The sequence below is a fragment of the Nocardia sp. FBN12 genome (assembly GCF_054031145.1).
Genome location: NZ_CM132926.1, coordinates 2,850,548 through 2,963,956 on the forward strand (window position 1 = coordinate 2,850,548; position 113,409 = coordinate 2,963,956).

General features: G+C 68.2%; 108 protein-coding genes and 1 pseudogene (1 of these 109 running past the window's edge). 59 read left to right on the plus strand and 50 right to left on the minus strand.

All coding sequences use genetic code 11. The features are described 5' to 3' along the window. Positions 1-198 precede the first annotated feature (198 nt). The 7 genes from ACWZHB_RS13835 to ACWZHB_RS13865 are packed head-to-tail and all read left to right on the plus strand — an operon-like array spanning position 199 to position 9,950. Positions 199-1,794: an SMP-30/gluconolactonase/LRE family protein gene (locus tag ACWZHB_RS13835; protein ID WP_427908343.1), complete on the plus strand. Its 1,596-nt coding sequence runs from the start codon at positions 199-201 to the stop codon at positions 1,792-1,794. Between the two features lie 8 nt (positions 1,795-1,802). Continuing rightward, on the plus strand, positions 1,803-2,648 hold the full coding sequence (locus ACWZHB_RS13840) for an SDR family NAD(P)-dependent oxidoreductase (RefSeq protein ID WP_427909159.1): 846 nt from the start codon (positions 1,803-1,805) through the stop codon (positions 2,646-2,648). Between the two features lie 30 nt (positions 2,649-2,678). Then, positions 2,679-4,052 carry an aromatic ring-hydroxylating oxygenase subunit alpha gene (locus tag ACWZHB_RS13845; protein ID WP_427908344.1) on the plus strand — a complete coding sequence of 458 codons (1,374 nt, stop codon included), beginning with the start codon at positions 2,679-2,681 and terminating at the stop codon, positions 4,050-4,052. A 27-nt stretch (positions 4,053-4,079) separates the two neighbouring features. After that, entirely contained in the window at positions 4,080-5,903 is a 1,824-nt protein-coding gene (locus ACWZHB_RS13850) for a flavin-containing monooxygenase (protein WP_427908345.1), read from the plus strand. Beyond that, on the plus strand, positions 5,900-6,808 hold the full coding sequence (locus ACWZHB_RS13855; RefSeq protein WP_427908346.1) for an SDR family NAD(P)-dependent oxidoreductase: 909 nt from the start codon (positions 5,900-5,902) through the stop codon (positions 6,806-6,808). Before ACWZHB_RS13850 ends, ACWZHB_RS13855 begins: the two co-directional genes overlap by 4 nt. 5 nt (positions 6,809-6,813) lie before the next feature. Further along, complete coding sequence (locus tag ACWZHB_RS13860) at positions 6,814-8,520, plus strand: thiamine pyrophosphate-binding protein (RefSeq protein ID WP_427908347.1); 1,707 nt, start codon at positions 6,814-6,816, stop codon at positions 8,518-8,520. 2 nt (positions 8,521-8,522) lie between these two features. Beyond that, positions 8,523-9,950: an aldehyde dehydrogenase family protein gene (locus tag ACWZHB_RS13865; protein ID WP_427908348.1), complete on the plus strand. Its 1,428-nt coding sequence runs from the start codon at positions 8,523-8,525 to the stop codon at positions 9,948-9,950. A 52-nt stretch (positions 9,951-10,002) separates the two neighbouring features. On the opposite strand, the gene ACWZHB_RS13870 is transcribed toward ACWZHB_RS13865, so the two are convergent. The 11 genes from ACWZHB_RS13870 to ACWZHB_RS13920 form a co-directional block, all read right to left on the minus strand. After that, complete coding sequence (locus ACWZHB_RS13870; protein ID WP_427908349.1) at positions 10,003-11,154, minus strand: acyl-CoA dehydrogenase family protein; 1,152 nt, start codon at positions 11,152-11,154, stop codon at positions 10,003-10,005. Between the two features lie 9 nt (positions 11,155-11,163). Beyond that, positions 11,164-12,306 carry a thiolase family protein gene (locus tag ACWZHB_RS13875; protein WP_427908350.1) on the minus strand — a complete coding sequence of 381 codons (1,143 nt, stop codon included), beginning with the start codon at positions 12,304-12,306 and terminating at the stop codon, positions 11,164-11,166. Between the two features lie 2 nt (positions 12,307-12,308). Then, positions 12,309-13,145 carry an enoyl-CoA hydratase/isomerase family protein gene (locus ACWZHB_RS13880; protein WP_427908351.1) on the minus strand — a complete coding sequence of 279 codons (837 nt, stop codon included), beginning with the start codon at positions 13,143-13,145 and terminating at the stop codon, positions 12,309-12,311. A 292-nt stretch (positions 13,146-13,437) separates the two neighbouring features. Then, the gene (locus tag ACWZHB_RS13885; RefSeq protein ID WP_427908352.1) at positions 13,438-14,706 is read right to left on the minus strand and encodes a CaiB/BaiF CoA transferase family protein; all 1,269 of its coding nucleotides are present in this window, start codon (positions 14,704-14,706) and stop codon (positions 13,438-13,440) included. Further along, positions 14,706-15,470, minus strand: a complete 765-nt coding sequence (locus tag ACWZHB_RS13890; protein ID WP_427908353.1) for an SDR family NAD(P)-dependent oxidoreductase — start codon at positions 15,468-15,470, stop codon at positions 14,706-14,708. Before ACWZHB_RS13890 ends, ACWZHB_RS13885 begins: the two co-directional genes overlap by 1 nt. Further along, positions 15,470-16,636: an acyl-CoA dehydrogenase family protein gene (locus tag ACWZHB_RS13895; protein WP_427909160.1), complete on the minus strand. Its 1,167-nt coding sequence runs from the start codon at positions 16,634-16,636 to the stop codon at positions 15,470-15,472. The genes ACWZHB_RS13890 and ACWZHB_RS13895 overlap by 1 nt, the downstream gene beginning before the upstream one ends. A 25-nt stretch (positions 16,637-16,661) precedes the next feature. Further along, a complete protein-coding gene (locus tag ACWZHB_RS13900) occupies positions 16,662-17,021 on the minus strand; it encodes a hypothetical protein (RefSeq protein WP_427908354.1) in 360 nt (119 codons plus the stop codon). Further along, positions 17,018-17,758: an ABC transporter ATP-binding protein gene (locus ACWZHB_RS13905; RefSeq protein ID WP_427909161.1), complete on the minus strand. Its 741-nt coding sequence runs from the start codon at positions 17,756-17,758 to the stop codon at positions 17,018-17,020. Before ACWZHB_RS13905 ends, ACWZHB_RS13900 begins: the two co-directional genes overlap by 4 nt. Before the next feature lie 5 nt (positions 17,759-17,763). Further along, positions 17,764-18,477: an ABC transporter ATP-binding protein gene (locus tag ACWZHB_RS13910; protein ID WP_427908355.1), complete on the minus strand. Its 714-nt coding sequence runs from the start codon at positions 18,475-18,477 to the stop codon at positions 17,764-17,766. Further along, a complete protein-coding gene (locus ACWZHB_RS13915; protein ID WP_427908356.1) occupies positions 18,455-20,578 on the minus strand; it encodes a branched-chain amino acid ABC transporter permease in 2,124 nt (707 codons plus the stop codon). The genes ACWZHB_RS13910 and ACWZHB_RS13915 overlap by 23 nt, the downstream gene beginning before the upstream one ends. A 16-nt stretch (positions 20,579-20,594) precedes the next feature. Next, entirely contained in the window at positions 20,595-21,974 is a 1,380-nt protein-coding gene (locus ACWZHB_RS13920) for an ABC transporter substrate-binding protein (RefSeq protein ID WP_427908357.1), read from the minus strand. A gap of 265 nt (positions 21,975-22,239) precedes the next feature. On the opposite strand from ACWZHB_RS13920, the gene ACWZHB_RS13925 reads away from it, so the two are divergent. The 6 genes from ACWZHB_RS13925 to ACWZHB_RS13950 are packed head-to-tail and all read left to right on the plus strand — an operon-like array spanning position 22,240 to position 27,559. Then, a complete protein-coding gene (locus tag ACWZHB_RS13925) occupies positions 22,240-23,508 on the plus strand; it encodes an aromatic ring-hydroxylating oxygenase subunit alpha (protein WP_427908358.1) in 1,269 nt (422 codons plus the stop codon). Beyond that, positions 23,492-23,836 carry a hypothetical protein gene (locus ACWZHB_RS13930; RefSeq protein ID WP_427908359.1) on the plus strand — a complete coding sequence of 115 codons (345 nt, stop codon included), beginning with the start codon at positions 23,492-23,494 and terminating at the stop codon, positions 23,834-23,836. Before ACWZHB_RS13925 ends, ACWZHB_RS13930 begins: the two co-directional genes overlap by 17 nt. A 4-nt stretch (positions 23,837-23,840) precedes the next feature. Next, positions 23,841-25,058, plus strand: a complete 1,218-nt coding sequence (locus ACWZHB_RS13935) for a metal-dependent hydrolase family protein (protein ID WP_427908360.1) — start codon at positions 23,841-23,843, stop codon at positions 25,056-25,058. Further along, positions 25,045-25,461 carry a nuclear transport factor 2 family protein gene (locus ACWZHB_RS13940; RefSeq protein WP_427908361.1) on the plus strand — a complete coding sequence of 139 codons (417 nt, stop codon included), beginning with the start codon at positions 25,045-25,047 and terminating at the stop codon, positions 25,459-25,461. Before ACWZHB_RS13935 ends, ACWZHB_RS13940 begins: the two co-directional genes overlap by 14 nt. Beyond that, entirely contained in the window at positions 25,458-26,588 is a 1,131-nt protein-coding gene (locus ACWZHB_RS13945; protein ID WP_427908362.1) for an acyl-CoA dehydrogenase family protein, read from the plus strand. Before ACWZHB_RS13940 ends, ACWZHB_RS13945 begins: the two co-directional genes overlap by 4 nt. 2 nt (positions 26,589-26,590) lie before the next feature. Then, positions 26,591-27,559, plus strand: coding sequence for an acyl-CoA dehydrogenase family protein (locus ACWZHB_RS13950; RefSeq protein ID WP_427908363.1), 969 nt, complete (start codon positions 26,591-26,593; stop codon positions 27,557-27,559). Positions 27,560-27,662: 103 nt separating this feature from the next. On the opposite strand, the gene ACWZHB_RS13955 is transcribed toward ACWZHB_RS13950, so the two are convergent. Beyond that, positions 27,663-28,157, minus strand: coding sequence for a hypothetical protein (locus tag ACWZHB_RS13955; protein WP_427908364.1), 495 nt, complete (start codon positions 28,155-28,157; stop codon positions 27,663-27,665). Between the two features lie 14 nt (positions 28,158-28,171). Beyond that, positions 28,172-28,957 carry an enoyl-CoA hydratase gene (locus ACWZHB_RS13960; protein WP_427908365.1) on the minus strand — a complete coding sequence of 262 codons (786 nt, stop codon included), beginning with the start codon at positions 28,955-28,957 and terminating at the stop codon, positions 28,172-28,174. A gap of 173 nt (positions 28,958-29,130) precedes the next feature. Here ACWZHB_RS13960 and ACWZHB_RS13965 point away from each other — a divergent pair, with 173 nt between their 5' ends. Further along, positions 29,131-29,784, plus strand: a complete 654-nt coding sequence (locus tag ACWZHB_RS13965; RefSeq protein ID WP_427908366.1) for a TetR/AcrR family transcriptional regulator — start codon at positions 29,131-29,133, stop codon at positions 29,782-29,784. A 70-nt stretch (positions 29,785-29,854) separates the two neighbouring features. Here the strand turns inward: ACWZHB_RS13965 and ACWZHB_RS13970 are convergent, their stop codons facing one another. Beyond that, positions 29,855-31,000, minus strand: a complete 1,146-nt coding sequence (locus ACWZHB_RS13970; protein WP_427908367.1) for a thiolase family protein — start codon at positions 30,998-31,000, stop codon at positions 29,855-29,857. 99 nt (positions 31,001-31,099) lie between these two features. Between ACWZHB_RS13970 and ACWZHB_RS13975 the strand changes: the two genes are divergently transcribed. Beyond that, a complete protein-coding gene (locus ACWZHB_RS13975; protein WP_427908368.1) occupies positions 31,100-31,864 on the plus strand; it encodes an SDR family NAD(P)-dependent oxidoreductase in 765 nt (254 codons plus the stop codon). A gap of 75 nt (positions 31,865-31,939) precedes the next feature. Here the strand turns inward: ACWZHB_RS13975 and ACWZHB_RS13980 are convergent, their stop codons facing one another. Genes ACWZHB_RS13980 through ACWZHB_RS13995 form a run of 4 tightly spaced genes read right to left on the minus strand, consistent with a single transcriptional unit; the run spans position 31,940 to position 36,085 of the window. Continuing rightward, positions 31,940-32,704 carry an enoyl-CoA hydratase/isomerase family protein gene (locus tag ACWZHB_RS13980; protein WP_427908369.1) on the minus strand — a complete coding sequence of 255 codons (765 nt, stop codon included), beginning with the start codon at positions 32,702-32,704 and terminating at the stop codon, positions 31,940-31,942. Position 32,705: 1 nt separating this feature from the next. Then, the gene (locus ACWZHB_RS13985) at positions 32,706-33,794 is read right to left on the minus strand and encodes an acyl-CoA dehydrogenase family protein (RefSeq protein WP_427908370.1); all 1,089 of its coding nucleotides are present in this window, start codon (positions 33,792-33,794) and stop codon (positions 32,706-32,708) included. Then, the gene (locus tag ACWZHB_RS13990; RefSeq protein ID WP_427908371.1) at positions 33,781-34,677 is read right to left on the minus strand and encodes an acyl-CoA dehydrogenase family protein; all 897 of its coding nucleotides are present in this window, start codon (positions 34,675-34,677) and stop codon (positions 33,781-33,783) included. The genes ACWZHB_RS13985 and ACWZHB_RS13990 overlap by 14 nt, the downstream gene beginning before the upstream one ends. Further along, positions 34,655-36,085 carry a class I adenylate-forming enzyme family protein gene (locus ACWZHB_RS13995; RefSeq protein ID WP_427908372.1) on the minus strand — a complete coding sequence of 477 codons (1,431 nt, stop codon included), beginning with the start codon at positions 36,083-36,085 and terminating at the stop codon, positions 34,655-34,657. The genes ACWZHB_RS13990 and ACWZHB_RS13995 overlap by 23 nt, the downstream gene beginning before the upstream one ends. Before the next feature lie 56 nt (positions 36,086-36,141). On the opposite strand from ACWZHB_RS13995, the gene ACWZHB_RS14000 reads away from it, so the two are divergent. Beyond that, positions 36,142-37,158 carry a 2Fe-2S iron-sulfur cluster-binding protein gene (locus ACWZHB_RS14000; RefSeq protein ID WP_427908373.1) on the plus strand — a complete coding sequence of 339 codons (1,017 nt, stop codon included), beginning with the start codon at positions 36,142-36,144 and terminating at the stop codon, positions 37,156-37,158. 33 nt (positions 37,159-37,191) lie between these two features. Here the strand turns inward: ACWZHB_RS14000 and ACWZHB_RS14005 are convergent, their stop codons facing one another. Continuing rightward, entirely contained in the window at positions 37,192-38,148 is a 957-nt protein-coding gene (locus tag ACWZHB_RS14005; RefSeq protein WP_427908374.1) for a TIGR03564 family F420-dependent LLM class oxidoreductase, read from the minus strand. 115 nt (positions 38,149-38,263) lie between these two features. Here ACWZHB_RS14005 and ACWZHB_RS14010 point away from each other — a divergent pair, with 115 nt between their 5' ends. Both ACWZHB_RS14010 and ACWZHB_RS14015 read left to right on the plus strand, forming a co-directional pair. Further along, entirely contained in the window at positions 38,264-39,097 is an 834-nt protein-coding gene (locus ACWZHB_RS14010; protein ID WP_427908375.1) for an SDR family oxidoreductase, read from the plus strand. 45 nt (positions 39,098-39,142) lie between these two features. Then, complete coding sequence (locus ACWZHB_RS14015) at positions 39,143-40,831, plus strand: FAD-dependent oxidoreductase (RefSeq protein WP_427908376.1); 1,689 nt, start codon at positions 39,143-39,145, stop codon at positions 40,829-40,831. A 91-nt stretch (positions 40,832-40,922) separates the two neighbouring features. Here ACWZHB_RS14015 and ACWZHB_RS14020 read toward each other — a convergent pair whose 3' ends face one another. After that, on the minus strand, positions 40,923-42,380 hold the full coding sequence (locus tag ACWZHB_RS14020) for an aldehyde dehydrogenase family protein (protein WP_427908377.1): 1,458 nt from the start codon (positions 42,378-42,380) through the stop codon (positions 40,923-40,925). A 259-nt stretch (positions 42,381-42,639) separates the two neighbouring features. On the opposite strand from ACWZHB_RS14020, the gene ACWZHB_RS14025 reads away from it, so the two are divergent. Further along, positions 42,640-43,215 (plus strand): hypothetical protein, encoded by a 576-nt coding sequence (locus tag ACWZHB_RS14025; RefSeq protein ID WP_427908378.1) that lies wholly within the window; start codon positions 42,640-42,642, stop codon positions 43,213-43,215. Here the strand turns inward: ACWZHB_RS14025 and ACWZHB_RS14030 are convergent. After that, positions 43,201-43,872, minus strand: coding sequence for a GntR family transcriptional regulator (locus tag ACWZHB_RS14030; RefSeq protein ID WP_427908379.1), 672 nt, complete (start codon positions 43,870-43,872; stop codon positions 43,201-43,203). The genes ACWZHB_RS14025 and ACWZHB_RS14030 overlap by 15 nt on opposite strands. A gap of 73 nt (positions 43,873-43,945) precedes the next feature. On the opposite strand from ACWZHB_RS14030, the gene ACWZHB_RS14035 reads away from it, so the two are divergent. The 5 genes from ACWZHB_RS14035 (at position 43,946) to ACWZHB_RS14055 (ending at position 48,794) form a co-directional block, all read left to right on the plus strand. After that, positions 43,946-45,316 (plus strand): LLM class flavin-dependent oxidoreductase, encoded by a 1,371-nt coding sequence (locus ACWZHB_RS14035; protein WP_427908380.1) that lies wholly within the window; start codon positions 43,946-43,948, stop codon positions 45,314-45,316. Positions 45,317-45,329: 13 nt separating this feature from the next. Next, positions 45,330-46,514 (plus strand): CaiB/BaiF CoA transferase family protein, encoded by a 1,185-nt coding sequence (locus ACWZHB_RS14040; RefSeq protein ID WP_427909162.1) that lies wholly within the window; start codon positions 45,330-45,332, stop codon positions 46,512-46,514. A 25-nt stretch (positions 46,515-46,539) separates the two neighbouring features. Continuing rightward, entirely contained in the window at positions 46,540-47,472 is a 933-nt protein-coding gene (locus ACWZHB_RS14045; RefSeq protein WP_427908381.1) for an HpcH/HpaI aldolase/citrate lyase family protein, read from the plus strand. A 6-nt stretch (positions 47,473-47,478) separates the two neighbouring features. Continuing rightward, positions 47,479-47,997 (plus strand): flavin reductase family protein, encoded by a 519-nt coding sequence (locus ACWZHB_RS14050; protein WP_427908382.1) that lies wholly within the window; start codon positions 47,479-47,481, stop codon positions 47,995-47,997. Between the two features lie 92 nt (positions 47,998-48,089). Continuing rightward, positions 48,090-48,794, plus strand: coding sequence for a cutinase family protein (locus ACWZHB_RS14055; protein WP_427908383.1), 705 nt, complete (start codon positions 48,090-48,092; stop codon positions 48,792-48,794). A 64-nt stretch (positions 48,795-48,858) separates the two neighbouring features. Here ACWZHB_RS14055 and ACWZHB_RS14060 read toward each other — a convergent pair whose 3' ends face one another. Further along, a complete protein-coding gene (locus ACWZHB_RS14060) occupies positions 48,859-49,419 on the minus strand; it encodes a DUF2637 domain-containing protein (protein WP_427908384.1) in 561 nt (186 codons plus the stop codon). Positions 49,420-49,527: 108 nt separating this feature from the next. Then, positions 49,528-51,225 carry an alpha/beta hydrolase gene (locus ACWZHB_RS14065; RefSeq protein ID WP_427908385.1) on the minus strand — a complete coding sequence of 566 codons (1,698 nt, stop codon included), beginning with the start codon at positions 51,223-51,225 and terminating at the stop codon, positions 49,528-49,530. Between the two features lie 457 nt (positions 51,226-51,682). On the opposite strand from ACWZHB_RS14065, the gene ACWZHB_RS14070 reads away from it, so the two are divergent. The 4 genes and pseudogenes from ACWZHB_RS14070 (at position 51,683) to ACWZHB_RS14085 (ending at position 54,339) form a co-directional block, all read left to right on the plus strand. After that, positions 51,683-52,912 (plus strand): acyl-CoA dehydrogenase family protein, encoded by a 1,230-nt coding sequence (locus ACWZHB_RS14070; RefSeq protein ID WP_427908386.1) that lies wholly within the window; start codon positions 51,683-51,685, stop codon positions 52,910-52,912. Next, positions 52,912-54,060 (plus strand): acyl-CoA dehydrogenase family protein, encoded by a 1,149-nt coding sequence (locus ACWZHB_RS14075; protein ID WP_427908387.1) that lies wholly within the window; start codon positions 52,912-52,914, stop codon positions 54,058-54,060. Before ACWZHB_RS14070 ends, ACWZHB_RS14075 begins: the two co-directional genes overlap by 1 nt. A gap of 62 nt (positions 54,061-54,122) precedes the next feature. Continuing rightward, a pseudogene (locus ACWZHB_RS14080) lies at positions 54,123-54,212 on the plus strand (FAD-dependent oxidoreductase); the annotation flags it as partial. A gap of 4 nt (positions 54,213-54,216) precedes the next feature. Beyond that, positions 54,217-54,339, plus strand: coding sequence for a hypothetical protein (locus tag ACWZHB_RS14085; RefSeq protein WP_427909401.1), 123 nt, complete (start codon positions 54,217-54,219; stop codon positions 54,337-54,339). 10 nt (positions 54,340-54,349) lie between these two features. On the opposite strand, the gene ACWZHB_RS14090 is transcribed toward ACWZHB_RS14085, so the two are convergent. Next, positions 54,350-54,883, minus strand: a complete 534-nt coding sequence (locus ACWZHB_RS14090) for a hypothetical protein (protein WP_427908388.1) — start codon at positions 54,881-54,883, stop codon at positions 54,350-54,352. Positions 54,884-55,059: 176 nt separating this feature from the next. After that, positions 55,060-56,505, minus strand: a complete 1,446-nt coding sequence (locus tag ACWZHB_RS14095; protein ID WP_427908389.1) for a helix-turn-helix domain-containing protein — start codon at positions 56,503-56,505, stop codon at positions 55,060-55,062. A 157-nt stretch (positions 56,506-56,662) separates the two neighbouring features. Between ACWZHB_RS14095 and ACWZHB_RS14100 the strand changes: the two genes are divergently transcribed. The 6 genes from ACWZHB_RS14100 (at position 56,663) to ACWZHB_RS14125 (ending at position 62,642) form a co-directional block, all read left to right on the plus strand. After that, positions 56,663-57,556 (plus strand): helix-turn-helix domain-containing protein, encoded by an 894-nt coding sequence (locus tag ACWZHB_RS14100; RefSeq protein ID WP_427908390.1) that lies wholly within the window; start codon positions 56,663-56,665, stop codon positions 57,554-57,556. Between the two features lie 29 nt (positions 57,557-57,585). Beyond that, positions 57,586-58,398 (plus strand): SAM-dependent methyltransferase, encoded by an 813-nt coding sequence (locus tag ACWZHB_RS14105; protein ID WP_427908391.1) that lies wholly within the window; start codon positions 57,586-57,588, stop codon positions 58,396-58,398. Positions 58,399-58,451: 53 nt separating this feature from the next. Further along, positions 58,452-58,865, plus strand: coding sequence for a hypothetical protein (locus tag ACWZHB_RS14110; RefSeq protein WP_427908392.1), 414 nt, complete (start codon positions 58,452-58,454; stop codon positions 58,863-58,865). 165 nt (positions 58,866-59,030) lie between these two features. Next, positions 59,031-60,740 (plus strand): FAD-dependent monooxygenase, encoded by a 1,710-nt coding sequence (locus ACWZHB_RS14115; RefSeq protein ID WP_427908393.1) that lies wholly within the window; start codon positions 59,031-59,033, stop codon positions 60,738-60,740. A gap of 241 nt (positions 60,741-60,981) precedes the next feature. Continuing rightward, the gene (locus ACWZHB_RS14120; protein ID WP_427909163.1) at positions 60,982-61,899 is read left to right on the plus strand and encodes an LLM class F420-dependent oxidoreductase; all 918 of its coding nucleotides are present in this window, start codon (positions 60,982-60,984) and stop codon (positions 61,897-61,899) included. A 317-nt stretch (positions 61,900-62,216) separates the two neighbouring features. Then, positions 62,217-62,642, plus strand: coding sequence for a cupin domain-containing protein (locus tag ACWZHB_RS14125; RefSeq protein ID WP_427909164.1), 426 nt, complete (start codon positions 62,217-62,219; stop codon positions 62,640-62,642). Between the two features lie 60 nt (positions 62,643-62,702). Here the strand turns inward: ACWZHB_RS14125 and ACWZHB_RS14130 are convergent, their stop codons facing one another. The 4 genes from ACWZHB_RS14130 to ACWZHB_RS14145 form a co-directional block, all read right to left on the minus strand. Then, on the minus strand, positions 62,703-64,508 hold the full coding sequence (locus ACWZHB_RS14130; RefSeq protein WP_427908394.1) for an AMP-dependent synthetase/ligase: 1,806 nt from the start codon (positions 64,506-64,508) through the stop codon (positions 62,703-62,705). Continuing rightward, the gene (locus ACWZHB_RS14135) at positions 64,501-64,956 is read right to left on the minus strand and encodes a MarR family winged helix-turn-helix transcriptional regulator (protein ID WP_427908395.1); all 456 of its coding nucleotides are present in this window, start codon (positions 64,954-64,956) and stop codon (positions 64,501-64,503) included. Before ACWZHB_RS14135 ends, ACWZHB_RS14130 begins: the two co-directional genes overlap by 8 nt. Before the next feature lie 49 nt (positions 64,957-65,005). After that, on the minus strand, positions 65,006-66,844 hold the full coding sequence (locus ACWZHB_RS14140) for a glycoside hydrolase family 15 protein (protein ID WP_427908396.1): 1,839 nt from the start codon (positions 66,842-66,844) through the stop codon (positions 65,006-65,008). A 104-nt stretch (positions 66,845-66,948) separates the two neighbouring features. Continuing rightward, entirely contained in the window at positions 66,949-67,953 is a 1,005-nt protein-coding gene (locus ACWZHB_RS14145) for an oxygenase MpaB family protein (RefSeq protein WP_427908397.1), read from the minus strand. 141 nt (positions 67,954-68,094) lie between these two features. On the opposite strand from ACWZHB_RS14145, the gene ACWZHB_RS14150 reads away from it, so the two are divergent. Continuing rightward, positions 68,095-68,760, plus strand: a complete 666-nt coding sequence (locus ACWZHB_RS14150) for a TetR/AcrR family transcriptional regulator (protein ID WP_427908398.1) — start codon at positions 68,095-68,097, stop codon at positions 68,758-68,760. 11 nt (positions 68,761-68,771) lie between these two features. Here the strand turns inward: ACWZHB_RS14150 and ACWZHB_RS14155 are convergent, their stop codons facing one another. Together ACWZHB_RS14155 and ACWZHB_RS14160 are read right to left on the minus strand one after the other, a co-directional pair. Further along, the gene (locus ACWZHB_RS14155) at positions 68,772-69,302 is read right to left on the minus strand and encodes a VOC family protein (protein ID WP_427908399.1); all 531 of its coding nucleotides are present in this window, start codon (positions 69,300-69,302) and stop codon (positions 68,772-68,774) included. A gap of 19 nt (positions 69,303-69,321) precedes the next feature. Continuing rightward, positions 69,322-69,909 (minus strand): hotdog family protein, encoded by a 588-nt coding sequence (locus tag ACWZHB_RS14160; RefSeq protein WP_427908400.1) that lies wholly within the window; start codon positions 69,907-69,909, stop codon positions 69,322-69,324. A 204-nt stretch (positions 69,910-70,113) separates the two neighbouring features. Between ACWZHB_RS14160 and ACWZHB_RS14165 the strand changes: the two genes are divergently transcribed. The 4 genes from ACWZHB_RS14165 (at position 70,114) to ACWZHB_RS14180 (ending at position 74,464) form a co-directional block, all read left to right on the plus strand. Beyond that, a complete protein-coding gene (locus tag ACWZHB_RS14165; protein ID WP_427908401.1) occupies positions 70,114-71,289 on the plus strand; it encodes a Rieske 2Fe-2S domain-containing protein in 1,176 nt (391 codons plus the stop codon). 35 nt (positions 71,290-71,324) lie between these two features. Beyond that, entirely contained in the window at positions 71,325-72,503 is a 1,179-nt protein-coding gene (locus ACWZHB_RS14170; RefSeq protein WP_427908402.1) for an acyl-CoA dehydrogenase family protein, read from the plus strand. 26 nt (positions 72,504-72,529) lie between these two features. Continuing rightward, positions 72,530-73,435 (plus strand): biphenyl-2,3-diol 1,2-dioxygenase, encoded by a 906-nt coding sequence (gene bphC, locus ACWZHB_RS14175; protein WP_266289632.1) that lies wholly within the window; start codon positions 72,530-72,532, stop codon positions 73,433-73,435. A gap of 180 nt (positions 73,436-73,615) precedes the next feature. After that, positions 73,616-74,464 (plus strand): IclR family transcriptional regulator, encoded by an 849-nt coding sequence (locus ACWZHB_RS14180; protein ID WP_427908403.1) that lies wholly within the window; start codon positions 73,616-73,618, stop codon positions 74,462-74,464. Positions 74,465-74,557: 93 nt separating this feature from the next. Here ACWZHB_RS14180 and ACWZHB_RS14185 read toward each other — a convergent pair whose 3' ends face one another. Then, positions 74,558-75,190 (minus strand): Dabb family protein, encoded by a 633-nt coding sequence (locus ACWZHB_RS14185; protein WP_427908404.1) that lies wholly within the window; start codon positions 75,188-75,190, stop codon positions 74,558-74,560. After that, complete coding sequence (locus ACWZHB_RS14190) at positions 75,183-75,530, minus strand: hypothetical protein (RefSeq protein WP_427908405.1); 348 nt, start codon at positions 75,528-75,530, stop codon at positions 75,183-75,185. The genes ACWZHB_RS14185 and ACWZHB_RS14190 overlap by 8 nt, the downstream gene beginning before the upstream one ends. A 191-nt stretch (positions 75,531-75,721) precedes the next feature. On the opposite strand from ACWZHB_RS14190, the gene ACWZHB_RS14195 reads away from it, so the two are divergent. The 3 genes from ACWZHB_RS14195 (at position 75,722) to ACWZHB_RS14205 (ending at position 79,288) form a co-directional block, all read left to right on the plus strand. Further along, entirely contained in the window at positions 75,722-76,315 is a 594-nt protein-coding gene (locus tag ACWZHB_RS14195; protein ID WP_427908406.1) for a TetR/AcrR family transcriptional regulator, read from the plus strand. Between the two features lie 45 nt (positions 76,316-76,360). Further along, complete coding sequence (gene kstD / locus ACWZHB_RS14200) at positions 76,361-78,079, plus strand: 3-oxosteroid 1-dehydrogenase (RefSeq protein ID WP_427908407.1); 1,719 nt, start codon at positions 76,361-76,363, stop codon at positions 78,077-78,079. 246 nt (positions 78,080-78,325) lie between these two features. Continuing rightward, on the plus strand, positions 78,326-79,288 hold the full coding sequence (locus tag ACWZHB_RS14205; RefSeq protein ID WP_427908408.1) for an alpha/beta hydrolase: 963 nt from the start codon (positions 78,326-78,328) through the stop codon (positions 79,286-79,288). A gap of 103 nt (positions 79,289-79,391) precedes the next feature. Here the strand turns inward: ACWZHB_RS14205 and ACWZHB_RS14210 are convergent, their stop codons facing one another. Then, positions 79,392-80,039, minus strand: coding sequence for a class I SAM-dependent methyltransferase (locus ACWZHB_RS14210; RefSeq protein ID WP_427908409.1), 648 nt, complete (start codon positions 80,037-80,039; stop codon positions 79,392-79,394). A 38-nt stretch (positions 80,040-80,077) separates the two neighbouring features. Here ACWZHB_RS14210 and ACWZHB_RS14215 point away from each other — a divergent pair, with 38 nt between their 5' ends. Continuing rightward, complete coding sequence (locus ACWZHB_RS14215) at positions 80,078-80,524, plus strand: MerR family transcriptional regulator (protein WP_427908410.1); 447 nt, start codon at positions 80,078-80,080, stop codon at positions 80,522-80,524. Here the strand turns inward: ACWZHB_RS14215 and ACWZHB_RS14220 are convergent. Continuing rightward, positions 80,521-81,207, minus strand: coding sequence for a PadR family transcriptional regulator (locus ACWZHB_RS14220; protein WP_427908411.1), 687 nt, complete (start codon positions 81,205-81,207; stop codon positions 80,521-80,523). The genes ACWZHB_RS14215 and ACWZHB_RS14220 overlap by 4 nt on opposite strands. 129 nt (positions 81,208-81,336) lie before the next feature. On the opposite strand from ACWZHB_RS14220, the gene ACWZHB_RS14225 reads away from it, so the two are divergent. Next, positions 81,337-81,843, plus strand: a complete 507-nt coding sequence (locus ACWZHB_RS14225) for a flavin reductase family protein (RefSeq protein WP_427908412.1) — start codon at positions 81,337-81,339, stop codon at positions 81,841-81,843. A 46-nt stretch (positions 81,844-81,889) separates the two neighbouring features. Here the strand turns inward: ACWZHB_RS14225 and ACWZHB_RS14230 are convergent, their stop codons facing one another. Beyond that, the gene (locus ACWZHB_RS14230) at positions 81,890-83,521 is read right to left on the minus strand and encodes a flavin-containing monooxygenase (RefSeq protein WP_427908413.1); all 1,632 of its coding nucleotides are present in this window, start codon (positions 83,519-83,521) and stop codon (positions 81,890-81,892) included. Positions 83,522-83,707: 186 nt separating this feature from the next. Between ACWZHB_RS14230 and ACWZHB_RS14235 the strand changes: the two genes are divergently transcribed. From ACWZHB_RS14235 to ACWZHB_RS14260, 6 genes are all read left to right on the plus strand, one after another. Continuing rightward, complete coding sequence (locus ACWZHB_RS14235) at positions 83,708-85,243, plus strand: FAD-binding protein (RefSeq protein WP_427908414.1); 1,536 nt, start codon at positions 83,708-83,710, stop codon at positions 85,241-85,243. Between the two features lie 104 nt (positions 85,244-85,347). After that, on the plus strand, positions 85,348-85,719 hold the full coding sequence (locus ACWZHB_RS14240; RefSeq protein ID WP_427908415.1) for a nuclear transport factor 2 family protein: 372 nt from the start codon (positions 85,348-85,350) through the stop codon (positions 85,717-85,719). Between the two features lie 11 nt (positions 85,720-85,730). Continuing rightward, positions 85,731-87,392: an FAD-dependent oxidoreductase gene (locus tag ACWZHB_RS14245; RefSeq protein ID WP_427908416.1), complete on the plus strand. Its 1,662-nt coding sequence runs from the start codon at positions 85,731-85,733 to the stop codon at positions 87,390-87,392. Between the two features lie 5 nt (positions 87,393-87,397). Continuing rightward, positions 87,398-87,655: a hypothetical protein gene (locus tag ACWZHB_RS14250; RefSeq protein ID WP_427908417.1), complete on the plus strand. Its 258-nt coding sequence runs from the start codon at positions 87,398-87,400 to the stop codon at positions 87,653-87,655. Between the two features lie 23 nt (positions 87,656-87,678). Next, on the plus strand, positions 87,679-88,470 hold the full coding sequence (locus ACWZHB_RS14255; protein ID WP_427908418.1) for an SDR family NAD(P)-dependent oxidoreductase: 792 nt from the start codon (positions 87,679-87,681) through the stop codon (positions 88,468-88,470). After that, positions 88,467-89,336, plus strand: coding sequence for an alpha/beta fold hydrolase (locus ACWZHB_RS14260; protein WP_427908419.1), 870 nt, complete (start codon positions 88,467-88,469; stop codon positions 89,334-89,336). The genes ACWZHB_RS14255 and ACWZHB_RS14260 overlap by 4 nt, the downstream gene beginning before the upstream one ends. A 57-nt stretch (positions 89,337-89,393) precedes the next feature. Here ACWZHB_RS14260 and ACWZHB_RS14265 read toward each other — a convergent pair whose 3' ends face one another. Both ACWZHB_RS14265 and ACWZHB_RS14270 read right to left on the minus strand, forming a co-directional pair. Next, on the minus strand, positions 89,394-90,221 hold the full coding sequence (locus ACWZHB_RS14265) for a mycofactocin-coupled SDR family oxidoreductase (RefSeq protein ID WP_427908420.1): 828 nt from the start codon (positions 90,219-90,221) through the stop codon (positions 89,394-89,396). A gap of 1 nt (position 90,222) precedes the next feature. Continuing rightward, a complete protein-coding gene (locus tag ACWZHB_RS14270; protein ID WP_427908421.1) occupies positions 90,223-91,020 on the minus strand; it encodes a mycofactocin-coupled SDR family oxidoreductase in 798 nt (265 codons plus the stop codon). A 163-nt stretch (positions 91,021-91,183) separates the two neighbouring features. Between ACWZHB_RS14270 and ACWZHB_RS14275 the strand changes: the two genes are divergently transcribed. The 5 genes from ACWZHB_RS14275 to dmpG all read left to right on the plus strand — a co-directional run bounded on the left by ACWZHB_RS14275 (position 91,184) and on the right by dmpG (position 96,617). Then, the gene (locus ACWZHB_RS14275) at positions 91,184-92,239 is read left to right on the plus strand and encodes a 2Fe-2S iron-sulfur cluster-binding protein (protein ID WP_427908422.1); all 1,056 of its coding nucleotides are present in this window, start codon (positions 91,184-91,186) and stop codon (positions 92,237-92,239) included. A gap of 14 nt (positions 92,240-92,253) precedes the next feature. Continuing rightward, on the plus strand, positions 92,254-93,654 hold the full coding sequence (locus ACWZHB_RS14280; protein WP_427908423.1) for an MDR family MFS transporter: 1,401 nt from the start codon (positions 92,254-92,256) through the stop codon (positions 93,652-93,654). A 97-nt stretch (positions 93,655-93,751) separates the two neighbouring features. After that, positions 93,752-94,537 carry a 2-keto-4-pentenoate hydratase gene (locus tag ACWZHB_RS14285; RefSeq protein ID WP_427908424.1) on the plus strand — a complete coding sequence of 262 codons (786 nt, stop codon included), beginning with the start codon at positions 93,752-93,754 and terminating at the stop codon, positions 94,535-94,537. A gap of 50 nt (positions 94,538-94,587) precedes the next feature. After that, positions 94,588-95,496 (plus strand): acetaldehyde dehydrogenase (acetylating), encoded by a 909-nt coding sequence (locus ACWZHB_RS14290; protein ID WP_427908425.1) that lies wholly within the window; start codon positions 94,588-94,590, stop codon positions 95,494-95,496. A gap of 86 nt (positions 95,497-95,582) precedes the next feature. Continuing rightward, positions 95,583-96,617: a 4-hydroxy-2-oxovalerate aldolase gene (dmpG, locus tag ACWZHB_RS14295; protein WP_427908426.1), complete on the plus strand. Its 1,035-nt coding sequence runs from the start codon at positions 95,583-95,585 to the stop codon at positions 96,615-96,617. Between the two features lie 58 nt (positions 96,618-96,675). On the opposite strand, the gene ACWZHB_RS14300 is transcribed toward dmpG, so the two are convergent. After that, positions 96,676-97,947: a glycosyltransferase 87 family protein gene (locus ACWZHB_RS14300; RefSeq protein WP_427908427.1), complete on the minus strand. Its 1,272-nt coding sequence runs from the start codon at positions 97,945-97,947 to the stop codon at positions 96,676-96,678. 86 nt (positions 97,948-98,033) lie between these two features. Beyond that, on the minus strand, positions 98,034-98,465 hold the full coding sequence (locus tag ACWZHB_RS14305) for a MarR family winged helix-turn-helix transcriptional regulator (RefSeq protein ID WP_427908428.1): 432 nt from the start codon (positions 98,463-98,465) through the stop codon (positions 98,034-98,036). Between the two features lie 58 nt (positions 98,466-98,523). Here ACWZHB_RS14305 and ACWZHB_RS14310 point away from each other — a divergent pair, with 58 nt between their 5' ends. Then, positions 98,524-99,543 carry an ABC-2 transporter permease gene (locus ACWZHB_RS14310; protein WP_427908429.1) on the plus strand — a complete coding sequence of 340 codons (1,020 nt, stop codon included), beginning with the start codon at positions 98,524-98,526 and terminating at the stop codon, positions 99,541-99,543. Positions 99,544-99,778: 235 nt separating this feature from the next. Next, positions 99,779-100,639 carry an SEL1-like repeat protein gene (locus ACWZHB_RS14315; protein ID WP_427908430.1) on the plus strand — a complete coding sequence of 287 codons (861 nt, stop codon included), beginning with the start codon at positions 99,779-99,781 and terminating at the stop codon, positions 100,637-100,639. On the opposite strand, the gene thpD is transcribed toward ACWZHB_RS14315, so the two are convergent. The 5 genes from thpD to ACWZHB_RS14340 form a co-directional block, all read right to left on the minus strand. After that, on the minus strand, positions 100,636-101,562 hold the full coding sequence (thpD, locus tag ACWZHB_RS14320) for an ectoine hydroxylase (protein ID WP_427908431.1): 927 nt from the start codon (positions 101,560-101,562) through the stop codon (positions 100,636-100,638). The two genes, ACWZHB_RS14315 and thpD, sit on opposite strands and share 4 nt — an antisense overlap. Then, a complete protein-coding gene (locus tag ACWZHB_RS14325; protein WP_427908432.1) occupies positions 101,546-101,950 on the minus strand; it encodes an ectoine synthase in 405 nt (134 codons plus the stop codon). Before ACWZHB_RS14325 ends, thpD begins: the two co-directional genes overlap by 17 nt. Continuing rightward, complete coding sequence (gene ectB / locus ACWZHB_RS14330; RefSeq protein WP_427909165.1) at positions 101,947-103,215, minus strand: diaminobutyrate--2-oxoglutarate transaminase; 1,269 nt, start codon at positions 103,213-103,215, stop codon at positions 101,947-101,949. The genes ACWZHB_RS14325 and ectB overlap by 4 nt, the downstream gene beginning before the upstream one ends. After that, positions 103,215-103,763 carry a diaminobutyrate acetyltransferase gene (ectA, locus tag ACWZHB_RS14335; protein WP_427908433.1) on the minus strand — a complete coding sequence of 183 codons (549 nt, stop codon included), beginning with the start codon at positions 103,761-103,763 and terminating at the stop codon, positions 103,215-103,217. The genes ectB and ectA overlap by 1 nt, the downstream gene beginning before the upstream one ends. 71 nt (positions 103,764-103,834) lie before the next feature. Next, positions 103,835-104,545, minus strand: coding sequence for a response regulator transcription factor (locus ACWZHB_RS14340; RefSeq protein WP_427908434.1), 711 nt, complete (start codon positions 104,543-104,545; stop codon positions 103,835-103,837). 203 nt (positions 104,546-104,748) lie between these two features. On the opposite strand from ACWZHB_RS14340, the gene ACWZHB_RS14345 reads away from it, so the two are divergent. After that, on the plus strand, positions 104,749-105,693 hold the full coding sequence (locus ACWZHB_RS14345) for a threonine/serine dehydratase (protein WP_427908435.1): 945 nt from the start codon (positions 104,749-104,751) through the stop codon (positions 105,691-105,693). Between the two features lie 124 nt (positions 105,694-105,817). On the opposite strand, the gene ACWZHB_RS14350 is transcribed toward ACWZHB_RS14345, so the two are convergent. The 3 genes from ACWZHB_RS14350 to ACWZHB_RS14360 form a co-directional block, all read right to left on the minus strand. Then, complete coding sequence (locus ACWZHB_RS14350) at positions 105,818-108,397, minus strand: helix-turn-helix transcriptional regulator (RefSeq protein WP_427908436.1); 2,580 nt, start codon at positions 108,395-108,397, stop codon at positions 105,818-105,820. 74 nt (positions 108,398-108,471) lie between these two features. Next, positions 108,472-109,590: a catalase family protein gene (locus tag ACWZHB_RS14355; protein WP_427908437.1), complete on the minus strand. Its 1,119-nt coding sequence runs from the start codon at positions 109,588-109,590 to the stop codon at positions 108,472-108,474. Next, positions 109,587-111,416 (minus strand): peroxidase family protein, encoded by a 1,830-nt coding sequence (locus ACWZHB_RS14360; protein WP_427908438.1) that lies wholly within the window; start codon positions 111,414-111,416, stop codon positions 109,587-109,589. Before ACWZHB_RS14360 ends, ACWZHB_RS14355 begins: the two co-directional genes overlap by 4 nt. A 237-nt stretch (positions 111,417-111,653) precedes the next feature. Between ACWZHB_RS14360 and ACWZHB_RS14365 the strand changes: the two genes are divergently transcribed. Next, complete coding sequence (locus ACWZHB_RS14365; protein WP_427908439.1) at positions 111,654-112,394, plus strand: hypothetical protein; 741 nt, start codon at positions 111,654-111,656, stop codon at positions 112,392-112,394. A 197-nt stretch (positions 112,395-112,591) separates the two neighbouring features. Here ACWZHB_RS14365 and ACWZHB_RS14370 read toward each other — a convergent pair whose 3' ends face one another. Together ACWZHB_RS14370 and ACWZHB_RS14375 are read right to left on the minus strand one after the other, a co-directional pair. Further along, on the minus strand, positions 112,592-112,972 hold the full coding sequence (locus ACWZHB_RS14370) for a hypothetical protein (protein ID WP_427908440.1): 381 nt from the start codon (positions 112,970-112,972) through the stop codon (positions 112,592-112,594). 116 nt (positions 112,973-113,088) lie between these two features. Beyond that, positions 113,089-113,409: the 3' portion of a trypsin-like peptidase domain-containing protein gene (locus tag ACWZHB_RS14375; RefSeq protein ID WP_427908441.1), read on the minus strand. 1,794 nt of this gene lie beyond the right edge of the window; only the last 321 of its 2,115 coding nucleotides appear in the window; its start codon lies off the right edge, out of view — the gene reads right to left on this strand; its stop codon occupies positions 113,089-113,091.

Here is a 113,409-nt window from a genome sequence, read left to right on the forward strand (position 1 = left end):
TGTTCTTGTGAATATGGGGCCGCATGTCGGCGTCGGTCCAGGTCAGCGCGCCCCAGCGCGCAACCCACCGGGGTCATCTCAGCACATATCCTCCTGAGCAGCGCATTCGGGACTGAAATCCGATATTGCAATCCTTATGAGGATTGCCGTACTGTGGCCCGCAACACATCTGATCCGACCGTATGGGAGGGCCCCGTAGTGACCCGAGGGGCGCGCTACAGCAGCGATACACCGTTCACCGTCGCCGAAGGCTGGCGCGTGCAACGACTCACACCGCCGAGCCGGCTCTTCGGCGCCAACGGCCTGCGCACCGGCGCCGACGACCGCATCTATGTGGCGCAGGTGGCGGGCAGCCAGATCAGCGCGCTCGACGTCGACAGCGGCAGGCTCGAGACCATCAGTGCCAAGGGTGGTGACATCGTCGCCCCCGACGATCTCGTCTTCGACACCGACGGCAATCTCATCGCCACCGAGTACATGGACGCCCGCGTCAGCGTGCGGCACCCCGACGGCACCACCCGGGTCCTGCGCGACGACCTGCCCGGGGCCAACGGCATCACCTTCCACGCGGGCCGGCTGTTCGTCAACGAGTGCCGGATCGGCGGGCGGCTCATGGAACTACCGCTCGACGGCAGTGCGCCGCGCGTACTGGTCGACAACCTCCCGATGCCCAACGCGATGGAATTCGGCCCCGACGGACTCCTCTACTACCCCGTCATGGGCACCAACGACATCTGGCGCGTCGACCCGAACGGTGGCGAGCCCGAACGTGTCGCCGGCGACCTCGGCGTCCCCGACTCGGTCAAGTTCGACGCCGCGGGCTTCCTCGTGTCCACCCAGGTGGGCACCGGCGAGGTGCTCCGCATCGATCCACGCACCGGCGACCGGCAGGTACTGGCGAATCTCGCTCCCGGACTGGACAATTGCACGTTCGTGGGGAATCGGCTGTTCGTGTCGAGCTTCACCGGTGCGATCACCGAGATCCTCGGCGACGGCGCGACGGCACCGATCCTGGCGGGCGGGCTGATGTGGCCGCTCGATCTCACCTTCGGTCACGACGGCAACCTCTACGTCGCCGACGGCACGTACTTCTATGTCCTGCGCGCAGGCGAGCTCGAACCGGTCGCCTCGCTGTTCAGTGTGAACACGCCCGGGTACGTGCGCGGTGCCACCTCGGTCGGCCCCGGCGAGTTCCTCGTCTCGACGTCGTCGGGCGAGATCGCCTACTACCGGCTGGGTCCCGAGCCGAGCACCGAGATCGTGGCGCAGGGCTACGACCAGCTCTACGGCATCGCCGCCACCGCCGATCACGTCATCGTCGTCGCCGAGTTCGGCGCGGGCCGGGTGATGTCGTTGCACGGCGGCCGGGCCGAGGCCATCGCGACCGGGCTCGCGGGCCCACTGGGCGTGGCGTTCGGGCCGGACGAATCCGTCCTGGTCTCCGAATCCGGTGCGGGACGCGTCGTTTCGATCAAGGACGGCAACGTCGACATCGTGGTCGACGACCTGGATACACCGCACGGCATCTTGGTCCGTGGCACGCAACTGTTCGTCGTCGACGTCGGTCTGAAGGCCGTCATCGTTGTCGACTTGGAGACCAAAGCGCGCCGGACGCTCGCCGCGGGGCTGCCGGTCGGCGTGCCCGACGGGGTGGTCGCCAAGCCGCTGCTCGGCACCCCGCCGTTCTCCGGCCCGATGGGCCCCTTCGCGGGCATCACCGCGAGCCCGGACGGCACCCTCTACCTCTCCGCCGACGCCGAGGGCAGCATCCTCACCTTGAATCAGGAAGCGTGACAACGGATATGGCCTACGACGGTCTGGGACTCGACGGGCGCATCGTCATCGTGTCCGGTGCGGGTGGCGGCGGCATCGGTACCGCCGTCACCGCGATGGTGGCCCGCGCGGGCGCGACCGTCATCGCGGTGAGCAGGTCGACCGAGAACCTGGATACCCACATCGCGCCCCTCGTCGCCGAGGGGCTCCCGGTGATCCCGGTCGCCGCCGACGCGGGCACCGACGAAGGAATCGCGACCGTGCTCGACCGGGTCGCCGCGGTTCCCGGCACTCTGCACGGGCTCGTGAACGTGGCCGGTGGCGCGGATCCGTCGCAATGGATGCCCGCCGTCCGGATCACCCGATCCGACTGGCACGACCTGTTCGCGCGCAACCTCGACACGATGTTCTTCATGAGCCAGGCGGTCGCCCGGGAGTTGCGCGCGCGCGATCTGCCCGGTTCCATCGTCTCGATCTCCTCGATCAGTGGCATGAATACCGCACCGTTCCACCTCGCCTACGGCACCGCCAAGGCCGCACTGGTCGCCGCGACCAGGACGCTCGCGGTGGAACTCGCGCAGGACGGAATCCGGGTCAACGCGGTGGCGCCCGGCGTCACCGAGACACCGGCCTCCCGTGCCTACGTCGGCGAGGACCCCGATCGCGATCGCCGGGCCATCACGATGGGCAGGCGCGGGCAGCCCCACGAGCAGGCGGGCCCGATCCTGTTCCTGCTCTCCGACCTTTCCACCTACATCACCGGCCAGACGCTGCTCGTGGACGGCGGCCTGAACCTGCGCTGGACCCATCTCGGCGGTGACCACACCTCGCTGTTCCTCGAGAACGAGGACTTCCGCGCCGCCATCACCCGCTGACGAACCCACGGTTTCCTCCAGGAGGATGTCATGACCGAAACCGCCGAGACCACCGGCGATCCCGCCGCGGATCCGCTGTCGACCCCGATGACGATCGGCGTCGAGGCCTACATTTCCCCGGAGTACGCCAAGGCCGAGGGCGACCTCCTCTGGGCCAGGGTGTGGCAGCAGGTCTGCCGGGTGGAGGAGATCGCACGGGTCGGCGACTACCTGACCTACGAGATCGCCGCCGACTCGATCATCGTGGTCCGCACCGCACCCGACACCCTGCGCGCCTATCACAATGTGTGCGCGCACCGGGGTCGCCGCCTGGTGGACACTCCCCCTGGCGCGCACGACGGACGCGGGCAGACCCGCCAGTTCACCTGCAGCTTCCACGGCTGGCGCTACGACCTCGACGGCCGCAACACCTTCGTCGCCGAACGCGACGACTGGACGTGCGGTCTCACCGAGCGCAACGACGGACTCGCCAAGGTACAGATCGACACCTGGGGCGGCTGGGTCTGGATCAATATGGACCCCGAATGCGAGCCGCTGCGCGACTATCTCGAGCCCGCCGCGGGCCTGCTCGAACATTTCGAGCTGGAGAAGATGCGCTACCGGTGGCGCAAATGGCTGACCTTCGACTGCAATTGGAAGGTCGCCTTCGAGGCGTTCATGGAGACCTACCACGTCCCCTACACCCACCCGGAGTTCTCGAATTTCGGCTCGTTCCTCGGCTGGGCCCGCGCGCAGGGCAAGCACAGCAACATCGGCTACGACGCGCCGAAGGGCATGGAGGAGAACCAGGCCAAGCTGCGGGTGGGCGGCGGTGCCGACGCACGGGTCTCCACCGCCCAGTTGCAGAATTTCACCTGGGAGAACGCCAATACCAACACCACGCGCACGCTGGTGGACGTGGCCAACCGGCTCGTCGACGAGCTGCCCGAGGGCACCCCGTCCGACCAGGTGCTGCGCTACTGGCTCGAAACGGCCAGGGCGCAGGACCAGGCGCGCGGCGTCGACTGGCCCAAGGTCGAGCCCGACGTCGTCGCCAAGAGCGGCACCGCCTGGCAGATCTTCCCGAACTTCCAGATCGGGCACGCGGTCAACAACATGCTCTGCTACCGGTTCCGCCCCTACGGCACCGATCCGGACAAGTGCATTTTCGAGGCCGCCGTCTTCGAGCTGTTCCCGGAAGGGCAAGAGCCGCAGACCGAATGGGAGTACACCCCGGTCGGTGACCCCGGGTGGCGCACCGTGCTGCCGCAGGACTTCGACAATATGGCCGCCGTCCAGCAGGGCATGAAATCGCGGGGCTTCTCCGGCCCGAAACCCAACCCCTATCGCGAGCGCAGCGTGGTGAACCTGCACCACAACCTCGCGCGGTACATGGACACCGGCGCGCCTCGTGATCTCACCTGAATCATCCATCCCAGCAAGGAAATCCGCATGAGCGACTGCGCACCCACGCAGACCCCCGACGTCGATGTCGAGGCACTCCGGGCCCGCTATCTCACCGAACGCGACAAGCGCGTGCGGACCGAGGGCCAGGACCAGTACCTGGTGACCGATGACGAATTCACCGAATTCTACGAGGGTGACCCGTATACGGCGGTGGTGCCGCGAGAACCCATCACCGCCGAGATCGGCATCGCGATCCTCGGCGGCGGCTGGGCGGGCCTGCTCGCCGCCGCCCGGCTCACTGAGGCCGGGGTCACCGACTTCCGGATCATCGAGCTAGCAGGCGATTTCGGTGGCGCGTGGTACTGGAACCGGTACCCCGGCATCCAGTGCGACACCGACAGCTACGCCTACCTGCCGCTGCTCGAGGAAACCGGCTACATGCCGACCGAGAAGTACGCGCGCGGTGACGAGTGTTTCGAACACGCGCAGCGCATCGGCAAGCACTACAACCTCTACGAGCGGTCGATCTTCAGCACGCTGGTGAAGTCGCTGCGCTGGGACGATGAGCTCGACCGCTGGCAGATCGGCACCAACCGTGGCGACGACCTGCGTGCCCGCTTCGTGATCATGGCGCAGGGCCCGTTCAACAAGCCCAAAATGCCGGGTATCCCCGGGATCTCGGAGTTCACCGGTCACACCTTCCACAGCGCGCGCTGGGATTACGAGTACACCGGCGGCACGATGCAGGGCGGGCTGACCAAGCTGGCGGGCAAGAAGGTCGCGGTGATCGGCACCGGCGCCAGCGGCATCCAGATCGTGCCGCACCTGGCCGAGACCGCCGAGCACCTCTACGTCTTCCAGCGCACGCCTTCCTATGTCTACGAGCGCGGTGACGTGCCGACCGATCCGGAATGGGCCGCCTCAGTGCAGCCGGGCTGGACCCGCGAGCGCAAACGCAACTTCCATACCGCCGCGTTCGAGGCATTCACGCCCGGCCAGGCCGATCTGATCTGCGACGGCTGGACCGAGGTCAGCCGCAACCTCGAGGCGCACCTGAGCGCCACCGGCGGCTGGGCGTCGCTCACGCCGGAGAAGTTCATGGAGTTGCGCGAGATCGAGGACTACAAGGCGATGGAGCGCGTGCGTGCGCGTGTCGACGAGATCGTCACCGATCCGGCCACCGCGGCCGCGCTCAAGCCGTACTACCGATTCCTGTGCAAGCGGCCGTGTTTCAACGACCAGTACCTGCCCACCTTCAACCGCCCCAACGTGACCCTGGTCGACGTCGCGAAGACCAAAGGCGTGGAACGCATCACGGCCACCGGGATCGTCGCCGACGGCGTCGAGCACGAGGTCGACTGCATCATCTTCGCCAGTGGCTTCGAGATCACCACCGATCTGGACCGCCGCTTCGGCATCGCGCCGTTCGCCGGCCGCGACGGCCTCTCGCTCTACGAGCACTGGGGTGAGGGCTACCGAACCCTGCACGGCCTCACCACCCCTGGCTTCCCGAATCTGTTCTTCACCGGGTTCCTCCAGGGCGGGGTCACCGCCAGCACCACCGACATGTTCGACCAGCAGGCCGAGCACATCGCCTACATCCTGAAACAGGCCGTCGACACCGACGCCACCACGGTCGAGCCGACGGTCGAGGCCACGCGAGACTGGGTGCGCACGGTCCGCGAAACCGCCGTCGACAACAGCACTTTCCAGCGCGAGTGCACACCCGGCTACTACAACAACGAGGGCGAGCAGCAGATCCGCTCGCACCTCGGCGAACCGTACTGGCCCGGCTTCTACGCCTTCGGTGACCTCTTGCGAGCCTGGCGCGACGGCGGCGATCTGCCGGGTCTGGAGCTGAGCAGATGAGCTTGCGCTTCGACGGTCGCGTCGCGGTGATCACCGGCGCGGGGCGCGGTCTCGGCCGCGCCTACGCGCTGCTGCTGGCCGCGCGGGGTGCCAAGGTGGTGGTCAACGATCTGGGCAGCAGCGTGCGCGGCGACACCGTCGAGGGCGATCCCGCCGCCGAGGTGGTGGCCGAGATCCGGGCGGTGGGCGGCGAAGCCGTCGCGTGCGGCGAATCGGTCGCCACGCCCGAAGGCGGACAGGCGATCGTCGACGTCGCGCTGACGAACTTCGGGCGCCTCGACATCCTCGTGCACAACGCGGGCAATGTCCGCTACGGCTCCCTGCGCGAGCTGAGCTACGACGATTTCGAATCGGTACTCGACGTGCACCTGCGCGGAGCCTTTCACGTGGTGCGCCCGGCGTTTCCGGTCATGGCCGACGCCGGGTACGGCCGCGTCGTCCTCACGTCCTCGATCGGCGGCCTCTACGGCAACAAGGGCGTCGCCAATTACGCGGTGGCCAAGGCGGGCATGATCGGGCTGTCCAATGTCGTCGCGCTCGAGGGCGCGGAATCGGGCATCACGAGCAACGTCATCGTGCCCGCCGCGGTGACCCGGCTGGCGGACGGTCTCGACACCTCCGCCTATCCGCCGATGGGACCCGACCTCACCGCCCCGGCGGTCGGCTGGCTCGCCCACGAATCCTGTTCGATCACCGGCGAGATGCTGGTGGCCGTCGCGGGGCGGGTTGGCCGGGCCTATATCGCCGAAACCCCGGGGGTCCATCAGCCCTCGTGGACGATCGAGCAGGTCGGCGAGCAGATCGACGCGATCCGTGACACCGCGAATTCGTGGATCCTGCCGCCGGTTCCGGCCGGTCACACAGAACACCTCAGGAAGAGTTTCGCGCTAGTCACGAAAGGCTAACCGGCATGTCGGTCAAGGTCTACGAACGAATCCTTCAGCTGTTCGAAGCCGAAGGCATCAACACGATTTTCGGTATCCCCGATCCGAACTTCGTGCACATGTTCCATCTCGCGGAGGAACGCGGCTGGAACGTCATCGCACCCCACCACGAGGAGTCGGCCGGTTTCATGGCCGAGGCGGTCTCCCGGATGACCGGCACGGCCGCGGTCTGCATCGGCACGCTCGGGCCCGGCGTCGCCAATCTCGCCGGCGCGATGATGTGCGCGATGGTGGAGCATTCGCCGGTGATCTTCCTCGGCGGTCAGCGCGCCAGGATCACCGAGCAGCGGGTCCGCCGAGGCCGGATCCAATTCGTCAAACAGGCCGCGCTGTTCGAGAACTCGGTGAAGTACAGCGCGAGTATCGAATACGCCGATCAGACCGACGAGATCATCCGCGAGGGCCTGCGCAAGGCGCTCAGCGGAACCCCCGGCCCCGTCTATATCGAATACCCCTCACACGTCATCCAGGAAGAGCTCGATGTGCCCGCGCCGCTGCCACCGGCGAGCTATCGCCTGGTGGGCCAGACCGCGGGCGCGGACAAGGTCGCCGAGGCGGTCGAGCTGTTGCGTGCGGCGAAGCAGCCGATCCTGCTGGTCGGGCACGGCGTGCACACCTCGCGCGCCGGGGCGGCGGTGCGGGAACTGGCCGAGCTGCTTGCGGTTCCGGTGATCCAGACCTCCGGCGGTACCTCCTACATCAAGGGCCTCGAGGACCGCACCTTCCCGTACGGCTTCTCACCGGCGGCGGTCGAGGCCGTGGTGGGGTCGGATCTGTGCCTGGCGATCGGCACCGAGCTGGGTGAACCCGTGCACTACGGGCGCGGACGGCACTGGGTCGCGGGCGAGGCCGACCGGAAATGGATTCTGATCGAACAGGATCCGGCCGCGATCGGAGTCAACCGGCCGATCGACGTGCCGCTGGTCGGCGACCTGCGCGCGATCGTGCCGCAACTGGTGGCGGCGCTGCGCGACACCCCTCGCACGGCCACCCCGGAACTGGCGGGCTGGATCGAGCAGGACGCCGCGCGACTGGCCGAACTCGCCGAGACCGCACCGTCCGGGCGCACGCCGGTGCATCCGGCGCGGCTGATCGTGGAGGCCACCAAGGCTTTTCCCGCCGACGGCATCATGGTGCGCGACGGCGGCGCCACCACGATCTTCGGCTGGACCTACTCCCAGGCCAAGCCGCACGACGTGATCTGGAACCAGAACTTCGGCCACCTCGGCACCGGTCTGCCCTACGCGGTCGGCGCCTCGGTGGCCGAGGGCCGCAACCGCCCGGTGATGCTGATCTCCGGCGACTCCTCGTTCCAGTTCCAGATCGCCGAGCTGGAAACCGCTGTGCGACTGAATCTTCCGCTGGTCTCGGTAGTGGCCGTCGACTACGCGTGGGGGCTCGAGGTCGGCGTCTACAAACGCACCTTCGGGCAGGGGTCGCTCGAGACCGGGGTGCACTGGAGCACCGAGACCCGGCTCGACAAGGTCGCGGAGGGCTTCGGCTGTTACGGCGAATACGTCGACCGTGAAGAGGACATCGCACCGGCGATCAAGCGGGCCTACGCCAGCGGCAAGCCGGGTGTGATCCACGTAGCGGTCGACCCGAAGGCGAACTCCGAGGAGATGCCCTCCTACGACGAGTTCCGCACCTGGTACGCGGAAGGAACCCAATAATCATGCCTGCCATCTCCACGTTCTATATCGGCGGCAAGTGGATAGAGCCCGCCGGCACCACGACTTTCGACGTTGTCGACCCGGCTACCGAGGAGGTCTACGGCACCGTCGCGGCGGGGACCGTGGCCGATGTCGACCGGGCGGTGGCCGCCGCGCGTGGCGCGTTCGCGAGCTGGTCGCGGAGTTCGGTCAGCGAACGCCTCGAGCTGCTGGCCGCGATCGGTGTCGAGTTCGAGCGCCGCCGCGGCGACATCGCGGCGGCGCTGACCGCCGAGATGGGTGCCCCGGCGGCACTGGCCAACGGGTTCCAGCTGAATCTGGTTGCCGGACATCTCGATACGGCGATCGAGGTGTTGCGCGACTACGCGTTCACCGAGCAGCGCGGGGCTACGCTGATCGCCCGCGAGCCGATCGGCGTCGCGGGGCTGATCACCCCGTGGAACTGGCCGCTGAGCCTGATCGCGGTGAAGGTGTTCCCCGCGTTGGCCGCCGGGTGCACCGTCGTGCTCAAACCGTCGGAGCAGTCGCCGTTCAGCGCGCAGATCTTCGCCGAGGTGCTCGACGTCGCCGGGGTGCCCGCCGGCGTGTTCAACCTGATCCACGGCGACGGCCCCGGCGTGGGCGCTCCCCTGGCCGCACACCCGGACGTCGATGTCATCTCGTTCACCGGGTCTACCCGCGCCGGGATCGAGGTAGCTCGCAATGCCGCACCCAGCGTCAAACGGGTCACCCAGGAACTCGGCGGCAAGAGCCCCAATATCGTGCTCGACGACGCGCAGTTCGCGGCGAACGTCGCGGCGGGCATCGGCCCGCTGATGATGAACTCCGGCCAGACCTGTAGCGCGCTGACCCGGATGCTCGTGCCACGCGCCCGCATGGACGAGGCGATCGCGGCGGCGAAATCGGCCGCCGAGCAGCTCACCGTCGGCGATCCCAATACCGAGGTCACGCTCGGCCCGGTGGTGTCGAAGGCGCAGTTCGAGAAGGTGCAGGGTCTCATCCAGCGTGGCATCGACGAGGGGGCGACCCTGGTGGTGGGTGGCACCGGCCGCCCGGACGGTCTGGCGAAGGGCTTCTACGTCAAGCCGACCGTGTTCGCGAATGTCACCAACGACATGACGATCGCGCGCGAGGAGATCTTCGGCCCCGTGTTGACGATCCTGGCCTACGACAGCGTCGATCACGCGGTGGAGATCGCCAACGACACCGAGTACGGGCTGGCGGGCAATGTCGCGGGCGCCGACCTCGACCAGGCACGGGCGGTGGCACATCGCATCCGGGCCGGGTATGTCTCGATCAACGACGGGTTCGACTTCCACAGTCCGTTCGGCGGTTTCCGCAAGAGCGGCAACGGCCGCGAGTGGGGAGCGTTCGGTTTCGACGACTACCTCGAGATCAAGGGCATCCTCGGGTACGCGCCCGCGGAGTGAGCGAACGCGAAAAGCGCCGGAATCGTTGAGATCCGGCGCTTTTCGCGTGCTGTCAGGACAGGCCGAGGTCCCTGGCGACGATCATCTTCATCACCTCGCTGGTCCCGGCGTAGATCCGGGCCACCCGCGCATCGGTGAAGAGCCGGGCGATCGGGTATTCCATCATGTAGCCGTAGCCGCCGAACAGTTGCAGGCAGCGGTCGACGGTGCGGGCCTGCACCTCGGTGCAGAACAGTTTCACCCGGGCGGCATCGGCGCCGGAGAGCACGCCGTCCAGCAGATCCGCGACGGCCCGGTCGATCATCGTCTGCGCGGCCTCGACTTCGGTGGACAGCGCCGCCAGCTCGAACTTGGTGTTCTGGAACGAGGCCACCGGTGTACCGAAAGCCTTACGCTCCCTGGTGTATTCGACGGTGGCGGCGATCGCCGCGCGGGCCTGGGCCACCGAGCCGACTGCGACGGTGAGCCGCTCCTGCGGCAGGTTGTGCCCGAGATAGCCGAACGCCGCGCCCTCCTCGCCCAGCCTGTTCGCCACCGGCACCCGAACGTCGGTGAACGACAGCTCCATCGTGTCCTGCACCTTGCAGCCCATCTTCTCCAGCTCCCGGCCACGTTCGAAGCCGGGCATCCCGTCTTCGACGACCAGCAATGTGAGGCCGGCCCTGCGGTTCTCCGGGTCGGTTGCCGTGCGGGCCACGACGATCACCAGATCGGCGAGCAGGCCACCGGTGATGAAGGTCTTCGCGCCGTTGAGGATGTAATGGTCGCCGTCGCGCACGGCACTGGTGCGCATTCCGGCCAGGTCGGAGCCGGTGCCCGGCTCGGTCATGGCCACGGCGGTGAGCAGCGACCCGGCCGCCAGACCAGCGAACCAGCGCTCGCGTTGCGCGGCATCGGCGTACTCGAGGAAATACGGCAGGATGACGTCGAGCTGGGTGCGGACCGTGCCCATCGTCACCAGGGCGCGGGCGGCCTCCTCCTGCAGGACCACGTTGTAACGGTAGTCGCGCAGGCCCGCGCCGCCGAATTCCTCGGGCAGCGCGATGCCGAGCAGCCCGAGTTCGCCCATCTCGGTGAAGATCTCGCGCGGCATCCGGCCCGCGCGTTCCCAGTCCGCGTAGTTCGGGGCGATGCGTTTCTCGACGAAACCTCGGACCAGTTCGCGAAAGGCCTCGTGATCGGGGGTGAACAGTTCCCGGCGCATGTGATCCCCTCAGACCAGCTCGACGATGGTGGCGTTGGCGGTGCCGCCGCCCTCGCACATGGTTTGCAGGCCGTAGCGAATCCCGTTGTCGCGCATGTGATGCAGCATGCGGGTGAGCAGGACCGCGCCCGAACCGCCCAGCGGATGCCCGAGCGCGATCGCCCCGCCCAGCGGGTTGAGCCGGGCCGGGTCGGCACCGGTCTCGGCCAGCCAGGCCAGCGGCACCGGCGCGAAGGCCTCGTTCACCTCGTACACCCCGATCTCCGGCAGGGTGAGCCCGGCTTTGCGCAACACCTTCTCGGTGGCCGGGATCGGGCCGGTCAGCATGAGGACCGGGTCCGATCCGGCGACCGCCCCGGCGCGGTAGCGCGCCAGCGGGGTCAGACCGAGTTCACGAGCCTTGTCCGTGGTGGTGAGCAGGAGCGCGGCGGCGCCGTCGGAGATCTGGGAGGAGTTGCCCGCGTGGATGACGCCGTCGTCGCGGAAGGCGGGCTTCAGCTTCGCCAGCTTTTCCGTACTGCTCCCCCGCCGAACACCCTCGTCGGTGTCGACGACACCGTCGGCGGTGGTCACCGGCACGATCTGCGCGGTGAACGCGCCCGCGTCCTGCGCGGCGGCGGCCAGCTCGTGCGAGCGCACGGCGAATTCGTCCAGTCGGGTCCGGTCCAGGCTCCACTTGCCGGCGATGAGTTCGGCCGAGAGTCCCTGGTTGAAGGAGAAACCGTCGTAGCGGGCCAGCGCGCGCGGACCATAGGGTGCGCCACCGGCTTTGGCCGCGCCGAGCGGCACCCGGCTCATCACTTCGACTCCGCCCGCGACCATGACGTCGGCCATTCCCGACAACACGGCCTGGGCGGCGAAGTCGACGGCCTGCTGGCTGGAACCGCAGGCGCGGTTCACGGTCGTGCCCGGCACGCTCTCCGGCCAGCCCGCGGCCAGCACCGCGTACCGGCCGATATTGCTCGACTGGTCGCCCACCTGGGACACGCAGCCCCACACCACATCGTCGACGACGACCGGGTCTATGCCGGTGCGCTCGGCCAGGGCGGACAGGACCAGCGCGGACAGGTCCGCCGGGTGAACACCGGCCAGACCGCCGTTGCGTTTGCCGACCGCGGTTCGGACCGCGGCGGCGATGACTACCTCGGGCATGGCTATCTCCCGTTCTCGGAACTCGTGGGACGGATCGGTGGACGATGCACCGTCCACCGCCCGGTGAACTGTGGCGCGCGCCGTTCGGCGAACGCGGCGAACGCTTCCGGCGCGTCGGCGGTGGCGAAGTTCAGCCCTTGCGCGCGGGCCTCGGCGGCGAGGGCCTGGCGCAAGGTGGAGTCGGCGCCCTCGTGCAGCAGCGCCTTGGTCTGCGCCAGCGCCACCGGTGGGCCCGCGGCCAGCCGGGCGGCGAGCTCGCCGGTGAACGCGTCGATCTCGTCGGCGGAGCGCACCCAGGTGACCAGACCCAGCTCGTGCGCTTCGGCGGCGGCGATCGTCTCGGCGAGCAGGGTCAGCCGTTTGGCCTGCTGAAGACCGACGAGCCGGGGCAGCAGCCAGGACCCGCCCAGATCGAGCGTGAGGCCCCTGGCCGTGAACACCTGCGCGAAGGTCGATTCCGGGGTCGCGACCACCAGATCGCACCCCAGCGCCAGATTCCACCCCGCCCCGATCGCGGGCCCGGCCACCTTGGCAACCGTCGGCAGTGGCAGCTCGTGCAGCAGCGTCGCCACCTCGCTGAGCGGGCGCATGCGATAGATCGGGTGCGCGTTGTCGGGCACCGAGATATCGGCCCCGGAACAGAACGCGCTGCCCGCTCCGGTGAGCACCAGTGCGCGTACGCTGCGATCGGTCGCGACCACTCGCAGCGCATCGGCCAGGGCTGCGAAGAGTTCCGCGTCGATGGCATTGCGCCGATGCGGACGATTCAGGGTCAGTGTGCGCACACCGTCGCGGTCGGCGACCAGCAGCACCTGGTCCGCGACGTCGTCACCGATCATGACCCGGCTCCTACCGCGGGGCAGCGGTCACCTGACAGTTCGGTCGCGATGCGTGTAATGGCGTAGCGGTAGCCGGAATCGGTTGCGGGAGAAGTGGGATCGGGCATGGGCTGCGGTCGGGGCCGCCCAACGCGCGCGGCACGGCCAGTCCCGGCGAGCTGCCGTCCACACAGGTGGCACCGATCGTGGCTGAGCGGACGAGTGCGGCGTGGACCAACCCGGCGGCGGCACGGACCGGCGGACTGTGCGACCCATCGCGCGATGGTTGTCGCGGAGGTGACTCCGGCGCCGGTCATGTTCCGACCTCGGTGCGGACCTGCTCGCCGATCACAGCGGTTGCCCGTAACCGCTCTATTTCCGTTGCGGTGCAGCCTATTTCACTGAGGAGTCGGTCGGTATCGGCGCCCAGGTCGGGTACCGGTCCCATCGGTGGCGCATAGCCGGTGACCACTGCGGGCGGGAGGAGTGACGGGATGGGGCCGGCGGGGGTGTCGATGTCGCGCCAGCGGCCTCGCTGCTCGAGCTGCGGGTGGGCCAGAACCTCGCTGGGCCGGTTGTAGCGAGCGTTGCCGATGCCGGCGCTGTCGGCGATCTGCTGGATCTCCACCAGCTCGTGGCCCGCGCACCATGCGGTGATCGCCGCGTCGAGTTCGGCGCGGTGGGCGGTGCGGCCGGAGTTGGTGCGAAACCTCGTGTCGGCGGCGAGATCAGGGCGTTGCAGGACGGTCGTGGCCAGGCGTTGCCATTCGCGGTCGTTGGTGGTGCCGAGCACGACGGTGTGGCCGTCGGCGGTCGGGTAGGCGCCGTAGGGGGCGACCGCGGGTGAGCTCATGCCGAGCGGTATCTGGTCCACCCCGGCGTGGCGGGCGTAGGTGAGGTGGTAGCCCATCATCTCGGCCATGGTGTCGAACAGGCTGATAGCCATGTCCGCGCCGTTCCGTGCCTCCGCGTTGCGTGGGCGCGGGTCCGCTGACGCACCGGCGTCACGGCGGTACAGACCCATCGTGATCGCGAGCGCGGCGTAGAGCCCCGTGGTCACATCCGCCACCGGCGGACCGGGTTTCGCCGGTTGCCCGGCAGTGCCTGTCACCGCACAGACTCCGGCTTCGGCCTGGACGAGGAGGTCGTAGGCACGTTTGTGCGACAGGGGCCCGTCCCGACCGAAGCCGTCGATCTCCATCGCGACGAGCGAGGGGTAGCGCTCGGCCAGCGCCGCCGGGGACAAGCCGAGGCGGGCGGTGGCTCCGGGGGCGAGATTGCTCACCAGCACATCGGCCCGGCTCAGCAATCGGTGCAGGATATCCAGTCCGGCAGTGGTTTTCAGATCGAGGGCGATCGATTCCTTACCTCGGTTCACCCAGACGAAGTGGGCGGCCTGCCCGAGCACCACATCGTCGTAGTGCCGGGCGAAATCGCCGCCCGCCGGGTGCTCGACCTTGATCACCCGCGCACCGAAATCGGCCAGCACGCGTGTGCACATCGGTGCCGAGACCGCCTGCTCCAGCGCGATCACGGTGATCCCGGCCAGCGGCGCGGCCGCGGGTGGGTCGAGGGGTGCCATCAGATCACCGTGCCGCCGTCCACCGGCAGCACCTGCCCGGTGATGAAGGACGCGGCATCGGAGGCCAGGAAGACGAACGCGCCCGCCACCTCGTCGGGTTCAGCCCAGCGGCGCAACAGGATTCGGTCCAGCATCTGCGGTGCGAACCGCTCGTCGGTGCGGATGGCCTCGGTCATCGTAGTGGCGGCCAGTGGGGCCACCGCGTTCACCAGGATCTGCTTGCGCGCCAGTTCCTTCGCCATCGACTTGGTGATGCCGATGACCGCCGCCTTGGCTGCCGAGTAGTTCACCTGGCCGAGTGTCCCGACGATGCCCGCGGCCGAGGTGACGTTGATGATTCGGCCGGTACCGTCGGTGGGCAGGTACGTCAGCGCTGCCTGGACGCACTGGATGGCCCCGAGCGCGTGGATGTCGAACAGCGAACGCACCGACTCCGCGGTGGTCTTGTTCAGCATCGCCGGTGCGGTCACCCCGGCGTTGTTGACCAGGATGTGCAGCGCCCCGCCGGCGAGCGCGGCCGCTCGCTCGGCGGCCTGGCCCGCCGCGTCGGGATCGGTCACATCGAAGGCGAAACTGGCTGCGGTGCCGCCGTTTCCGGTGATCTTCTCCGTGACAGCGCCCGCCGCCACACCGTCCAGGTCGGTCACCAGCACCGCGGCACCGGCCATGGCGAGCGCCTGGGCGACAGCGGCGCCGATGCCGCCCGCCGCCCCGGTCACCAGCGCGGAACGCCCGGTGAGGTCGAACATCGTCTGCGACACCATCAGTAGCTCCTCGGTAGGCCAAGGGCGTGGGTGCCCAGAAAGCTCAAGATCATTTCCTGACTGACGGGCGCGATCCGCATCACCCGCGACTCCCGGAAGTACCGGGCGACGTGGTACTCCTCCGCGTACCCCATCCCACCGTGGGTCTGCAGGGCACGGTCAGCCGCGGTGAAGCCTGCGTCGGCGCACAGATACTTGGCTGTATTCGCCTCGCGCCCACAGGATTTGCCGTTGTCGTAGCGCCAGGTGGCCTTACGCAACACCAATTCCGCCGCGTCGAGCCGGGCGAGCGAGTCCGCCAGCGGGAACTGGACGCCCTGGTTGCTGCCGATCGGCCGGTCGAAGACGACCCGTTCCTTGGCGTAGCGCACCGCCCGATCCAGCGCGACTCGGCCCAGGCCCAGCGCTTCGGCCGCGATCAGCATGCGCTCGGGGTTGAGGCCGTCCAGCAGATAGCGGAAACCCTGCCCTTCCTCGCCGACCCGGTCCTCGACCGGCACCCGCAGATCGTCGATGAACAGCTCGTTCGAACTCACCGCGTTGCGGCCCATCTTCGCGATCGGGCGGATGTCGACGTGGTCGCGATCGAGGTCGGTCAGGAACAGGGTCATCCCGTCGGTCTTCTTCTCGACCTCGTCGTAGGGCGTGGTCCGGGTCAGCAGCAGGATCTTCTCCGACTCGAGCGCCTTCGAGATCCAGACCTTGCGTCCGTTCACCACATAGTGGTCACCGTCGCGGCGGGCCGAGGTGGTGATACGCGAAGTATCCAGTCCCGCACCGGGTTCGGTGACGCCGAAGCACACATGCAGGTCCCCGGCGGCTACCCGTGGCAGGGTGCGCCGCTTGAGGTCGTCGGAGCCGTGCACCACCACCGGCTGCATCCCGAAGATGGACATGTGGATCGAGCTCGCGGCGTTCATCCCGCCGCCGGAGCGCGACACCTCCTCGGCCAGCAGGGTGGCCTCGGTGATGCCGAGGCCGTGCCCGCCGTATTCGGTGGGAATGGTGATGCCGAGCCAGCCGCCGCTCGCGATCGCCCGGTAGAACTCGGTGGGGAATTCGTGGTCGCGGTCGTGCTCCAGCCAATACTGGTCGTCGAACTTGCGGCACAGCTGCGCGACGGTGGAGCGGATGAGCTCCTGATCCTCGGACAGGTCGAAGTGCATGCCTTCGGGCATTGTCTCGGTCCCCTCAGTCGGCTGATCCGGACGGGACCGGTTCCCGCACTGCCCGTTCGGCGAAACCGTCCAGCTCGTAGGACTGCCGGGCCAGCCAGAACCGCAGGAAGTTGGTCAGTGAAAAGCGCAGGAACACCGCGGAACCGGTGACCGCGGCGGCCACGCCGCCCAACGCAAGGACGATGGCGTCGCGCTGCGCCAGCGGATCGGTGCTGCCGTGCGACATCAGGTAGGCCAGTGCGGCCAGCACCGGCCCGGCCACCATGAGCACGACACCGGTGCGCAGCCACAGCCCGGAGCGGCCGGCCGAAGGGTCGGGGATCTTCAGTTCTCGCAGGTCGCGGGCGAAACGGTCCGCACGGGATTCGGTCATGATGGGTCACTTCCTAGATAGAGGGCAGCCAATTCGTCGCGGAGTTCGCTGTCGGGTGGGCCTTGCCGCATCACCCGTCCGCGCACCAGCACGGCGGCGTGATCGGCGATGTCGAGCACGGCCGCGGCGAATTGCTCGACGACCAGCACCGCGACACCCTGGCGGGCGATCTCGGCGACCTGCGCGTAGAGCCGCTCGACCACGAGCGGGGCCAGCCCCATGGACAGTTCGTCGAGCAGCAGCACCGCCGGGTCGGTGGCCAGTCCCCTGGCCAGCGCGAGCATCTGCTGCTCGCCGCCGGACATGGTGCCCGCGACCTGGCCCGCGCGGGTGTGCAGGATCGGGAACCGGTCGAAGGCGAGCTCTTCGATCTCGGCGCGGGTTCGGCCGGTGCAGGTCATCATCCAGAGGTTCTCGCGCACGGTGAGATTCGGGAACACACCGCGGCCTTCCGGAATCAGGCAGACGCCGGCAGCCGCCAGATCGCGGGCCGCGGCCCCGGTGACATCGCGCCCGGCCAGCTCCAGCGCGCCCGCCGTCGGCGGATGGGTGCCGGCCACCACGTTCAGTGCCGTGGTCTTGCCCGCGCCGTTCGGCCCGAGCAGCGCGACCACCTGACCCGCCGGGACCGCGAGGTCGACGCCGTGCAACACGGTGATGGCGCCATAGGCGGCCCGGACGCCGCGCAGCGCCAACAGCGCTGCCGCACTGGATGTTTCGGTCGACGCCGGGTGCAACGTGGTCACAGGTCCCCCAGATAGGCAGCGAGGACAGCCTCGTCCGAGCGGATGGCAGCGGGCGGGCCGGACGCGATCACCCGGCCCAGGTCGAGCACATAGACCTCGTCACAGACGTTCATCACCAGACCCATGTCGTGTTCCACCAGCAGCACCGCGGTGCCCTCCTCGGCGAGCGCGCGCAGCAGTGCCCCGAAGCGCTCGGTTTCGGTGTGATCCTGCCCCGCCGCGGGTTCGTCGAGCAGAATCACACTCGGGCGGGCCGCGATCGCCCGGCCGACCTCCACCAGACGTCCGGTGCCGGTGGGCAATTCGTCGGCGCAGGCATCGGCCACCGACGCGAGGCCGAACCGGTCGATGATGTCGTCGACGATCCGACCGGCCTTGCGGCGGTCCGGGCCGAGTTCGGCGGCGACGAGCAGATTGTCGCGCACGCTGAGCCGACCGAACAGTTCGAGCCGCTGGAACGTGCGCGCCAGCCCGTGCCTGGCCCGGCGGGCGGGCCCGAGCCGGGTGACATCGCGACCGCCCAGCGCCACTCGCCCGTGCACCGGCGTGCGCAGGCCGCAGATCACGTCGAACAGCGTGCTCTTCCCCGCGCCGTTGGGCCCGATCAAGCCGGTGATCGTCCCGGCCTCGGCGCGCAGGGTGGCCGCGTCCAGTGCGCGGTTTCCGCCGAATACGACGGTCACCTCGTCAACTTGCAGTAGTGACGGCACGGTCGAGCACCTCCTCGTCGTCGGCGGTCCATGGCCGCCGGATGCCCCACCACTCGACCGGCACCACCGACGGATCGGCGGCGGGCCGGTGGCGGGCCGAACTCCAGATCCGCGCCGCCACGGTCGCGACGACGACACCGGCGGTGAAGCCCCAGCCGTCGATCGCCTCGAGCAGCCGCAATCCCCACAGCGCGAGGACGGCGGCCACCAGCAGCGGCGCGACCACCCGGTCGCGCAGCATGGGCAGCCACTCCCGGCGCATCGGGGCGATCGCGCCGTCCTTCAGTACGCCACCGCCGAACAGGATGCCGCCCAACGAGGGCAGCACCTGCGACAGGTTCAGCAGGCCTGGCCACAGCACCGGGATCACGTTCAGCGGTCCGGCGAACACCAGGCCGGTGAACATGCCGGCCCCGATCGCGCCGAGCCCGGCGATCGTGACGATCAGGAAGATCGGCAGCCCCGCCACCAGGTTGAACTGGTCCGGCGCCACGGCCTGCACCTGCATGCCGTAGAGCGCGCCGCCGAGGCCGGCGATGGCCGCAGACAGCGCGAACACCGTCACCCGCGCCAGCAGCAGGCTGCCGCCGAGGGTGGCGTAGGCGGCCTCACTGTCGCGCAGCGCGATCAGTCGCCTGCCGAATCGGCTGCGCCGCAACAGCGCGACACCGATGCCCGCCACCGCAAGGCACATCGCGGCGAACACGGTGATCCCGGCGGTGGTCTCCACCTTCAGCCCGAACAGGTCCGGTCCGACGATCGACACCGAGCCCTGATCGAACAGCGCGATCCGCACACCGAGGATCTCGAAGGCGGGCAGCGTGAAGATCCAGCGGTCGAGGACGACCGCGAACGCCGCGGTGGCCAGCGCCATGTAGACACCCGACAAGCGCAGTGCCGGAATCGCGATCACCGCACCGACGAGCCCGGCGATCCCCATGGCGGCGAACAACGCCCACCACTGCCCGTCCGGTCCCAGATGCCCGTAGGCCACCGCGCCGATGCCGGCCAACCCGAGCTGGCACAGGGAGATCTGCCCCGCGAACCCGAGTAGCGGCACATACGACAGCGCGATGACACCCCAGGCGAACATGGCGCCGTAGGTGATCAGATCCGGCTCGCTCAGCATCGTGGCCAACATCAATCCCAGCGTCACGATCACCGCCGCGAAGGCCGCCGAGCCGCCGAGGGTGGGCAACGGCACCGCGCCCACCTTTCGATCGCGCCCACGCAAGCGGCCGTGCGGGAACAACAGCAGCGCGACGAACAGCAGCAGCGCGGGCGCCGCGAGCCGCAACCCCGGCAGGTACTCGTTCTGCGGCAGATATCCGGTCAGGTAACTCTCCAGCAGACCGACCACCACCGCACCGACGAACACCATCGGCAGATTGCGCAACCTGCCGAAAATGGCCGCGGTGTAGGCACTCACGATCAGCAGCGACAGTTGCGCCGCGTCGAGGGTGACCATCGGCGCGATCAGGATGCCGCCGATCGCGGCCAGTTCGATGCCGAGAATCCAGGCGATCCGGTTGGCCCGCTGCGGGTCCGCACCGGTCAGCCCGACCAGGGCACGGTCATCGACAGTGGCCCGCATTTCGACACCGGTTCTGGTGCGGTACAACAGGATTCGCAGGGCGATCGCCACCGCTATCGCGACCGCGATGGTGAGCGCCTGATGCCAGGTCAGCGTCACCACGCCCAGGTCGATCGAGGGCTGCTCCGGGAAGAACCGCGGCAGGGACCGCGATTCGTTCGGATTCCAGACCCAGCGGGCCAGCACGATCAGCCCGCTGAGCAACGCGATGGTCATGACGAGTTTCTCGGCGTCACCCAAACCCTGTGTCGGGGCGAGGGTTCGGCCGAAGAACAGCCCGAAGGCCGGGGCGAAGACCAGCAGCACCGCCGCCAGCGCGAGCGGTACCGGCCAGCCCCAGCCCACCGACAGCTGCCAGTAGACGAAGGCCGAGACCATGCCCGCCGCCCCGTGGGCGAAGTTGAACACACCTGTCGTGGTGTAGGTGAGCACCAGACCGCTGCCGATCACGGCATAGATCGCGGCGGTGCTCAGGCCGACGATTCCGAAAGCGAGGAATTGCTCCATCAGTGGGCGTACTCCGTCACTTCAGATCGTTGATGCTCTTGCCGACATCGGCCAGAGTCATCGGCGCACCGAAGTCACCGCGATAGGAGTACGGGGTGAAGCCACACCGGAACAGCCCTCCCGTGTTCGGGGCGAACTGCGCGGACTCCCAGCCGCCGGGCCTGGCCTGCTGGACGTTGAAGCAGCGTGGCTGTTCGGCCATCGACTTGGACAGATCCACCGGCGCTTGCAGCCCTCCCGCGGTCCACGAGGTCTCCTTGCTCGCGGCCTGGTAGACACAGGCCCGGGTCAGCTCGTCACCGCAGCCGGTGGCGGCCTTCGCGAACAACAGCCAGGACTGGAACGCCCGCAACACCTGGAACGTGATGCCGCTGCCGGGTGAGTACTGCTCGAAGAGGTCCTTCACCTTCTTCACGGCGGGAACCTGATCGGCCGCGGCCAGCGGTGCGGTGCCGCTCATGTCGAGCACGTTGTTCTGGAAACCCAACGAGCCCTTGGCCGCGTCGAGGAAGACCTGGTTGTAGGCGTTGGAATTGGCGTCGATCCAGTCCAGCTTGTAGTTCATGCTGGTGAGCACGTCCTGCAGCTTCGCCAGGTAGCGGAAGTCACCGTAGAAGATGAGGCCCTTCACTCCGGCCGCCTTGACGGCCTGGGCGTAGGGAGTCCAGTCCGCTACCCCCGAGATCGGGTACAGGTCGTTGTAGGCGATCCTCGCCCCGGCGGCGGTGAGCGATTCGGTGAGCTTCTCCCCCATCACCTTGGTGATCGGCGAATCCCCGTTGATCATGCCGATCGCGCTCTTGGAGTCCGGATAGGCCTCGTTGATGAGCCAATCCTGGAATCCGGTGTAGGGATTGACGTTCTCCGACATCGCCGAGCCCGATCCCCGTTGCAGATCCGAACCGGTGTTGGCGGTTTGCGAGACCTGCGCGGGGAACTCGGGCAACAGGCACTGCAGCCGGTCCTTGACCCCGAGACCGTCGAGTGCGGCGCTGCCGCCGACCAGGACGAAGTCCTCACGACAGGCCTCCAGCATGCGCTGGCGGACCTCCATCAGTTTGGTATCACGCAGGTTGGTGACGATCTTGCGGCCGTTGATGCCGCCTGCCGCGTTGCACCAGGACGTGAAAACCTTGGCGGCGTCGACGAAGTCGGGATTCTTCGTGAAACCGATATCGGAGAAGACGCCGACCTCGATCTCGGTCGCCGTGACGCCCTGCGACGGGGCGCCCCCGGGTGTGCCCGGCTTGCAGACATCGGTCAATGTCCCGAAGTCGCCGGCGACGACCGCCGTGGTGCCGCCGGATCCGTCCTCGCGTGCCCCGCTGTCTCTGCCACAGCCCGCCACCAGAAGCGCGAGGGCCATCAGAGCGACAACTGTTCGCTGTGGTTTCACGGTTTTTCCTCCTCTATGAGCGGCGGCACGCCGATCGACTCCTGCCGCCCACCCGATGCAACGGAAACTATCTTCTCAGCAACGGATAATCAATATGCAGTTTTGAGAGAACATGGATCTAACGAGACGGTGGCCATCCGCGCCGACCGCCGCGGCGACCAGCGATCGACCCCCGCGTTGACAGCACGTCAACGGCATGGAAATGTGGTAGTCAGTTTTTGAGAATGCTATTCTCTCAACCATCGGACCGAGCAAAGGGAATCCCTTGGCACACTTCACGAAACCAGCGGCAGGGAGCTGGACGCAGAACTATCCCGAGCTGGGCACCGCCCCGGTGGACTACACGGACTCGATCGACCCCGCCTTCTACGAGGACGAGCGCCAGGCGATCTTCCGCAAGAGCTGGCTCAATGTCGGCCGGGTGAACCGCTTGCCCAAGGTGGGCAACTACTTCACCAAGGAACTCGCCTGCGTCGGTACCTCGCTGATCATCGTGCGCGGCGCCGATCAGACGATCCGGGCGTTCCACAACATCTGCCGTCATCGCGGCAACAAGCTGGTCTGGGACGACTTCCCCAACGAGGAGACCTCGGGCACCTGCAGGCAGTTCACCTGCAAGTACCACGCGTGGCGCTACGGCCTCGACGGCGAACTGACCTTCGTGCAGCAGGAAGGTGAGTTCTTCGACCTGGACAAGCAGAAGTTCGGCCTCAAGAACGTGCGCTGCGAGGTCTGGCAGGGCTTCATCTTCGTCAACCTCGACGAGAACGCGCGCCCACTCGACGAGTACCTCGGCCCGCTGGCCAAGGGCCTCGAGGGCTACCCGTTCGAGCAGATGACCGAGGTCTACAGCTACAAGGCCGAGATCGGCGCCAACTGGAAACTGTTCGTCGACGCCTTCGCCGAGTTCTATCACGCACCGGTGCTGCATCAGAAGCAGGCGGTCAAGGACGAGGCCGACAAGCTGGCCGGGTACGGCTACGAGGCGCTGCACTACGAGATCGCCGCGCCGCACTCGATGATCTCGTCCTGGGGCGGAATGGCGCCGCCGAAGGACCCGTCGGTGGTGAAGCCGATCGAACGCGAACTGCGCAGCGGCCTGTTCGGGCCGTGGGACCGGCCCGACATCGAGGGGCTGGAACCGCTGCCCGAGGGCCTCAACCCGGCGCGCCACAAGGCGTGGGGCATCGACGAATTCGAGTTCTTCCCCAACTTCTCGCTGCTGTTCTGGGCACCCGGCTGGTACCTCACCTACCACTACTGGCCGACCGCGGTGAACCGGCACATCTTCGAGGCGAGCCTGTATTTCGTGCCCGCGAAGAACGCCCGCGAACGGCTCGCGCAGGAACTCGCCGCGGTGACGTTCAAGGAGTACGCGCTGCAGGACGCGAACACCCTCGAGGCCACCCAGACCATGATCGCCACCAGGGAGGTCACCGACTTCCCGCTCAACGATCAGGAGATCCTGCTTCGCCACCTGCACAAGACCACCCAGAAGATCGTCGAGGAGTACCGCAATGACCGCGCCGACTGAATCACCCACGCTTCCTACCGAATTCGCCGACCTGGCGCGCTTCTCGGACTGGATCCTGGCCACCGAACCGGAGCGCTACGCCAAGCGCCTCGCCTCGACCATGGACGAGATGCAGGATCTCTACGACACGCTCTTCCCCCGCCTGCAGACCGCGCTCGACTTCATCGACAAGCACGACTGGCACGACCTGCCCGACGAGGCACGCCACCTGTTCCACCTGCTCCAGTCGCTGGTGATGGTGTCGTTCCCGATCGAGGTCTGGAAGCAGCCGCGCGTCCCCGATGCCGGTGCCGCCTACCTCGACATCGTGCGCGAACCGGTGGTCTGAGGCAGTGGCAACGCATACCCTGCGAGCGGCCGGCCTGCTCGATGTCGACACCGGCGAGATCATCCGGCCCGGCATCGTGCGGATCGACGGCGACCGGATCGTCGGTGTCGGCGGTGCCACCGAGGGCGAGGTCGTCGATCTCGGCGACCTCGTCCTGCTGCCCGGCCTGATGGACATGGAAGTCAACCTGCTGATGGGTGGACGCGGGGAGACCGGACTGGCTTCCAGCGTCACCGACGATCCGGCACTGCGGGTGTTGCGCGCGGTGGGCAATGCCCGGCGCACGCTGCGGGCCGGGTTCACCACCGTGCGCAACCTCGGCCTTTTCGTCAAAACGGGTGGTTACCTGCTCGATGTCGCGCTGGGCAAAGCCATCGACGCGGGCTGGATCGACGGTCCACGCATCGTGCCCGCCGGTCACGCGATCACCCCGACCGGCGGCCACCTCGACCCGACCATGTTCGCCGCCTTCGCCCCGGACGTGCTGCACCTGACGATCGAGGAAGGGATCGCCAACGGCGTCGACGAGGTCCGCAAAGCGGTGCGCTACCAGATCAAGCACGGCGCGCAACTGATCAAGATCTGCGTCTCGGGCGGGGTCATGTCGCTCACCGGAGCACCTGGCGCACAACACTATTCCGACGAGGAACTCCGTGCGATCGTGGACGAGGCGCATCGCCGTGGGCTGCGGGTGGCCGCGCACACCCACGGCGCCGACGCGGTCAAGCACGCGGTGGCGGCCGGCATCGACTGCATCGAGCACGGCTTCCTCATCGACGACGAGGCCATCGCGCTGATGGTCGAGCACGGCACCTGGCTCGTGCCGACCACCCGTTTGGCGGACGCGATGGATGTCTCCAAGGCCGATCCGGCGTTGCAGGCCAAAGCGGCCGAGATGTTTCCCAAGGCGCGTACCTCGGTACTGGCCGCCTACCGAGCCGGGGTCAAGATCGCCGTCGGCACCGACGCGCCCGCGATTCCGCACGGCCGCAACGCCGATGAGCTGGTCGCACTGGTCGAGCGCGGCATGACACCCCTCGACGTGCTGCGCGCGGCTACCGTGCGCGGCGCGGAACTGATCGGCGTCACCGACCGCGGACGGCTCGCCGCGGGGCAGCTCGCCGACATCATCGGCGTCCCCGGCGACCCCGTGGACGACATCACCCACACCCAGAACGTGCAGTTCGTGATGAAAGGCGGAAAGATCCATGTCACGAAGTGACGACCTGCTCGAGATCCAGCAGGTACTCGCCCGCTACGCGGTGACCATCACCAAAGGCGACATCGACGGTGTGATCGCGGTGTTCACCCCCGACGGCACCTACAGCGCCTTCGGCGACACCTACACCCTCGACCTGTTCCCCGAACTCGTCGCAGCCGCGCCGAAGGGGCTCTTCCTCACCGGCACACCGGCGCTGGATATCGACGGCGACACCGCGACCGGCACGCAGCCCCTGTGCTTCATCGAGCACAGCACGCACGACATGCGGATCGGCTACTACACCGACACGCTCGTTCGCGGCGAACAAGGATGGCGGCTCCGGACCCGGCGGATGACGTTCATTCGCCGCAACGGCGAGCACGATTCGGGGATCCCGCACGCGTTCGAGCGTTCCAAGGCATGACAGTGGGCACCGGCTCGCCCGCGACACCACCTGTGCTGCACGGCATCTCAGATTTCCGCACCAGCCTGCAGGCCTGGCTCGACGCCAACGATCTGACCCCGGCGCCGGACCACTCGCTCGACGGCCAAGTGGCACAACTGCTGCGGGTCCGGCGCGCGCTCTTCGACGCGGACTGGATGCGCTACGGCTGGCCCGCCGAGATCGGCGGGCTCGGCGGCCCCGCCGCGCTGCGTGCCGTGCTCGGCGAGGAGATCGCCACCCGCGACCTCGCCGAGCCGGGCATCTGGTCGATGATCGAAGTCCTCGCGCCGACGATGATCTCGTACGCGCCGCCCGCACTGGCCGCGCAGATGGTGCCGTTGCTGCTGTCCGGCCGGGAGCAGTGGTGTCAGGGCTTCTCCGAGCCGGGCTCGGGCAGCGACCTCGCCTCGCTGAGCACGAAAGCGACACCACGCGAACAGGATTGGGTGATATCGGGCCAGAAGGTGTGGACCAGTCTCGCGCAGTACGCGGCCCGCTGTGTGCTGCTCACCCGGACCGGGCCGGGCCACGGCGGCATCACGGCGTTCTTCGTCGACATGGACACCCCGGGAATCACGGTGCGGCCCTTGCGAACCATGCACGGCGTCGACGAGTTCGCCGAGGTGTTCTTCGACGATGTGGTGGTCCCCGGCGACCGGATGCTCGGCGCCCCCGGCGACGGCTGGCAGATCGCGATGGATCTGCTGCCGCACGAGCGGTCCACCTGCTTCTGGCACCGGATCGCCTACCTGCTCACCCGGCTCGATCAGGTGATCGCGCAGGCCGACGACCACGACGAAGCCGCACTCGGCGCCGCCTATCTCGCGCTGCACACCGTCCGCTGCCGTTCGCTGGGCACCCAGCGCCGACTTGCCGATGGCGACCAGCTCGGAGCGGAGACCTCGATCGACAAGGTCCTCCTGGCCGGCGCCGAACAGGAGCTGTTCGACCTCGCGCGCGATCTGCTGCCGGGCGCGGTCGAACTCGACGACGGTCCGTGGCGCACCGAGTTCCTCTATTCGAGGGCGGCGACGATCTACGGCGGCACCGCCGAGATCCAGCGCAACATCATCGCCCGCAGGCTCCTCGATCTCGGAAAGGACTAGCCGTGCCCGAACATTCCGGCCTCGATGCGAGTGAGCGCGCCCTACTCACCGCTGAGGTCCGCCGCGCCATGTCCGAGCGCACCGGCCACGCACTCGACACCGCGTTAACCGAGCTCGGCTGGCCCGAGATACTCGCGGCAGCACCAGAACTCACCGGTCCGGTGCTGTTCCGGCTACTCGGTGAAACAGGCGCGCACGCGCCGCTCCTGCTCGACGTACTCGAGCGCGCCAGCGCAGACGCGCCGCCAGTCCTCGCCGTGCGCGAGCGCGCCAGAACAGACTCCCCGCTGGTGCTCGACGTGATCGAGCGCGCCGGAACAGGCGCGCCGACGGTGCTGGACCATGCCGGCGCGGACGCGTCCGTACTCCCCTTCGCGGGTGGACGCTGGGTCCGATGGGAACGAACCGGTTCGACTACGGATTCCCTTCCACCGCAGGGCGATTCGGTCGACCCCGACCTCCCCCTATACCGCGCATCCGCGGGGATCACCCCTGCCGCGTACCCGCTCGCCGAGGGCAGGCGGGTACTGGCCTGGTGGCTGCTCGGCACCGGGCACGCCATGCTCGCCCTGGCCCGCACACACGCGCTCGAGCGGGCCCAGTTCGGCCGCCCACTCGCCTCGTTCCAGGCGGTCCGGCATCGCCTCGCCGAGACCCTGGTGGCCCTCGACGGCGCCGAGGCGGCACTGATCATCGCCGACGAGGTCGCGCTCGACCCCACCCGCGCCGCACACCACGCCACGGCCGCGCTACTGGCCAAGGCGGCCGCCGGACGGGCGGGGCTCACCGCCGCGCGGCACTGCCAGCAGGTGCTCGGCGGCATCGGTTTCACCGCCGAGCACGCTATGCATCGACACCTGCGGCGCGTGCTGATTCTCGACGGATTGCTCGGCAGCACAAGGGAACTCACCCAGCTGGCCGGTGCGACGATCCGGCGGTCGGGTACCGCGATCCGCATCGCGCACCTGTGAGCGCGCGGCCGGGTGGCACTCACGTCACCGCAACCGCAGGCCTGTTCGGTGACACGGCACGGCCCGGTACCGGGGTACGGGACCGGGCCGCCGACAGTCGGGTTCAGCAGGTCGATGGAGTTTCACCCTGGATTGCCTGTAGTGCGCAGAATGTGGCTTTGGCGACCTTCCAGTCCTGGCCGTCCTTGACGGCCTGCCCGGTCTGATCCGGCAGCACCGGATTGCCGCCCATCAGGAGGCTGTAGGTGACGTCGGCGGTGGTGGCGCCGGTGAGTTTCACCGCGCTCACAGTGACGGATGTGCCCTGCGCCCGAGGGTTCTGAGCCTGGCCGTCGAAGATCGATCGGAAGCTGTCACCCTCCTCGACCAGCGCGACACGGTCGTTCGTCGGCGCCTTGCCGTTGAAGAAGGTCGTGTAGGCCTTGGTAATCGCCTGGGTGGTTGCCGCATCGGCGGCGCCCGCGGCGGCGGCGGTGGTCGCGGCGGCCGAGGTGGTGGCCGGGGCCGCGGCCTCGTCGTCGGAACCACAGCCGGTGAGCGCCGTGGCGACAACCAGACCGCAACAGAGCGCGGCGGTACGGAACAGAGAGGTGCGCATGAAACTTCCTTGTCTCACTTGATGTTGGCTTTCATTTCGTCCATGTCGATCAGGATCGGATATCCGTTGACGCTCAACGCGTTTCCGTGTCCCGTCTGATGGATGTCGAAGACCGACTGGATGGCGGCGTAGAAGCCCTGCACATCCAGGGTCTGGTTGACCGCGCGCTTGGCCTGCCGCAGACCGAACGCGGGCATGCCCGCGATCCGGGTGGCCAGCTGCCGGGTGTGTTCGTCGAGTTCGGCGCGCGGGACGACCGCGTTCACCATGCCGACCTGCTGTGCTTCCTCCGCGGTCACCGGGCGGCCGGTGAACAGGATCTCCTTGGCCTTGCGAGCGCCGAGTTCCCAGGTGTGGCCGTGATATTCGACGCCACCGATGCCCATCAGCACCACCGGATCGGAGAAGAGGGCGTCCTCGGCGGCGACGATCAGATCGCACGGCCAGCACAACAACAACCCTCCCGCGATACACCGACCCTGTACGGCGGCGATCGACGGCTTCGGGATATTGCGCCACCGCAGCGAATACTCGAGGTACCGCCGCGACTCCAGGCTGTATATCCGCTCGACGGTGATCGAGCGCGGATCCGGCCACGACTTGTCGTTCAGATCGTGACCAGCGGAAAAATGCTTGCCCTCGGCCCGGAGCACGATCACCGCGACATCGTCGGACTCGGCCGCGCGAACCCACGCAGCGTCGAGCTCGTCGAGCAGTTCACCGTTCTGCGCGTTGGCGGCCTCGGGCCGGTCCAGGGTGATGGTTGCGATGCGGTCTGCGACTTCGTAACGGATGTACAAATCGATGCTCCTAGCCGGGCGGGGGTGCAGTCCGACGAGAATACCATTCTCACTCAAAGGAAGTAACAGTCTCGTGACTGCCGCGCCATCCGGCGCATGGCTACACAGTTAAACGACGTTCTCCGGTACAGTGCATCCATGTTCTCTTCGCATGTCCGGGGATCGAGGCGCCCGTGACCAGCCCGAGCGAGAAACCCGCCTGGAAGCAGCGCGCGGTCGAACGGTCGCTCCGTACCGCGACGCTGCGTGCCGAGGAGCGGGTGCAACGCTTCCTCGATGCCGCCCAGGCCATCATCACGGAGAAGGGCAGTACCGACTTCACCGTGCAGGAGGTCGTCGACCGGTCCCGCCAGTCGCTGCGCAGCTTCTATCTGCAGTTCGACGGCAAACACGAACTGCTGCTCGCCCTGTTCGAAGACGCGCTGGCGCGCACGTCGGAACAGTTGCGCGCTGCCGCCGACGGGCAGACCGATCCGATGGACAAGCTCCAGGTCACCGTCGAATTGCTGTTCGAGTTGTGCCGGCCGGATCCGGCCGCGCAACGACCGCTGTTCACCGACTTCGCGCCGCAGCTGCTGGTTTCGCACCCGGGGCACGTCAAAGTCGCGCACGCGCCGGTTTTGGCCCTGTTCACCGAATTGATGGAACTCGCCAAGGAAGCAGACGAGATCGGTCCCGACATGAACACCCGGCGAGCCGCGGCCATGGTGATGCAGACTGTCATGTTCACCGCCCAGTCCACCGGCGCGGTCGACGAGGAGACCCAGTATCCGATCACGGCCGCCGAAGTCTGGAACTTCTGCGCCCACGGGTTCGCCCGCTCCTGAGTCCGCGAACGCCCGGCGGGTCGGTGAACCGGTCCGCCGGGCGTTCGCTGTCGCAGCATCGGCTACATGCTCAGCCCGCAGGCACCTCGATCACCGTCGCCGATCCCATGCCGCCGCCGGCACACATCGCGGCGATACCGAATCCACCACCGCGACGGCGCAATTCGTGGACCAGGGTGACGATCATCCTGGCTCCGGTCGCCGCCACCGGATGGCCGAGCGAGCACCCGCTGCCGCTGTAGTTCACAGTCTCCGGATCCAGGTCGAGTGCCCGGATCGCCGCGAGCGGCACCGAGGCGAACGCCTCGTTGATCTCGAGCAGCCGAACCGACGCCAGCGAGATCCCGGCCCGGCGAACCGCCTTCGTGATCGCCTCGATCGACGCCAGCCCGGTGAACGCGGGGTCGACGCCGACCGATGCCCACCCCCGGATATAGGCGAGCGCGGGCAGACCGAGCCGTTCGGAGGCGATCGCCAGTGCGGCCGCACCGTCGTTGGCCCCCGACGCGTTGCCCGCGGTGATCGAGAAGCCGGCTATTTCCGGGTGCAGCACTTTCAGTGATGCCAGCCGCTCCAGGCTGGTGTCGCGGCGCGGATGCTCATCGGTGTCGAAGACTCCGTGCGGCGTCTCGACGGCGACGATCTCGTCCTTGAAAAGGCCCGCGTCGATAGCGGCGATCGCATGGCGATGGGAGCGAAGGGCCCACTGGTCCATGTCGTCACGGGTGAGCCCGGCCCGCACCGCGGTGTTCCAGCCGACCGTGATGGACATGTCCATGGCCGGGGCATCCGGGCGATCCGGGTGACTCGGCGAGACCCACGGGTCGATCCACTCGTCGGGTCCGACCCTGAATCGCGCGCGCGGAGCAGTCGATTCGCTGTTCACGCCACCGGCGATCACCAATTCGTCCATCCCGGCCCTGATACTCGCCGCCGCCGTCTGCACGGCCGACATTCCCGCCGCGCAGTGCCGGTTCTGCGCCAGACCCGGCGCTGCCGTCAGCCCCGCGGTGACGGCCGCGTGCCGCGCGAGCACGCCACCGCCGTAGCGACCTTCCCCGAGGATCACGTCGTCGATTCGGTCGGCGTCGAGATCCTTGGCCACCGCACCGACGACGTGGTGGGCGAGGTCGAACGCGGTGGTGTCGCGCAGTGTCCCCTTTCGGGCCGTGCCGATGGGCGTCCGCAGCGCGGAGACGATGACAGCTTCGGGCATGGAGGCCTCCTGATGGATTGCCGGTAAAGGGCTGACTGCTCGGTATGAGAATAGTATTCTCTCCTACTGAGATTGTTATTCACAAGGAGGGATCGCTACATGCAGATCAGTGGAAGTTCCGCGCTCGTGGTCGGCGGCACCGGCGGCCTCGGTGAGGCGACCGTGCGGCGACTACATGCCGCGGGCGCGAAAGTGGTCGTCGCCGACGTCGCCGACGACAAGGGCAAGGAGTTGGTCGACGAGCTCGGCATCCGCTACGTCCATACCGATGCCACGCAGGAGGATTCAGTGCGCGCGGCGGTCGCGCAAGCGCAATCGCTCGGTCCGCTGCGCATCGCGGTCGACACCCACGGTGGCCCCGCGACCGGCGGCCGACTGATCGGCAAGGACGGCTCGGCGCTCGAGCTGGCGGGCTTCCGCACCACCATCGAGTACTACCTGACCGCGGTGTTCAACGTGCTGCGCCTGTCCGCCGAAGCGATGGCCACGACCGAACCGCTGGCCGAAGGCGCCCGCGGGGTGATCGTGAACACTGCCTCCATCGCGGCCTACGAAGGCCAGATCGGCCAGCTGCCCTACGCCGCCGCGAAGGGTGGCGTCGCCGCCATGACGCTGGTCGCCGCCCGCGACCTCTCGCCACTGGGTATCCGGGTGGTCACCATCGCCCCCGGCACCGTCAACACTCCCGCGTACGGCAAGTCCGCCGACAAGCTCGAAGGCTATTGGGGCCCGCAGGTGCCGTTCCCCAAGCGGATGGGGCGCTCCGACGAGTACGCCCAGCTGGCGACCGCCATTGTCGAGAACGACTATCTCAACGGCGAAGTCATCCGCCTCGACGGTGCGCTGCGGTTTCCGCCGAAGTAGGCCGATGACGCGTCGAACCGGCGCCGCACCGGAGGGAACCGGAGCTGTCCCAGCCCTCCGGTGCACCGCTGCGCGCTACTTCCCGGCGGTGAGGCGGTCGATGATCGTGCGGAAATCCGCCGTCTGGAACGAGATGTCCTCGGCCGCGTTCGCGTAGTCGAGCGTGGCGAGCACGGCACGCTCGAGATGCAGGTTCAGCAGTCGCTTGGTGCTCTCCACGGCCTGCCTCGGCAGTTCCAGAACACGTTTCGCGCAAGCCAGCGCCTCGGTCAGCGGGTCGGCCACCACGTGGTTCACCAAACCCATCTCGCGAGCCCGTTCAGCGGGAATCTTCGCTCCGGTCAAGGCATATTCCTTGGCCAGCATCAGACTGGTGTGCAGCGGCCAGGTGAGCGGACCACCGTCCGCGGCGACCAGGCCGACCTGCACGTGCGGGTCTTTGAGGTAGGCGTCCTCGGCGATGTAGGCGATGTCGCTCAGCGCCACCAGACTGCAGCCGAGCCCGACCGCGGGGCCGTTCACCGCGGCGATCACCGGCACCCGGCAGCGAACCATCCCGAGCACGATCTCGCGGCCGTGCGCGATGGTCTTGGCGCGCAGCTCGCAATCGCGGGACAGTTCGGCGAGATAGGCGAAGTCTCCGCCGGCGGAGAACGCCTTGCCCGCGCCGGTGAGCACCGCGGCCCGTGCCGCGCGGTCGGCGGTGAGCTGTGGCCAGAGTGCCGCCAGGCCCGAGTGCAGCGCGTCGTTGACAGCGTTGAGCGCGTCGGGCCGGTTGAGCGTGATGATCCGCAACGGGCCGTCGGCCTCGACGCTGATCTCGGTGGGCAGGTCGTACATGTCAGGCTCCTAGGTCGAGGATGCGCGTGGCGATGATGTTCTTCTGGATCTGCGACGTTCCGCCCATGACGCTCTGGGCGCGGCTGTAGAGGTAGCTGCCGAACATCTCGTCGTCGTCGGTGCCCGCGACCGCGAGTGCCGCGTGGCCGACGGATTGCTCGACCCAGGTCATCAGCAGCTTGTCGAGTGAACCGTCCGGACCGTGCACGAGACCGTCGAGCTGCTCGGAGAGCCGGCGCCGAACGTGCAGCCGGAGCATCTCCGATTGCACTGCGGCCCAAGCGAGTTCGCCGGGCACCGGTCCGCTCACCCTGGACTCGAGCTGTCGTACCGTCTTCGCGTAGCGGGCCGCGAAACCCAGTGTGGCGGGTTCACGTTCGTGCCCGACCACTGTCATGGCGAGCTTCCACCCGTCGCCGGGTGCGCCGACCATCCGGTCGGCAGGCACCCGCGCACCGTCGAACCGCACCTGCCCGAACTCGCGGGTGACGCCGCTGATCATCCGCAACGGCTGCTGCTGAACCCCTTGCTGATGCATCGAGACGATGAATCCCGAAATGCCCTTGTGCCGAGGTGCGTCCGGATCAGTGCGCGCGAGCAGCAGACACCAATCGGCGACATCGGAGTAGCTGGTCCAGACCTTGTGCCCGTGCAGGACGTAGTCGTCGCCGTCGCGGGTCGCCGTCGTGCGCAGCGAGGCCAGGTCCGAACCCGCGTCCGGCTCACTGAAACCCTGGCACCAGCGCTGTGAACCGTCGATCATGCCGGGCAGAAAACGTTGCTGCAGTTCAGGACTCGCGTGCGCGCCGAGGCCGTGCACCAGATACCCGAGACTGGGCCGTTGCGGCGCACCGGCTGCGGTCAGTTCCTCGTCCAGGATGACGTCGTACACCGGCGCCAGCGCGTGACCGCCGAATTTCTTCGGCCAGGAGAGTCCGAAGAAGCCCGCGCCGTACAGTGCCCGGTGCCAGTCACCCGCCTTGGCCCAGTACTCGTCACCGGCGGAGGGAAACGACGCGGCACTCCCGGCCAGCCACTCCCGCAGCCGAGCACGGAACGCGGCCTCTTCGGGCGAATCACGATAGTCCACAGTCGATTTCCTCCAGACGGGTGGCGAACAGTTCGGTCGAGGTCAGCACCCGGCGCAAGTACACATGGGCCAGGCACTCCCAGGTGTTGCCGATGCCGCCGTGTACCTGAATCGAGGTCTCGCACACCGTCGAAGCGGCGCGACTGGTGTAGACCTTGGCGACCCGCGCCGCGCGCAACGCCTCGGCGGGCGGCAATTCGTCGACGGCCCATGCGGCGTAGCGCAAGACGCTGATCGCGCCCTCGATCAGCGCCTGGCCCTCGGCCAGCAGATGCGCCACCGCTTGATACGAGCCGATGGCGTGACCGTATTGCTCGCGCAGTTTGGCGTAGTCCACCGCCAGCCGCTGTGTTCCGCGCGCCGCGCCGAGCAGATCCGCGGTCGTCGTGGTGACTGCCAGCGCCTGCCAGTGGATCAGCTGGTGCGGCGACAGCTCGCCGAGCAATTCCGGTGGGCCGGTGAGTTCGGCGGTGCGCCTGGTGAGATCGGCACCGGGCAACGCTTTCCCGACCCCGCGGCCGAACAGCTGCCTGTCGTCGAGCAGCAATGCCCGATCACGGTCTGCGGCGTCGACCGCGCGGGTGCCGACACCGAGAGTCCATCGACCGTCGACGCCCCCACGCAGATCGTCGGCCAAGACCGGCCCCAGGAAGGCGACGTCGACCAGACCGCGCGCGAATTCCTCTGTGACGAGCGCTATTTCGACCCCGGAGGCACCGTCGGACCGCAGGTTGCGCCACCCCGCGGTTTCCACTGCCTTCTCGAGCCGGGCGATCCTGCTCGCATTGTCGAGCTCGGCGACCGAGCTCGGACCGAGCTCGTCGGCCAGCCGCGCGGCGGCCTCACGCAGCTGGCGCTGCTCACTGGTCAGTCGGACGTCCATGACGCTCCTCGAGGACTCGTCGGAGCACCTTGCCCGAAGGCAGGCGCGGGATCTCGGGTACGAACACGATGCGACGGGGCCGCTTGTAGGAAGCCAGCCGTTCGCCGACCAGCGTGCTGAGCTCGTCGGCGGTGACGCCGTCGAGCACGGCGACCGCGGCCACCACGGCTTCACCGTCTCGTGGGTCGGGGGTTCCGAACACCGCGCAGTCGACGACCTTGGGGTGCCCGTGCAGAACCGCCTCGATCTCGGCGGGTGCGACCTGGAAACCGCGCACCTTGATCATCTCCTTGGCCCGGTCGGTGATCCGTACCCAGCCGTCGGCATCGACGTGCCCGACATCGCCGGTCCGGTACCACGCGCCGTCGAATGCCTCCGTGGTCGCCTCGGCGGGCAGATAGCCCGCCATCAGCGACCGCGACCGGCACTGGATCTCCCCGGTCTCCCCCGGCCCCACCGGTTTTCCGGTCTCGAGGTCGACCACCCGGAGGCGGACTCCGGGCGCTGCCTTGCCGACCGAGTCCAGCCGCGCTCCGTCGAGCGGATTGCACGCGATGACCGGCAGTTCGCTGGCACCGTAGGCGGGCAGCCACCGCACTCCGCTGCGCGCGGTCACCGTTTCGGCGACACTCGCCGTCACCGGGGTGGCGCCCCACATGATGTAGCGCAGCGAACTCAGGTCGTAGCGTTCGAGATCGGGGTGCGCGGCGAGGGCGATCGCGATCGGCGCGACGGCCATCTCGATGGTGATGCGGTCGTCCTGGATACAGGCCAGCATCGCGTTCAGGTCGAAGCGCCGGTGCAGCCGCATCCAGGCCCCCGCCCGCAGCGCGGTGAGAATGTTGAGCAGGCCGAGGATGTGCGAGGGCGGGGTGGCCACCTGGATTCGATCGGTGCCGGACAGGCCGAGCACCTCGGTCCATTGCCGTACGGCCACTGCCACCGAATCGTGGGTGTGCCGCACCGCCTTCGGCATCCCCGTGGTGCCGGAGCTGAACACGAGCACCGCATCCGATGCCGGATCCGATCGGACCGCGGTGACTTCGGCGGGTTCGATGGGGTCGCCCAGGTACCGCATCGGTAGCAGCTCGCCGAGCACGGCGCAGTCACCGAGTGCGTGAACCGCACTGGTGACGGCGAGCGCGTGCGCGACCTCGTCCCGCTTCCAGGCGGGGCTGATCAGGACGACGCAGGCGCCGAGGCGCCATACCGCCAGGACAGCCACCACGAATTCGGGCCGGTTGGACGACATGAGCGCCACCCGCTCGCCCGCCCGGACGCCGCGTCCTGTCAGCTCGTCGGCCAACCCGGCCGCCAGCTCGTCGAGCTCGACTCCGGTGTAGGCCCGTCCCTCGAATACGAGCGCGCTCGGCACAGCGTCGGACATCTTGGAAGGTTCCCGTCTCATGAGAGAGAATACTATTCTCATTTCGATAGAATCTTAATACCAGGAAGAGGTGGACCATGGCGACACTCTCGTCATTTCTGCGCGCGACAGTGACCAGGGTCGTGACCGAGAGCGCGGACGCGCGGACATTCGTGCTCGACCCGCATGACGGGCCACTGGACTACCGGGCCGGGCAGTTCTGCACCTTCCGGGTCACCGTGGGCGGCACCGTGCGCTTGCGGTCCTACTCGATGTCGAGCGCACCGGAGACCGACGGCGAGATCATGACCACGGTCAAGCGCGTACCCGGCGGTGCCGTGTCCAACTGGATGCTCGACACCCTCACCGCGGGCGACGAGGTGGAGCTGTCCAGAGCCGCGGGCCGGTTCTGCCTGCGCGACACCGATGTTCCGCTGCTCGGCTTCAGCGGCGGCAGCGGCATCACGCCGATCCTGTCACTCACCAAAGCGGCGCTGGCGGGAACCACCCGGCGGGTCCGGCTGCTGTGCGCGGACCGCGACCCAGCGTCCGTGCTGTTCGACGACGCGTTCAGCGATCTGCTCGCCCGCCATCCGGACCGGCTCGAGGTGGTCCGGCATCTCGACAGCGAGCGCGGGTTTCTCGACCGCGCGGCCGTCACCGCGTTCGTCGGCGCCGATGCGCACGGCGACCACTACATCTGCGGCCCCGAGGCATTCATGGACCTGGTGGAACAGTCACTTCCCGGCCCCGGCCTCGTCTTCAGCGAGCGGTTCGGCACACCCGTCGACCCGGCGGCCGCATCGAAATCAGCGAACGCCGTCGAACCGGGGGCGGATTCCGGCGGCACCGTCACGGTGATCCTGAACGGCAAGAAGAAGTCGGTCCCGCGCAAGGCCGGTGAGACGCTACTGGAGAGCGCCAGACGCGGTGGCCTCGCGCCGCCGTTCTCCTGCGAGCAGGGAAATTGCGCGACCTGCATGGCGAAAATGAGCTCGGGCCACGCGACCATGCGCAACAACAACGCCTTGACCGACGACGAGGTCGCCGACGGCTATGTGCTGACCTGCCAGGCTGTTCCGGACTCCGACGGCGCCGTCGTCGAGTACGAGTGAACCCAGCGGCCGCGCCCCGCCGGGGTGCGGCCGTCAGCGCAGCCGACCCGCCAGGTCGGCGATCATCTCCCTGGTTCGCCGCTTGGAGGCGACCAGCGCGTCCCGATCGTCGCCGATCGGAAGCAAACGCACCGAGATGTCGGTGGCACCGGCATCGGCATACCGGCGGAGTCCGGCCGCGATGGCCTCCTCGTTTCCCGCGATACACAGATCGCCGATGGTGCGCGCGTCGCCTTGATCGAGCAGCCGCTGATAGTTGGGCGAGACCTCCGCCTCGCCGAGAATTCGGTTCGCCCGCGCTCGCGCCTCGTCCACCTGCCCGGCCGTGCACAGACACACCGGCAACCCGACGACCACGCGCGGCGCGGCTCTGCCCGCGTCGGCGGCGGCCTTGTTGATCTTCGGCACCACATGCTCGGCGACGGCGCGTTCGTCCGCCATCCAGAGCACGGTGCCGTCGGCCCGCTCCCCGGCGATGCGCAGCATCACCGGACCCAGCGCGGCGACCAGGACCGGAACCGGCGCTACCGGACCGAGATCGAGCGGATTGTGCACCGTGAAGGTGCCGTTCTCCACGTCCACCGAGCCGGTGCCCGCGAGTCCGGCGGCCAGCACCTCGAGATAGTCGCGCGTGTAGGCCGCCGGCTTCTCGTACGGCAGACCGAGCATGTCGCGGATGATCCAGTGGTGCGACGGCCCGACGCCGAGGGCGAGCCTGCCCCCTGCCGCCGCGTGCGCCGACAGCGCCTGTCGCGCCAGCGCGATCGGGTGCTGAGCCTGCAGCGGGACCACGGCGGTACCCAGTTCGATCCGGGTGGTGGCCAGTCCCATCGCCGTGACGGTGATCAGGGCGTCGAAGTCGTTGGGCACCTGCGGAATCCAGGCCGTGTCGAGCCCTGCCGACTCCGCCCACGCGATATCGCGCAGCATCCGTTCGAGCTTGCGCCCCGAGTCGCCCTTCTCCGGGCCGATCATCACGCCGATGCGCACGGTTCCTCCAAGTAGTTCGAAGTCGGATGCGGATATGCTACTTGCGTAGAATGAGAACACCAATACCATCTGAAGAGAATGACTGATTGCCGCCCGGCGGCACGCGAGGAGCACCATGCCCGACCACGACCACTCGCTGCGCGATCGCACCGTCCTCATTTCCGGAGCCAGCCGGGGTATCGGCGCGGCGATCGCCGTAGCCGCCGCCGAGCAGGGCGCCAATGTCGTCCTGCTGGCCAAGACGTCCGCACCACATCCGCGGCTCCCCGGCACGGTGCATACCGTCGCCGCCGCGGTCGAGGCCGCAGGTGGCCGGGCCGCCGCGGCCGTCGGCGACGTACGCGAGGAGGACGACGTCGCGCGGGCCGTGGCGATCGCGATCGAGCGGTTCGGCGGGATCGATGTGTGCGTCAACAACGCAGGCGCCATCGCCACCGACCCCACCGAGAAACTCGGTGCCAAACGCTTCGACCTGATGCAGGACATCAACATTCGCGGCACCTTCCTGCTCACCGCGGCGTGCGTGCCGCACCTGCGCGACTCCCCCAACCCGCAGGTGCTCACCATCTCGCCACCGATCAACCTCGACTTCCGCTGGCTCGGCGCCCATCCGGCCTACACCCAGTCCAAATACGGGATGACCTTGCTCAGTCAGGGCTGGGCGGCCGAATTCGCCGGCGCCGGAATCGGATTCAACTGTCTGTGGCCGCAGACCTACATCGCCACCTCCGCCGTCGCGGCCCTGCTCGACGGCGACAACCAGCTCGCGACCGCGCGCAGCCCCCGGATCATGGCCGACGCGGCGGTCGCGATCACGGCCCAGCCGGCCCGCACGGTGACCGGCAACTGCTTCCTCGACGCCGACGCCGTCTCGAGGTTCGCCGGGATCGACGACCTCTCCCGGTACGGCGGTGGCGACAACCCGACCCGTGACCTCTTCCTGGACTGACCCGCCCCCTGCCCCACTCACCCTCCGCGACAAGGACTGCCCGCCATGGCCTACGTCATCACGCAGCGATGCTGCAACGACGCCAGCTGCATCGCCGAATGCCCGGTCGACTGCATCCGGCCGACACCCGGTCAGCCGGAGTTCGCGACCGCCGAGATGCTGCACATCGATCCCGAGACCTGCATCGACTGCGGCGCGTGCGTCGACGCCTGCCCGGTGGGCGCGGTGTTCTCCATCGAGGATCTCAGCGCCTCGCTGCAGCGCTACAGCGAGATCAACGCCGACTATTTCGTGCGCCATCCGCTCGAGCCGGAGTTCACCCCGCCGGTCGTGACGCCGCGCATCCCGAAGGAACTCGGCACCTTGCGGGTGGCGATCGTCGGCGCGGGTCCGGCGGCGTGCTACGCGGCGGACGCGTTACTGCGCCGCGGTGACACCCAGGTAGAACTGTTCGACCGGCTGCCGACGCCGTGGGGTCTGGTGCGTGCGGGCGTGGCACCGGATCACGCGGGGACCAAGTCGGTGACATCGATGTTCGAGACCGCGTTCCGCCGCGACACTCTGCAGTACTACCTCAATGTCGAGATCGGCAACCACCTCACCCACGACGAACTCCTGCGCCATCACCACGCGGTGATCTACGCGGCGGGCGCCTCGACCGACCGGCGCATGGACCTTCCCGGCGAGGATCTGCCGGGCAGTCATTCGGCGACGGAGTTCGTGGCCTGGTACAACGGGCACCCCGATTTCGCCGACCGGGACTTCGATCTGTCCGGCGAGCGCGCCGTCATCGTCGGCAACGGCAACGTGGCACTCGACGTCGCTCGCGTGCTCACGATGGATCCGGCCGAACTGGCCCGCACCGATATCGCCGAACACGCGCTGAATGCCCTGCGCGACAGCAGGATTCGCGAAGTAGTGGTACTGGGCCGGCGCGGGCCGCTCCAGGCGGCGTACACCTCACCGGAGTTCCTCGCCCTCGCGCACCTCGACGGCGTGGACGTGGTCGTGGAGTCCGCGGACATCGAACTCGACCAGATCGGCAGCGCCGTACTCGCGGATCCGGCCCTCGAGCCGTCGGTTCGGCTGAAATACACGCTCGCGCAGGAATACGCCACGGCACCACGGCGACCGGGCAACAAACGGATCGTCTTCCGGTACCTCGTCTCGCCGACCCAGGTACTCGGGGAGCGGCGCGTCACCGGCCTGCGATTCGCGCACAACGTACTCACCGACTCAGCGGGTCGGGTCAGCGCGGAGGCTACCGAGCGCACGGGCGAAATCGCCGCGGGCCTGGTACTGCGGTCGGTCGGCTACCGGGGTGCGCCGATCCCGGAACTGCCGTTCGACGAACGCCGAGGAGTCGTCCCGAACCACGAAGGGCGGGTGATCGATAGCGCCGGCGCGCCGTTGACCGGGGTCTACGTCAGCGGCTGGATCAAGCGCGGCGCACGCGGGGTGATCGGGTCGAATCGAGTGGATGCGGAACAGACAGTGCAACATCTGATCGCCGACTTCCTGCAGGGCGAACTGGCCACGCCGCACGCGGACCGAGAAGCGCTGCGCGAGTTGGTCCTGTCGCGGCAGCCGCAGATGGTGGACCGGGACGGCTGGAAGGCCATCGACACCGCCGAGCAGGCGGTCGGCGATTCCACCGGTCGCCCGCGGGTCAAATTCACCACCCGCGACGACCTGACCGCCGCGGCGCGGGGAACCGATCTCGCGGTTCGCTGAGCTCCCTGCCACCGCTCGTCGCGAGTACACCTCGCCCGACAGACAGCGGCGGACCGGATGACCAACCCGTCCGCCGCTGATCCCGGATGACTCAGAGCTGAGCCCAGACCGACTTCGACTTCATGTACGCCTCGACGCCTTCGCGCCCGAACTCGTGGCCCCAGCCGGACTGCTTGTAGCCGCCGAAGGGCACCCCGTGGTCGAACACCAACTGGCAGTTCAGCGACACCGTCCCGGCCTGCAACCGCTTCGCGAGCCGGTGCCCGCGGCTGAGGTTGGTCGTCCACACGGTGGCGGCCAGGCCGTAGGAGGTGTCATTGGCCAGCGCGATCGCCTCGTCCTCGTCGTCGAACGGCAGGACGGTCACGACCGGGCCGAAGATCTCCTCCCGGTAGAGCCTGCTGGTCGCGGGGTCCACATTGGTGAGCACCGTCGGGTGGACGAAGTAGCCACTGCGGTCGAGGCGGTGCCCGCCGGTGACGACCTCGGCACCGTCGGACCGGCCCTCGTCGAGGTAGCCCATCACCCGGGTCAGCTGTTTGGCACTGATCAGCGGGCCGATCATGGTGCCCTCTTCCTTCGGCCCACCCAGCTTCAGGTTGTTCGCCACGGTCGCGATACCTTCCACGACCCGCTCGTACACCCCCCGCTGCACGAAGATCCGGGAGCCGCAGACGCAGCCCTGCCCGGAGTGAATGAAGATCCCCATCGACGCCATCATCACCGCCATATCGAGGTCGGCGTCGTCGAAGATCAGCACCGGTGACTTGCCGCCCAGTTCGAGCATCACCTTCTTGAGGTTGCCCGCCGACGCGGCCACGATCTGCTTGCCGACCTCGGTGGAACCGGTGAACGCCACCTTGTCCACGTCCGGGTGCGCGGTGATCGCGGCGCCCGCGGTGTGTCCGTAGCCGGTCAGCAAGTTCACCACGCCCTCCGGCACGCCCGCCTCGGCGATCAGCCGCGCCAGCAGCACCGCCGACAGCGGTGTCTCCTCGGCGGGCTTGACCACACTGCTGCACCCGGCCGCGAGTGCCGGGGCCAGCTTGGCGCAGGCGTTGAACACCGGCCCGTTCCACGGGAAGATCAGGCCGACCACGCCATACGGCTCCTTGAGCGTGTAGGCGTGCAGGTCGGCGTAGGCGCCGGAGACGCCGCCGGTCATCTGCACCTCGTACGCCGAGCCGTTGAGTTTGGTACACCACCCCGCGTAGTAGCGGAAGAACTCGGCGCAGGTCGGAATGATCATCTTCGCCTGCGCGAGTGGCATTCCCGTATTGAGCGAGTCCAGCTCGGCGAGTTCATCCGTGTGCGCGTCCATGAGGTCGGCGATCCGCCACATGATCTTGGCCCGTTCGCGCCCGGGCAGACCCTGCCAGACACCCGAATCGAACGCGGCCCTCGCCCGGGCAACCGCCTCGTCGACAGCCTCGGGTCCGCAGTCGGTGAACTCGGTGATCTGCTCTTCGGTCACGGGATCGATGATCGGTATGACCTCGCCTTTTCCGGGTCGTTCACGGATTTCGTCCAGAATAGTTTGCAGCGTCATCGCGCATCCCCTTCAAGCGTCGAGGCCTTCGTGCCTACCAGTGCTCGACCTGCTTAGCACCGGACCGGACCAGCGGTCAAGAGTTTCATTCTAATTTGCGGTAATCTAATTCTCGCATGCGAGAACAGAAATCGGCCCTGATCAGGCCGGTGTCTCGCCGCCGCCCCCTGGTCGCAAAGCTTCGGCAACTTCGCCGCGCATCAGACGCAGTTGTAGTAGGACTGCGGATAGCGCTTCGATCTCTCGGAATGGACACCTCGTGAATGTTGCCCAGGACGCTGGTCTGGTCACCAACTGGTGGACCTACGCACATCAACACCCGTTGCGGTACCGGCTGGCAGTCCTGGCGACCAACGCACGCGAGGTCGTCGAGCACGCGGGCGGCTGGTTGTTCGACCGCTCCATGGCCGGATGGGACGTGAATGTCGTCCTCACCGACGTCACCGGTCTGGCGCCCCTGCACATCCTCGGCGCGACCGTGCTCGAACTCGAAGGCCCGCTCGCGGTCCCTGTCCACCACACCTGGCCCGACGCCCTGGCGGTCGCACCCGATCTCCTGCTGTCCGACAGCCGAGTCCGTGACGGCGTCCTCAACTGCCTCGAGAACGATCTGATCGAAGTCGTGGTGTGGGGTGACCCGCTGCCCACGGAGTTCGAGTGCCGGGTCGAGGGCATGGACCATCGCCTCAGCGCCGCGGCGCACGCGTTCAAGGCACGCGCGCTGGCCGCGACCGACGCCACACCCCGACCCGTCCCGCTGACCGAAGGTTTCCGCTGCAACGCCAGGTCGCTGGCGGCAGCCGGGCGCGAGGTGAACCTGTCACGCAGGCGGTAGCCGCGGGGTCGCGTTGCGTTCCAGCCACTGGGTGAGCGAGCGGCCCGCGTCGAGCACGTGCCGCTCGGCGATCTCGCGGGCCCGCGGCGCGTCACGCTCGGCCAGTGCGTCGATCAGCTGGTCGTGATCGTCGAGCGAGTGCTGCTCGTGGTCGGGAAACAGCCGCAGGAAATTCGACGGAACCACCCGGACCGCCTGTTTGATCTGGGTCAGCAGCCGTGGTGAGTGCGCGGCCCGGTGGACTTCCTGATGCAACCGCCAGTTGGCCTCACCGATGGAGTCGTCACCGGATCGCGAGGCGACCTCGGCGGCGAGCTCGCGCAGCCGCTGCAGCTCAGGCGTGCTGGCCCGCTGCGCGGCCCAGGCGGCAGCCTGCCCGGTGAGGACCCCGAGGATGGTGAAGCTGTCCATGATGTCGGCGGGGCTGATCCCGATCACCGTGATCCCACTGCGTGGCGCGACCCGGACCAAGCCTTCGTAGGAGAGCTCGAGCAATGCCTCACGCACGGGCGTGCGGCTGGTGGCGAACTCGTCGGTGATCGCGTCCAGATCGATGCGCGCACCCGCGGGCAACGCCCCAGTCAGGATGCGATCGCGCAGTTCACGTGCCGCCCGTTCGCGAACAGTGCCTGCGACGTCGACCGAGTTGGTTGCCATCGGCGCAGTTTAGCAGGCTAGAGGTACCAGGTTTGAAATCTGATATGTCAGATGCTAGATTCCAATTATGGCGATGAGGAACGGCGACCGAATGACGTTGGTCGCATTCATGCAGGCGGGCAACACCTCGGTCTACTCGGGTTCCTGGCGGCACCCGGCCACCGAGCACGGGTATCTCGACGCGTCGTACTACGCGAAAGTCGGGCGGCAACTGGAGGAGGGCTGCTTCGACCTGATGTTCTTCGACGACCGTCTGGCGATGCCCGGCATCTACGGCGGCTCCGTCGCCGAGGCGGTGCGCCATGGCGCACGCCCGGTGAAGCTGGACTTGGGGGTGGTCCTCGGCGTCCTCGCGCAGAGCACCTCACGCATCGGCCTCGGCGCGACCTACTCCACGACGTACTACGCGCCGTTCCACGTCGCGCGCACGTTCGCCACCCTCGATCACCTGTCCGCAGGCCGGGCCGCCTGGAATGTGGTGACCTCGGTCAACGACAGCGAGGCGCAGAACTTCGGGATGGACGCCCACCTCGGCCACGACGAACGCTACGACCGAGCCGACGAATTCCTCGATGTGGTCAGCGGCCTCTGGGACACCTGGGACGACGACGCCATCCTGCACGACCGCGCCGCAGGCATCTTCGCCGATCCCGACAAGGTGCACGAACTGCGCCACTCGGGTCGCTTCTTCTCCGCCCGCGGACCGCTGACGGTACCGCGGACACCACAGGGCAGACCGGTGATCATTCAGGCGGGCTCCTCCGGCCGTGGCCGCGAATTCGCCTCGCGCTGGGCGGAATTGATCTTCACCGGCGACCCCGGCCTGGAAGTGGCCCGCAATCACTACGCCGACCAGAAGGCCCGCATCTCCGACGCGGGCCGCGATCCCGCCTCGGTCCGCATCTGCCCGATGGCCTACGCGGTCGTCGGGGAATCCGAGCAGCACGCCAAGGAGCGGGAGGCGATGCTGCTCGAGGACCTGGTGCATCCGATGGCCTCGCTGACGTTGCTCTCGGAATTGATGAACTACGACTTCGCACAGCACGATCTCGACGATCCGGTCACCGACGAGCTGATCGCCTCGGTGTCGGGCATCCGCGGTCTGGTCCAGAACCTGCGTACCCACATCGGCGGAAACGTCACAGTACGGGACCTGGCGGGCCACCGAGCCACCCTGCTGCAGGGTCCACGGTTCGTCGGCACCGGCGACCAGGTCGCCGACCAGATGGCCGAATGGTTCCACGGCGACGCCTGCGACGGATTCGTTCTCGCCGCCACCCACATGCCCGGCTCCTTCGAGGACGTCGTCCGGATGGTGGTGCCGCGGCTGCAGCAGCGCGGACTGTTCCGCACCGCCTACGAGGGCACGACCCTGCGCGAGCACCTGGGTTTGTCCCGGCCGTCTCCGGTCCGCGGCACCGCGCACACAGGCACCGTGGTGTGACATGAGCCGAGCCATGCTCGACGGTGTGCGGGTGCTCGATTTCGCCACGCTCGCGGCGGCGCCGCTGGCGGCCACCTATCTCGGCGAGTTCGGCGCCGAGGTGATCAAGATCGAGCAGCCCAACGGTGGTGATCCGATCCGCACCTGGGGCGCGCAGCGCGACGAGGTGGGCCTGATGTGGAAGTCGGTGTCGCGCAACAAGCGTTCCGTCACCCTGGATCTGCGCGTCACCGAGGGCCAGGAGCTACTGCGCCGGCTCGCGGCGACAGCGGATGTCGTGGTGACCAACACCAGGCCACAGACGCTACGGAAATGGGGCCTCGACTACCCGCGCCTGCGCGCGGTCAACGAGCAGCTGGTGATGTTGCACATCACCGGCTTCGGGCTGACCGGCCCCAAGAGCGAGCGCCCCGGTTTCGGCACGCTGGGTGAGGCGATGAGCGGATTCGCCCACATCACCGGTGAGGCGCACGGTCCCCCGACGCTGCCGCCGTTCATGCTGGCCGACGGTGTCGCTTCCCTCAATGCCGCCTACGCCGTGCTGATGGCGCTCTACCACCGCGATGTGCACGGCGGCCCGGGACAGTTGATCGATATCAACCTGGTCGATCCGCTCACGCGACTGCTGGAACAGACGCTGCTCAGCTACGACCAGCTCGGCATCGTCGCGCAGCGAGCGGGCAACCGCTGGGACATCTCCGCGCCCCGCAACACCTATCGCACCGCCGACGGCAAGTGGCTGGCCATGTCGGGCAGCTCCCCCGCGCTGGCGCTGCGCGTCTTCCGCGCGATCGGACGCGACGACCTGATCTCCGATACCGAGTTCTCCGATCCGCAACGTCGGCTGGCGCGGGCTGCCGAGGTCGACGACGTTGTCGCGGCGTGGGTGTCGAAACAGACCCTCGCGGAGGCGATGGCGGTGTTCGACGCCGAGCAGGTCGCCGCGGCCCCCGTCTACGACATCACCGACCTGCTCGAGGACGAGCAGCTGCGCCACCGCGAGGTGTTCGTCCCGGTCGCCGACGACGAACTGGGCACGATGACGGTGCAAGCACCGGTACCGCGTTTCTCCCAGGCGCAGGGCCGCGTGTCCCACCTCGGCCCCCGCCTCGGCGAGCACAACGCGGAGGTCTACGGACAACTGCTCGGCCTGAGCGACAACGACATCGATGACCTGCACAGCCGCGGCGTGCTGTGAACTTCCGACACCGAAGGATTCGACGATGACCCTGCTGATCCGGCGCTCCGAGCTCGCGCTGCCCGCCTGCAACGACCACATGTTCGCCAAAGCCCTTGCCAGCGGCGCAGATCTGGTGTTCCTCGATCTCGAGGACGCGACCCCCGAAGCACTCAAAGAGCAGGCGCGGGAGAAGGCGATCACCGCGCTGACCACGATGGACTGGGGCGATACCGTGCCCGCGATCCGGATCAACGGTCTCGACACCCGCTGGTGCCACGACGACATCATCGAGGTGGTCTCGCGCGCCGGTTCACATCTGCACACGATCGTGGTCCCCAAGGCCTGCACCGCGCGGGATGTGTGGTGGGTCGATGTGCTGCTGACCCAGCTCGAGGCGAAACTCGGCCTGACCCACCGTATTCGCCTCGAAGTGCTGATCGAGGAAGTGGAGGGACTGGCCAACGCCGAAGCGATCGCCGTCGCCAGCTCGCGGGTCGACGCGCTCATCTTCGGTGTCGGCGACTTCTCGCTGTCCCAGGGGGCCAGGGTGGACACCAACTTCGAACCGCTCGGTGACTATCCCGGTGACTTCTGGCACTACGCCCGCAACAAGGTGCTCGTCGCGGCTCGCATCGCCGGCGTCGACGCCATCGACGCCCCCTTCCCCGACTACGGCAACCTCGCCGGCTACGAACGCGACGCGCGACGCTCCTCGCTGCTCGGCTACACCGGCAAGTGGGCGATCCACCCGAACCAGGTGCCGATCGCCAACACTGTCTACTCCCCCACCCCCGAGGAAATCGCACTCGCGCAACGCAATATCGCCGCGTACCGCGAAGCCGAAGCCAACGGACGCGGTGCCGTCGGCGTCGACGGGGTCCTCGTCGACGCCGCGCACATCAAGATGGCGCAGGCCACCCTCGCCCGCGCCACCGCCATCGACCCGCACCATGACGCGATCGCTGCCCGGAGCTGATCGGGCATGACCCTTTCCGCCGCTGCGCACGGTTTCACCGAGATCCCGACCGAACCGCCCTCGCTACGACAGGCATTCGCCACCTTCCCCAGCCCCGTCGTCGCGATATGCGCAGAGGTGGGCGGCACGGCACACGGGATGGCGGTCAGCACCTTTGTCCCCGTCTCCTTGACGCCGCCCATCGTCTCCTTCTGCGTCCAACGAACCTCGCGCACCTGGCCGCCGCTGAGCAGGGCGACCAGCCTGGGGTTGAGCCTGCTCAGCGTCGACCAGACGAGCGCCGCCCGATCTCTGGGAACCAAACACGGCGACCGCTTCCGAGACCTGACGATGGTGGCGGGGACCGACGGTGCCCTCCTGGTCGGCGGGGCCTGCGCATGGCTGGAAGCGACACCGTCGGCCAGCGTCCCCGCCGGGGATCACCTGGTAGTGCTCGTTCACCTCACTCGCGTCGCGGTCGGAACCGAGGCCGGGCCCCTGGTCTTTCACGACAGCCGCTTCCGCCGCCTGCACGACGAACGATGAGGGGACCAGGGGCCTGTCGCTCAGGCCTCGGCGCCGCTACCCGACAGCGGCAACATCGTCCTCGCCACCCCCGGGTGCAATACAGTGGCCGAATGCGTGGACGATTTCGAATCCTGGTGCATTCGACCGCAATAGCCGCTGCGGCACTGGCACTACCCGCCCTCCCCGCCGCGTCCGCCGACTCGGTCCCCGGCGGCTGCGCGGAGGTCCGGGTCGTCACTGTCCGAGGCACCCTCGAACCGCAGTCAGGCAGCCTGCTGCTCACCCCGCTCGGCGGGCGGATCGCCCAGGAATCCGGGCGCCGCACCACGGTGACCGAGCTCGAGTATCCGGCCTCGATGAACCCGGACAGTGCGGTGCGCGGGGTAGCGAATCTCACCACGTTGCTGAACGAGATCGCCGCCACGTGCCCCGACCAGCGGCTCGTCCTGCTCGGCTACTCGCAAGGTGCGCGCGTTATCGGCAACTCCCTCGACGCGCGAGACGCGTTGACAGCGCGGGCGGCCGCGCGAATCGACGCCATCGTCCTGTTCGGCAGCCCGTTGTTCAACGGCGCAGAACCCTACAACCGGGGCAGCTTCGATCCCGCCCTGTCCGGCACAGGTCCACTTCGCCTCGGCGCGCTCACCGAATTCGCCGACCGCCTGCACGACTACTGCAATGCCGGTGACCGTGTCTGCCAAGGCGGCGATCCGGCCGCCGGGTTCGCGAACGCGGCGAGCTACGGTCACTTCGCGTACTTCGTCAACGACAACCGTGACCGAGCAGCGGCATTCGTCCGCGAACAGCTGGGTTGATGCCGGCGCCGCAGTCGTGTCGGCACCGGCTAAAGCCGAATTCGCTGTTGTGTCAACCGGTTTCCTATGTCCGGGTCCTCGGTGTCGCCGGTGGAGTCCTTGCCTCACTTCGGTGCTGGTCCCACCAGGAGGCACTGTCCTGGTCGGGGAGGTTCGAATATTTCGGCGGCAACGGCGCGTTGGGTATGCCGAGGACTCTCAGTCGCCAGTCGTCCTCGCGGATCGCGGCCACGATTCGGACGGGAACGACCGCCGTGAGCAGCAGGTAGTTCCCCACGCAGATCATCAGACAGACCGGGGGAACCGACACCACGATCGCGGTACCGAGCGTTCCCATCTCGATCGGATCGCGGGAGATGGACAACAGGTTTCCACAGATACTGGACAGCACGGCGGCGACCAGCAACAACTCGTAGACCCGCACCAGGGAGGTGGCCTTCTCGTCGCGTATACCCACCAACGTGATGAAGGTGCAGGCGACCAGCGCGACCGTGAGACCGACCACCACCGGCCACAACCAGGTCAGATGCTCAGGAACTCCGGCCACCCGCGCGAGGGTGGCGGTGAAGGTGAAGGATGCGATCGCGGCGGCGACAACCAACGCCGAACCTAAGCCCACTAGCACCTTCGGCACCGTGACTGGAATAGGGCGGGGGAAAGGGTCCGTGTGGTCCATCAGGCTCCATCCTACGGGCTACGGTCGCCAAATATGCAGGCACTCAACAGAGTACGGCTACTCGCCCCGCAGAACGGCGCGCAGGCGCTCCGTATCGGACCCGGTCCAGTCGGCCGGCGACAGGATGGCCGCCCAGGCGTCGGCGATGTCGGCGCGGAAGGCATGTCCGTGTCCGTCTGGAACATCGATCGATACGGCCATGTCGGCCGAAACCTGGAGGAAGGTCACGACCGGGATCCAGCGGGTGCTGCTCAGCACGTCGGGCCCGCGCTGCTCGTCGAGCCAGTCCGGTTTCTGGAAGAGCAGTTGTGGTGTCCACCAGGTGATCGGATCGGACGCGTGCTGTAGGTAGACCACTCGCGAGCCGGTCCACGGTGTGCCGGGCCGAGCCAGATCGGGAGCGTCCGCGATGAATCGGACCGTGTGTCCGTCGCGGTAGATCGGCAGCCATTGCGGCGACCCGGGGTCGCGGCGCGCGGTGGCGTCGCGCCACACCGGATTGGTGGCGGTGGGACCGACGAACAGGGCGCCGTCGGTGCGGGCCGCCATGTCCTGAACGCTGGAGAACGCGGCCTCACCGCCGAAGGAGCCGAGGCTCTCACCGAAGACGACCAGCTTCGGCCGTTGATCGGCGGGCAGGGTGTCCCATGCGGCGTGCACCGCTTCGAACAGCGCTTGACCGGCCTGGCGGGCGCGTTCCTGGTCGACGACGAAGGACAACCAACTCGGCAGAAACGAGTACTGCATGCTCACCAGCGCGCTGTCGCCGTTGGCCAGATATTCCAGTGCGCCTGCGGTTGACTCGTTGATCCATCCGGTGCCGGTGGTGGTTGCCACGCCGAGAACCGCGCGGTCGAAGCCGCCGGCTCGCCGCAGCTCGGCCACCGCGAGATCGGCCTCGGCCCGGATGTCCTCGGCGGAGTTCAGACCGGTGTACACGCGGATCGGCTCACGCGCCGGTGTGCCGTTGAACGCGGTCAGATCGGCGGCGGTGGGACCGTTGGCAACAAAGATCCGGCCCTGTCTGCCGTGGGAGTCCCAGCTCACCAACGATCCGGGACCACCGGATCGCTCTGGGACGACGGGTTCTGGTGTATCGGCGGAGTTCTCGTCGTTGACGGCTTCGAATGTCGTGTTGAGTACCGACATGGCCACCTCGGCCACCACTCCGTTGAGTGCGGCGATCGCGACAACGGCCACGACGACACCGCCGAGCAAGGCCGCGACCCGGCGCGGCAGCACACGCCCGAGCAGACCACCGACGCCACGCGACATCGCCGCGCACAGCCGCGCCAGCACGAGCAATACCAGGAAGACCACCGCGGCGATGGCCACGATGATCGGGTAGGCGTGCCACGGCAGACCGCCCACCCCCATGAGCGTGCGCAGTTCGCTCTGCCACTCGGCGTACCAGGCCAGCACCGCGACCGAGCCGACAGCGGCGACAACTACCAACCCCCAGCGCAGAATCGCCGGTGCGGGGCCCAGCCGCCGTTGCAGCACCCACCCGAGCAGTGCGGCGGCCGCGAGACCGAGTCCGTAGCCGATGGCCGCGGCCGCGCCGGTGACGACGCCTTGGAACAGCGGCCCGCGGGGCAACAGTGAGGGCGTCAGCGACAGCCACACCAGGATCAACGCGCCCACTGCCCCACCGAATCCGAGCCCGCCGCGCGGCGACACGGCATCGGCGCCGCGATGTTGACCGCGCTCGGTGCCCGCGGCGGGATCATTGGGCGGTGGACTGCTCGACGTCATGTGTTCCCCTGCGGTTGGACCGACTATCCACCGGTGGCTGTCAATCATTGTCGAACCGTGGTCCAGCGATACAAGCGAATCCACGTCGCCCGCAGAACAATCGCGCGGGTGGTCGACTCGGGCTGCCGCTATACGGTTCAGGTTCGTGAACTCTACGACTCATCGGTGCCACGACACCGTATTCACGGCTGATGACACCCCGAATGTGACAGTTCGACCAGAGTTCGGCTTACCACCCTGCGGTACCACCACCGAGCGGGGTTGATCGCCCGCCCGACATCCCATCGCCGTCGAAGGAGCAACGTTCCGCGGCAGCACACCCTCACCCTCGGCCACATATGTTACCCGCGATTCCATGTACTGCCTGTTGATCCCCTGCTGAGACAGAAGTACCTTGTGTCTCAAGCGCCCGTAGGTTCCCGCGGATGCATCGACGCACATCCCTCCGGGAGGGCTGATGGATTACGACTGGTCAGCGGCCGATCTAGCCTTCAGAGACGAGGTTCGCGCTTTCCTCGACGAGAAGCTGACACCCGAACTCCGGCGCGCCGGGCACTTGGCGACAAGCGTGTATCCGGATCACGATGCCAGCATGAAGTGGCAGCGCATTCTGCACGAGCGCGGCTGGGCGGCACCAGAGTGGCCGGTCGCCCACGGCGGCTGCGACTGGAGTCTGACCCAGCATTACATCTTCGGCCGGGAGTTGACGCAGGCCGGTGCGCCCGCGCTGTCGCCGATGGGCATCAGAATGGTCGCGCCCGCGATCACCGCGTTCGGGACGGCTGAACAGCAGGCGTACTACCTGCCGCGGATCCTCACCGGTGAGGTGTTCTTCTGCCAGGGATATTCGGAGCCTGAAGCCGGGTCGGATCTGGCATCGCTGACTATGGCGGCCGTCGACGACGGTGACGATTTCGTGTGCACCGGCAGCAAGATCTGGACCACCCATGCGACGGCGGCGAATTGGATCTTCTGCTTGGTCCGTACCTCGCGCGCCGGTAAGAAGCAGCAGGGCATCACTTTCCTGCTCATCGATATGACGTCGCCGGGGATCGAGATCCGCCCACTGGTGATGACCTCCGGCGAGCAGGTACAGAACCAGGTCTTCTTCGACAACGTCCGGGTGCCGAAAAGTAATGTGCTCGGCCAGATCGACGACGGCTGGACCGTGGCGAAATATCTGCTCGTCCACGAACGAGGTGGCGCACTGTCGCCGATGTTGCAGGTCATGGCCCAGCAAGTCGCTACCGCGGCAGCCGGGCAGACCGGCCCGGACGGCAATCCGCTGATCGAGGACGCCGCCTTCGCGGCGAAGCTGGCCGAGGCGCGTATTCGCACCGAAGTACTCGAGATCCTCGAGTACCGAACACTTTCGGTGCTGGCGCAGGGCAAGAACCCCGGACCCGCCTCTTCGATGCTCAAGATCCTGGCCACCGAATTGAGTCAGAAGATCACCGAATTGGCGCTCGAGGCAGCAGGTCCGCGCGGTCGGGTCTATCAACCGCATGCTACGAAACCTGGCGGGCCGATCGCCGAATTCCACCCACCGGCTGATGGTTACCGCAGCGGCGAGGAATGGCAGGCCGTCGCACCACTGCGCTACTTCAATGACCGGGCGGGCTCGATCTACGCGGGCAGCAACGAGATTCAGCGAAATATTCTTGCCAAGGCAGCATTGGGGCTCTGATGGACTTCACCTTCACCACAGAACAGGAACTCCTCCGCGAGGCGGTGGCCGGATTCCTCGGTGCCCGTTACGACCTGGAGAAGAGTCGTCGTGCGGTCAAGTCCGAGGCGGGGTGGCAGCCCGCTGTGTGGCGCGGTTTCGCCGAGGAGTTGGGGATTCTCGGTGCGACCTTGCCCGAGGATGTCGGCGGTATGGGCGGTGGACCGATCGAGATGATGATCATCGCCGAGGAACTCGGGCACTCGCTCGTTGTCGAACCGTATGTCGACACCGTCATCGTCGGGGCCGGCCTGCTCAAACGCGCCGGTGGCGCGGCGGCCGAGGCACTGCTACGGCAGATCGTGGCCGGTACGGCGCGCACCGCATTCGCCGCCGTGGAGCCGACATCGGGTCACACCCTGCACGATCTTTCGACGACCGCGCGCCGCGAGGGTGATTCGTGGGTGATCGACGGCAGCAAAACCGTCGTGACCAGCGCGCCGTTGGCGACTCACCTGATAATCAGCGCGCGCACTTCGGGAGATCGGCGCGACGAATCCGGTATCTCGTTGTTCCTCACCGAATTCGATGCGAAGAATCCGCCCGCCGGAGTGGAAATCAACTCCTACCGGACGATCGACGATCGGGTCGGTTCCGATATCACCTTCACCGCATTCCGATTGCCCGCCGCCGCATTGCTCGGCACGGCGGGCAACGCATGGCCGTCGATCGAGGCGACCGTGGCTGACGCTATCGCGGCCATCGCCGCGGAAGCGGTCGGGTGTATGCGAAAGGTCTTGGCGGATACCGTCGAATACGCCAAGCAACGTCGGCAATTCGGGCAGCCGATCGGAAGCTTCCAAGTGTTGCAGCACCGCATGGTCGATATGTACATGGAGCTCGAACAGTCAATCGCCGCAGTGTATTTGGCGATTCGCTCGGTGAACGCGGCACCGGCCGACCGGGCGCGGGCGATATCGGCGGCCAAGGTCACCGTCAGCCGTGCCGCTCGATTCATCGGCCAGAGCTCGGTACAACTGCACGGCGCCATGGGAATGACCGAGGAACTCGCTATCGGCCACTATTTCAAGCGACTCACCGCGATCGAGCACGAATTCGGATCCACCGACTACCACCTCGCCCGATACGCCGCGCTGACGAGGCCGTGATCGTGGCCCGCGGGGCGGAATGTCCGGAGGTCCCGTTGGGGCAGCAGGAATCCGCGCACATCCTGGTCGCGGGCGCAGGCCTGGCCGGCTTGGCCACGGCGGTCTGGCTCGCCGAAGCCGGTCACCGGGTGACCCTCGTCGAGAAACGGGGACGACGTGACCGACACCGGCATGCCCTCGACGATGGAGGCCGCCGCCGAGAGCGCGGTCCGCGCCGTCGACGCCGTCCGCGAATACCTCACTGCCCGTAGCAGCGCCGCTGGAACAACGCGCGCCTGAAAGCGTCGCGTTATGGGGCGAGCTGGTTGCCCCGGCCCAGCGGTAGTGCGACGCGCAAGGCTCGAATCTCCTCGACCAGATCGGCATAGCCTTCCTGGACTTGCGCGAAGCGCAGCGCGGCGTGGTGCTGGTGTTCGGCGCCCTTGGTGTGGCGCAGCGTCCACTGCACGTGGGTGTAGGTGTCTGCCACGTGGCTGATCACCTCGCCGAGGGAATGGGTGTGGCGGCGGCCCGAGGTGGGGCGAGGAAGGTGGCAGGCCGACCACTCGTCGATCAGGCCGATGAGCGCGTGGATCCGGCCAGCGGTGGCGGTGGCGTCGAAGTCGGCGGGTCGACGGGTGGTCGACACCGATGCGGTGAACAGGGTCGCGTGCAGATCCGCCAGCTCGCGTGCCCATCCGATCAACGGGGAACCACCCTGCAGATTCCCGGCAACGGCGAGCAGTAACTGACGGGCCTCCAGCAATCCCTCCACCGTCCGTACGCGCGTGTCCTCCACAGCGCGGCTGTCAGCCTTCGCGGCGAAGCCGCCTGCGTGCGTCACTGCTACACATACCTTGCTCACGGGCGTCCGCCCATTGCCCGATGGCCACGTCTCGGCATCGTCGTAGTCATGCACCGATTACAGCGCCGAACAATCTCCGCGACAATGACATTCGACAGGGCATGTCATAAATATCGCGGTGCGGGAACGACATCGTCAGGTCGCGTTCGCTGTTGCTACGCGGTCGCGAGGCGGTGTTCGGTCATCGGACGCGCAGTGTTGCGTGCGGTACGGACCGCACTCCGGATTCCCTGGCAGATGTCGCGAACGTCGGATCGCGAGGACGCGAGGGTCGCGGCGTGCACCAGCTGTCCCAGCCGGTCGCCTACTCGTCCGCTGTCGACCTGGCCGGTCATTTCCAGGGAAGCCGTCGCAAACGAGACCGCGTCGTCGATCTGACCGAGCCGGAAAGCGCCGGTGGCGATCGTGATGTTGTCGAACAGCACGCTGCGGGCCGGTCGCCGGGGTGTCGACGCGGCCAGCGAAGCGCGAGCGGCGTCGACGGCGCGGGCCGTGTAGTGCTCGGCGGTCTGTCCGCGGGTGGTCAGGGCGTACTCGTTGTAGATCACCGATTGCATTCCGGTGAACTCGCCGGGGGTGAAGAACACCCGGGTCCACGGGTCGACGGTGTCGGCGACCCTGGTGGTCTCGTCTTCGGCGCGGGCGAGCGCGGTCCGCATCCGGCCCTCGTCGCCCATCATGGCGTGCGCCCAGGCCTCATTGGCGTACAGGCGCGCGGATTCCCCACTGCCGGTTGCGTCTTGGGCCGGTAGCTGCCCGAGTTGGAACATGCGCAGCGCGGCGCGTGGGTCGCGTTCGATCAAGCTGATCCGCCCCAGGACGTAGAGCGTCGACGCGACCAGACTGTCCGCGCCCGCTCGCCGCGCGGAAACCAAGGCCATCGTCGCGTATTGGCGGGCGCGATGCTGATCACCGATGTCGTGGTAGGCCCAGCCGATCAGCCGGGCCAGGTCGGCGGTGGCGACCAGAAGTGCGTGCGCGAGCGTCGTGTGTCCGCGGTATCCGGCCAGCAGCGCGGTGGTCGATCTCAGGAGGTCGACGGCCGTGCGGGCGATCGAGCCGCCACCGTGTCGCTGATCGCGTTGACGTAATCCCGCAGTTGTGCTTCGCACCGCCTCGAGATCGAGTTGCCCTGTGTCGCAGGCTATCCCGGAAACGTCCAGGGATGGCAACCACGGCGTCAGGATGTCGGCGGAACCGACGACCGCGGTCGCCAGCGCCTCCAGCAGGGTCGCATCCGCGCCGCGACGGGTACCGGCAGTGGGGAACCCTGGAGAGCGTGACACCACGTCGCCGGCGAACCCGGCCTTCAGGTCAGGGGCCGATTCGATCTCAGGCACCGGTGCGCCGAGCGCGGCCAGCAAGGCACGGTAGGACTTGCTCGGCCTGCGGACCTCACCGAGTTCCCAGCGTGCGATGTGGCGTTCCGAACACGCGACGTTGACGCGGTCCCGGCGAGCTCGATCGTTGATCAACTCGGCGAAATCTCCACGGCTGAGCCCTAATCGAGCGCGGCGATAGGTCCGAAGTCGCTGTCCCCAGCTGTTCGCGGCCCCGGCATCGGGAAGGCCGCGCAGGGCGTCGGAGTCGGTGACGTCCATGAGTGGGCCCCACTCTTCTTGCGCCGCAAGGTATGTCGCAGTTCGGACACACCCTCCGACTTGTTCGCCAAATAATCGTGGTTGATAATCTAACCTGATAATCAGGATTGCGAAACAGGCAGCATCCGCCGCCCCGCAGCCCGATACGGTGGGATCCATGGCACGAACCGCACGAAAAGTGCTGCTAGGTCGAGAGATCGATGCGCTGCTGCGCCGGTCTCGCACTACCCAGGCCGACGCGGGAAAGCTGATCGGGGTCAGCCAGTCGCGCATCGCGGCGGTGATCGGCGGCACCGGCAATCTGAGCGCCCAGGCACTCGACGAGCTGGTCAGACAGCTCGGCGTCGCCGACGAGGACTACATCGCGATCCTGCTCGATCTCCGCGAGGACAGCCACCGCCGCGGATTCTGGAACTCCAGCTACCGCCGCGCCTACATCGAGGAGCTACGCCTGCTCGTCGACCTCGAGGCGGTCGCGGATCGACTCCGCGAGACCGCCGCCGAGATCGTTCCCGGTCTGCTCCAGCACGAGAGCTACATCCGCGCGCTACACGAACCCCTCGAACCCGACCCCGACGATCCCGACGCGGTCACCGTCGACGACTACGTCCGAGCCCGAATCGCACGTCAGCGAATCCTGCTCGCGCGGGGAGCACCCGAGTTCCACGCGATCCTGTCCGAGTCCTGCCTGCGCCGCACCTACGGCGGAGACGCGGTGATGCTCGCCCAGCTCACCCATCTGCTCGAGCTGTCCACCCGCCCCAACATCCAGATCCAGGTCATGCCCTTCACCCACCAAGCCCCCGGCGCGGGCATGGAGGACCGCTACATCCTGGTTCGCGTGCCCTCCCCTGGAGCCGCGGGCGATCTCGAGATGGCCGTCGTCGAAACCCAGGGTGAGATCCGCTACATCGACGACAAACCCGCGGTCGGGATCCGCGACAAGATCTTCAACCGCCTGACGATGACCGCGTTGAGCCCACACGACTCCCGCAAGTTCATGGAACACCTCGTCCGCGGCCTCCGCAGCCGACCGACCATCCAGCAATAGACCCCCACCTCAACCGTAGAGGAAACACGATGTCCGACAGTGACTTCGAGCCCCGTCCGATCGACACCAACAAACCCAGCTCCGCCCGCATCTATCACCACATGATCACCGGCGAGGTGATCTTCGAATCGGATCTGCCGTTCATTCAGCGGCTCTACGCCGATATCCCCTTCTATCCGAGGTGGGCCCAGCACAATCGCCGGTTTCTCGGCCGCGCCGTTCGCTACATGGCCGACACCGGAATTCGCCAGTTCCTCGATATCGGATCCGGCCTGCCGACCGGCGGCAACACGCACGAGGTGGCGCCCGACTCCCGCGTCGTGTATGTCGACAACGACGAAGAAGCGATCAACCGCGCCCGCGATCTGCTGCGCGAACAAGGCGTCACCGACAGCGCCACGATGGTCGACGCCGATCTGCGCGAGCCCGCGCGCATCCTCGCCCACCCCGACACCCGACGCCTGATCGACTTCACCGAACCCGTTGGGCTGCTGCTGGTTTCGGTGCTGCCATGGATCACCGACGCCAGCGAACCCGGCAAGATCCTCGCGCAACTGCGCGATGCTCTCGCACCCGGTAGCCACATCGCGATGACGCATGTGTCCCTCGAGGACGCGGGGCCGGAGATAAAAGCACAGGTCGCCGCCGGTGCCGCGGTGTTCACCGATGCCAGCACACCGGTCACCCTGCGTACCCGTGCGCAGTTCCAGACCTTCTTCGACGGGTGGACCATCACCGACCCCGGCATCACCTACGCCACCGATTGGCGCCTGGACGAGCCGATCGACCACGACGACTACGCCCGCCCCTGCAATTTCGCCGCTATCGGCAGTCTCCCCTAGCGTGTGACAGCGCTGCCGGCACCCGCCGACAGCGCTGTTCGAAAGGATCCGCCATGTCGTCGCCGACACCGACCGCTGCCCATTTCCGTAAAGCGGCGGCCAGTTCCCCACAGCAGGCGTGCGTGATGGTCTACCGCGACAACCACCGCACCCTGCTCTGGGACGACAAACTCGCCGGCCCGGTCGACACCGCGGCACAACCCGTCCCGCCCGACCAATGCCTGACCCTCGACCACTACCAGTTCGAGGCCGTCCAAGACGCGATACGAGCAGGTGCGCGCCTGCGCGGCGCGCTGACAATCCAGCAAAGATCCGACGGCCTCTACGAATTCAGCGCCACGCCGGAATGCAGAGCCTCGGTCGGCACCGCCAGGCTGTTCTTCGACCACCTCGAATACACCGCGTTCGTCCACGCGGTGCGCCACCGCGAGTTCGAACGATCGACCTTCCGCTCGCCCGCCGCGTGACCGCCGTCGGCTGACCATCCGCGCGTCACAGCTATCGCCGATCCGGGGCTTCGCCACCTACCCATGCCCCTCGACCCGTTGATTCGGGGGATTCCGCTGGTCGGCGTCAGGCGTACGATCAGCGGACAACATGAGGCGGGGGCTTCCAGTGTGAGGTGATGTCGCATGTTCGATACCGATGTTCTGATCGTCGGCGCAGGTCCGGTGGGCTCGGCGGCCGCTGTCGAGGTGGTCCGGCGCGGTGTGCGGTGCCGGATCATCGACGCGCAATCCGATCCGCCGCAGTACGCGAAAGCGGTCGGCATCCAGCCCCGCACGCTGGAACTGTTCGAGGCGATGGGCATCCTGCGCGAGGTACTCGACGCCGGGATCCGGTTGCGCGGTCAGCTCGGGTACGTCAACGGTGCCGAGGCAGGCCGAATGGATCTGGCGTTGCCACCGGAGATTCCGTTCGGGTTTCTCGGACTCCCCCAGTACGAGACCGAGCGGATCCTGCGCAGGCACCTGGCGTCGCTGGGCACGCGTGTCGAACGCGGGGTCCGGCTCGTCGGGTTCACCCAGGACGAGGACGGCGTCGATGCCGTGCTCGCCGGACCCGAGGGTGAGCGCACGGTGCGGGCACGGTATCTGGTCGGCTGCGACGGCGCGCACAGCACTGTCCGCAAGGCGCTGGGCCTGACGTTCGAGGGCGCGGCCTTCACCGAGCAGTACATGCTCGGCGACGTCGAACTGGACTGGTCACAGCCGCACGGCTACACCGTGCGGTCGACGCACCAGACGAACGGCGGCGCCGACGACGTGCTGGTGTGCGTCCCGCTGCCCGGTCACCACCGCTACCGGGTGTCGATGCGGCTTCCCCCACAACTCCAGACCGACCCCGCCGACGGCGGCGACAAGGTCGAGCACGGACTCGGCACCGGGCCCGGCCCGCGGTTGGCCGATATCCAGGCGGTGCTCGACCGGCTGGCGCCCGAACCCGTGACGGCCTCTCGTCTGCGCTGGTCCTCGGTCTTCCGGATCAGCCATCGCATCGTCGATTCCTACAGTCGGGGAAGGGTTTTCGTCGCGGGCGACGCCGCCCACATCCACCCGCCCACGGGCGCGCAGGGCATGAACACCGGCATCCAGGACGCCTGGAATCTCGCGTGGAAGCTCGCGCTGGCCGTCGCGGGGGTGGCCGCGCCGTCGTTGCTGGCCAGTTACGACGCCGAACGCAGGCCGATCGGCGAGGAGGTGGTCAGCCGCACCGTCCGCGACGCTCGCGAGGGGATCGGCGCCGACGAACCGGACCCCGAACGCCTTCTGCTCCGGGAGGCGCAGCTCCTGATCGACTATCGCGACAGCCCCATCGTCACCGAATCCCCCACCGGCGCACCGTCTCCCACCGCGGGCAGCCGCGCCCCGGACGCGATCGGGCTGAGCCGCGACGGTGTGACGTCGCCTTTCCGGCTCTTCCCGCTGCTCGCCGGCCCTGATCACACGCTGCTCTGGTACGTCGGCAACACCGGCGACGCAGCCGCTCTCGCCGGGATCGAACGCCACGTCGACCTGCTTCGGAAACTGACCTACGACCACCTCGACGCCTACCTCGTCGCGAGCCCGGGGGCCACCGTCGACCCGACGGTCCTGCCGGTCATCCGCGACGGCGACGGCGACTTCGCCCGGCGATATCACTGCGCCGCAGGCGCGGCCTACATCGTCCGCCCCGACGGCTACCTCGGCTACGCCGCCTCGCCCGCCGCCCCGGACGATCTCATCCGTCATGTCGAGTCGACCTTCGCGCCCGAAACTGTTGTGCGGACCACCTCGGTCCTGCCACGCCACCTGCGCACGGGGGAAGACGCTGGGGCGACAGCCCGATTCCCCGCACCATGAACGCGCGGTGACACCGCCGCCCCGGATCGTCTGGATGGGACGCGCGAAACTGTGTGTGCGATAGCCTGATTCGATTGCTCGATGTGTCAGCGTGCCGATGAGCTGGGGCGGTTCGGTGATGGGACGCGTCGTCGTACTCGTCCCACACGGCGACGCCGCGATGGGCATCGGTGAGTTGTCGCACGGGCGGCTGACAGCCGGAGACCGGCGCGCCTGGTTCGCATGGGGCACGATGAAGTGCATGGACCTCCGCATCTTCACCGAGCCCCAGCAGGGCGCCGACTACGACACGTTGCTGTCGGTGGCGCGCGCCGCCGAGGAACTCGACTTCGACGCGTTCTTCCGTTCCGACCACTACCTGGCCATGGGCGATGCCTCGGGACTGCCCGGCCCGACCGACGCCTGGATCACCCTGGCCGGGCTGGCCAGGGACACCTCCCGCCTCCGCCTCGGCACCCTGGTCACCGCCGCGACCTTTCGGCTGCCGGGGCCCCTGGCCATCCAGGTCGCCCAGGTGGATCAGATGTCGAACGGGCGGGTCGAACTCGGTCTGGGCAGCGGCTGGTTCGCCGCCGAACACGCCGCCTACGGAATCCCGTTCCCGGACAACAAGTTCAGCCTGCTCGAGGAGCAACTGGCCATCGTCACCGGGCTGTGGGAGACCAAGCCGGGGGCGACGTTCAGCTTCGACGGCGCCCACTATCAGCTCACCGACTCCCCCGCCCTGCCCAAGCCGGTGCAGGATCCGGTGCCGGTGATCATCGGCGGCACCGGCAAGGTCCGCACGCCGCGCCTGGCGGCCCGCTACGCCACCGAGTTCAACATGCCGTTCGCCTCGATCGCCGACAGCGCCGCCCAGTTCGACCGGGTACGCGCCGCGGTACGCGCGGCCGGGCGCACCGACGAAATGGTGTACTCCAACGCGCTGGTCGCCTGTGTCGGGCGCACCGACGCCGAGGTGGCGCGCCGGGCCGCCGCGATCGGCCGCGAGGTCGACGAACTGAAGGACAACGGTCTGGCCGGATCGCCCGCCGAGGTCGTCGACAAGATCGCTCGCTACCGCGAGATCGGCGCGAGCCGGATCTACCTGCAGATCCTCGATCTCGCCGATCTCGATCACCTGGAACTCATCGCCGCGCAGGTGCAATCGCAACTCTGAGGTCGACGGGGGCCGGGTGGATTCCGCGATCTTCGTGAACACTCGATGTCATGGAACCTCTTGCCCCCGAAGCGATCGACACCGAGCCCCGACTGGTCACCACACTCGACGCCTGGCAGTCGGCAGGTGGTCAGTTGCCCGTCGACGACGACCGGACCACCTGGGCGGCCGATGACGAGTCCGCGCTCCTGGTCGCCGATGCGCTGCCCGACACCGCACAGATTCTCGTCCTCACCCCGCGGGCGGCGTCCGGGCACCTTCCCGTCGGCGAGGTCCGGTGGGCCAGGCGCGGCCCGGCGGGCCACCATACCGAGCTTCTGCACCGGCCGACGACCGCGGAAACCCTCGACCTGCTCCCGCATCCCGAAGGGGGCTGGTTTCGTGAAACCTGGCGCAGTTCCCATACTTTCGTCCCCACCGACTACCCGGGCACCCGCGCCGCCGCGACCGGCATCCTGTTCCTTCTGCCCGAGCACGAACAGTCGATCTGGCATGTGGTGCGCTCCGACGAGCTCTGGATGTGGCATCGAGGCGGACCGCTGGAACTCGCGCTGGGCGGCGACGGCGACACACCCGCGACGACCGAGACCGTGATCCTCGGCCCCGCCATCGAATCGGGCCACCGCGTGCAGCAACTCGTCCCGGCGGGCGTCTGGCAGGCCGCCCGTCCGTGCGGTGGCGCGGAGGTGCTGGTCAGCTGCGTAGTCGCGCCGGGCTTCGACTTCGAGGATTTCCGGAGCTGACCGCGCTTTCGGCCGCACGCCCGCGCTCGTCGTCGCGCAGGCCGAAATCCCTGGGGGCGATCAGCGTCGGTACATCGTGTCGATTTCGTCGGCGAATCGCTCGGCGACCACGTGCCGCTTCACCTTGAGGGTGGCGGTGAGCTCACCGGACTCCTCGGTGAGGTCGCGGTCGAGGATGGTGAACTTCTTGATGGATTCGGCATGGGAGACGGTGCTGTTGGCGTCGTCGATCGCCTGCTGCACCTCGGCCAGCAGGGCCGGATCCGTGCGCAGGTCGGCGATCGTGGTGTCGGCCGGGCGGCTGATCGCCGTCTTCCATGCCGCGAAGGTCGCCGGATCGACGGTGATCAGCGCGGTGATGAACGGGCGTCCGTCGCCGACGACGACGGCTTGCGAGATCAGCGCGTGCGATCGGATGCGATCTTCCATCGGGCCGGGTGAGACGTTCTTGCCGCCCGCGGTGACGAGGAGGTCCTTCTTGCGGCCGGTGATCGACAGGAAGCCGTCCTGGTCGAGTTCGCCGAGGTCGCCCGTGCGCAACCACCCGTCGCGCATCGCACCGGCGGTAGCGTTCGCACTACGCCAGTACCCGGCGAACACCACACCGCCGGCCAGTTCGATCTCGCCGTCGTCGGCGATGCGAACGGCGTTGCCGCCCAACGGTTGTCCGACCGAACCGATTTTCACCGACCCCGGCACGTTGACGCAGTGCGCCGCGGTGGATTCGGTCAGGCCGTAGCCTTCGTAGACCGGGACGCCGACGCCACGGAAGAAGTGCCCGAGCCGCGGCGTCAGCGCTCCGCCGCCGGAGATGACGAACTCGCAGTCACCGCCGAGCGCTGCGCGCAGCGGGGTGTACACGAGCCGGTCACACAGCGCGTACCGCGCGCGCAGGAGCAGTGACGGCCGCTGCGCGAATCCGCCGGTGTGATCGAGCATCTCACTCCACCGGACCGCGGTCTGTTCGGCGAACCGGAAGACCGCTGCGGTGATCTTGCCGCTCTCGCGCGCCTTCTTCTCCGCACCGTCACGCACCTTCTCGAACACGCGCGGTACGCCGAGGATCGTGTGCGGGCGGAATCGCGTGAACTGGCCGGTGATCGTCGTGAAGTCCGCCCAGTGCGCCTGCGTCATCCCGGACTCGAAGGCAGCCAGCGACACCGCTCTGGCCAGCACATGCGCGAGCGGAAGGAAGGTCAGCATCCGCTGCCCGGGATGGGCCACTTCGCCGATGCTGGCGGTCAGGATGCCCCGCACTTCGGAGAGGAAGTTGCGGTGGGTGAGCATGCAGCCTTTGGGACGGCCGGTGGTGCCGGAGGTGTACACCAGCGAGGCGAGGGCGTCCGCGCGCAGGCCGTCGAGCCGTTCTCGCAGGCGGTCGGCGGGAAGGTCAGCGCCGTCGGCGATCAGCGTGGCTTCGGCATCGTCATCGATGACCACCGTCCGTCGCAGCGTGTCCGGTGCACCCGCGAGCAGGTCCTTGTGCCGAGCCGTCTCCACGATCGCGAGCGCCGCACCGGAATCCTCGAGGATCCAGCGCAGCTGCTCGGCCGAGGACGAATCGTAGACCGGGACGGTGACCGCGCCCGCGGCCCAGATCGCGAAGTCGAGCAACGTCCACTCGAATCGGGTCGCCGACAGCAGCACGACCCGGTCGCCGGGCTGAATCCCGTTGGCGATCAGGCCTTTCGCGACCCCGGACACCAGGTGCGCGAACTGCTCGGCGGTGACGTCGAGCCACTGTTGCCCAGCAGGACGGGAGAACAGCACCCGCTCCGGGAACTGGTCGGCCTGGGCGTAGACCGAGCCGACGATGGTCTCGTCCTCGGCAATGGTGAATGTGGCAGGCGCGGTGAACTCACGCATGCTCGCCTCCAAGAGTCTGGTCGGGGTGCTGGAATCGCCGCAGCGCATCCGCGAACTCGGCGACATCGCGGGCGGTCCAGTCGTTCGTGCGCTCAGCGAGCAGGGTGAGGTCCTGCTCGATCGCGGCCGCGTGCGCCCGGCGGCCCGCAGCGGTCAAGGTCAGTGGATACCCGGCACGCAGGGAACCCGCACCCGGCTGCACCCAGCCTGCGTCGATACAGGTCCGCAACTGCCGCGACACCGTCGAGCGATGCACACCGAACGCATCGGCGAGCTCCGTGGCACGACAGCCCGGATTCCGCTCGATGTACGACAACGCCGACCGCTGCGCGAACGAAGGAATCCCTTCCGCTACGGGGCGCCCCGCGATGATCTCCCGGACGATCTGGGTGAGCGCATCGTGGACCGCGACGAGCTCGGGCGACCATCCACCCGCCTGGTGTTGCATGATGCAACTATAACTCTACGGTTCTTAGCCGTGGGCGGGGCGTAGTGGATCAGTGCGGTGGGGGTTGGGATTCGGCGCGGTCGAGTTCTTCGTCGAGGGCGATGGCCGCGGCGATCAGGGCCAGGTGGGTGAAGGCTTGGGGGAAGTTGCCCAGCTGTTCGCCGGAGGGGCCTATTTCCTCGGCGAACAACCCGACGTGGTTGGCGTAGGTGAGCATCTTGTCGAAGGCGTAGCGGGCCTGTTGGACACGGCCCGTTCGGGCCAATGCTTCGACGTAGTGGAAGCTGCACAGGTTGAAGGTGCCCTCGGTGCCGCGCAGGCCGTCAGGTGAGGCTTCGGGGTCGTATCGATATACCAGGCTGTCGCTGACCAGTTCCTTGTCCATCGCGTCGAGGGTGCTCAGCCACATCGGGTCGTGCGGGGACAGGAATCCCATCCGCGGCATGAGCAGCAGCGAGGCGTCGAGGACCTCGGTGGCGTAGTGCTGGACGAACGCTCGGCGCTTCTCGCTCCAGCCCCGGTCGATGATCTGACGGAAGACCGCGTCGCGTTCGGCGGTCCAGCGGGCCAGGTCGGCGGGCCTGGCGTGCTCGGTCGCCATCCGGATGCTGCGGTCGAAGGCCACCCAGGTCATCAATCGGCTGTAGGTGAATTCCTGACGACCGCCGCGGGTTTCCCAGATGCCCTCGTCGGGGCGGTCCCAGTTGTCGGCGAGCCAATCGATGAGGCCGGTGAACGTCCGCCAGCCCGCGATGGCGGCCGTTCCGGATGCCTGCGCCAATGCGTCGGCGGCCTCGCCGTAGATGTCGAGCTGGATCTGGTCGGCGGCTCCGTTGCCGAGCCGCACCGGCGCCGAACCCCGGTAACCCTCGAGATGAGTCAGGGTCACTTCCGCCAGCTCGGGGTCACCGTCGACCCGGTACATGATCTGCAAGGGCTCGCCGGAGGCGGTGGCGCCCGCGTCGACCCGGTCGCGCAACCAGACCCGGAAGGCATAGGCCTCCTCGGTGAAACCCAGATCGGTGAGCGCCCGCACCGACAGCGACGCATCGCGGATCCAGGTGTAGCGATAGTCCCAGTTGCGTTCGCCACCGATCTGTTCGGGCAGACCCATGGTGGCCGCGGCGATCGGGGCGCCACTCGGGGCGTAGGTGAGCAGCTTGAGGGTGATCGCGGAGCGGTTGACCATGTCGCGCCAGCGTCCGCGATAGGTGGACGAGCGCAACCAGGTCTGCCAGAACAAGCGGCACCGGTCGAATTCGTGGGCGATCGATTCCCACGCGGGCGGCGGCGAGACAGCCGCGTCGGCGGGCGCGGTGGTCAGTACGACGGCGGCTCGTTCACCGGCGGACAACGTGAATCGCGCGGTGATGTCCACACCGTCGCCGATCAGCTCGATCGCGTCGGTGGACTGCAGGTGCAGATCGGCGGTGGGAGAACGGAAGACGGCGGTTCGTTCGTCGAACAGATCGAGGGTGTGCGTGGCACGGGCGTAGTCGAACCGGGGGCGGCACGCGAGGGTGAACGTCAAACTTCCGCGCACCACCCGCGCGACCCGCACCAGCCGGTGCCGGTCGGCGGGTTCGGTGCCGCGGATCGGTTCCATGAAGTCGGCGACCTCGCCGACACCGTCGGGCCCGGAGAAGCGCGTCAGCAGGATGGCGGTATCCGGCAGGTACAGCTGCCGGATGGTCACCGCGCTGGTGGTGGGTTCGACGGCGAGCGAACAGTGTCCGCCCTTCTCGCTGTCGAGCAGCGAGGCGAACACGCTCGGCGCGTCGAAGCGGGGCGCGCACCACCAGTCGATCGTGCCCTCGGCCGACACCAGCGCCGCTGTCTGCAGGTCGCCGACGATGCCGTGCTCGTCGATCGGCGGATACGAGTTCACGCACGCTCCTCGCGTCGGACCGCTCGTCCGGGCGGTCGGCGAGTTTGAGGTAACCAGCGAACGCCGGCGACAGCCTCACCCGGAACGGGTGAATCCGCCGCTCGTCAGGCGCGCACGCGCCGCCGGGATCGAGCCGCTGTGGGCTCCGGTGCGAACGAGGTGAGGCCGACCTCGCGGTATCGGCCGACCAGGCGTTCGTATTTGCGTCGGTTGCGGGCCATCGGTGAGTCGGTGACCGCGGCGGGGAGCCGGGTGTAAGCGACGCGGAAGACGGTGGTGAGGACTCGGAATCGGCGGTCGTGGCGCGCGGTCCAGGTGATCGGCATCTTGGCGCGCACGTCGGGGTGCATGATGCCGCAGCCGAGGATCATCGCGACCTGGCCGAGGGCGGGCGCGCTCAGCCACCAGAGTGGGGCGGCGACAGCGGGCAGGAAGTCCGGGCGCGGGGCGCGCCGGACGGCGGTGGTGGCCGCTTCCAGTGCCGGGGTGGCGCGCAGTTCGGTGATCATGCGGTCGTAGTGGGCGGTCAGTTCCGCGTAGTTCGCGATCGGTTGCGAGTTGCCGGGCAGGTGCAGGCCGCGGGTCTTGCCGCGATAGTGATCCCAGATGGCCTGGTCGGTGGCCGGTGACGGGGTGTCGCCGGTCAGTGCCAGGTAGGCGCCGCGCTGGACGAAGAAGGTGGAGTAGAGGATCCAGTTCCAGGCGTGGGGGTTGAGCGCCGAATAGCGTTCGCCGTCTGGGCCGACGCCTTTGACGTCGCGGTGCAGGAGCATCAGGCGCTGCGACTCGGCGTCCCGGTCAGCGTCTTCGCCGTGGTAGATCAGCTGATCCGCCGCCGCCGTGCGCACGGCCCGCGCCCACGGTTGATACCGCGAACGTCCGGTGGCCTCTAGCGCGGCCGAGACCGGGGGCAGCATCGGCTGGTCGAACAGGGCGACGCCGAACAAACCGAACAGGACCGAGCCGCCGACGCTCTCGAATCGTGCGACGGCGCGGCGCGATTCGCGATCGCGTGACGCGCGAGTGAGCGATGCGGCCGGGGCTTCGCCCGAGGACGCCGAGGTGACGTCGACCGAGCGGAATTCCTGGTGTGGCACAGGACAGGTCATCGGTGAACTCCTTTGTTCAGCCACTGGTTCTGGTGCAGGACGGCACCACAAACTAGTCTGGTGTCAGAGTGCACCAGAACTGACGGCTGGTCAAGAGTGCCGGTGGACTACGCTGACTCGCGACGAAGGGGAAGGGCGGCCATGCACGACGACTCCGATGACGCGGCGCCCTCGCGCGTCTACGGTGGCGTGGCGGCGGACGAACGCCGATCCCGCCGCCGTGGCGCGCTGTTCGACGCCGCGCTCGAGCTGCTCGCCGAGGGTGGGGCGCCCGCCGTCACCAAACGGGCTGTCTGCGTGCGGGCCCGGCTCAACGACCGCTACTTCTACGAACAGTTCACCGACCGCGACGCCCTGCTCACCGCGCTGGTCGAGGAGCACACCGCCCTCGGCATCGCCGCGGTGGTCACCGCCACCCACAACGCCGACCCGGATCTGCACAGTCAGGTGCGCGCGGCGGCCGACGCGTCACTCGGCTTCCTGCTCGCCGACCCCCGCCGCCCTGCCCTGCTCCTCAACGCCCACAGCACCGAGGCACTCCAGGGCGCGCGCCTGACCACCCAGCACGCGATCGCCCGCGCCATGTCGGCGGTCGGCCGCGAACTCGTTGCCGAACCCGCCGCCCCACTCGACGCCGACATGATCGCCTACAGCGTGGTCAGCGGGGTCCTGGAACTGGTCGCCGCCTGGATGCGCGGCGAGTTCGACACCACCAGAGAACATCTCACCGACCTCATCGCCGGGCAGCTCCTGCAGTCCGAGAACCGGGCGGTCCCACCGATCATCGGCGCGAAGTCGGCGACGTAGGACGGACCCGGTCAGCTGTCCGCGGCACGGCGTGCCGCGACGCGGGCCCACAGTCGCGGGTCGGTACGGGGGCCGCCGGGAGTGGACGCGCCGTAGCGGGCGATCTCGGCGGGGAGGTCGAGGGGTGCGGTCATGGCGGTGCCGGGGGCGAGGGCGTCTTCGACGTGGGCATCGGGGACGAGCCAGCACACCTCGAACTCGAGGCCGTCGGGGTCGCGGGCGTAGAGGGCCTTGGTCGAGCCGTGGTCGTTGGCGCCGGTCAGTGCCTTGGATTCCGTCAAGCGGTCGCGTACGGCGGCCAGTTCGGACAGCGTTTCGACTTCCCACGCGACGTGGTACATGCCGACCGCCCCGGCGGGCGCCGCCGGCATCCTGGCCTGGAACAGGCCGAGGTCGTGATCGTTGACGGAACCGGGGTGCCGGAGGAACGCGCCGCCGGGGAAACCCTCGGACAGCCGCTCGAACCCGAGCACCTCCTCGTAGAACGCGACACTGCGTGCCAGGTCCGCGACGAACAGCACGATGTGGTTGATTCCCCGCATCTGGCGGTGACCTCCTGGATCAGTCGACAGTCACGGTGAAGGTAGCCCACGCGCGGACGACCACGTTGCCCGACGCGTCGGCGCCGGCCAGGGTGACATCGACGCGCGATTCGCCGTCCTGCACATAACTCTGGATGATCTGGCCCGAGCAGGACATGACGTCGCCGGGTGGCAGCGGCCGCACCGACCTGGTGCGGAAACGGCGGATCGACTCGGCGCCGAGCCAGTCGGTCGCGTAGGTCGCCAGCAGGGCCGCGGCCTGTGGCGAAACCTGATCGCCCGCAAGGGTTTCCGCCGCCGCCCACGACTCGGCGACGAGGCCGCCGGTGCGGTCGAAGTAGCGGGTCAGCGATTCCGCGGCGGCGACAGCGGGCTGGCCGGGGGCGCCCGCGCGGATCGCGGTCAGCTGGTCACCGGCGCGCGGCGGCGGACCGAAGAACCGGTGATCGGTCTCGACCCGCTCCCCCACTCCGGATCCGTCGGCGGGCAGGAAGGTCGGGGGCACGACGGGCCGGTCGGCGAGCCGGTAGGCCGGATTGTCGGAGCGGGCCGCTTGCGCGAACAGCCGGATGGCATCGGTGTCCAGTACCACCGCGACGTTACCCATGATTCACTCCTGCTCGTCGAAAACCGATGCCGTCACGGTAGGACGGCCCGCGGGTTGTGATCGGTTCCTCTCCCGGTCATCGGGACACCGGCCGACCGCCACGAAAACATGTCCGCTGACCGGGAACACCACGCCCCGAGGACCCCCGCGCGGCGCGACCATCGGCGCAGCTCATCCCCACTCCGTCCGAACATGGAGGTTTCGATGCCGGAGAACTCGCCGAACGGCCGATCGCAGGACACCACCGCCGACTACCGGCAGATCGAGGCCGCCGCGGCGCCGACTCGGTTCGCCCGCGGCTGGCACTGCCTCGGCCTGCTCTCGTCGTTCCGCGACGGCCAACCGCACGAGGTGAAGGCTTTCGGCACCATGCTCGTGGTGTTCCAGTCCGAATCCGACGGCGCGCTACACGTGCTCGACGGCTACTGCCGTCATATGGGCGGCAATCTCGCCCGCGGCACCATCAAGGGCGATTCGATCGCCTGCCCGTTCCACGACTGGCGCTGGGGCGGTAACGGCAAGTGCACGGCCATTCCGTACGCGCGCCGGGTGCCCCCGCTCGCCAAGACCCGCACCTGGCCGACGCTCGAGCGCAACGGCCAGCTCTATGTCTGGCACGATCCGCAGGGCTCCAAGCCCACCGACGAGGTGACCATTCCCGAGATCGAGGGCTACGGCACCCCGGAATGGACCGACCTGACCTGGAATTCGATTCTGATCGAGGGCTCGCACTGCCGTGAGATCGTCGACAATGTCGTCGACATGGCGCACTTCTTCTACGTGCACTTCTCCTTCCCGCGGTACTTCAAGAACGTCTTCGAGGGCCACGTCGCCACCCAGTACATGCGGTCGACCCCGCGCCACGATGTCACCGTCGGCACCAGCTACGACGACCCGGATTCCGCCTTGCGCTCGGACGCGTCGTATTTCGGTCCGTCGTACATGCTCGATTGGCTGTGGAGCGAATCCAACGGGATGACAATCGAGACCGTGCTCGTCAACTGCCACTACCCGGTCGACGAGAACTCGTTCGTGCTGCAGTACGGCGCGATGGTCAAGAAGCCGCAGGGCATGTCCGACGAGGACGCCAACGCGATGGCGGCGCAGTTCGCGCAGGGCGTCGAGTACGGCTTCGAGCAGGACGTCGAGATCTGGAAGAACAAGGCGCCCATCGACAATCCGTTGTTGTCGGAGGAGGACGGCCCGGTGTACCAGCTGCGCCGTTGGTACAAGCAGTTCTATGTCGACGTCGATGACGTCACCGAGGACATGACCAAGCGGTTCGAGTTCGAGATCGATACCGAACGCGCGGTGACGAGCTGGGAGGCCGAGGTGGCCGACAACATCGCCCGCGGCGCCGTCATCAACACCATGTCCTGACCCCCGACCACTCCGAACAGAAAGCATCACCGAAGATGACCAGAGTTCTCGACAACATCGCCGCGATCGCGGACAAGCTGCGCGATCAGGCCACCGAGGCCGAGCGTCTCGGGCAGCTCCCCGACGCCACGGCGCAGCTGCTCAAGACGGCGGGCCCGATCCGCCTGCTGCAGCCGAAGAAGTACAGCGGCTACGAGGCGCACCCGCGCGAGTTCGCCGAGACAGTGATGGCCACCGCCGCGCTCGACCCGGCCAGCGGCTGGATCGCCGGCATCGTCGGCGTGCACCCGTGGCAGCTGGCCTTCGCCGATCCGAAGGTGCAGGACGAGGTGTGGGCCGACGACCACGACACCTGGATGGCCTCGCCCTACGCGCCGACCGGCATCGCCCGTCCGGTCGACGGCGGCTACATCTTCAACGGCCGCTGGCAGTTCAGCTCCGGCACCGACCACTGTGACTGGATCTTCCTCGGCGCCATGCTCAGTGATACCGAGGGCAAGATAGCCATGCCGCCGACGATGCTGCACATGATCCTGCCGCGCCAGGACTACCAGATCGTCGAGGACTCCTGGAATGTGGTCGGTCTCAAGGGCACCGGGTCCAAGGACATCATCGTCAAGGACGCGTTCGTGCCCGACTACCGGGTGATGAACGGCGACCACGTCATCGACGGCACCGCGCAGAAGGAATACGGGGTCACCGAGACGCTGTACAAGATGCCGTGGTCGACGATGTTCCCGCTGGGCATCAGCTCCGCGGTGGTCGGCATCGCCGAGGGCGCGCTGGCCGCGCACCTGGACTACCAGCGCGATCGGGTCGGCGCGCAGGGCACCGCGGTCAAGGACGATCCGTACGTGCTGTTCGCCATCGGCGAGGCCGCCGCCGACATCAACGCCGCGCGCCAGGAACTGCTCGCCAACGCCGACAAGATCTTCGACGCCGTCGACGCGGGCAAGGAGATCAGCTTCGCCGAGCGGGCCGCGGTCCGGCGCACCCAGGTCCGCGCCGCCTGGCGCGCGGTCTCGGCCGTGGACGAGATCTTCGCCCGCTCCGGCGGCAATGCCATGCGGCTCGACAAGCCGCTGCAGCGCTACTGGCGCGACGCGCACGTCGGCCTCGCGCACGCCATCCATGTGCCGAGCACGGTGTACCACGCCTCGGCCGTCAGCTCCCTCGGTCTCGAGCCCGCGGCCACTCTGCGCTCGATGATCTGACCCGAATACCAAGAAGGACAACGGAAATGACAGACATCAAAGGCCTCGGCTACGTCAAGATCCAGACCGCCGACATGGACCGCTGGCGCAAGTTCGCGTTCGAGGTGCTCGGCTTCGCCCAGGGCAGCGGGCCCGACGAGGACGCGCTGTACCTGCGGATGGACGAGCGCGCGGCGCGAATCACGATCGTGCCGGGTGACAGCGACGCCATCGTGACGATCGGCTGGGAAGTTCGCGACCACGCGGCGCTCGTCCGCGTGCAGGAAGCCGTCACGGCCGCCGGGATCGCGGTGAAACCGCTGTCGGTCGAAGAGGCCGACGCGCGCCGGGTCGAGGAGGTCATCACCTTCCAGGATCCGACCGGCGCCACCCTCGAGATCTTCCACGGCGCGGTCCTCGATCACAGTCCCGTGGTGACCCCGTTCGGCGCGAAGTTCGTCACGGGCGCACAGGGCCTCGGCCATGTCGTGCTGCCGACCATGGACCCCAACGGCGCGTTCGGCTTCTACACCGACGTGCTCGGATTCCTGCCGCGCGGCGCCTTCCGCATTCCGGCGCCGCCGGAGTTCGGCCCGATGCGGGTGCGGTTCCTCGGTGTCAACGAGCGCCACCACAGCCTGGCACTGTGCCCGGCTCCGCACGGCGGCGCGCCCGGCCTGGTGCACATCATGGTGGAGGTCGACTCGCTCGACGCGGTCGGTCAGGCCCTGGACCGGGTGACCAAGGACGGCTTCTCGGTGTCCTCGACGCTGGGCAGGCACACCAACGACAAGATGGTGTCGTTCTACGTCCGCGCGCCCGGCGGCTGGGACATCGAGTTCGGCACCGAAGGCATGCGGGTCGACGAGACCTACTACAGCGCCGAGGAGATCACCGCCGACAGCTACTGGGGCCACGACTGGTCCGGTAGCGAGCCGCTCGCGGCGATGTAGTCCGCCCACAGCCCACGACGGCCCCCGGTCCGAGCACCCCGCTCGGACCGGGGGCTGTCGTCGTTTTCAGACGAAACCGACGAATCATGTGACAACGACCACAACGGATGGTATGAATAGGTATATGCCTAATCGAAATATGCGAGTGGGCATCAGCTCGTAGATCCGAATGGAGAGCTCATGGTCATCCAGGCCGAGGCCACCACCCCGAGCGCGATCCTCGATCGCGCGTCCCTGCTGCTCGACGCCTTCGACGGCCCGGGCAGGCTCACCCTCGCCCAGATCGTCCGGCGCACCGGCCTACCCCGGTCCTCGGCGCATCGCATGCTGGACCGGCTGGTGCAATTGCGCTGGCTACGTCGCGAGGGGCGCGACTACGAGCTGGGCATCCGCCTGATGGAACTCGGCTCGCTGGCGGTGCATCAGGACCGGCTGCACCGCGCGGCGATGCCGTTCCTGCACGAGCTGCACCGGGTCACCGGGTTCGTCGTGCACCTGGCGGTGCTGGACGGGCCCGACGTCGTCTACCTCGACAAGGTCGGCGGTGAACTGTCGGCCGTGGTGCCCACCCGCGTCGGTGGCAGGCGGCCGGCGGCCTGTACCGCGGTCGGCAAGGCGATCCTGGCCTACTCCGACGAGCGCCGCGTCGCCGAGGCCCTCGCAGGCCAGGCCGGTGCGCGGACCCGCTACTCGATCACCAGCAAGGCCCAGCTCGACACCGAACTGGACAAGGTGCGCGCGCACGGGATCGCCGTCGAACGCGAGGAATCGCTGCCCGGCTTCGGCTGCATCGCCGCGCCCATCGGCGATCTCGGCGAGGCCGCGGTGGCGGCGGTATCGGTGTGCGGGCCGGTGGATCGGATGCTGTTCGATCACCGTCTCAGCGCGCCGATCCGCACCACCGCGCTCAATATCTGGCGCCACGTCGACGACGGGCGGGTGCGGGTGCATCCGACGTTGCAGCAGCATCCGCGTCCGCTCGGGGCTTCGCGTCCGTACGCGGACCAGCGTGGGCCGCGTACGGCGTGATCACGCGTCGCCCGGTCGCCGTCCGAACGCGGGCGGCGACCGGCGCGAGGTCTCAGACCGTCCGGTTCAGCGGTTCGCGGACGATCAGTGCGATCAGACCGGACTGTTCACGCAGAAGCTGTGACAGACGCGGTCGCGGACGATCACGTCAGGGCATTCGGGATCGAACCAGCGGTCGACGTGCGCCCAGTGCACGGGATGCATCAGATAGGGGCCGGTGAGCGCGTCGAGGTCGGTGAACTCCTGTTCCCAGACGTGCGTCCATGGCGAGAGTCCGGTGCCGCGCGTGACCCGGCTCAACTGCCAGGACCGGATGCCAGGCAGGTAGTCGGGCATCCGCAGCAGGTCGGCTTCGAAGCGCTCGACCGTCGCGCGCGGTGTGTCCGGCGCGACTCGTAGCAGCAGTACCCGGTACACCGACCCGGTAGCGTCCGGCTCGGCGATACCGGCTGTGCCGCCCTGGTATTCGGCGCCGTCGACATGGGCGACCGGGTTCTCGCTCAGCAGCGCGTCGATCTCGGCCACTGGCCCCGTCCAGTCGGCGGAACGGTCGAAACGCAAGTGCACCAGGACGTCACCACCGTTGCGCACGCCCGGCAAGGTCGGCTCGACCAGCACGCGACGCGCTGCCGGGGCGGCGATTCCACGCAGCCGGGCCATCAACCGGTCGCGCGCCGTGTCATCGGTGTCGGGTGAGAGATGAACCAGCCGAGTCACGTCAAACATTGCCGAGCCTTTCGATATCGGCAGCGAGCGCACCGGTCGAGCGAGTCCGTTCCACGATCAGCTCCGCCGCCGAAGCCCACCACTGCCGCACCGACTCGTCAGGACGCCCCTTCCAGGTCATCGCCCACCACCCCGGCGCGCCGTCGAGCACCCAACTGGCGATGACCGTGTTCGACTCGTCCGGAAACCACACGGGCGGACTCACCACGATCCTTTCGAGGGTCATGCCGCGTTCGCGCGCGCCCGGCGCGTAGTCGCGCAGATAGGCGTCGACGAATTCCCTGGCTCGCCCTGGCTTCGTCACTACGGTGTCGATCACGTAGACCTTCGTGGCTTCCATCCACCGACCGTAGGTAGCCGCCGACCGGGCATCGACCTGGTGTTTCCGCCCAGTGGGAGAACGCGGTTTCACGATCGTCGCCAACTATATGACATTCACAGCCATCTTGATAGTCTCTGTCATATCGGGTGATACTTTCACCATGGACGCGGCGGATCGTTCGCCGCACAGTTCTCGAAGGGTGGTGCGCAGTGTCACTGCGTGATCGGCAGCGTCGTCGGGTTCGCGACGAGATTCAGCGGGCGGCCTACGCGTTGTTCGCACGATCGGGATTCGAGGTGGTGACCACCGAGCAGATCGCGACGGCGGCCGGGGTTTCGCCGAGTACATATTTCCGGCATGTGCGGAACAAGGAGGATCTGCTCCTGGAACCGGTGCGGGAGGGCGGGAGCGGTATCGCCGGTTTGCTGGAAACCCGCCCAGGAACCGAGCCGGCCGATGTCGCGTTGGCGGGGGCGATCCTGGCGCGCTCGACGTCGTTGGCGGTCGAGGAGCTCGAGCAGTGGCGGGCGGCGTTCATGACCGCACCGCATCTGCTGGAGCGGGTCGCTTTGGTCCCGCCCGATCATCGGGTCCGCCTGGTCGAGCTTGTCGCCCACCGGATGTCGCGCGATCCCGAGACCGATCCCACGCCGGGGCTGTTGGTGCATCTGATGCTCGCGGCCGCGGAATTCGGCCTCCTGCGATGGCTACGTGCCCAAGACCCGGCGGCCTCGCTGCCGGTGTGCATGGAAGCCGCTCTCGCCGCGGTCCAGGACCGCCGATGGCGTCGCGCGCAAGCGTGATCGCCCTGCCTCCCATCATGTTTCACAGACAGGAATTCACCAGCGATGCAACAAGAACATAGCGATACCGACACCGTGGACGTGCTGGTAATCGGTTCCGGCGCCGCCGGGATGACCGCCGCGATCGCCGCTGCCCACCACGGGCTTTCGGTGCTCGTGGCCGAAAAGGCCACCCGCTGGGGCGGGTCGACCGCCCGGTCCGGAGGCGGAGTCTGGATTCCAGGCAATTCCGTGCTGCGCCGGGACGCGCCCGATGACGACCTCGAGGCCGCGCGCACCTACCTCACCACCATCATCGGCCCGGTGGTCGACCAGGACAAGATCGACACCTACATCGACAACGGGCCGGCGGTGTTCGACTTCCTCACTGCCCACAGCCCGTTGAGGATGCGGTGGGTGCCCGGATACAGCGACTACTACCCCGAGACCGAAGGTGGGCGCGGCCACGGCCGCTCCGTCGAACCTGTCCCCTTCGACGCCACAGTGCTGGGTGCGGAGTTGGCCACTCTCGAACCCGATTACTCCAAGGCCCCCCGCAACTTCGTGCTGACCCAGGCCGAATTCCGTCAGATCCACCTCGGTGTGCGCAATGCTCGTGCGCCCTGGTCCGCGATCCGAATCGCCACCCGTTGGCTCACCGCCCGTATCCGGGGCCGCCATCTGCTCGCTCGCGGGCAGGCGTTGAGTGCCATGTTGCGCAAAGGGATGCTCGATGCCGGGGTCCCGCTACTGCTCGACACCCCGCTCCTCGAGTTGATCCGTACCGGTGACCGAGTCACCGGCGCGATCGTGCGCCGTGGCGGCGACGAACACCGCATCACCGCGCGAGCCGGGGTGATCCTGGCGTGCGGCGGCTTCGAACGCAATCCCGCTGTCCGTCAACAGCATCAGCGCGCACCCATCGGCTCGGACTGGACTGTCGGCGCCGCCGCCAACACCGGGGATGGAATCGCGGCCGGTGCCGCGGTGGGCGCGGCGACCGGTTTCATGAATGACGCCTGGTGGGGGCCATCGATCCCGCTACCTCGTCAACCGTGGTTCTGTCTGGCCGAACGAAATCTGCCCGGCAGCCTCATCGTCAACGACCGCGGCGAGCGGTTCATGAACGAATCATTGCCCTATGTCGATGCCGTACACCGCATGTACGGCGGCGAAAACGGACAGGGCGACGGTCCTGCGGAGAACCTGCCCGCGTGGCTGGTCTTCGACCAGCGCTACCGCAACCGCTACCTGTTCGGCGGCCTCCCGCCACGCCAGCCCCTGCCCCGGCGGTGGTTCGACGCCGGCGTGCTCACCCGCGCCGCCACCATCAGCGAACTCGCCGACAAGATCGGCGTCCCTACCGAGCAATTCACTGCAACGGTGACCCGGTTCAACACCTTCGCACGCACCGGCGTCGACGAGGACTTCGGTCGAGGCGAGAGCGCCTACGACCGCTACTACGGTGACCCCCGTCAACACCCCAATCCCAATCTCGGAGCCTTGGCCACAGGTCCCTACTACGCCGCCCGCATTGTGCCCGGCGACCTCGGCACGAAAGGCGGCCTGGTCACCGACACGCACAGCCGAGTCCTGCGTGCCGACCACACCGTCGTCGAAGGCCTCTACGCTGCCGGCAACACCGCTACGCCTGTCATGGGCCACACCTATGCCGGGCCCGGCGCCACCATCGGACCCGCCATCGTCTTCGCCTATCTCGCCGCCCATCACATCGCCACGACCGGGAACCGCGGATCCGAACAACATGTAACGCAACCGCATTGAACGACAGCCGGTCAACCGACCCGACCGGGTGAGTCGGGTACCCACAGTGGTTCGAGGCAGGGCGGCCCGCGCGCGGGCCACCCGTAGTCCGCTCGTCCGGGGTGGTCATCCACCGACCTTGGGCTCACCGGCGGGCATCGACCTGGTGTTTCCGCCCAGTGGGAGAACGCGGTGCCGATCGTGGGACACCGGCCCTACGGTGAGGCCGACGACGTCTGATTCCGTCGCCGACAATCAGGAGGACCAGTGACTGTGCGAACTTTCCCGACCACCGGGCCGGGTGCGGTTCCTGATCCGGAAGTCGCGGCGATGCTCGCTACGCTCGATGCCGGATTCCCCGATGTCGCCACGATGGCGGCGGCCGACGTGCGTGCCGCGATCCGCGCCAGACGCGCCCCGCTGCAACGACTTCCCGAGATGCGACAGGCGCGCGACATCACCATCGACGGGCCGGGCGGCCCGCTGCCGCTGCGCGTGTTCCGCCCGCACCACGACGGCGAGTCACTGCCGGTGATCGTGTTCGCGCACGGTGGTGGTTTCGTCTTCTGCGACCTCGACAGCCACGACGAGTTCTGCCGTTCGATGGCGGCGGGTGTCGGTGCGGTGGTGGTGTCGGTCGACTATCGGCTCGCGCCCGAGCACGCCGGGCCCGCGGCCCATGACGACATGTTCGCGGCGCTGCGGTGGGCCGCGGAGAACGCAGGCGCCTATGGCGGCGACGTGTCGAGGATCGCGCTGGCCGGCGACAGCGCGGGCGGCAATCTCGCGGCCACCGTGGCCATCGCGGCGAGGGATGCCGGTGGTCCGGAAGTCGCCGCACAGATCCTGATCTATCCGGTGATCGACGACGACTTCGACACCGAGTCCTACCGGAAATTCGGGACCGGCCACTACAACACGACCAGCGCCATGCGGTGGTACTGGCAGAACTACGCCCCGCACGGCACCGACGATCCGCGTCTGGTGCCGACCAGAGCGGCCTCGCTCGCCGGTCTACCGCCCGCGGTGGTGATCACCGCCGAACTGGACCCGCCGTGTTCGGCCGGGGATGCCTACGCCCAGCGCCTGGCGGGTGACGGTGTCGAGGTCCGGCATCGCCGCTACAACGGACTGTTCCACGGATTCCTCAGCATCCCGTCCCTGTCCGCCACCACCACCGCGCGTACCCACATCTGGGCGATGGTGCGCGACGTGCTCGATCCGGCGTAGAACGTCCGCTCCGGCCGGTAGCTGAGCAGGCTGATACCAGCGCAATGCAAGCGTCATTCGGTGCCCCACGGCTTCAGCCACGCACCCGTCGCGGTCGGGGCAGCTACGCGGTCGTGCCGCCCGGATTGATGGCGAGCACACAAGCGACGGGCGGTTCGAAGTCGAGTGTTTCGACTCGCAGACCCGTGAAACCGGCTCGGGTGAGCAGGTCCTCGAGCTCTCGGGCCGCGCGGACCGTCGTGTCACGGGTGGCGCCGGGGGTGCGGGGCTGGCTGACGAGCGCGATGCGTCCTTCGGGGCGGAGCACGCGGCGCAGCTCGCGAAGCCGCTCCACGGGGTCGGGCCAGAACCCCACGGAGTTGACGGCGAGTACGGCATCGAGCGGAGCGCCGAAACTCGGCAACTGCGCCACCGACGCCTGCGTGAGATGCACGCGGCCGGCCCGGATCGCGACGGCGTTGCGGCGGGCGGCATGCCGGACCATGGCCCGGGAATGGTCGATGCCGAAGACCTGGCCGTGGGTGGCCCGCTCGGCGAACTCGGCGATCGCGACGCCGGGACCGAACCCGAGCTCGAGTACCCGGTCGGTGGGCCGCACATCCAGCAGTGACACTGCCCATTTGTTGCGCTGCCGATTGGAGGGGCGAAGATCGAACACCCACCCGGCCATCCAGCCGACCACGCCCCGAGGACGACGGGCTTGACGCACCAAGTAGGTGATCGCGTGCTGCTTGACAGCTGTTGTTTCCATGCTCGCCAGTCAACGGCTTCAAGTACGCTCGAAGTCAAATGAGTGACCAGCTGACGATCGGCGAGCTGGCGAGCCGCACCGGTGTCGCCACTTCCGCGCTGCGTTATTGGGAGGAGCTGGGCCTGCTCGCGCCACCGGCCCGGGTCGCGGGCCAGCGGCGGTATCCGCCCCCGACGGTCGGCCTGGTCGGTGTGGTCCTGGCGCTACAGAACGTCGGCTTCACGTTGCGAGAGATCAAGGCGTTCTTCGCCTCTCGTGCGCTGGCTGAGGCCGGGTGGCGAGATCTGTACCAGCGCAAGCTCGCCGAGTTGGATGAGCGGATCGCTCAGGCATCGGCAGCACGCGACGCCATCGCCCATGGCATGGTCTGCCCGCATACCGACATCGTCGAATGCCCCCACTTCACGAGCGGAGTCACCGCGCTCCTGGCGGGATCCTCCCTCGAAGAGGCGCACGCGCAGATTCACGCACACCGGCAGAACTAGTCCGGCGGACCCGCTTCCTCCTCGCGCACCCGCTGTTCGATCTCGCGCCAGCGCCCCGGCGTCGGATGGGGGTAGTCGGAGCGGTCGTCGTGTTCGGCACCGGCCAGCACGGTGGCCGCGTTGTCGATGTCGTCGATCAGCTGCTGGGCGAGGTCGCGTTCGGTCGCGTAGTGGCGCTGCGCCCATTGCAGCACGAGCTGCGAGTAGGCCCAGCCCGGTTCGGATTTCGCGGCTTCGGCATCTATGGCGGCGCGTTGCGCGAGCTTGTCGACGTCGGCGATGTGGTCGTGCAGGATCTGCTTGAGCCGATCCGGGGAACCGAGGTGGCCGAACATGACCCGCAGCAGCACATGGTGTTTGAGCACCGACGGATCCACGGGGGCCTTGTTCCACCACGTCGTCACCGCAGCCCGGCCCTCGGCGGTGATCTGGTAAAGCCGCCGGGCGCGCATGGTGTTGTCCGGATCGAGCCGCGAGCTCGCGAAGCCGTGCTGCTCGAGCTTCTTCAGCTCGGCGTAAATCTGGCTGTAGGAGGGCGTCCAGTAGACGTAGCGCAGGCTCCAGTCCGCCCACTTCTTCAGGTCGTAGCCGGAGATCTCCTCCTCGTACGAGAGCATGGCGAGCACCGCCCAGCTGGTCGGCGGCAGGTTGGGCACGCCGGAGTCGGGGTCAGGGTTAGCCATGGCTGAATGCTAGCAACCGGCCTTAACGGAATTCCCCCTTCGGCAACCACTGACCGGGAGGCGGTCTTGAGCCGCTCCCCGATCTTCCCGGATTCTGGGAAGCATCGGATTCCGTTCGGAAGGACAACTATGAACGCGGACAACGTCGTCGTCGACGCAGGTATCCCGGCTCCCGCCGACCTGCGCAGAGTGCTCGGGCACTTCGCGACCGGCGTCGCGGTGATCGCCGCCCACGATGGGACGCGACCGCTCGGCTTCACCTGTCAGTCGGTGGTGTCGGTGTCACTCGACCCGCCGTACGTGTCGTTCTGCCCGGCCAAGAGTTCGACCAGCTGGCCGCTGCTGCGCGAGGCGGGTTCCCTGTGCATCAACATCCTGGCCCAGGAGCAGAGCGCGCTGTGCCGTCAGTTCGCGGTGAGCGGGGCCGACAAGTTCGCCGGTATCGAGTGGGAAAGGGCGGGCAACGGCGCACCGGCGCTGGCCGGGGCGCTGGCCCAGATCGAGGTGACGGTGGAGCTAGAGCACGATGCGGGCGACCACACCGTGGTGCTCGCCCGCATCGGTGACCTGCGGGCGACCGAGGGCGCCCAGCCGCTGCTGTTCTACAAGGGCGGGTTCGGCGGCTTCGCGGCCTGACACGAACGACGGGGTGGTCCATTGTGGACCACCCCGTCGTCGTCTGTCACGCCTCGATGACGTCGAAGCCCTTGTACCCGGCGGCCGCGACCTCGGCGATGATCTGGCCGTAGACACCGAAGCCGCCGACGAAGGGCATGAACACCCGTGGCCTGCCCTCGATGTTCGCGCCCAGATACCACGAATTCGCCTGTGTCATCAGCGTTCCCGCGGCCCGGTCGACGCACTCGCGCACCCACTCCGCCACCGCGTCCTGGCGCGCTTCGATCGCCACCGCTCCCCTGCTGTCGAGGAAGCCGATGGCCTCGGCCACCCAGTCGACGTGCAGTTCCGAGTGCAAAACCATGTTGGCCAGCACCGACGGACTGCCGGGACCGGTGAGGTTGAACAGGTTCGGGAAGCCCGCCATCCCCAGTCCCAGATAGGTTTTCGGCCCTTCGCGCCACGCCTGGTTGAGTGTCTCGCCGCCGCGGCCGACGATGTTCATCCGCGACACCGATCCGGTCATCGCGTCGAATCCGGTGGCGAGCACGAGGGTGTCGAGGGGGTAGTGCGTGTCGGTGGTGTGCACGCCCGCGGCGTCGATCCGGGTGATCGGAGTCGACTTGAGGTCGACCAGGTTCACATTGTCGCGGTTGAAGGTCTGGTAGTAGTTCGTGTCGGTGCAGATCCGCTTGGTGCCGATGGGGTGATCGTGCGGGACGAGCAGATCGGCGACGGCAGGGTCCTCGATGACGGAGCGCACCTTCTCCTCCCAGAATTCCCGGGCGGTGTCGTTGGCGGCGAGCGTGGTGAGCTGGTCGGGGAAGGTCTTGCTGAACAGCACACCGCCCAGCGCCCAGCGCTTCTCGTAGGCCTCGCGCCTCTCCTGCTCGCTCACCTCGACCGCCGATTCCGGATGCGCCTGGTGGGGCGAACCGCCGCCGCTGGCCATCGACAGCCGCCTGCGCTCGGGATAGTTCGCCTTCTGCGCCGCCCGGTCCTGCTCGGTCAGCGGTGTATTGCCCGCGGGCACACTGTAATTGGCGGTGCGCTGGAATACGTGCAACCGCTCGGCCTGTTCGGCCACACACGGGATCGTCTGGATGCCGGAGGATCCGGTACCGATCACGCCGACTCGCTGACCGGCGAGATCGACCCCCTCGTGCGGCCAGTGCGAGGTGTGCAGGATCTGCCCCGCGAAGGTATCGAGTCCGTCGATGGCCGGGGTGTTCGCGTTCGACAGCGGCCCGGTGGCCAGCACGACGAACCTCGCCGAGACCGCGCGGCCGGTGTAGGTGTCGACCTGCCAGCGCAGGGTCTGCTCGTCGAGCACGATGTCGGTGACGCGCGTGTCGAATTCGATGTCGCGGCGCAGGTCGTAGCGATCGGCGACGTGCTCGAGGTAGGCCAGGATCTCGGGCTGGGTGGCGTACTTCTCGCTCCAGTTCCACTCCTGTTGCAGCGCGTCGTCGAAGGAGTACGAGTAGTCGACGCTCTCGACATCGCAGCGCGCGCCCGGGTAGCGGTTCCAGTACCAGACGCCGCCCACACCGTCGCCGGCTTCGAACACCCGCACGCTGAGACCGCTGCCGCGGAAGCGGTGCAGCGCGTAGAGGCCGGCGATGCCCGCACCGACGACGACCACGTCGACGTCGGCCGGGCCTTTCGCTGGTGCCGATGGGGTCTCGGGGTTCACAGTGCCTACCTTTCGATGGAGACCGGTTTCTCAGCGGGCGACGCTAAGGACACGCACCGCGTTCGAGCAGGCCCCCTTCCCGCTGACCGGCACATTCGCCCTCCCGGTGATCGGGAGACCCACCTCACAGGCATCGGCGCCGGGCCTACCGTCGAGCGCAATTCGAGGTGGTATCAGGAGGAAACAGTGGTGGACTGGAACGAAGAGGTCGATGTGCTGGTCGCGGGATCGGGTGGCGGCTTGGCCGGCGCCTACACCGCTGCCCGCGAGGGCCTCAGCGTCGCGGTGGTCGAGGCGACCGACAAGTTCGGCGGCACGACGGCCTATTCGGGCGGCGGCGGGGTGTGGTTCCCCTGCAACCCGGTGCTGGAGCGCGAGGGCACCGACGACACGATCGACGACGCGCTCACCTACTACAGGGCCGTGGTCGGTGACCGCACCCCGGACGAGCTGCAGCAGACCTATGTCCGACGGGGTCGCGATCTCATCGAATACCTCGAAGCCGACGATCATTTCGCGTTCATGGTGCTGCCGTGGCCGGACTACTTCGGTAAGGCGCCCAAGGCCCGGCTCGACGGTCAGCGCCACATCATGCCGACGCCGCTCCCGGCGGCCGAGATGGGCCCGCTGCGCGAATCACTGCGCGGAACGCTCGACACCGACCGGCTCGGCGCTCCCCCGCAGGACCTGCTGATCGGCGGGCAGGCGCTGATCGGCCGGATGCTGCGCGCGATCTCGAGCTATCCGCACGCGCAGCTGCACCTGAACTCGCCGCTGGTGCAACTGGTGGTCGAGGACGGCGTGGTGACCGGCGCGATCGTCGAACGCGACGGCGCCAGGGTCGCGATCCGCGCGCGGCGCGGGGTGATCCTCGCGGCGGGTGGATTCGAGCAGAACGACGCGCTGCGCAAGCACTACGGCGTGCCGGGCGAGGCGCGAGACACGATGGGGCCCTGGGGAAATCAGGGCAAGGCGCACGAGGCGGGCATCGCGGCGGGCGCCGACACCGATCTGATGGATCAGGCGTGGTGGTCGCCGGGACTGACCCATCCCGACGGGCGTTCGGCGTTCGCGCTCTGGTTCACCGGCGGCATCTTCGTCGACCAGGAGGGCAAGCGCTTCGTCAACGAGTCAGCCCCCTACGACCGGCTCGGCCGCGACGTGATCCGGCAGATGAACGACCGCGGGCTCACCCTGCCGTTCTGGATGATCTACGACGACTCCGAAGGCGAGGTGCCGCCGATCAAGGCCACCAACGTCTCCATGGTCGAGACCGAGAAATACGTCGACGCGGGTCTGTGGCACACCGCCGACACCCTCGCCGAGCTGGCCGAGAAGATCGGCGTGCCCGCGGCGAACCTGGAGGCCACCGTCGAGCGGTTCAACGGGATGGTCGCCACCGGCGTCGACTCCGATTTCGGACGTGGCGACGAGGCCTACGACCGGGCCTTCTCCAACGGCGAACCGCCGCTGGTGACCATCGAGAAGGGCCCGTACCACGCGGCGGCGTTCGGCATCTCCGACCTGGGCACCAAGGGCGGCCTGCGCACCGACAGCGCCGCGCGTGTGCTCGGCCGCGACGGCGAACCGATCCCCGGCCTCTACGCCGCGGGCAACACCATGGCCGCCGTGAGCGGCGAGGTCTACCCCGGCGGCGGCAACCCGATCGGCGCGTCGATGCTGTTCAGCCACCTCGCCGTGCGGCACATCCTCGGCGAATGACCACCCCGGTCCCTCCCGCTGGACGGGAGGGGCCGGTCACTCGGGCCACCGAATGTGGTTCTGTTCACATATTCACCCCCTTCAACTTTTTCAGGAGCGACACGATGGCTTCAGCGGACGACATTCGCGCGACGGTGCGCAAATATGTGGAGGCCGTCGGCACCGGTACGGCCGCCGACGTCGTCGCCCTCTACCGCGAGGACGCGACGGTGGAGGACCCGGTCGGCAGCGAACCGCACGTCGGCCACGCCGCGATCAAGAAGTTCTACGACAACATCGAGCCGCTGGAGCGTTCGACCGAACTGTTCTCGGTCCGCGTCTCGGGCGACAGCGCCGCGTTCAGCTTCCGGGTGGTCACCAAGTTCGGTGAGCAGACCTTCACCCTCGATCCGATCGATGTCATGACCTTCGACGAGGACGCCCGCATCGTGAGCATGCGCGCGTTCTGGTCCCAGGACGACATGGTCGTCGGCTGAGCGAGGCGAAAATGACTGCGACCGAACAACACTGGGATCACGAAGTCGGCTTCCTCGTGGTCGGCACCGGCGCGGGCGGGTTGACCGCCGCGCTCGCCGCCGCCGACCGCGGCCTCGACACCCTGATCATCGAGAAGGCCTCCGTCTACGGCGGCAGCACCGCGCTCTCGGGCGGCGGCGTCTGGGTGCCCAACAATCCGACGTTGCTCCGTGCGGGACTCGGCGATTCCCGCGCCGATGTGCGCGCCTACCTCGACGCGGTCGTCGGCGACCGCGTGCCGTCGGCGAACCTCGACGCGTTCATCGACGAGGGCCCGAAGATGCTCGCCTTCCTCGAGACCAGCCCGCACCTGCGTTTCCAGTGGTGCACCGGCTACTCCGACTACCACCCCGAAGCGCCCGGCGGCCGGCCCGCGGGCCGGTCCATCGAGCCGCTGCCGGTCGATCTCAAACAGCTCGGCCCGGACGAGGATCTGCTGCGTCCCGCCGCGCTGGCGACACCGCCCGGACTGTTCATCACCTCGAAGGACTTCGTCCAGCTCAACATGGTGACCCGCACCTGGAAGGCACGCTGGACCGCGCTGCTGACCGGCCTGCGGGCGGTCAAGGCGATCATGATGCGCAGGCACATGGACACCCTCGGCCGCGCACTGATCGCCCGGCTGCGACTGGCCGTGCGCGATGCCGGGGTGCCGCTGTGGCTCGACACCCCGCTGCGTTCGCTGATCACCGACGACTCGGGCGCGGTGCTCGGCGTGCTCGCCGAACGCGACGGCCGCGAGATCCTGATCAAGGCGCGCGACGGTGTGCTGCTGGCCACCGGTGGTTTCGAATACAACCAGGCCATGCGCAAGGACTACCTGCCCGAGGGTGGGCGCGACAACTTCAGCGCCGCGTCGACGGACAACACCGGCGACGGCATCATCGCGGGTGAGAAGATCGGCGCGGCAGTCGATCTCATGGACGACGCGTGGTGGATGCCGTCGTTCCAGCGCCCCGAAGGCATCAACCAGGTGCTGGTGTCGGAGCGGTCGATCCCGCGCTCGATCATCGTCGACAGCACCGGCAATCGCTTCACCAACGAGGCGTCGCCGTATGTGACCTTCGTGCATGCCCAGCTCGAGGGCAGCCACGATCCGGCCTGGCTGGTCTTCGACGCGAAGGCCAAGAGCCGCTACCCCATCGGTGGCATCGTGCCCGGCCAGAAGTTCCCGGCGTCCTGGCTGACGACCGGCCTGATGCAGACCGCGCCCGACATCGAGGGACTCGCCACCGCGATCGGCGTGCCCGTCGACGCGCTGCGCGACACCGTCGGACGCTTCAACGGTTTCGCCCGCGACGGCCACGACGCGGACTTCGGTCGCGGCGTCAGCGCCTACGACAACTACTACGGCGATCCGACCCTGGCCACCCCCGCGCTCGATGTGCTGGACAAGGGCCCGTACTACGCGCTGCGGGTACGGATCGGCGACCTCGGCACCAAGGGCGGCTTGGTCTACAACGCCGACGCCCAGGTGCTGCGCGCGGACGGTTCCGCCATCCCCGGCCTCTACGCCGCGGGCAACACCTCCGCCGCGGTGATGGGCAACGACTACGCCGGCGCCGGCGCGACGATCGGTCCGGCCATGGTGTTCGGGTACATCGGCGCGCGCCACGCCGCAGGCGAGCGGTAACGGCCGTGCAACCCGTCGAATGCGCCACCTGCGGCAACAAGGTGCTCGCCGAGAAGTTCAGTCCGAGCCACACCAGCATCCAGTGGCTCGACAACGCCGAGTCCGCGTGCCCCGAGTTCGCTCGGCGCGCGGCACTCGGTGAGCACAGCAACTGGATCCCCACCTGCCCCGCCCTGCGTGATTCCGTCGAGAACGCAGTCCGCGCGGGCGTATTGGCGACCGATCAGCTCCGCCACGAACCGGTTCCCGGCCGGCTCGGCTGACACTCGAGACCAGGAGTACAACCATGAACAGACTCGACAACCACCGGACGCTGGTCACCGGCGCTGCCTCGGGCATCGGCCAGGCCACCGCCCTGCGACTGCTCGACGAGGGTGCCCGCGTGGTCGCCGCCGACGTGTCGGCCGAGGGCCTCGCCGCGACCAGCGCGCAGGCCGCCGAGCGCGGCACCGCCGATCGGCTCACCACCCTCACCATCGATATCGGCGACGAACAGTCGGTGATCCAAGGCGTCCGATCCTCGATCGAGACCCTCGGCGGCCTGGATTCACTGGTGAACGCGGCAGGCATCCTGCGTGCCTCGCACACCGATCAGACCCCACTCGACCTGTGGGACCTGATCATCCGGGTGAACCTCACCGGCACCTTCCTGGTGGTTCGCGAGGCGCTGCCCACGCTGCTGGCCAACCCGCGCGCGACCGTGGTGAACTTCAGCTCCACCTCGGCCGCGTTCGCGCACCCGTACATGGCGGCCTACGCGGCGAGCAAGGGCGGCATCCAGTCCTTCACCCACGCCATCGCGCTCGAGTACGGCGGCCAGGGTCTGCGCGCGGTCTGCGTCGCGCCCGGCAGCATCAAGTCCGGAATCACCGAAGCCACCGGTGGATACGTGCCCTCCGACGCCAACTGGGCGCTGTTCGGCAAGCTGTCGCCGATCCTGCCGACCGACCTCGAATCCGGCGGCGCGGGCATGGGCGACCCGGCCGCGGTGGCGGGCGTGATCGCCATGCTCGTCTCCGAGGACGGTGCGTTCATCACCGGCACCGAGATCCGCATCGACGGTGGGACGCACGCATGACCGACCTGAGCTACGAGGGCACGCTGCGCGAGATCACCACCGACGCAGGCGTTCTGCGTTACCACGAGGCAGGCGAGGGACCGCCGCTGCTGCTCCTGCACGGATCGGGGCCCGGCGTCACCGGGTGGCGCAACTTCCGCGGCAACCTCGCCGTGTTCGCGGAACGATTCCGCTGTCTTGTCCTGGAGTTCCCCGGTTTCGGGGTGAGTGACGACTTCGGCGGACATCCGATGATCACCGCGCTGGATTCGGTGGTCCGTTTCGTCGACGCGCTCGGCCTGGACAGCGTCGATATCATCGGCAACTCGATGGGTGGCGGGGTGGCGCTCAACTACGCCATCGCCCACCCGGAGCGGGTCGGCAAGCTGGTGACGATCGGCGGCATCGGCCGCAACCTGTTCAGCCCCGGCCCCGGCGAGGGCATCAAGCTGCTGCAGGAGTTCACCGAGGAACCCACCCGTGAGCGGCTGATCCAGTGGCTGCACTCGATGGTGTACGACCCGGCGATGGTCACCGAGGAACTGATCGAGGAGCGCTGGACCCAGGCCACCGATCCCGCGACCCTCGACAGTGCCCGCCGGATGTACAGCAAGGCCGCGTTCGCGATGATGATCAAGGCGATGGAGGCCTCCGACGCGCCGCCGCCGTGGGCGATGCTGCACAAGGTGGCCGCGCCAACGCTGATCACCTGGGGACGTGACGATCGGGTGAGCCCCCTCGATATGGCACTGATCCCGATGCGCACGATTCCGCGCGCCGAACTGCACGTGTTCCCGAACTGCGGGCACTGGGCGATGATCGAACGCAAGAACGAATTCGAGTCGGCGGTACTGGCCTTCCTCACCCGCAAGGACGCCGCGAGCTGAGACAAGAAAGTGCGCGGGCTGCCATCCGGCGGCCCGCGCATTTTCTGTTTTCCGCGGCTAGCGCTGAGTACTGCCCGCGTCGATGGGCAACGTCACCGCGGTGATGAAGCGGCCCTCGTCCGAGCCGAGGAACAGGGCGGCATTGGCGATGTCGACCGGATCGACCCACGGGATCGGCAGCATGTTCATCGACACGGCGGCTTCGGCGAACTCCTCGCGGGTGGGATTCTCCCGGTCGGGCCGGAACACCTTGCGCACCATGTCGTTCTGGATCATCGGAGTGTCGACATTGGTCGGATGCACCGAGTTCACCCGGACATGATGCGGGGCAAGCTCTTTCGCCAGCGATCGCATCAGGCCGACCACCCCGTGCTTGGCGGCGGTGTAGTGCGCGACGCCGACCAGACCGCGCAGTCCCGCGATCGAGCTGGTCAGGATCATCGCGCCGCCCCCGCGCGCGATCAGGTGCGGGGTGGCGGCTTTGCACGTCTGCCACACGCCCGTGAGGTTGACGTCGATCATCGTCTGCCACTGCTGTTCGGTCAGTTCCAATGCCGCACCGCTGGAACTGATTCCGGCGGTGGCGCACACGATGTCGAGCCCGCCCAGCTCCGCGACGCCCGCGTCGACCGCGGCCCGCAGTGCGCCACCGTCGCGAACGTCGACGGTGGCGGCGACGATCCGCGCGCCGGTCGCCTCGACCGCGCGCACGGTCTCGGCGAGGTCCTGCGGCGTCGCACCCGGCGACACCACCGTCTCGACCGGTCCGCAGATATCGACGGCGACGATGTCGGCGCCTTCCTCGGCCAGCCGGATGGCCTGTGCGCGCCCGATACCACGCGCCGCGCCGGTGATCAGCGCGATCTTGCCCGAAACCCGTCCCATGTCACACCTTCTGAGTAAGTCCGGCATCCACCACGAGTTGGATTCCCGTCACGAAACGGGACTCGTCGGATGCGAGGAAGAGCACGGCGTTGCTGACGTCGACCGGATCCACCCACGGAACCGGGAGAATGGTGCGGCGAGCCAGCACCTCCGCCGCGTCCTCCCGAGTCGGATTCGGCAGGTCGGGACGCAGTTTCGCGTACACCGCGTCGTTGAAGATCATCGGCGTGGCGACCGAGCCGGGATGCACCGTGTTCACCCGGATCCCCCGCGGGCCGAGTTCGTTGGCCAGAGTGCGGGCGAGTCCGACCACGGCGTGCTTGCTCGCCGAGTAGTGCGCGGCGGCGGCCGCGCCGATGATGCCGTTGGTGGAGCTCACGATCACGACCGAGCCGCCGTCGCTCAGCGCCGGAACAGCCGCGCGCACGGTATGCCACATGCCGGTGAGGTTGATGTCGATGGTGCGTTGCCACGCCTGGTCGGTCAGTTCCCAGGACAGACCGAGGTCGGTGTAGATGCCGGCGTTGGCCACGATCACGTCGAGGCGGCCGAACGCGGCGACGCCGTCGGCGACCGCCACGTCCAGGGACGCCTGATCGCGCACGTCGGCGAAGCCGGTGACGCACTGACGACCTGTTGATTCGACTTCCTTTGCCGTCTCGGCCAATTCGGCCGCGGCTGCCTCGATGTCGAGTGCGATGATGTCGGCGCCTTCCTCGGCCAGCCGACGGCAATGGGCGCGGCCCATTCCCCCGGCCGCACCGGTCACCAGCGCGACGGTGTGTTGCATGCGGTTCATCGGCCCGACGCTAGGGTCATCGCCCACCGCGTCTGCCCTGGTCTTCCCGGTCAGTGGGCAGTGCACGGCGATGTCCCGACCACCGGGAACCATGGCTGCGCAGCGTCGCCGCGCCTGCGACGGTTGCTCCGCAAGACCAGTTCTGTGATCGAGGAGGACACCAGTGACGAGGGCGACTGTCGACGTTCCGCGTGGCTCGCGGGTGGTGACGCTGCGCGTATCGGCGGTGATCGAGGAGACGGCCGACGCGCGGTCGCTGGTGTTCGACGTGCCCGAAGAGCTCGCCGACCGCTTCGCCTACCGGCCGGGCCAGTTCCTCACGCTGCGTATCCCGAGCGAGCGGGCCCAACCGGTGGCCCGCTGCTATTCGCTGGCGAGTTCGCCGTTCACGGGTGAACCGCCGCAGGTCACGGTCAAGCGCACCGCGGGCGGCTACGGCTCGAACTGGTTGTGCGACAACATCGCCGTCGGTGACACCGTCGACGTACTGCCGCCGCAGGGCACTTTCACCCCGGCTTCCCTCGACACCGATCTGCTGTTGTGGGCGGCGGGCAGCGGCATCACACCGGTGATGTCGATCCTGCGTTCCGCCCTGGCACACGGCACGGGCCGGGTGGTGCTGTTCTACGCCAATCGCGATCAGCAGTCGGTCATCTTCGCCGATGCCCTCCGCGATCTCGTCGCGCGGTATCCGGGCCGGATCACCGTGGCGCACTGGCTCGAATCGCTCCAGGGCCTGCCCACCGCGGCCCAGCTGGCCGAGTTCGCCGCACCGTATCCGTCCTTCGAGTCGTTCGTGTGCGGGCCGGGACCGTTCATGTCGGCGGTGACCGGGGCGCTGGCCGGCGCGGGCTGGCCGCGCGAGCGCGTCACCACCGAGGTGTTCGTCTCGCTGTCCGGTGACCCCTTCGCCGAGCCCGAGCCGCTCGACCCCGCCGATACCGAGGACGCGGCGCAGGTGGAGGTGGAACTCGACGGGACCGTGCACGCGCTGAGCTGGCCGCGCTCGCGCACCCTCGTCGACGTCATGCTCGCCGACGGACTCGACGTCCCGTACTCCTGCCGCGAAGGCGAATGCGGCTCGTGCGCGTGCACCGTCGTCGACGGCGAGGTCACCATGATCAACTCGGCGATCCTCGATCAGGACGACATCGACGCCGGTTACACCCTGGCCTGCCAGGCCCGTCCGCGCACCGATCAGGTTCGTATCCGCTTCTGAACGAGAGGTGTTCTGTGGCAACCGATACCGCACGATCCGACGTCGGCTTCGGCTCGGACCGTGGGCCGGTGCTCGCCTCGCTGATGCTGGCCACCGGACTCGTCGCGCTCGATTCGACGATCCTGGCGACCGCGGTGCTGTCGATCACCGACAGCCTCGGCGATTTCATGTTGTTCCCGTGGCTGTTCACGAGCTATCTGCTCGCGCAGGCTGTCACCGTGCCGATCTACGGCGCGCTAGCCGACACGTTCGGCCGCAAGCCGGTGATGCTGTTCGGGATCGCGGTGTTCGCGCTCGGCTCGCTGCTGTGTGGGCTGGCGAGCAGCATGCTCGCCCTGATCGTGTTCCGCGCGATCCAGGGCATCGGCGCAGGCGCCATCCAGCCGACGACCATGGTGATCGCGAGTGACCTGTACACGCTGGCCGAGCGTGCCACCATCCAGGGTTATCTGGCCGGTGTCTGGGCGGTGGCGTCGGTGACCGGCCCGCTGCTCGGCGGCATCTGTGCCGACTACCTCGGCTGGCGGTGGATCTTCCTGGTCAACCTGCCGCTGGCCGCGCTCGCCGCGTGGATGCTGGTGCGCAATTTCCACGAGTCGGTGTCCCGGCGCCACCGCAGTGTCGACTACGCCGGGTCGGTGCTGCTCACGCTCGGCGCGGGTGCGCTGGTGCTCGGGCTGCTCGAGGGCGGCCGGGCCTGGGCGTGGGGGTCGCCGACCGGCGTCGCGCTCTTCGGCGGTGCCGCGCTGTCTCTGATGCTGTTCGTGGTCGTCGAAGCGCGGGCAACGCAACCGATTCTGCCGCTGTGGGTGTTCACCCGGCGGGTGGTGATCGCCAGCAGTGTCGCCGCCATGCTGGGCGGGGCGCTGCTGTTCGGGTTCACCACGTATGTGCCGATGTTCAATCAGGGTGTGCTCGGGTCAAGCGCGCTGGTCGCGGGGCTGGTCACCGGTGCGCTCACACTCGGCTGGCCGCTGGCCGCCGCCAGAGCGGGAAAGGTGTACTTGCGCTTCGGCTTTCGCACGTGTGCCGTGCTCGGCAGTAGCGTCGCGGCGATCGGCGCGGCGACCACGCTGCTCCTCGACGAGAACTCGCCGCTGTGGCAAGTCGCCGCGTCGTGTTTCGTGGTGGGTGCGGGCATGGGCCTGGTGGCGACACCGACGCTCATCGCGGCCCAGACGAGCGCGCGGTGGGCCGAACGCGGTGTCGTCACCTCGGCCACCATGTTCGCGCGGTCGCTCGGCAGCGCGGTGGGGGTGGCCGTGTTCGGCGCGATCGTCAATGCGCGCCTCGATGGGGTGGGTGCGCCGACACCGCAATCACTCTCGGCCGCAGTGCATCTCGTCTTCGTCTCCATCGCGGTCATGACGGTCGTGCTGGTGGCCGCGTGCGCGGCGATGCCCCGCCGGACCTGAAGAATTTCCTGTCCATCCAGCGGGAGGTGCCTGCCCGGTGCGCGGTGCCGACCACCAGCATGAAGTGGCAAAGACCAGACGAGAACAGGGAGCCAGGATGCTGACAACGGGCATGCGCACCGCGCTCGCGGCCGAACTGGCGCGAGCGGAACTGGATCGGGTGGCCGTGTCCCCCATCGCCGACCGGTATCCGGGCATCGATGTGGTGGACGCGTACGAGGTCCAGCTACTCAATATCCGGCGCAGGCTGGACGACGGCGGGAAGGTCGTCGGGCACAAAGTGGGGCTGTCGTCGAAGGCGATGCAGCAGATGATGGGAGTCGATGAGCCCGACTACGGTCACCTGCTCGCCGACATGGAGGTCTTCGAAGACGTCCCCGTCGACACCTCGAAGTTCCTCCTTCCCCGGGTGGAGGTCGAGGTCGGGTTCATCCTCGGCGCCGATCTGCCCGGTGCGGACTGCACCGAGGCCGACGTACTCGCCGCGACTGTCGCCTACGCACCGTCGATCGAACTGATCGATTCGCGGATCACCGAGTGGAAGATCGGACTGGCCGACACCATCTCCGACAACGCTTCGTCGGCCGGTTTCGTGCTCGGCAAGGAGCGTGTCGCCCCGGGCGACATCGACATCACCGCGATCGACGCCGTGCTCACCCGCAACGGTGAGGTCATCGCCGAAGGCCGCAGCGACGCGGTCCTCGGCGATCCGGTGATCGCCGTCGCCTGGCTGGCTCGCAAAGTCGCGAGCTTCGGCGTGCGGTTGAAGGCGGGCGACATCGTGTTGCCCGGTTCCTGCACCCGCGCCATCGACGCCAGGGCGGGCGACGAGTTCCTGGCCGATTTCACCGGACTCGGCTCCGTCCGCCTGTCGTTCACCTGAGCCGATCTCACCCCGGCCTGCCCGGCCGCCATCCCCCAAGGAGGCCAACCGTGTCCAACGGTTCCGTCACCGCCGCGATCGTCGGATCCGGCAACATCAGCACCGACCTGCTCTACAAACTCCTGCGCTCGGAATCCATCGAGCCCCGCTGGATGATCGGCATCGACCCCGACAGCGAAGGGTTGAAGCGTGCCCGCGGGCTCGGCTTGGAAACCTCCGCCGAGGGCGCGGACTGGCTGCTCGCCCTCGACGAGAAGCCGGATCTGCTGTTCGAGGCCACCTCCGCCTACGTGCACCGCGCGTACGCGCCGAAATACGAGGCCGCCGGCATCCGCGCCGTCGACCTCACCCCGGCCGCGGTCGGCCCGGCCGTGATCCCCGCGGTTAACCTGGATTCGCTGCGGGACGCGGCGAACGTCAACATGATCACCTGCGGTGGTCAGGCCACGATTCCGATGGTCAACGCGGTCTCGCGGGTTGTCCCGGTGTCTTACGCCGAGATCGTGGCCTCGGTGTCCTCCGTGTCGGCCGGCCCGGGTACCCGCGCGAACATCGACGAGTTCACCAAGACTACCTCCAAGGGTGTCGAGACCATCGGCGGCGCGCAGCGGGGCAAGGCCATCATCATCCTCAACCCGGCCGAGCCGCCGATGATCATGCGCGACACCATCTTCTGCGCCATCCCCGAGGACGCTGATCGAGACGCCATCTCCGAGAGCATCTTCCGGATGGAGAAGTCCATTCAGGAGTACGTGCCCGGCTACCGGCTGCTCAACGATCCGCAGTTCGACGAACCGTCGCTGGTATCCGGCGGCTTGGCGAAGGTGTCGATCTTCGTCGAGGTCGAAGGCGCGGGCGATTTCCTGCCGCCCTACGCGGGCAACCTCGACATCATGACCGCCGCGGCGACCCGTGTCGGTGAGGTCATGGCCGATCAGATCCTGTCGACGCGGGTGTGATCATGACCGATTCATCAGCCCTCGACACCATCACCCCCGAGGCCCTGCGTCCGCCGCAGCCGAGCCGGGCGTAAGGAGACTCGACCATGCCATTCTCTGCTGAACTCGACATCCGGATCACCGACACCTCCCTGCGTGACGGCTCCCACCACAAACGCCACCAATTCAGCGCCACCGAAGTCCGCGACATCGTCGCCGCCCTCGACGGTGCCGGCGTCCCCGTCATCGAAGTCACCCACGGTGACGGTCTCGGTGGTTCCTCGTTCAACTACGGATTCTCCAAAACCCCGGAACAGGAACTGATCACGATCGCCGCCCAGACAGCGCGCAACGCCAAGATCGCCTTCCTGATGCTGCCCGGCGTCGGCGTCAAAGAAGACATCAAGATCTCCCAGGACAACGGCGCCTCGATCTGCCGCATCGCCACCCACTGCACCGAAGCCGACGTCTCGATCCAGCACTTCGGCTACGCCCGCGACCTCGGCCTCGAAACCGTCGGGTTCCTGATGATGTCGCACACCCAGCCCCCCGAGGCACTCGCCAAGCAGGCACGGATCATGGCCGACGCCGGTTGCCAATGCGTCTACATCGTCGACTCGGCGGGCGCGCTTGTCCTGGAACAGGTTTCCGATCGGGTCGCCGCCGTCGTCGCCGAACTCGGCACCGACGCCCAAGTCGGGTTCCACGGCCACGAGAACCTCGGCCTCGCCGTCGCGAACTCCGTCTACGCCGTCCGTGCGGGCGCCACTCAGATCGACGGGTCCACCCGCCGCTTCGGTGCCGGTGCGGGCAACACCCCGGTCGAGGCATTCGTCGGGGTCGCCGACAAACTCGCCATCAAAACCGGCGTCGACTTCTTCGCGATCGCTGACGCGGCCGAAGACGTCGTCCGCCCGGCCATGCCGCAGGAATGCCTGCTCGACCGCCAATCACTGATGATGGGCTACGCGGGCGTGTACTCCAGCTTCCTCAAGCACGCCGAACGCCAAGCCGAACGCTACAACGTCTCCGCCGCCGAGATGCTCGTCCGCGCAGGCAAACGCAAGCTTGTCGGCGGCCAGGAAGACCAGCTCATCGACATCGCGTTGGAACTCCAACGCGAAGCATCCGTCACCGTCTGACCGAAACCGACAGCGGCCCCGATCCTCGGATCGGGGCCGCTGTCGTCGCGCAGAGCGCTCAAGCGACGCGCGCGTGCTCCTCGACCGCCGCGGGCGCCTCCGCTGCCGGTGCGGACCGTCGACCGGTCACCAGGAACAGCACCACGAGCGCGACGGCCAACCACACATACGTGTCGCCGATGATGTGCTGATCCCAAGTCCATGAGGTCTCGCGATGTTCACCATCGGGCAGGAAACTGTGCGGCGCGATCACGAAGACCGCGGCGACAACGACGGCCGTGGCGTACCAGCCCCTGGCACTGCTGAGGGGCAGGGTGCGGGCGTGGCAGACCATCGCGAGCAACGCGGGGGCGATCCAGACCCAGTGGTGCGACCACGAGATCGGTGACAGCAACAGCGTGAAGACCGCGTTGAGAGACAGGGCGATCGCGGGAGCGTCGGCGGCCTTGCGCATCGCGGCGACGACGAGGACCAGCAGCAGCGCGCCCAGTACGAGCCACAGCGCGTCGAAGGGCAGGCCGGTGATGTGCAGGCGTGCCATGACGGCTTGGATCGACTGGTTGGTGTGGAAAGCCGAGCCGCTCAGACCCGAGACATTTCCCAGCCCGCCGAACCAGTAGTTGGTCGACTCCTTGGGCAGGATCGCGAACGAGGCCACGGTCGCGATCGCGCCGGTGGCCGCGGCGGTCGCGGCGGCCTTGTAGTCCTTGCGGACCAGGAAGTACAGCACGAACGCGGCGGGCGTGAGCTTGATGGCGGCGGCCAGACCGATCAGCATGCCGCGGGGGTAGCGGGTTTTCGGGAGCAGGCAGTCGGTGGCGACCAGCACCATCAACAGGAGGTTGACCTGGCCGAAGTCGATGGTCGCGCGGACCGGTTCCAGCAGCATCGCGAGCGGGATCGCGCAGGCGGTGACCAGCAGGGCAGCCTGCTTTCGGTCCGGATGGTAGCGACGCGCGACCAGGTAAAGGGTCCAGGCGACCGCGGCGATCGAGACCACGACGTAGAGGATCTTCGCCGTACCCCACGGCAGCAGCGCGAACGGTGCCAGCGCGATGGCCGCGAACGGCGGGTAGATGAACGGCAGGCCGATGCCGATCGAGGTCTTGGGCAGCTGGCCGTACATGTCGGCGCCGTCGCGCATGGCCTCGATCCCGAGGCGATAGACCTGCAGATCGATGAACCCGCCGGAATAGCGTTCGAAGGGCCAGATCGGCGTCCTGACGCAGACGACCGAAACAACGGTGAGCAACACCGGCACCAGCCACCATGCTCGATTGATCGGGCGTGGGGAACGCTCTTGCTCGGGGTGGGTGGTGTCACTACTCATCCGCGGCGACTATACCGACTCGCGTGCCTCGTCGGGGCACCGCCCACCGGCGGGAGTGACGCGCGCAATAGCCAGGTGGATGCTGATCAGTCGCCCCGGTTGTAGCGGGTCAGGTAACCGGCCATCGCCGCGACGTCCTCGTCGGTCCAGTCGGCGAAACGGGCCTGGAAGGCGTCCCTGCGGCGACGTTCGGCCTCGCGGGCGACAGTTCGGCCCGCGGAGGTCGCGTGCAGGACGTGATTGCGCCGATTGCCGGGGTCGACCGCGCGTTCGAGATAGCCGAGCTTTTCCAGCGCACCGACCTGCCTGCTGACGGTCGACTTGTCGAGCAGGAACTGTTCGGCGAGGTCGGTGGCCAGGCACCCCTCGCGCTCGAGGATCAGGTCGAGAATGCTGTAGGCGACCAGGCTCAGCTCGGGGTGCAGTTCGGCGGCGCGGCCCCTGGCGCGACGGGCGAAGGCGGTGAGTTCCCGCTGGATGGTGTCCACAGCCAGGGTTCTTGTGTCGCGCGCGTTCATAGTTGTACTATACAACCATACATAGTTGCATTTACCAACTGTTTGGAGATTTCCCTCGATGACTCGCGCACAGTTCCGGCACATCGCCGGACATCTGCTGACTCCACTGCTGATGTGTCTCGGGATGGCCTTCGCCTATCTCGGCGCGTTCCACCAGCCGGAGCCGAACAATCTGACGCTCGCCGTCGTCGGCGACTCCCCGCAGTCGATGGTCCTGGCGCAGACGATGAAGGACAAGGGCGGCGCGGGCCTCGACATGATCACCGTGCCCGACCGCGAAGCGGCCATCACCGCGCTACAGAACCGCGCGCTCATCGGCGCCTACGTGCCCGACACCGCTGAACCGGAACTGCTCGTCGCCACGGCGAACTCCGATACGAGCGCGATGGCCGCGGAGGTGGCATTCCGGTCGGTGTCGGATCATCAGGGGGTGCCGCTGGTGGTCACGGATGTGACGACCAAGGCCGGTGGCGACCCGACGGGCCAGGGCATCTTCTTCCTGCTGGTCGCGTTGAGCGTCGGCGCGTACGGCAGCGTCGCGGTGATCGGCGCGGCGGGCGCGATGTTGCGGATGCGGGTACGGGCAGCGATCGGGGTGGTGACCGCGCTGATCGTGAGCCTCATCGGCGTTGCCGTGGCGGGCCCGGTGTTCGGCGTCATCGACAGCGACTTCGCGAGTGTGTTCGGTATCGCCTGGCTCTACACCTGCGGCATCATCCTGATCGGCATCGGACTGCACACCTTCCTGAAGCGCTGGACCACCCTGGCGCTGATCACCCTGTTCGTGATGCTGAACTTCACCACCTCCGGCGGCGTCTACGGACCGGAACTCCAGAACGGCTTCTTCGGCGCGCTGCACTCGTTCTGGAACGGCGCCGATTTCGTCGAAGGACTGCGGGACCTGCTCTACTTCGACGGTGGCGCCGGCTTCGGCTCCCGCCTGCTCGGCCTGTTCGCCTGGTTGGCGGTCGGTCTGGTGCTCGTCGTGGTGGCGGGTCGGTACGAAGCACGCCACGCTCCGACACCGGTCGCGCCCGCCGCCGTCGAAGAGGAGCTCGGCGAGTCGGTCGCTGTCTGATCGCTGATGCCACGCCCGATCGGTCGGGTTACGCCCCGGCGAATCCCGTTGCCTGACATCCGGACACACCGATCCGGCCAGGTCGGCGAATTCGCCGGGGCGTTGCCGCATTCGGCTGTCGGTCTTGTCGTAAATCGGCCACGGCACCGCGTAGACGCGAGTACGGTGTAGCGCGCAACCGCGGACCGTCTGGCGCCGCGAGGGGGTTCGACAGCGGAAAGTGTGGGTGCCACCGATGAATGATCCCGGCGCGCAACGCCCTGGCGAACCGGTGCCGCTCGATCAGCGCTACCACGGCGCCGAGCCGATCGAATGGTGTGGTGCGGCGGTGTATCCGATGTACACCGAGGCATTGCCCACCGGGACCACGGCGGTACATCTGCGCGCGCTGTCGGTGATGGCACCAGCGGACGTGACGGGCCTGGGGCTAGGGCTGTCCGTTCACGACGGGCACGTGAATCTGAACGGGAGATCGCTGGCGGGCGTTGACATCTGGTACGAGGCGCTGGCCGAGGGCATCGACATCTCGGTGACCGCGGACGCGCCAGACGCGCTGTTCACCCTCACGCCCGTCTGGGTGGCCGGGTCGGGCACACATCAGTCCTGGACCGGCAATTACGGGATGGTCGTCGACCTGCTCCCCGATGGGGCGTCGACCCTGTGGTGCAGCACCGGCCCCGGTACGCCCGATTTCAACGAGCTGGTCGTCGAGCTGACGACGGGCCCGGCCGAACCGACGCGTCCCCTCAGACCGATCATCTCCACGGTTCCGATCAGGCCGGTCGGCCCACCCGCGCCCGCCGATCCCCCGCCCGAGGTCTCGATCGCACCGCCTCCCCCACGGTCGGCCAGCCAAGGTGTCGGCGGCGCCCTGCACGATCTCGGCACCGCCATGCACGAACGCGGCGAACACGATTCGGCGCGCGCCCTCTGGACCCAGGCCGCCGAGGCAGGCCACAGCGGCGCCGCCTACGACCTCGGCGCCCTCCTCCTACAGCAGGGCGAGCGGGCCGCCGCCGAGCAGTGGTGGAAGGCCGCCGCCCGCGACGATCCGCGAGCGGCGGCCTCTCTCACCGCATTGTCCGAACTACCCTAGGGCGCCTGCTCCGCCAGCGCGCCGACGGTTTCCGGCACAGCTTCCCGCAGTGGGGTGAAATCGCGGGCGGCGATGTGTTGCGGACGGCGCTGGGGGGCCGAGAAAGGCTCGACCAAGGCGTTGTCCACGCTGTTGAACACCAGGAAGATGTTCGAGCGGGGGAACGGGGTGATGTTGTTCGACGATCCGTGCATCAGGTTGGAGTCGAACAGCAACGCCGAACCGGCCTGCCCGGTGAACTGCGTGATGCCGTAGCGGGCGGCGAGGAACGTGATGTCATCCGCCGTCGGAATCCCGATGCGCTGCTCGCGCAACGACTCCCGATAGTGCCCGGTGGGCGTTTCGCCCAGGCACGGCACGAAGGTGCGGTGCGAGCCGGGCATCACCATCAGACTGCCGTTGAACGGGTAGTTGTCGGTCAACGCGATCGACAGACTCACCGCGCGCGGAGCGGGCATGCCGTCCTCGGCGTGCCATGTCTCGAAATCGGAATGCCAGCCGAAACCACTACCACCGAAACCGGGCATGTAGTTCACCCGGGTCTGATGCAGATACACCGGCGACCCGAGGATCTGCTCGGCGAGCCCGACGATCCGCGATTCCGCAACCAACTCGGCGATCGGCTTGCTGAGCTGATGCACCTGGAACACCGAGCGCACCTGCCCCGCAACCGGTTCCACGATCACCCGCTCGTCGCCGTAGAGCACAGGGTCGGCCGCCAAGTGCCCGATCTCGGCGCCGAACGCGGCCACCTCGTCCGGGGTGAGCAGGTCGGGAATCGTCGCGAAACCGTTCGCGTCGAACCCTGACAACTCCGGCGAGGTGACCTGCCCCCACACCGTCGGATCGGTGCGTTCCAGATGTGGGGCCGGCTCGGCGAGCCGGGTCGGGTAGCGGTCGAGCTGATCAGACACTGGCGCCATCCTCCTCGATAATCAGCGGATACACCCCGTTCTCATCGTGTACCTCGCGGCCGGTGACCGGCGGATTGAAAACACACAACATCCGCAGCTGGGTGCGCGCGGTGACCTGATGACGTTCATGGCCGTCGAGCAGGTACATCGAGCCGGGACCCAACTCGTATGTCGTCTTGTTGTCGAGATCGAGCAGGCTGCCCTCGCCCGCGACCAGCCACACCGCCTCGACGTGATTCTGGTAGTGGAACTCGTGGACGGTGCCCGCCTCGATCGTGGTCTCGTGGAAGGAGAACCCGACCTTGTCACCGCCGAGCACGATGCGCTTGCTGCGCCAACCCGGCCCTGCCACATCGCGTTCGGTGCCGGTGATCTCCGCGGTGGTGCGCACGATCATGCGGCACCGCCACACACGGTGTCGATCGAGGAGACCAGCACCGACAGGCCCTGATCGAGCTCGTCGCTACCGAGGGTCAACGGCGGCAACAGCTTCACGACCTCGTCCATCGAACCCGAGGTCTCCACCAGCAGACCCTGCTCGAACGCGGTGCGGCAGACCTTGCCCGCCTGCGACGGGTCGTCGAAGACGATGCCGTGCACCATGCCGCGACCACGGGTGGACACTCCGGCGTGGCGTTCGGCGACAGCGCTCAGCGTGCGGCCCACGTAGGCGCCGTTCTCGGCGGTGCGCTGGGCGAGCTTGTCGTCGGACCAGTACTCGCGCAGGGCGGCGGTGGCGGTGACGAAGGCGGGGTTGTTGCCACGGAAAGTGCCGTTGTGCTCGCCGGGCGCCCACTGGTCGTGCTCGGGCTTGAGCAGCACCAGCGCCATCGGCAGGCCGTAGCCACCGATCGACTTGGACAGCGTGACGATATCGGGGGTGATGCCGGCGATCTCGAAGGAGAAGAACGGCCCGGTGCGGCCGCAACCCATCTGCACGTCGTCGACGATGAGCAGGATGTCACGCGCGGCGCACAGTCCGGCCAGGTGGCGCAGCCATTCGGCGCGGGCCAGGTTGACGCCGCCCTCACCCTGCACGGTCTCCACGATCACCGCGGCGGGGCGATCGAAACCCGAGGAACTGTCGTCGAGGACGCGCTGCATCCAGCCGAAGTCCTCGATGGTGTTGTCGAAGTAGCCGTCGTAGGGCATCGGGGTGGAGTGCTCGAGCGGCACGCCGGCACCTGCCCGCTTGGCGGCGTTGCCGGTGACCGACAGCGCGCCCAGGGTCATGCCGTGGAAGGCGTTGGTGAAGCTCAGGATGGTCTTGCGCCCGGTGACCTTGCGGGCCAGCTTGAGCGCGGCTTCGACGGCGTTCGCGCCGGTCGGCCCAGGGAACTGCACCTTGTAGTCGAGGCCACGCGGCGAGAGCAGATTGTCGCGGATGGTCTCGAGTAGCTCGCGTTTGGCCACGGTCGACATGTCCAGACCGTGGGTGATGCCGTTGCTGCCGATGTAGTCCAGCAGCGCCTTCTTCAGAATCGGGTTGTTGTGTCCGTAGTTCAGCGCGCCGGCGCCTGCGAAGAAATCGAGGTATTCGCGGCCCTGCTCGTCGCGCAACCATGCGCCTTCGGCGGTGTTGAAGATGGCCGGCCAGTCACGGCAGTATCCGCGCACATTCGATTCCATGGCCTCGAAAATGCTGGTGTCGGTGGTCGTGATCATCGTCGTTCCTCCTGGCGCTGAGCCGGTGAAATCACATACAGCAGCTCTGCCTCGTGTGAATCGGGGAAATCGTTTTCTTCGAACAGGTCCTCGGTGCGCAAATCGGCACCGCGTTCCCGGGCCACCGCGGAGAACAGCGCGTGTGAGGCGGTGTTTCCGGGTGAGATCGTGGTTTCCAACGTGGTGATGCCCGCGGGTGCTACGGAATCGAGCAGTGCGTGCAGGATCCTGGCGGCCAGGCCGCGCCCACGGCATTGCGCGTCGACGGCGATCTGCCAGACGAACAGCGTGTCCGGAGCTTCCGGGCGCACATATCCGATGACGAATCCGACGGGCTCACCGTCGAGCTCGGCAACCAGCGAGGTCGCGGTGAAATCGCGACACCACAGCAGGTACGCGTAGCTGGAATTGACGTCGAGTACCTGCGAGTCGCGGGCGATCCGCCACAGCTGAGCACCGTCGCCCAGCCGTGGATGACGCAATCTCGGTTCCGAACCAGTGGCCGCCGTGGCGGCCGGCTCGTTGGACATGGTGGACGTTGTCATATATCTAACGTGCCCAGCAGACTTTGCGGTCTTTGTGTCGAGCTCTTTGCGGTTGTATGACGAATCGTTTACTACGACTGCACATCGAGGCGATACCCGAGACCACGCACGGTAACCACGATGCGCGGGTCGGAAGGGTCGCGTTCGATCTTGGTGCGCAGTCGGCGCACGTGGACGTCGACGATTCGCTCGTCGCCGAAAAAGCCCTGGTCCCATACCCTTTCGAGCAGTACGGAACGGCTCAGCACCCGGCCAGGCGTCTCGGCCAGCTCACACAGCAACCGGAATTCGGTGACCGTGAGATGGATCTCCTCGGCGCCTCGTCGCACCGCGCCCGCGTCGGCCGCGAGCACCAGCGGAGTGTGTGGATCGGCGTCGAGCACCGCCTCGGGGGTGGTGTCGCGATCGGCGGTGATGCGGGCGCGACGGCGGAGCGCGCGCATCCGGGCGGTGATCTCTTTGATTTCGAACGGCTTGCTCACGAAGTCGTCGGCCCCCGCCTCCAGGGCCGCGACCACGTCGTGGGTGTCGTAACGGGTGCTGATCACGATGATCGGCACGTCGTGGTCACGACGGATCTCCCTGATGCAGTCGAAGCCGTCGGCTTCGCCGCGCATCAGGTCGACGATCATCAGATCGGGTGGCCCGTCGTTACGCAGCCGATCGAGGGCGTCGGAAGGGACGCCCGCCTCGGCGACGGCATACCCTTCGTCCTCCATCGCACGACGCAGGTTCCCCCGCATCTGGACATCGTCGTCCACGATCATCAGGTTCGCGCTCATGTGTGTGCACATCCTTTGCTGACACGCCGGGCGTGCGCCGGTGCACTGGGGGTTTTCGCGTCCCCAGACCGACACGACTACCCGCCTTCGAGCTTGTTACCGATCTGTTATGTACCCAGACTGGTGCGGGCGTAAACCCGTCGTAACAATTCGCCCGCTCAACAGGCGGATCGACGGGACCTGACCGGTGGCATAGTCGAGGGGTGACCCCGACTTTCGCTGACATCGAAGCCGCCGCGGCGCGGATCGACGGACTGGTTCGCCCGATCACCCTCGCACCGGCCGGAGCTGGGCCGGACCCGCTGTGGTTCGCACTGGAGTTCTTGCAGTTCACCGGTACTTTCAAGGCGCGAGGTGCGCAGAATTTCGTGCGTGCGCACGCGGCCGCGGAAACGTTGCCGGACGCGGGTGTGACGATCGCCTCGGGCGGCAATGCCGGGTTGGCGTGCGCGTGGGCGGCACGGGAGGCGGGGGTGCCCGCGACGGTGTTTCTGCCCGAGACCGCGCCTGCGGTCAAAATTGGTCGACTTCGTGAATACGGCGCGCAGGTGCGACTGATCGGTCCGGAATATAAGCAGGCGTTGGCCGCCTGCCGGGAATTCGCCGAGACCAGTGGTGCGCTGGCCGCCCATGCCTATGACAATACGCTCGTCGCCGCGGGCGCAGGCACGCTCATGCGCGAGATCCAGGCGCAGCTGCCCGATCTCGACACGGTGCTCGTCGCCGTCGGCGGCGGTGGTTTGTTCACCGGAACCGCGGTCGCCGCACAGAATTTCGGGATTCGCACCGTAGCCGTCGAACCACAGGGCTGTCGATCGCTGAACGCCGCGCTGGAAGCAGGCCGCCCGGTGGATGTCACCGTCGACTCGATCGCCGCCGATTCCCTCGGTGCGCCGAATGTGTCCGCGATGGCGTTGGCCGCCGCCCAGCATCCGAGTGTGCGGTCGCTGCTCGTGCCCGACGAGGCGATCCGGGCGGCCAGGCAACAGCTATGGGACCGGCACCGGATCGTCGTCGAGAACGGCGCCGCCACCGCGCTGGCGGCACTGCTCGACACCGGCTCGGGCCCTGTCTACCGCCCCGAACCCGGCGAACGGGTGTGCGTGATCCTGTGCGGGGCCAATACGGACCCGAGCGATCTCGTCTAGGTTCTGTCTCGCAGTGGTGAGAGCGGGCGATCGGCGCGCCCTCACGAGGGCCTGAGTCACTGGTTGAGCACCGCGATGCCTCGCGCGCGGCACCGCGGGGAGGGACTGCGACTCCCCCGCGACCTCAGATCAGTTTCGCGAGCTGTTCTCGGTCGCCGGCGTCGAGTTTGATGCAGGCGCGGTAGATGTGGCCCTCGACGGTGCGGACCGAGACGCAGAGGCGTTCGGCGATGGCGCGATTGGACAGGCCGCGGGCGATGAGGGCGGCGATCTCGCGTTCGCGTTCGGTGATCGGCAGGGGGCGGGCGGCGCCGAGGATGGCGGGGGTGGTCGCGTTGTCGCAGCGGGCGGCGAGGGCGAGGGCCTGGGCCGCGGCGGCGGCGCCCTGCCTGCGGTTGCTCGCGCGATCGTGGACGGGCACGGCCTGGGCGGCGGCATCGGCGGCCGACAGGAGCAGGCCCGCGGTCTCGAATTCGGCGCTGACCGCGCTCAGGCCGGCCGGGTCCGCGGCGGCCACCGCGGCCGCGTGGCGCGCGTAGAGGCCGGCCACCGGGCCCTGGACATGACCGGCCAGGGCGGCGAGCCGGGTGGCCACGCGCCGGTCGCCGAATCGCGCGGCGTGGTGCAGCGCTTCGGCTTCCAGTGCGAACTGGCCGGACCGGTGGGCCAGATCGGCGGCCCGGCGGGCCAGGTCGATCGCGCAGTGGACCCGGTGCTGGGCGGCGGCGAGCCAGGCCTGGGCGATCAGGCGCTGGGGCTCGTGCAGCAGCGTGTGCGGCCCGTGGTGTTCCTCGGCCTCACCGAGTACCCGCTCGGCGTGCTCGACCTCCCCCATCGCGGCACAGCAGCGGGCCAGCAGTAATCGCGCCGGCAGTTTCCACGGCAGGGAGTTCTCGGCGTCGAGGGCGGCGAGTGCCTGGTCGAATGCCGCGATCGCGTCCCGGAACCGGCCCCGGTAGGTGGCCACGACGCCGGCCGCGATGCGGGCGATCGCCCAGCCGACGAACTGGCCGGCCGAGGAGAAGTCGCGGTATTCGTCGGCGCGCCGGTCGGCCTGGTCGAGATCGCCGATCATGGTCAGCGCCAGCACATCCCCGTAGCGGACCATGACCCGGATGATGCCGTCGGTGGACTTCTGCTCGGAGCGGATGAGCGCGGCGATGGGGGCGAAGTCCGCGCCGCGACCGGCGACCGGCAGGGCAAGCCCGAGTGCGAACGCGGCGAAGTCGACCGCCTGCCTCGGCGCCACGGGGTCGGCGAGCACCTGCTCGGCGACGGCGACTCCCTCGGCGATGCGGTTCTCGTGCACGGCCATCGCCGCTCCCACCGCGTCGACGGTGACCCGCAGGGCGGGGTGATCCACGCGCGCGGTGAGCAGGTCGATCAGCTCGCGGCTCCGGTCGACGTCGCCAAGCAGCCAGAACCGCAGGCTCGCGCGCAGCACTCCCCACTGGACGAGCTGGAGCTGGTCGAGCCGGTCGGGGTCGAACCGGGCCAGGATCTCGTCGGCGTCCTGCGGCCTGCCCTGCCACAGCAGCGCCCGCGATTGCAGTTCCGCCGCGCGCAGTCCCCCGCCCCGCTCGCGGGCCGCGCGCGCGAGCCGTTCACCCAGCGGCAGATTCGACAGTGAGACAGCGTCTTTGGCGGCGCTGATCAGCAGCCCGGTGTCGATCGGCTGATCGCTGTCGACGCACAGCCGGGCCAGCCGGATCCGGTGCGCGGGGGTGCTGAGGTCGCGCTCGCGCAGGACGTCGACGAGCCGGGCCCGCCGCACCCGTGCCCCGGCGGTCCCGATCCGGCGGCGCACCACATCGCCCAGCAGCGGGTGACTGAATCGCACCGCGACGGCGCCGCCGTCGCGGCACACCCGGATCAGGCCGGTGTGTTCGGCGGCGTCCACCGCTTCGGCGCCGGCCAACTCGGTGAGGATGTCGATATCGAGAGGCTCGTACACGGCCAGGGTCTCGAGCGCGTCGAGCACGTCGCGCCGGGCACGGGTGAGGCGTTCGTCGAGCAGGTCGGCCAGGCCCGCGGGGACCGCGGTCGGGCCGCGCAGCTGCCAGACCCCGTTGACGTCGGTGAGCGTGCCCGCCTCGACAGCGCCCTCGACCATGTTCCGCAGGAACAGCGGGTTGCCGCCGGAGGACTCCCACAGCACGTCGGCGCTGAGCCCTTCCAGGGTGCCGCCGAGGACGCTCTCCACGAGCGTGGTGCACTGCTGTTTCGTGAACGGCGACAACTCGATCCGGTCGAGGAAGCCGTCCTTCCACAGTGAGGTGACCGCGTCCGGCACCACTTCCCCGCAGCGCACGGTGGCCATGATGCGTGCGCCCCGGTCGAGCGCGATCTGGTGCAGCAGGGTGGCCGAGAGCCGGTCGAGCAGGTGGGCGTCGTCGACGCCGACGATCGTGCCCGGCTGGGCCAGGAGATTCTCTCTCGCCGAATGCAGCAGCGCCAGCGGGTCGCGTGAGGCCGAGGGCGCGATCCACGGTGCGAAGGCGCCCAGCGGGATCGCCTGGGAGGACTCGGTACAGGCGACCCAGCGCACGGGCTCGGCGAGGGTCGCGGTGACAGCCCGGGCCAGGGTGGTCTTGCCGACACCGGCCGCGCCGACCAGCACCGCACCGCCGTGTCCGTCGGTCAGCGCCGACCGCACGGCCTCGTGTTCGGTGGGGCGATCGAGTAGCTGCCACATACCGCCCATACCGGTGAAGTCTAGTTCCCGGCCCGCGACCCCACAACGATCGTTAGCAGGTGCCTGTGTGGCATATGAGCTGGTCACGGCGGTAACTCTGCTGCGTCTCGTGGCTCGATCCGTGGTGCGTTGTCGACGTGATGGCGGTAGTTGCTCGACGCCTCATAGACCCGCAACTTGAGCCGGTTGATCGAACCCAGTGGCCGGTGCGCCGCCAGTCCGCGCCAGGAGTTGAACGACAGGACCTCGTCGCCGTATGCGCGGCGTGCGGGCGTGTACGGGTCCTGGGTGCCGAATCGCAGGGTGGCCACGGTGCAGTGGGGGGACTCGCGCTCGGGCCAGGCGACGGTGGCGTCCTCGATCGGCATGGTCTGTGTGTTCGTGCACAGCTGGGCACGCAGTTCGTAGGTGGCGCTGTGCTCGGCGAAGAAGTCGATCACCGATTCGCGGTGGACGTTGATGCCGTCGCCGACCGGTTGTCCGTGCAGGGCGACGGCCTCCGGGGAGACCGGGGTGAACAGCAGTTTGGCGATGTAATCGCCGTAGCGCAGCGGCGCGGAGGTGTAGAAGGTCTCGCCGAGGATGTGGGTGTTGGGTGCGATGAAGACGCCGAGGTTCGGTGGGACCCGCAGCCCGATCCGCCGCAGCAGGTGCCGGTCCACCCCGGCGAGCAGGTCGCTGCCCGCGCGCAGGACATGGTCGGGGAGCCGGGCCAGGGTCCAGGCGGTCGGCATGCCGCGGGTGAGGTAGGCGTGGGCGTCGGCGAACAGGAACTCCCGGTGGGTGACCATGATGAAGTCCTGGGTGGTGGCGGTGTCGCCGGGCATGGCCCGCGGCCCCTGGACGCCGAGCACTTTGATGCCGAGACCGCGCACGCCGCGCAACTGGTCGCTGCGAATGGCCCCCGAGGTGCTCGACAGGCGGGCGATGACCGGGTAGCTGCGCGGTGTGGCGAACATGCCCTGTGCCAGTTCCGCAGGCAGATCCGCGTGCACGGTCAGCTCGCCGCGCAGGATGCCGTGGCTCTTGGCGTGCGCGTCGCGCATGCCGCGCTTGTTGCGGCGGTAGGCGCGCTGGTTGTTGCTGCGCAGCACGGCGATGATCCGGTCGATGTCGGCGTCCTCGTCGGGGCGCGGGTGCTCCACGTCCGGTCGGTAGCGCAGATAGTCCGGGTTGGTGCGCGGCGCGGCCACGTCGGTCATCGTGCTGCCCTTTCCTCGGTGTGCCGCGTTGAGCGCCACGGTGCGAACGGGTTACCGACTCCGTCCAGAGCCGGTGCGAGCGTGGGGAAATGCCGCAGCAGGACGCTGCGCATCGAGTTGTCGGCCACCCACGCCATGCCCGCCTCGGTGTAGATCTCGGGCCGGAAGTCGGTGGTGAAGAAGCGATCCGCGGACAACCGCCGTGAGGCCATCAGCACGAAGACGCGGAACGCGGTGTCGCTGAACCCGAATCCGGGCAGCTTCGGCTCGGCGTAGAGCCCGACCATCAGGTCGACGTTGTCGACATCGCCGTACACCTGCGCCAGTTCCCGCGCCCAGGCCGGATCGTCGGTCATCCGGTCGAAGGAGGTCACCGGTGGTAGCCGCAGTTGCCTGCGGAACTCGTTGTAGCGCGGGACGCCCCGCTCGCGCACCCGCAGGATGTCGACGGTGGCGAGATCGAGCATCGGGCGGCCGGGGCGCGTCAGATGGCGCAGGTGCTCTGGGTAGTTGTGCAGGGTCAGTGCGCCGGGATGGGCACGGCCGAAGGAGTAGAACAGGGTGTCCATCGGGGTTTCGGTCAGCCGGTCGCGGATGGACTCCACCCCGAGATCCGGGAAGGGGTGGGTGGCCAGTACCCGGTCGTCAGCCAGGTCGCGCACGGTCAGGTCGTCGGGGATCAGCGGGTGCATGCGGTAGACGGCGACGAACTCCTCGGTCAGCGAGTAGGGCACGCCGAGGTCGTCGACCGCGGAACCCGGTATGCCGCACAGGACTTCGCTGCCCGACAGCCGCCCGAAGCGGCGGGTGAGGCGTTCACCGAGTACACCGAACCAGTTGGCGCGCATGGCCGCGACCGTGGTCGGGTGGGCGATGATCGCGGGGGTCCAGTCGATGGTGTGGATCTTGGCGACCAGTGCCGAGTTGACCAGCCGGGCGGTGTCGTAGAGCTGCTGGTCGGTCAGGTCGGGGTAGCGCTGGGCCAGGCGGCGGCAGATGGCGTTGTGTTCGCGCAGGAACAGCGAGTGCAGCAGGGCAAGGCCGACCCAGGCGTTGACGGCGGTGTCGTCGAGCGCGAGCAGCCGGGCCGCGTCGAGCGGAGGCAGGCCGAGTTCGTCGACGAGGAGTTCGCCGTCCTTGCCCGATCGCAGCGCTTTCGCGAATTCGACTGTGCTGCCGTAGATCTGGGAGGCATCCCACCAGTGAGAGCTGGTGGTCGTGAAGGTCGGCGGGTCGCCGGGTTCCGGGGCGGGCACCGTCGGGGTGCTCGGTATGGTCATGGGCGGTTCCGGCCAGTCGTCGTGATCGCCGAGGGTGACGGTGAACGGGGCGGTGTCGTCGCGGGCGTGGCTGAACCAGTCGTGCACCTCGAACTGGATCCAGGCGGCGGCCAGCAGGTTCAGGGTGCTCGCGGGCCGGAACCGGTCGCGGCGCAGCAGGGTGGCGCTGACCAGGCGGGGGTTGGGTTCCATGAGCTTGTCCCCGGTCTCGGGGAAGGTCGCCGCGATCGGGGCGTTGCGGCCGAACCGGCAGCCGACCGAGCCGGTGCGCGGCACGTCGAGGTCGTTGTAGGTGCCGTCGACGGTGCGGGCCGCGCGGTGGGTGCCGTCGGTGTCCGGGGGCAGTGGCCGGTCGGGGTGGCCGCCGGTGTCGATGAGGTTGTGCGCCCGCAGCCGACTGCGCAGGCCTATCAGCACCACCAGGCCGAGCGGGGTCGGCAACCGTGACCAGCCGAGCCGCCGGTCGACCACCTCGGCGAGGTGAGCGAGCAAGCGGACCGGGTGGGCCGCGAACGGGACCAGGCGCTTCTGCCGGGGCGTGACCATCGGGAACCTCCTGGTGGCGGCAGGAATCGGACCACTGGCCAGTGTCGGCCACGGCACCGGCGCTGTCGCGAGTAGTGCACTACTCGGCTCGCCCGCGCGGGCCGCCGGGAGCAGGTGTGGGCGACGGCAGGTCCGGCGATCGAGTAGCGAATTACGCGTGCCCGTTCCTGGACGCTCGAGCCAAGCTGTATGCGAGTGCCGTCCAGCGGTGGTGGCATAGGCGCGGAAGGGGCAAGGATGACTACTCCGATCGAGATCGGGTTCGGTATCGGTGGCGATCCCGGCACCGCGCTGACCCTGCTCACCGGCACGACCGCCGCCGCGACGGCACACGAACTCTGGTTCGCCGCCCCCGCCCCGGGCGCGCCGGACCCGATGGCGTTGATGTCGAGCGGGATCACCATCCGGCTGCGCAGCGGTCCCGGTGACGATCTCGCGGTCGACCTGCTGCCCTGCTCGCCGCCCCGGCTGGCCGGGCGGTGGGCGGCGCCGTTCGTCGACGGTGACCTGGAATTCCGGATCGAGGGCGCCTGGCGCGGGATGCGCCGTGAGCTCGCCGCCTCCGCGGTCAGCCACCGTCCGGCCGGTGCGATCCGGGCCGCGGTCGACGCGGGCGGCGATGTCACCGAGATTCTCTCCCCCGCTCAGCGTCAGTTCCTGGTGAGCTGCACCCCGCCCGGTGTGGCGGTGGACCACCTGCGGGCGGTGGGGCCCGTGGTGAGTACTCGCTGGACCGGGATCCGGCTCGCCGGTACCGAGGTCACCGCCGAACGCTGGACCGGTGCGGGCTGCGATCTGCTCGAGGTCGCGGCGCGTGTCGTGCCGGTGTCCGGCGAGCCGACCTGGGCGCTGTGCAGCCGGGCGCAGGAGTTGCAGCAGCGGTGCCTCGACGCGCTGCGGGATCGCGATCTGCCCACGGCGACCGTCACCGACCGGACCTCGCATATTTTGCGCGCACTGCTGGCCGGCGACGGCTGACGGCGCCGCCGGTGCCGCGCACGTGACGATGAGGAAGTCGAACAGGACATGCAGCAGCGGTGCCTCGACGCGCTGCGAAACCGCGGTCTCCGCCCGGCGACAGCACCGACCGGACCTCGCACATGCTGCGCGCACAGCTGGCCTGCGACGGCTACCGGTGCCGCGGGGCGCCGCCGGTGCCGCCGGGGCGGCACCGCTCAGGTGACGATGGCGAAGTCGAACAGCACGCGCAGATTGTGTTCCGCGCCAACGTGATACCGCACTGTGGTGGTGCCGTCGCTGTGCGGGACCACCGCGAGTACACGCACCGTGTCGCTGTCGGGCAGGGGAACACCGTCAGGGCCGATCTCGGCCAGGCGCACCGAAATCCTGGTCCCCGCGCGCACCGTTGGGCCGGGGAAACCGAACACCCAGGCGCCGGTGCCGTGGGTGCAGAGGATCTTCTGTGTGCGCCGGGCCGATGCGTAGGCCCGGTGACCGTGGCCGCCGTGCCGGTGTACCGCCGGCGGCTCGTCCATTTCTTCTCTGGTGTCGGAGCTCGCGGCCAGGACCGCGTCCTCCGGATCCGCGTCGTACATCGTTGTACCTTTCGCCGAAATCCTTCCTGTTCAGGATCCCTCGCGACGGCCGGTTCCGAACGCGTAGGGCGCTACGCGAATCCGGAACCGGCCCGTGGACGGCGCGAACGATGCGCTCAGGCGCGCACCGCGCGGCCGATGGTGGCGGCGACCACCGGGTGGGCGAGGTACTCGTCGATGTCGTGCGCGTGTTCCTTCGAGTTCTCGACCGCGGCGTCGTGCACACCGGCGCCCCACACCGGCCGCAGGGGGCAGCCGATAGCGACGGGATCGCCCGCGTAGAAGGTGTTGAGCCAGTTGCCGACTCGTTCGGGGCGGGTCGCGCCGCCGGTGAGCAGCTTGCGGTAGACGGCGTCCAGTCCCAGCGGGCTGCCCGCTGTCACCAGCAGTCGCACATCGAGTTCGCGCGGCAGCTCGGTCAGCAGATCCAGTGCCAC

Coding starts and splice junctions, on each gene's coding strand:
- ACWZHB_RS14225 (WP_427908412.1), top strand. CDS start 81,337: ATGAACGCGGACAACGTCGTCGTCGACGCAGGTATCCCGGCTCCCGCC.
- ACWZHB_RS14055 (WP_427908383.1), top strand. CDS start 48,090: ATGCGTGGACGATTTCGAATCCTGGTGCATTCGACCGCAATAGCCGCT.
- ACWZHB_RS13845 (WP_427908344.1), top strand. CDS start 2,679: ATGACCGAAACCGCCGAGACCACCGGCGATCCCGCCGCGGATCCGCTG.
- ACWZHB_RS14145 (WP_427908397.1), bottom strand. CDS start 67,953: ATGACCTGTCCTGTGCCACACCAGGAATTCCGCTCGGTCGACGTCACC.
- ACWZHB_RS14020 (WP_427908377.1), bottom strand. CDS start 42,380: ATGACGCTGCAAACTATTCTGGACGAAATCCGTGAACGACCCGGAAAA.
- ACWZHB_RS13970 (WP_427908367.1), bottom strand. CDS start 31,000: ATGCCCGAAGCTGTCATCGTCTCCGCGCTGCGGACGCCCATCGGCACG.
- ACWZHB_RS14150 (WP_427908398.1), top strand. CDS start 68,095: ATGCACGACGACTCCGATGACGCGGCGCCCTCGCGCGTCTACGGTGGC.
- ACWZHB_RS14360 (WP_427908438.1), bottom strand. CDS start 111,416: ATGGTCACGCCCCGGCAGAAGCGCCTGGTCCCGTTCGCGGCCCACCCG.
- ACWZHB_RS14270 (WP_427908421.1), bottom strand. CDS start 91,020: ATGAACCGCATGCAACACACCGTCGCGCTGGTGACCGGTGCGGCCGGG.
- ACWZHB_RS14180 (WP_427908403.1), top strand. CDS start 73,616: ATGGTCATCCAGGCCGAGGCCACCACCCCGAGCGCGATCCTCGATCGC.
- ACWZHB_RS13875 (WP_427908350.1), bottom strand. CDS start 12,306: ATGCCCGAGGTAGTCATCGCCGCCGCGGTCCGAACCGCGGTCGGCAAA.
- ACWZHB_RS14245 (WP_427908416.1), top strand. CDS start 85,731: ATGACTGCGACCGAACAACACTGGGATCACGAAGTCGGCTTCCTCGTG.
- ACWZHB_RS14340 (WP_427908434.1), bottom strand. CDS start 104,545: ATGAGCGCGAACCTGATGATCGTGGACGACGATGTCCAGATGCGGGGG.
- ACWZHB_RS13990 (WP_427908371.1), bottom strand. CDS start 34,677: ATGGACGTCCGACTGACCAGTGAGCAGCGCCAGCTGCGTGAGGCCGCC.
- ACWZHB_RS13870 (WP_427908349.1), bottom strand. CDS start 11,154: ATGCGCCGGGAACTGTTCACCCCCGATCACGAGGCCTTTCGCGAACTG.
- ACWZHB_RS13945 (WP_427908362.1), top strand. CDS start 25,458: ATGACAGTGGGCACCGGCTCGCCCGCGACACCACCTGTGCTGCACGGC.
- ACWZHB_RS14365 (WP_427908439.1), top strand. CDS start 111,654: ATGACTACTCCGATCGAGATCGGGTTCGGTATCGGTGGCGATCCCGGC.
- ACWZHB_RS14065 (WP_427908385.1), bottom strand. CDS start 51,225: ATGACGTCGAGCAGTCCACCGCCCAATGATCCCGCCGCGGGCACCGAG.
- ACWZHB_RS14315 (WP_427908430.1), top strand. CDS start 99,779: ATGAATGATCCCGGCGCGCAACGCCCTGGCGAACCGGTGCCGCTCGAT.
- ACWZHB_RS14110 (WP_427908392.1), top strand. CDS start 58,452: ATGTCGTCGCCGACACCGACCGCTGCCCATTTCCGTAAAGCGGCGGCC.
- ACWZHB_RS14350 (WP_427908436.1), bottom strand. CDS start 108,397: ATGGGCGGTATGTGGCAGCTACTCGATCGCCCCACCGAACACGAGGCC.
- bphC (WP_266289632.1), top strand. CDS start 72,530: ATGACAGACATCAAAGGCCTCGGCTACGTCAAGATCCAGACCGCCGAC.
- ACWZHB_RS14240 (WP_427908415.1), top strand. CDS start 85,348: ATGGCTTCAGCGGACGACATTCGCGCGACGGTGCGCAAATATGTGGAG.
- ACWZHB_RS13980 (WP_427908369.1), bottom strand. CDS start 32,704: ATGTACGACCTGCCCACCGAGATCAGCGTCGAGGCCGACGGCCCGTTG.
- ACWZHB_RS14050 (WP_427908382.1), top strand. CDS start 47,479: ATGACCCTTTCCGCCGCTGCGCACGGTTTCACCGAGATCCCGACCGAA.
- ACWZHB_RS14130 (WP_427908394.1), bottom strand. CDS start 64,508: ATGCGTGAGTTCACCGCGCCTGCCACATTCACCATTGCCGAGGACGAG.
- ACWZHB_RS14325 (WP_427908432.1), bottom strand. CDS start 101,950: ATGATCGTGCGCACCACCGCGGAGATCACCGGCACCGAACGCGATGTG.
- ACWZHB_RS14185 (WP_427908404.1), bottom strand. CDS start 75,190: ATGTTTGACGTGACTCGGCTGGTTCATCTCTCACCCGACACCGATGAC.
- ACWZHB_RS13995 (WP_427908372.1), bottom strand. CDS start 36,085: ATGAGACGGGAACCTTCCAAGATGTCCGACGCTGTGCCGAGCGCGCTC.
- ACWZHB_RS14310 (WP_427908429.1), top strand. CDS start 98,524: ATGACTCGCGCACAGTTCCGGCACATCGCCGGACATCTGCTGACTCCA.
- kstD (WP_427908407.1), top strand. CDS start 76,361: ATGCAACAAGAACATAGCGATACCGACACCGTGGACGTGCTGGTAATC.
- ACWZHB_RS14135 (WP_427908395.1), bottom strand. CDS start 64,956: ATGCAACACCAGGCGGGTGGATGGTCGCCCGAGCTCGTCGCGGTCCAC.
- ACWZHB_RS14210 (WP_427908409.1), bottom strand. CDS start 80,039: ATGGAAACAACAGCTGTCAAGCAGCACGCGATCACCTACTTGGTGCGT.
- ACWZHB_RS13885 (WP_427908352.1), bottom strand. CDS start 14,706: ATGGCACCCCTCGACCCACCCGCGGCCGCGCCGCTGGCCGGGATCACC.
- ACWZHB_RS14010 (WP_427908375.1), top strand. CDS start 38,264: ATGCCCGACCACGACCACTCGCTGCGCGATCGCACCGTCCTCATTTCC.
- ACWZHB_RS13865 (WP_427908348.1), top strand. CDS start 8,523: ATGCCTGCCATCTCCACGTTCTATATCGGCGGCAAGTGGATAGAGCCC.
- ACWZHB_RS14165 (WP_427908401.1), top strand. CDS start 70,114: ATGCCGGAGAACTCGCCGAACGGCCGATCGCAGGACACCACCGCCGAC.
- ACWZHB_RS14035 (WP_427908380.1), top strand. CDS start 43,946: ATGAGGAACGGCGACCGAATGACGTTGGTCGCATTCATGCAGGCGGGC.
- ACWZHB_RS14105 (WP_427908391.1), top strand. CDS start 57,586: ATGTCCGACAGTGACTTCGAGCCCCGTCCGATCGACACCAACAAACCC.
- ACWZHB_RS14115 (WP_427908393.1), top strand. CDS start 59,031: ATGTTCGATACCGATGTTCTGATCGTCGGCGCAGGTCCGGTGGGCTCG.
- ACWZHB_RS14260 (WP_427908419.1), top strand. CDS start 88,467: ATGACCGACCTGAGCTACGAGGGCACGCTGCGCGAGATCACCACCGAC.
- ACWZHB_RS14095 (WP_427908389.1), bottom strand. CDS start 56,505: ATGGACGTCACCGACTCCGACGCCCTGCGCGGCCTTCCCGATGCCGGG.
- ACWZHB_RS14100 (WP_427908390.1), top strand. CDS start 56,663: ATGGCACGAACCGCACGAAAAGTGCTGCTAGGTCGAGAGATCGATGCG.
- ACWZHB_RS14045 (WP_427908381.1), top strand. CDS start 46,540: ATGACCCTGCTGATCCGGCGCTCCGAGCTCGCGCTGCCCGCCTGCAAC.
- ACWZHB_RS14075 (WP_427908387.1), top strand. CDS start 52,912: ATGGACTTCACCTTCACCACAGAACAGGAACTCCTCCGCGAGGCGGTG.
- ACWZHB_RS14265 (WP_427908420.1), bottom strand. CDS start 90,221: ATGGGACGGGTTTCGGGCAAGATCGCGCTGATCACCGGCGCGGCGCGT.
- ACWZHB_RS13860 (WP_427908347.1), top strand. CDS start 6,814: ATGTCGGTCAAGGTCTACGAACGAATCCTTCAGCTGTTCGAAGCCGAA.
- ACWZHB_RS13930 (WP_427908359.1), top strand. CDS start 23,492: ATGACCGCGCCGACTGAATCACCCACGCTTCCTACCGAATTCGCCGAC.
- ACWZHB_RS14255 (WP_427908418.1), top strand. CDS start 87,679: ATGAACAGACTCGACAACCACCGGACGCTGGTCACCGGCGCTGCCTCG.
- ACWZHB_RS13900 (WP_427908354.1), bottom strand. CDS start 17,021: ATGACCGAATCCCGTGCGGACCGTTTCGCCCGCGACCTGCGAGAACTG.
- ACWZHB_RS14040 (WP_427909162.1), top strand. CDS start 45,330: ATGCTCGACGGTGTGCGGGTGCTCGATTTCGCCACGCTCGCGGCGGCG.
- ACWZHB_RS14015 (WP_427908376.1), top strand. CDS start 39,143: ATGGCCTACGTCATCACGCAGCGATGCTGCAACGACGCCAGCTGCATC.
- ACWZHB_RS14120 (WP_427909163.1), top strand. CDS start 60,982: ATGGACCTCCGCATCTTCACCGAGCCCCAGCAGGGCGCCGACTACGAC.
- ACWZHB_RS14220 (WP_427908411.1), bottom strand. CDS start 81,207: ATGGCTAACCCTGACCCCGACTCCGGCGTGCCCAACCTGCCGCCGACC.
- ACWZHB_RS14215 (WP_427908410.1), top strand. CDS start 80,078: ATGAGTGACCAGCTGACGATCGGCGAGCTGGCGAGCCGCACCGGTGTC.
- ACWZHB_RS13890 (WP_427908353.1), bottom strand. CDS start 15,470: ATGGTGTCGCAGACGATGTTCGACCTCACCGGGCGTTCCGCGCTGGTG.
- ACWZHB_RS13895 (WP_427909160.1), bottom strand. CDS start 16,636: ATGCACTTCGACCTGTCCGAGGATCAGGAGCTCATCCGCTCCACCGTC.
- ACWZHB_RS14355 (WP_427908437.1), bottom strand. CDS start 109,590: ATGACCGACGTGGCCGCGCCGCGCACCAACCCGGACTATCTGCGCTAC.
- ACWZHB_RS13975 (WP_427908368.1), top strand. CDS start 31,100: ATGCAGATCAGTGGAAGTTCCGCGCTCGTGGTCGGCGGCACCGGCGGC.
- ACWZHB_RS13955 (WP_427908364.1), bottom strand. CDS start 28,157: ATGCGCACCTCTCTGTTCCGTACCGCCGCGCTCTGTTGCGGTCTGGTT.
- ACWZHB_RS14000 (WP_427908373.1), top strand. CDS start 36,142: ATGGCGACACTCTCGTCATTTCTGCGCGCGACAGTGACCAGGGTCGTG.
- ACWZHB_RS14155 (WP_427908399.1), bottom strand. CDS start 69,302: ATGCGGGGAATCAACCACATCGTGCTGTTCGTCGCGGACCTGGCACGC.
- ACWZHB_RS13855 (WP_427908346.1), top strand. CDS start 5,900: ATGAGCTTGCGCTTCGACGGTCGCGTCGCGGTGATCACCGGCGCGGGG.
- ACWZHB_RS13940 (WP_427908361.1), top strand. CDS start 25,045: ATGTCACGAAGTGACGACCTGCTCGAGATCCAGCAGGTACTCGCCCGC.
- ACWZHB_RS14070 (WP_427908386.1), top strand. CDS start 51,683: ATGGATTACGACTGGTCAGCGGCCGATCTAGCCTTCAGAGACGAGGTT.
- ACWZHB_RS13880 (WP_427908351.1), bottom strand. CDS start 13,145: ATGATCGGTGACGACGTCGCGGACCAGGTGCTGCTGGTCGCCGACCGC.
- ectA (WP_427908433.1), bottom strand. CDS start 103,763: ATGACAACGTCCACCATGTCCAACGAGCCGGCCGCCACGGCGGCCACT.
- ACWZHB_RS14285 (WP_427908424.1), top strand. CDS start 93,752: ATGCTGACAACGGGCATGCGCACCGCGCTCGCGGCCGAACTGGCGCGA.
- ACWZHB_RS13840 (WP_427909159.1), top strand. CDS start 1,803: ATGGCCTACGACGGTCTGGGACTCGACGGGCGCATCGTCATCGTGTCC.
- ACWZHB_RS14305 (WP_427908428.1), bottom strand. CDS start 98,465: ATGAACGCGCGCGACACAAGAACCCTGGCTGTGGACACCATCCAGCGG.
- ACWZHB_RS14300 (WP_427908427.1), bottom strand. CDS start 97,947: ATGAGTAGTGACACCACCCACCCCGAGCAAGAGCGTTCCCCACGCCCG.
- ACWZHB_RS13850 (WP_427908345.1), top strand. CDS start 4,080: ATGAGCGACTGCGCACCCACGCAGACCCCCGACGTCGATGTCGAGGCA.
- ACWZHB_RS13915 (WP_427908356.1), bottom strand. CDS start 20,578: ATGGAGCAATTCCTCGCTTTCGGAATCGTCGGCCTGAGCACCGCCGCG.
- ACWZHB_RS14030 (WP_427908379.1), bottom strand. CDS start 43,872: ATGGCAACCAACTCGGTCGACGTCGCAGGCACTGTTCGCGAACGGGCG.
- ACWZHB_RS14190 (WP_427908405.1), bottom strand. CDS start 75,530: ATGGAAGCCACGAAGGTCTACGTGATCGACACCGTAGTGACGAAGCCA.
- thpD (WP_427908431.1), bottom strand. CDS start 101,562: ATGGCGCCAGTGTCTGATCAGCTCGACCGCTACCCGACCCGGCTCGCC.
- ACWZHB_RS14160 (WP_427908400.1), bottom strand. CDS start 69,909: ATGGGTAACGTCGCGGTGGTACTGGACACCGATGCCATCCGGCTGTTC.
- dmpG (WP_427908426.1), top strand. CDS start 95,583: ATGCCATTCTCTGCTGAACTCGACATCCGGATCACCGACACCTCCCTG.
- ACWZHB_RS14170 (WP_427908402.1), top strand. CDS start 71,325: ATGACCAGAGTTCTCGACAACATCGCCGCGATCGCGGACAAGCTGCGC.
- ACWZHB_RS14370 (WP_427908440.1), bottom strand. CDS start 112,972: ATGTACGACGCGGATCCGGAGGACGCGGTCCTGGCCGCGAGCTCCGAC.